Below are 114,062 nucleotides of genomic sequence, written 5' to 3'. Positions count from 1 at the left end.
CGGCGTTCAGGGCCAGCAGCCGACGCTCGACCTTGTACGAGGAGTCCTTCAGCACCGACAACCTGCGCACGTCGGCCTGCTGGCGTTCGGCCTCGGCGGCGAGCTCGGCCAGACCACCGGCTTCCTCGCGGTAGCGCTCGGCATCCTCCCGTAACGCGGAACCCTCATAACCCAAGCGTGCCAAGGCTTCCGCGGCTCGGGTCTCGTCGCGAACCGCGAACTCGAAGGACTGCTGGAGCTTCGCGATCTCACCAAAAGCAGGTACGACGGGAATCGCGCGGCGGGCGGCATCGCGTTCGGCGAACCACGACGCCGAGTCCGCAGCCTCCACGCGAGCAAGCAGCTCGCGGGCCTCACGCACGCGGCGGATCTGGTCGGCCTGCACGCGGGCCTGAGCCAGCAGGGCATCCGCGCCGTCGGCCACGCCCGCCGTCTCCTCCGAAGCAGCGGAAGCCTCGCGAACGGCGAGAGAAAGCCGCTCCAGCACCGATTCCAGCCACCCCGGCTCGAACGACGGCTCCTCACCCGCTGCCTCCGCCACGCGGTGCATCAGCTCGGAGGCGCCCTGGCGCCGTTCCTCCAGCACCCGGCCGGCCACGACCCGCTTGTCGCGAAACCACTTCTCGACGTCCAGGAACCGCTCGGTGCCGAAGAGCTTCTCCAGCAGCACCTCGCGCTCGGCCGTGTCCGACCGCAGGAACCTCGCGAACTCCCCCTGCGGCAGCAGCACGACCTGGAAGAACTGCTCGTAGGACATGCCCAGCAGGTCTTCCACGGCACGGGCCACGTCGTCGATGCGCGTGATGCCCTCGCCGTCCCAGCCCTCCAGCCAGGTCAGCGAGCACTTCGCGGGCTGCGTCGTGAAACCGCCGCCGCGCTTCTTCGGCCGGTCGAACTCCGGCGACCGCACGATCCGGAACCGGCGCGACTGCACGGTGAGCTCGAGCGACACCTCCGTCGGCACCTCGGGATCCGCGTACTCGCAACGCAGCTTCTTCACATCGCCACGAGCACCCGGCACGCGGCCGAACAACGCGAACGCCACCGCGTCCAGCAGCGTCGTCTTGCCGGCGCCGGTGTCGCCGTGCAGCAGGAACAACCCGTCGGCGCCGAGCGTGTCGAAGTCGACGACCTCCGGCCGCGGGTACGGCCCGAAGGCGGTCAGCTCCAGGCGGTGCAGCCTCATTGCTCCTGCTCCCTCGCCACAGCAGCAAAAGCCTCGCGCAGCAACGACATCTCGGCAGAGGTCGGCTCGGATCCGCGGGCGTCGGACACGAAGCAGCACGCTACTTCCTCGTCCGTGCGGCCACGCACCCGTTCCGCGTACGTCATGTTGTGCTGCAGTCCCTGCTCCGGCCGCCACTCCACGTGCACCGCGTGCTCGAACCGGGTCTGCAGCTGCCGCAACGCATCCATCGGCCGCACCTGATCGGTCAGCACCACCGACAGGAAGTGGTCCTCGACCGCGGCGTGCGCCGGATCCTCCAGCACGTCGGCCAGCGTCCCGGTCAACGTCGCGAGCCGGCGCGGCACCGGCAGATCGCGCCGTTCCACCCCGACGAGGCCGCCCGCGTCGAGCTCCACCAGCCACACCGACTTGCGCTGCCGCGCCTCGGAGAACGAGTACGCGAGCGGACTGCCCGAATAGCGCAGGTTCTCCGCCAAGGTCTGCGGACCGTGCAAATGCCCCAGCGCCACGTAGTCGACGCCGGAGAACACCTGCATCGACACGTCCTGCACGCCGCCCACCGCGATGGTGCGCTCGGACTCCGACGGCGCCCCGCCCGTCACGAACGCGTGCGCCAGCACCACCGACCGCGCGGAACGACCGGCCAGGTCAGCGCGAATCCGCCGCATCGCCTCACCGAGCACGGGCGCGTGCCCCTTGTCCGCGACCCCGAGCACGTGCCGCGCAGGTTCCGGCTCCAGGAACGGAATCCCGTACACCGCAACGGGCCCGTGCTCGTCCTCCAGCTCGACCGGCTTGTCCAGCAACGAGATCTGCGTGCGCAGGTGCAGGCCGCCCGCCGCCGCGAACTCGCCGAACACCCCGATCCGGGCCGCCGAGTCGTGGTTGCCCGGCGTGATCACGATTCGCGCCCCGGCCGCGCGGATCCGCATCAGCACCCGCGCGCACAACGACACCGCGTCGGCGGACGGCACCGCGCGGTCGTAGAGATCGCCGGAGATGACCACGACGTCGACCTTCTCGGAAGACACCAGGTCAGCGAGGCCGCTCAGCACCGACTCCTGCTCCACGAGCAGGTCGCGGCCGTGGAAGGTGCGCCCCACGTGCCAGTCGGAGGTGTGCAGGATCCGCATGGCACCAACCGTAGAGACGAGGTCTGACAAATCTCCGGGAGGGTTCCCGGCGTGTCACCCGATCGAGTTCAACATCTCTGGGGGAGCATCATCGGTGCCGTGACCGCAGTGATCATCACCGCCTCGCTCGTCCTGGCGCTCGTCTGTGCCGGGGCGCTGGTGTTCGTCTACCGCCTCTACCAGGACAGCGTCCGCCGCACCGACGAGGCGCTCCACGCCATCGGCACGGAACGCGCGCGCTACGACGCACAGCAACAGGCCCTGCAGCGGTACGAGGTGGCGTTCTCCAGCGTCAGCGGCCGCGGTGAGCTCGGCGAACAGGTGCTCGTCGAAACAGCGCGCGCACTCGGCCTGAGGGAAAACCTCCACTACACGCTCCAGACGGACGTCGCGGGCGGCGGAGCGGTGCGGCCGGACATGGTCCTCAACGTCGGCGGCGGCCGCATGGTCCCGGTCGACTCGAAGATGTCCATGGCGACGTGGGCCGAAGCGGTCGAAACGGACGATCCGCAGGAACGCCAGGACGCGCTGCGGGTGCACGTCCGCAACATCCGCTCCCGCGCCGCCGAACTGGCCGGCAAGGGCTACCAGCGCTGGGCCGACGCGATCTACGGCACGATCATGTTCGTCCCCAACGACGGCGCTGTCGTCGCTGCCCTGGACACCGACCCCGAGCTCCTCAGGTGGCTTCTCGACCGCCGGGTCTTCCTGTGCGGCCCGACCGGGTTCGCCGTGATCGCGTCGTCCGCGATGTTCGCCGTCACCGAACGCGCCCTCGCCGACGACGTCGAGCAGGTCAGGCTGCAGGCAGGCCGCGCGAACCGGGCCGCCGACACGGCGATCGAGGCCGTCAACCTCTCCACCACGCACCTGCAGCGGTTCCTCTCGGCAAGGCGGCGCGAGCTGGACGCGCTGGAGGGTTTCCGGGCGAGCGTGGAACCACTGACCGATGCCTCCGCCACCCCCACACCCCTCCCTCTGGTCCGAAGGGCGGACGAACAGTCCGCGTAAAACGCACGGAGCGTGCCAACAGGTTGCTTCTGGGTGAGAAAGCCGCGGACTGACGAACACCGAATGGCCGAACAGCTACGGTGTGCGGCGTGAGTGAGCTGCGCGACCGTTCGGCTGCCTTCGATGACGACGACGTCGAGGACTACGACGCCGTTCCGTGGAACTACCGGGCCATCTTCGGATCGTTCAAGGGCATCCCGTGGTGGGCTGCGATTTTGGCCGCCCTGGTCCCGGCGTTCATCGGCGCGTTCATCGACATCAACTCCAGCAAGACCGTCGGCTGGACGTTCATCGCCGTCTTCTTCGCGGGCTCCCTGGCCGGGATCCTGCTGGTCCAGCGCCGCAGCCTGTTCGCACCGATGGTGCAGCCGCCGCTCATCCTCGCCGCCACGGTGCCCACGCTCGTGCTGCTCACCGGCGGTGTCGGGACGGGCAAGCCGTCCTCCATGGCGCTCGGCCTGGCCAGACCGCTGATCGACAGCTTCCCGGTCATGGCCGTCACCACCGCCGCCACGGTCGCGCTCGGCATCCTGCGGATCTTCCTGCAGAAGGACCCGAACCGGCCGTCCAAGGACGAGGTCCGCGAGGCCAAGGCCGAGCTCAAGGCCCGCAGCAAGCCCGCGCCCCGCAAGAAGCCCGCCCGCGACGAAGAGGCCGAGGAACGCCCGCGCCGTCCCCGTCCCGAAGGCGCCCCGGCCCGTCGCCCGCGCCCCGAAGGCGCTCCCGCCCGCCGCCCGCGCCCGGAAGGTGCGGCCCGCGGCGAGCGCCCGGCAGGCCAGCGCAAGCCACGTCCGCCCCGCGACGACCGCTAGTGCGTTGTTCGCGGCCACTCCCCGAACCGCGAACAACCACGTCGGAACAACAAGCAGGGAAAACGGCAGCACTCTGCGAGCATGAGCTCGATGCCTAGGGGAGAACGTCCACTGGACGAAGGCGACAGCCCGCTGTTGCGGTTCGCCGGAGATCTGCGCCAACTTCGTGCCGACGCCGGCAGTCCGACGTACCGGGAACTCGCCCAGCGCGCGCACTTCTCGGTCGCCGCGCTGTCCGAGGCCGCCGGTGGACGGAAGCTGCCAAGTCTGGACGTCACGTTGGCGTACGTCCGCGCGTGCGGCGGTGACGAGCACACGTGGGCACAACGCTGGCACGAGGTCGATGAGAGCCTCTTCCAGTCCAGGGTCAGCCCGTCGCCGTACGTGGGCCTGAGTGCGTTCACGAGAGAAGACGCCGACCGCTTCTTCGGCCGCGAGAAGCTCACCAACGCGCTGAAGAACCGCCTGGAGACCCAGCACTTCCTCGCCGTGTTCGGCGCGTCCGGCGAAGGCAAGTCGTCGCTGCTCAAAGCCGGTCTGGCCCAGCACTTCGGCAACCCGATCAGCTGCACGCCCGGCACCGACCCGGACGCGAGCATCGCCGACGCGCTCGCGAAGAACCCCGACCTGCTGATCGTCGACCAGTTCGAAGAGCTCTTCACCCTGTGCGAGGACCCGGTCCAGCGCCAGGCGTTCCTGGAGATGCTGCTCAGCGCCCCGTGCAAGACCGTCATCGCCGTCCGGTCCGACTTCTACCCGCACTGCTCGCAGCACCCCGACCTGACCGAAGCCCTGACCGACGCGCAGGTCCTGATCGGCACGATGACGCCGGACGAGCTGCGCCGCGCGATCACCCAGCCGGCGGCCAAGGTCGGCTGCACGGTCGAAGGCGCCCTGCTGACCACCCTCATCGCCGAGGCGTCCGGCCGCAGCGGCGTCCTCCCGCTGGTCAGCCACGCCCTGCTGGAGACCTGGCACCGCAAGCGCGGCAACATCCTCACCGTCAGCGCCTACCAGGCTGCGGGCGGCATCGACGGCGCACTGGCCCAGAGCGCGGAGGCCGCCTACGCCGAGCTGTCCGAGGACCAGCAACACCTCGCCCGCCAGCTGCTCCTGCGGCTCGCGGCGGACGGCACGAAACGCCCGGTCCCGCGCAGCGAGGTGACCGGCGACGAGGTCCTGGACGCGCTGGCCAACGCCCGGCTGGTCACCGTCGACGAGGACACCGTGGAGGTCACCCACGAGGCGCTGTTCCGGGCCTGGCCACGCCTCGCGACCTGGCTGGACGAGGACCGCGAAGGCCTCAGGACGCACCGCAGGCTCACCGACGCCGCCCGACTCTGGGAGGAGCTCGACCGCGACCCCGGCGCCCTCTACCGGACCGTTCGCCTCACGGAAGCCACCGAGTGGGTCGCACGGACCGAACCCGCCCTCACCAAGGCCGAGGACGCGTTCCTGACCGCGTCGAAGAACCTGTCCCGGCGCCGCATCCGACGTCTGCGCATCGCAGCAGCAGGCCTCATCGCACTCGTGCTCGCGACCACTATCAGCGCCGTCAACGCCACGCAGCAGCGCGCAGAAGTCGAACGGCTCAGCCGACTCACGCAGTCCCAGCAGCTGGCCGCGCTCTCGGCCGCCTTGATGGCGAGCAACCCGGACGAGGCCGCGCGCAAGGCACTGGAGGCCTACCAGGCCGCTCCGACCAGGGAGACGCGCAGCCAGGTCCTCAGCACCGCCTTCAGCCGCCAGCGCGAGACCAGCGCCAGCGGTCACAGCGTGGTGACGGGCAACGGCGTCATCGGCGTGGCGGGCAAGCGCGGTGTCCAGATCTACGACAGCACCACCCTCGCACCTATCGCCGACCTGCCGACGAACGGCACGGCGACCGGCCTGGCCTTCGCAGCGGACGGCCGCATCGCCGTCAGCGAGCCCAACGGACGGGTCACGCTCAGGTCCGGTCCCCGCGGCGAACCCGAAGTGCTGCGGGAGTCCGGTGACCAGACCTCGCTCGTCTTCACCGAGGACGGTCGTGAGCTCGTCGCAGGTGGCCAGATCTGGGACCTGAACACCCGCGAGATCCGCGCGGAACTGCCGATCGGGCCGGTGCCCCGCCGGCTCGACGTCCTCGGCGACACCCTCGCCGTTTACGGCCACGACCTGGTGACGCTCTGGAACCTCAGGACCGCCGAGCAGATCGGCAGTTTCACGATCACCGGACGCATCAGCGAACTCAAGCTGCTGGCAGGCGACACGGCGGTGGTCGGCGACATGGACGGCCAGCTCCAGTTGTGGAGCACGACCACGGGCCGGCAGCTGAAGGACCTGGGCACCATCAGATCTTCGGTCCGTCTCGGCACCAACGCCGACCGCACCGTCCTCGCCGCCTCAGGACTCGGCTACTACGAGATCCGGCTGTGGGACGTGGTGCGCTGGACCTCCCTGCCCTCGCTCCGGATGGATCCCCTCAAGCGGAGCTTGGCGTTCACCCCCGACAGTCGCCTCGTCGTCCTCACCGATACGAGCTTGCGCGTGTGGTCGCGCAGCAGCGTGCCGAAGACCTCTGGTCACGCGGTGCGAGCGCTCGCGGTCGACCGGGACGGGACCACGCTCACGTTCGACGACGGCGGCTTCATCGAGCGCAGAGACGTCGGGATGAACCGCGTCAGCCGGGTCGCCACCGGCGCCGCCAACCCTTTCACCGTCGCTTTCAGCCAGGACTCAAAACTGCTCGCCATCAGCGGAAACGATGGGGCCTCCGTCCGGGACACGGCCTCCGGCCAGGCGATCCGCGACCTGTCCGCGGAAGACAGTGGAACACCAAGAGCGCTGGGGTTCGCCGTCAACGAGGTGGTGACGCTGAGCGGCACGCAGTCGACCGCGGTGTGGAACGTCCGGCCCGAGCTGGCGCCCAACCAGGTCAGGGGCTTCTTCGACGGTGTACCGACCGCAGTGGCGTTCGGCCGCTCCGAGCACGAGGTCGTGACCGGCACCGAGGAGGGCATCGTCGCCGTCCTGGACACCAAGACCTCGGCCACCAAGGGCCTCGGCAAGGTGCACGACGGCGCGGTGCACGCGTTCGCTCTGTCACCGGACAAGCGCGTGCTCGCGACTGGCGGCGAGGACGGGCTCATCACGGTCTGGAACACCTCGACCTGGCAGCGGATCAGTGAGTTCCGCAGCCACACGGGCGGGGTGACGGCCCTGGTGTTCAGCCCCGACTCGGCACGGCTCGCGAGCGGCGGCACGGACAAGAACGTCGTCGTCTGGGATCTCCAAGAGCACAGCATCTGGGCGACCCTCACCGGCCACTCCGACGTCGTCACGCACGTCGCGTGGAGGCCCGACGGCCGTTCGGTGGTGTCCGCCGGGCCAGACGCGTTGCTCGTGTGGCCGCTCGACGTGGAAACCGCCCTGCGAGCACTCAGTTGATCCGTTGTTCGTGATCGTCCCCGCGAACGTCGTACAACGGATCACGGACAACAACCCCCTGACCAGCACGCACTCTGCGAGCATGAGTTCGATGCCTAGAGGGGAACGTCCACTGGACGAGGGCGACAGTCCGCTGCTGCTGTTCGCCGCAGACTTACGACAACTGCGCACCAATGTGGGGAGGCCGAGCTACCGGGAGCTGTCCAGGCGCGCGCACTTTTCAGCGAGCACGCTGTCCGACGCGGCGGGCGGGCGGAAGCTGCCGGGACTCGACGTGACGCTCGCGTACGTCCGTGCGTGCCACGGCGACGAGTCGGCGTGGGAGCGCCGGTGGCACGAACTGGCCGTCGCGATGGCGCAGAGCAAGGCTGCCGACGGTCCGTCGCCGTACGTGGGCCTGAACCCGTTCACGACGGAAGACGCCGACCGGTTCTTCGGCCGCGAGGCGCTGACCCACACGCTGCTCGATCGGCTGGACCGCCAGCGGTTCCTGGCGGTCTTCGGCGCTTCCGGCGAGGGCAAGTCGTCGCTGCTGCGCGCGGGCATCGCGGCGAAGTTCCCGGACGCGGTGATCTGCACGCCCGGCCACGACCCGGACGCGGCGATCGCGGAGGCGCTCGACCGCAACCCCGGTCTGCTGGTCGTCGACCAGTTCGAGGAGCTCTTCACGCTGTGCGAGGACGAGGTGCAGCGAAGCGCGTTCCTGGACGCCCTGCTCTCCGCCGACTGCCGGCGGGTGGTCGCGATCAGGTCGGACTTCTACCCGCACTGCGCCCAGTATCCGAAGCTCGCCGACGCACTCACGGACGCACAGGTGCTCCTCGGCACGATGACCCCTGACGAACTACGCCGCGCCATCACCCAGCCCGCCGCCACTGTGGGCTGCACGGTCGAAACGGCCCTGTTGACCACCCTCGTGGCAGAGGCAGCGGGACGCAGCGGTGTGCTCCCCCTCGTGTCGCACGCGCTGCTCGAAACGTGGCACCGCAGGCGTGGCAACACCCTGACGTTGACCGGCTACCAGGCCGCGGGCGGCATCCAGGGCGCGTTGGCCCAGAGCGCCGAGGCCGCCTTCGCCACCCTCGACGAGGAGCAGCAACGCCTGGCCAAGCAGCTTCTGCTCCGGCTCAGCGCGGACGGCACCAAGCGCCCGATCCCGCGCCAGGACGTCGTCGGGGAGGAAGTGCTCAACGTCCTCGCCGACACCAGGTTGATCACCGTCGACGAGGACACCGTCGAGGTGACGCACGAGGCGCTGTTCCGCGCCTGGCCGCGACTGCGGGCGTGGCTGGACGAGGACCGCGAGGGCCTCCGCACGCACCGCAGACTCACCGACGCCGCCCGCACGTGGCAGGAGCTGGGCAGGGACAACGACTCGCTCTACCGGACGTCCAGGCTCGCGGAGACGACCGAATGGCTCGACCGCGCGCAGCCCGAGCTGACCAGCACCGAACGCGAGTTCATCGGCGCGTCCAGGGCACGGGAACGCCGTCGTTCCCGGCGCGTGCGCTGGATCGCCGCCGGGCTGACGGCTCTGCTGGTGGCCACCACGGCGACGGCGGTCGTGGCCGTGCAGCAACGCCGTGAGGTCGACCGCCTGGGACTCGTGCGGAAGTCGCAGGAGCTCACCGAACTGTCCGAGGCGTTGATCGGCACCGATCCCGAACGAGCCGCGCTGGCGGCTCTGGAGGCCTACCGGACGTACCCGACGGTCGAAGCGCGGGGCAGGGTGCTCAGCGCGGCCGCCGCCGCTTCCCGCGGCGGTGAGATCAGTGTGGAAGGCGCAGGACGCGTGCTGCGGCACAACAATGCCTGGAGCATGGGGCTCGTCGGCAGCGAACTGTGGCTGATGAGCCCCGACGGCCTCGACATCTACGACGCCGCGAGCCTGCGCCACAGCAGGACCGTGCGGCTCACCACCGGGTCGAGCTACGTCTTCAGCTGGAGCCTGACCAAGGACGGCAGGCTGGCCGTGTCCGAGAACAACGGACGGGTCACCGTGCGCGCCAGGCCGGATGCCGAGCCGGTGGAGTTCGCGAAGGCCCCGCAGCCGGTCGGCGTCCGCTTCAGCGAGGACGGCGGCTCCCTGCTCGTCGGCGGCACCGTGTTCGACTCCGCCACCCGCCAGAAGCGGTACGAGCTGCCCGCGCCGATCACCGGTCCGTTCTCGGTCAGGGACGAGCGAACCCTCGCGCTCACCGCCGGTGGATCGGTCGCGGTGTGGGACATGGTCACGCGGCGCCAGATCGGCGGTTTCGCGCTGGGCTCCGGCACCGTCCTCCGGGTGACCCTGCTGCCCGGCAGCAAGCTGGTGGCGATCACCACCGACGAAGGCGTCGTGCAGGTGCGCGACATCGCGACCGGCGCGGTCGTCGCGACACCCCACGGGCATGCCGGTCCGATCACGTCGCTCGGCCTGAGCCCCGACGAGACCGTGCTCCTCTCGGGAGGTCAGGACGGCAAGGTGCACATGTGGGACCTTGCCCGCGGCGCCGAGCTCGCCACGCTCAGAGTCGGTGAGCCCGTGTTCAGCCTGAACTACGCGCCGGACGGTGCACTCGCGATCCTCACCGAACACTCGCTGAGGTTCTGGCCGCCCGCGAGCCTCCCCAAGCCGTCCGGACGAGCGGTGCGGGCGCTCACGGTCGACACCGACGGAACCGTGCTCACGGTGGACGACGCCGGCGTGATCGAACGCCGCGACAGCGACCTGCGCTCGGTCGACCGCAGGGAGACCGGTGTGGCGCAGAACTGGAAGAGCCGCTTCAGCCCGGACCGCAAGCTGCTGGTGACGAGTACGCCGTTCGCGGTGCGCGAGGTGGCGACCGGCCGGGTGGTCACGAACATGGCGACGCTCGGGTTCACCGGGGGCCAGGTGGTGGCGCTGGAGTTCAGCGGCCACTCGGTGCTCGCGATCGGCGGCGAGACACCCGACGGCGTGTGGCCGGTCGCCGAGGGCGCCCAGCCCACGCTGATCGGAGGGATGTCGTGGGGACAGCGCACCTCGGCCGCGTTCGGCCGCTCCGACCACGAGATCGTGCTGGGACGTGACGACGGCGGCGTGAGCGCGCGGAACATCAAGACGTGGGAGGAGAAGGCGCTGCAGAGTCCGCACAGGCGACCGGTGCGGGCGTTGGCCCTCTCCCCCGACCGCACCTTGCTCGCGACCGGCGACGACAGCGGCCTCATCGCGCTCTGGGACACCGCGACGTGGCGCCAGATCGGTGAGCTGCGCGACCACACGCAGGCGGTGACGGCTTTGGAGTTCAGCCCCGACAACTCCCGGCTCGCGAGCGGCGGCCGCGACCGGGAGGTGATCGTGTGGGACATGGGCGCGCGCACCTCGTGGGCGACGCTGCGCGGGCACAGCCAGCCGATCACGCACCTGGCGTGGCGGCCGGACGGCAGCGCTGTGGTGTCCGCGGGTGCGGACGCGATGACCGTCTGGCCGCTCGACGTCGACGAGGCGATGCGGAAGATCGGTTAGCGGACCAGGTCCTTGCGGAGCTCACGCGGCAACGAGAAGGCGATCTTCTCGTTCGCCGTGGTGATCTCCTCGACGTCGCCGTACCCGTGCGACTCGAGGAACTTCAGCAGCTCCATCACCAGGATGTCCGGCACCGACGCGCCCGATGTGACGCCTACGGTCTCGACGCCCTCGAGCCACGCCAGGTCGACCTCCTTGGCGTAGTCGATCAGGTACGAGGCCTTGGCGCCGTGCTGCAGCGCGACCTCGACCAGCCGGACCGAGTTGGAGGAGTTCTTCGAGCCCACGACGAGCACCAGGTCGCACGACGGCGCCATGGTCTTCACCGCGGTCTGGCGGTTCGAGGTGGCGTAGCAGATGTCGTCGGACGGCGGGTCCTGCAGCTCCGGGAAGCGGTCCTTGAGCTGCCGGACCCGCACCATGGTCTCGTCGACCGAGAGCGTGGTCTGGGACAGCCAGATGACCTTGTTCGGGTCGCGGACCTCGACCTTCGCCGCGTCCTCCGCGGTGTCCACGAGCTGCACGTGGTCGGGCGCCTCACCGGCGGTGCCCTCGACCTCCTCGTGGCCCTCGTGGCCGATCAGGAGGATGTCGTAGTCCTCCTTGGCGAAGCGCACGGCTTCCTTGTGCACCTTCGTCACCAACGGGCACGTGGCGTCGATGGTGCGCAACGACCGCTGCGCCGCTTCTTCGTGGACGGCGGGCGACACGCCGTGCGCTGAGAACACCACGAGTGCGCCCTCAGGAACCTCGTCCGTCTCGTTGACGAAGATGGCACCGCGGTCGGACAGGGTCTCCACGACGTACTTGTTGTGGACGATTTCCTTGCGCACGTAGACGGGTGCGCCGTACTGCTCGAGAGCGCGCTCGACCGTCTCCACGGCACGATCAACGCCCGCGCAGTAACCACGCGGCTTCGCCAACAGGACTCGCTTGGGCATGCCACCAGGGTACCCAGGGCGCAGGCCAGTGCATTCGGCGCGCAGTTGCGGCAGGCTTACGGCCATGAAGCCACTGCCACTGGGTGTCCGCGTCGCCGCTGGTCTCGCGGTGACCGCCCTCGAACAGGCGCGCAAGCTGCCGCAGCAGCTCGCCGGACTTCCCCTCACGGTGGTCAGCGAGGCGATGCAGTTGTCCATGCGGGTGCAGCAGCATGTGACCGAACTCGCCATCAAAGGTGACGACGTCCTCTCCGGACTGAGGCCCGCGGAGGAAGAGCCGGAGTGGGCGACGTTCGACGAGGACGAGACGCCGGTCACGACTTCTCAGCTTCCCGCCGACGATCCGTGGGAAGAGGAAGAGCGCGCGATCGCCGAGGTGCCCGAGTTCCTGCCGATGTACGACGAGCTGTCCATCGCCCAGCTGCGCGCCCGGTTGCGCAACCTGAACGCGGAGCAGCTGGAGGAACTGCTGCACTACGAGCAGGCGCACGAGTCACGGCCTGAGTTCGTCGGCATGCTCAACCGCCGGATCGCGACGGTCAAAGCTCAGTCGTGACGGAAGCAAAATCCACGCCGGAGAACCCGTGGCCGGTGCGGACGGTCGCCCGCAAGCTGCTCGACTGGATCAACCGCCTCGGCGACGTCTGGGTCGAGGGCCAGGTCACGCAGCTCAACGCACGCAGCTCCACGGCGTTCCTGACGCTGCGCGACCCGAGCGTCGACATGTCGATGTCGATCACCGCGAACGCCGGGATGATCCGCGAGCTGCAGCTCACCGAGGGCAGCCGCGTCGTCGTGCACGGCAAGATCAGCTTCTACCCGAACCGGGGCACGCTGTCGTTGCGCGCGGACGAGATCCGCGCGGTCGGCATCGGTGAGCTGCTCGCGCGCATCGAGCGGTTGCGCAAGCTGCTGCACGCCGAGGGCCTGTTCGACCCGCGCCGCAAGCGCCGTCCGCCGTTCCTGCCGCAGAAGATCGGCCTCATCACCGGTCGTGCCTCGGCAGCCGAGCGCGACGTGCTGACCAACGCGCGAAACCGTTGGCCCGCAGCGCACTTCCGCGTCATCAACGTCGCCGTGCAGGGCCCGATGGCGGTCACCCAGGTGATGACCGCACTGTCCACTTTGGAACGCGATCCCGAGTGCGACGTGATCATCATCGCCCGCGGCGGCGGCAGCGTGGAGGACCTCCTGCCGTTCTCCGACGAGGCGCTGTGCCGGGCGGTCTCCCAGTGCCGCACGCCGGTGCTGTCCGCGATCGGGCACGAGCCGGACACCCCGCTCCTCGACCACGTCGCGGACCTGCGGTGCTCGACGCCCACCGATGCGGGCAAACGGGTGGTTCCCGATGTCGCCGAAGAGAGTGAACGCGTCCGCCAGATGCGCGACCGCGGCCGGCGTGCGCTGCACGGCTGGGTCGACCGGGAACGCAAACTGCTCGACGCCCTGCGCTCCCGACCAGTACTTTCGGACCCGTACGGTCCACTGGAGCGCCGCGCCGAAGAAGTGAAACGTTTTCGCGACCAAGCCCGTAGGGCCGTCACGCAACGTCTCGATCGGGAAGACGTCCACCTGTCAGGGACGAAAGCCCGCTTGACGACCCTCGGACCAGCCGCCACGCTGGCCCGCGGATACGCCGTTGTGCAACTCGTCACACCCGACGGGCCCGACGGCGTGTTGCGTTCTGTGACGGACGCGCCGAGCGGAACACAGCTGCGGGTACGCGTCGTTGACGGAGCAGTGCGGGCAGTTGTCACCAGCGAGGAAGGGGGAGGTACCGATGATGCGTGATGCCGTGTTCCTGCCCCTGACCATGGAGGCGGCCGGCTCGTGCGGTTCGGGGCTGCGAACGAAGGCGGAGGCGGCGAACAGGGCCGCGGCCGAGTGCTGGACGGAGATGGTGGGCGACTGCGACACCACCAGCCGCCGCACGTTGATCCTCACGTTGCACGATCTGAGCGAGGCCACCGCCGGCACGGTGCAGTACCGGCGTGTTGCGGAGGCCGAGGCGCTCATCGACGAGGCGGTGCGAGAGGGTGACGGCGAGGAGTTCGCGGAGGCGCTGGTCGGGTACGACCTGGCCGTCGCGACCGTGCTTAGCCGCCTGAGGAGCCAGTCAGCGTGAGTTCGGAAACACTCGGTTACGAAGCCGCCCGTGACGAGCTGGTCGAGGTGGTCCGCAAGCTGGAGGCCGGTGGCCTGTCACTGGAGGACTCACTCGCCCTGTGGGAACGCGGTGAGGTGCTCGCCAAGACGTGTGAGCAGCATCTCGCCGGTGCACGCGAGCGAATCGATGCAGCTCTCGCTGTGGTCGAGGAGGACGTTTCCGAGGCGTGATCCCGTGCAAGGATTCAGCTTGCCGATCAAAAAATCCGGCACGCTGAGTAGTCGCATGGAGGCGCGCAATGGTGAACACCCCCGCGGAACGACGTCGCGAAGCCCCCGACCGGAACCTGGCATTGGAGCTCGTGCGCGTCACCGAGGCTGCGGCGATGGCCGCCGGCCGGTGGGTGGGGCGCGGCGACAAGAACGGCGGTGACGGCGCCGCGGTCGATGCGATGCGCAAGCTGATCCACACCGTCTCGATGCGCGGTGTCGTGGTGATCGGCGAGGGCGAGAAGGACGAGGCGCCCATGCTGTTCAACGGCGAGGAGGTCGGCAACGGCGAGGGCCCCGAGTGCGACGTCGCGGTCGACCCGATCGACGGCACCACGCTGATGTCCAAGGGCATGCCGAACGCGCTGGCCGTGCTGGCCGTGGCCGAGCGCGGCGCCATGTTCGACCCGTCCGCGGTGTTCTACATGGAGAAGCTCGCCGTGGGCCCGGAGGCGGCCGACGTCATCGACATCACCGCGCCGATCGCGGAGAACATCCGCCGCGTCGCGAAGGCCAAGCACAGCGACGTCTCCGACGTGAACGTGTGCATCCTGGACCGGCCGCGGCACGAGCAGCTCGTGCACGAGGTGCGCCAGGCCGGTGCGCGCATCCACTTCATCTCCGACGGCGACGTGGCCGGCGCGATCTCCGCCGCACGTCCCACGTCCGGCGTGGACATGCTCGTGGGCATCGGCGGCACGCCGGAGGGCATCATCGCGGCGGCGGCGCTGAAGTGCGTCGGTGGCGCCATCCAGGGCCGGTTGTGGCCCAAGGACGACGAGGAGCGCGAGAAGGCGATCGGTGCGGGCCACGACCTCTCTCGTGTGCTCACCACGAACGACCTCGTGTCGGGCGACAACGTCTTCTTCTGCGCCACGGGTGTGACCGATGGTGACCTTCTGCGCGGTGTGCACTACCGGGCAGGTGGCTGCACGACGCAGTCCATCGTCATGCGATCGAAGTCCGGCACCGTGCGCATGATCGACGGCTTCCACAGCCTGCACAAGCTGCGCGAATACGCCTCCGTCGACTTCGACCTGCCGGGGGACGTGCAGCAGCCGATGCCGTAAGCGCCGCGCTTTCCGTGAACTGTGAACGCAAGGTAACCAGACGAGTGACCCTAGTCACCGCGTGACCTTCGTCCTTAGTTTCCGACCTGACCCCGGCAACCCTGCGCCGGGTTCAGGAAGGAAGCTCAACGATGAGGGCACGTTCGTTGTTCTCCGCAATCGCCGTGGCCGCTGGCGCTCTGCTCGCCTCGGCCGCTGCGGCCACCGCGGCTCCGACCCCCACCGCTGACGGCGACGTCTCGCCGATGATCGTCGGTGGGCGCAACGCGACCCAGGTCTACTCCTGGATGGTGTCTCTGCAGAGCACCTCCGGCAGCCACTTCTGCGGTGGCACGCTGATCAAGGCCAACTGGGTCGTGACGGCGAAGCACTGCGTCCAGGGCCGCACGCCGGCGTCGACCCAGGCGCGGATCGGCACCACGAACCGCACCAGCGGCGGCACGGTGGCCCGCGCGTCGCGGATCATCAACCACCCGTCCGCGGACCTGGCGCTCGTCCAGCTGTCCACCTCGGTCAGCCAGGCTCCCGCCGCCGTGGCGGCCACGTCCGGCCCGGTCGGCACCGCCACCCGGATCATCGGCTGGGGCCAGACCTGCCCGATCCGCGGCGGCTGCGGTGCTCCGATCAACCTGCAGGAGCTCGACACGTCGATCGTGGCGGACAACCGCTGCTCCGGCATCAGCGGCGCATCGGAGATCTGCACCAACAACACCGACGGCAACAAGGGCGCCTGCTACGGCGACTCCGGTGGCCCGCAGGTGAAGTCGGTGTCCGGCCGCTGGCAGCTGATCGGTGCGACCAGCCGCTCCGGCGGCGGCGCGACCTGCGCGACCGCTCCGTCGATCTACGTCGACGTCCCGTTCTACCGCTCGTGGATCAGCCAGTACGCCGGCGCGGTGTGAGGCTCGTAGATCGGTAAACGCATTCCGAGGGTCCGTCTCCCAACTGTTACGGAGGCGGGCCCTCCGCTTTGCAACCTGAGTGATCCTCCCGTCGTCTACTTCGGCAAAGGATGAATCACTGAGGGGGTGCGCGATGCGGATGCTGCTCGCGGCGGTCGCGTTGATGTCTGTGGCGGGGTGTGCTTCGGGGGCCGTGCACGCCGAAACTCCAACAGCACCACCATCTTCGGTGTCTTCACCTGCTCCGCCCTCTGCACCGCCTTCGTCGTCGGAGACGCCTCCCCCGCCGCCGCCTCCGCCGCCCGTCGTGAAGCCGACCCCGTGCGACATCAGCGACGGCGCGTGCATCCAGCTCTCCACAAACCAGTCGTGGGTGCTGCGCGGCGACAAGATCGCCTACGGCCCGGCGCCGATCACGCACGGGCGCAAGGGCTACGAGACGCCGGTGGGCAAGTTCCCGGTGCTGCGCAAGGTGAAGGACGAGTGGAGCCGGCCGTACAACGGCCCCATGCCGTGGTCGACGTACTTCACCGAGAGCGGTATCGCGTTCCACGAGGGTTCACTGACCGAGCCGTCGCACGGTTGCATCCACCTGGACCCCGCGGCCGCCAAGTTCTACTTCCAGAACCTCTCGATTGGCGAGACCGTTCAGGTGGTCGCATGATGATCAACTATGAGACCCCTGGCCTTCGCGGCCCTTCTGCTGCTTAGCTTTGCGGTACCCGCACACGCTTCCGGCTGCACTGTCCACAACGGAGCGTGCGTGTCGAAGAGCGCGAACCGGGCCTGGCTCGTCACCAACGGTGTGACGAGCTACGGCCCGGTTCAGATCAGCCACGGCAAGCCCGGTTTCGGCACCCCGGTCGGCATGTTCTCGGTGCTGCGCAAGGTGAAGAACGACTGGAGCGTCCCGTACAACGGTCCGATGCCCAACGCCGTGTACTTCACCTACGACGGCGTCGCGTTCCACCAGGGCGACCTCAACTCGCAGTCCCACGGCTGCGTGCGCCTGACCTGGGAAGCCTCCCAAGTGTTCTACGACAACCTCTTCGTCGGCGAGCAGGTTCAGGTACTTCCATAATCCGATGATTCAGATCATCTGATAGTGGTTACTCCACCACTGAGGGGTGATGTGAGATGCGAGTACTCATCGCGACGGTGCTCCTGATCCTCGGTTTCGCGGTACCCGCGCAAGCACAGGCGGGTTGCACCGTCTACAACGGAGCGTGCTTGGAGAAGCACTCCAACAAGGCATGGCTGGTGTTCAACGGCAAGACGAGCTACGGCCCGGTGCCGATCAGCCACGGCAAGCCGGGGTACGAGACCCCGGTGGGCACGTTCTCCGTGCTGCGCAAGGTGAAGAACGACTGGAGCGTCCCGTACAACGGTCCGATGCCGAACGCGGTGTACTTCACCACGAGCGGTATCGCGTTCCACCAGGGTGACACCAACGTCCAGTCGCACGGCTGCATCCGACTGCAGCCGGCCGCGTCGCTGGTGTTCTACGACAACCTGGCGATCGGCGAGAAGGTCCAGGTACTGCCTTAACAGTTGGTCTGGATCTTGGCGAACTGCTCGGCGGTGAGGGTCTCGTTTCGATGCCGAACCTTGCCGCCCTGCAGGTCGTCGAGAGTGAACTCCTCGCCTGGTTCCCAGGCGTCGCCGTTGCCCATGTCCCAGTCGAGGATCACGTCGCCGGCGGGAGACCGCCACGGGACTTTCTCCACCGCGCCTTCCGGCAGCTCCCCCACCGTGACCGTGTAGTGCTGCCTCGGCTCTGGGAACTCGATCCGCCAATGGACCGGGTCCTTCTCGTCGAGTACCTGGTCGCCGTTGTCGCTCCGGATCTCCATGTAGGTGAGCATGCGCGACTTGCAGGCGAGGTCGACCATCTGCGGCATCCCGGTGTCGGACAGGCGGACCGCCCGAGTCGACGCCGGAGAACACCCGGCCAGCAGCAGGCATGACGCGAGCACGACGAGCAGTCTCCCCATGCTCGCGGAGCCTGCCACTTCACCTCATCCCGCAGAGCTGGAACGACGGAGGAGTTGCTCGACCGTTGCCTCGATGCCGTCCACCCTCTTCAGCGCGGTCTCGTGGTCGGCCCCGTCGTCCTCCCTGGCGAGCGTGTAGATCACCCCTCCGGCACTCGCGACGTGGTCGGGCACCCACACGATGCCGCGTTCCTCGAGCAAGCCGGCGACGCTGTCGTCGGTGAGCTGGTTGTTGGCCGGGCCCACGATCAGTCTGACGTCGAGGTGCGCAACGGTCTCCGGGCTCAGCACGCCTCCCACGGCCGCCGGGACGAGCACGTCGGCCTTGGTCCGGTACGCCAGGTCCGGAGGCACCCAGCCGAACTCGTCCGTCCGCCTGCTTTCGTCCACATCGGACACGACGACGTCGGCTCTCAGCGACCTGGCGATCAGCTCCCCCACCGAGCCGAACCCGCTGATCACGACCTTCCTGCCGGTCAGGTCGTCCGTCCCGAAGACGTACCGCGAGGCCGCTTTCAGCGCTGCCAGCGCTCCCCGCGCCGTGGGCCCGCTCGATGAGCCCGTGCCGCCGTGCTCCTCCGGCAGGCAGTAGGCGTGCGGGGTGCGCTCCCTGAGCACCAGCATGTCGTCCGGCCCGGTGCCGACGTCCGGCCCCGCGCGGTAGGCGCCGTCGAACTCGTTGACGAGGTCGGCGTGGTCGAGCAGCACCTGCCGCCGCAGTTCCGGGGTGAGCGGGCGGTCGACGACGATCACGCTCTTGGCTCCACCGTGCGGGATTCCCGCCGCCGCGCACTTGAGCGTCATGGCCTTCGACAGTCGCAGCACGTCCGTGACCGCGTCCGTGATCTGCTCGTACGCCTTCATCCGGCACCCGCCGACCGCCGGTCCCGCCGCGGTCGAGTGCAGGGCGACCATCGTGGTCATCCCCGACCTCTTCCCGGTGCGGACGACGAGCTGTTCGTGTTCCCACATCAGCGTTCCTCCCGAACTTCCACCATGTCCCGGCCTCGAAGTTAGGGTGATCGTCAGTGGGATCGGCGCTGCGCCGAACGTTGTTCGGCAGGGAGGTCCGGGGAGCGAGATGGACGAACTTGATTCGGCGATCGTGCGGGAACTGCAGCGCGATGCCCGGCAGTCGAACCGCGACATCGCCCGCAAGGTGGGCGTGGCGCCGTCGACGTGCCTCGAGCGCACCCGCCTGCTGCGCGAACGGGGCGTGATCCGCGGCTACCACGCCGACATCGCACCGTCCGCGCTGAACCGCGGCGTGCAGGCACTGGTGTCGGTGCAGGTCCGCCCGTTGAGCCGGACCGTCATCGACACCTTCAAGAACTCGGTGGCACAACTGCCGGAGGTGCTGTCGGTGTTCGTGATGGCGGGCAGCGACGACTTCGTGATCCACGTGAGCGCGCAGGACAACGAGCACCTGCACGCGTTCCTGGTCGACCGGCTGGCCCCGCGAAAGGAGATCGTGGGCTTCCGGACGTCGATCATCTTCCAGAACATCACGAAGCACGACCCGGCGCCGCTGCCCCGCCCTTAGCCCGCGTTGCTCGAATGCCCGGGGAAGAGGTGCGCGGACGGGTTGAGCGCGACCGCGATGTTGTTGACCGCCGTCGCCGCCTCCCCGAACCCGGTGGCGATGAGCTTGACCTTGCCGGGGTACTGCGCGACGTCACCGGCCGCGTAGACCCGGTCGAGCTTGGTCTTCATCGTGGTGTCGACGACGACCGCGCGGTGGTCGAGCTCCAGCCCCCACGACTCGATCGGCCCGAGGTCGGCCGTGAACCCGAGCGCCGCGACCACGGTCTGCGCGGGCAACGTCTTCACGTCCTCACCCTTGACCTTGACGTCCACTTCGGACAGCGGCTCGCCACGCAGCTCCAGCACCTCGGCATCGGTGATGATCTCGATGCCGAGCTCCCGCACCTGCCGCACAGTCGCGGCGTGCGCGCGGAAGTTCGCCCTGCGGTGCACCAACGTGACACTGGCCGCGATCGGGTGCAGCGCCAGCGCCCAGTCGAACGCCGAGTCGCCACCGCCCACGATCACGACGTGCTGTCCCGCGTGCTCGGCCAGCACGGGCACGAAGTGCACCATGCCGCGCCCCAGCCAGCCGTCACCCGCCGGCAACGGCCGCGGGTTGAACTCGCCCATGCCCGCCGTGATCAGCACCGCGCCGGTCCTGATCGAGCTGCCGTCCGCGAGCCCGACCACCAGACCGTCCTCAGTGGACTCCAACGTGCGGGCCTGACGCCCGAGCAGGTAGGCCGGCTTGTACTGCCCCGCCTGCTCCACCAGCCCGTTGACGAGGTCGCGCCCCCTGATGGCAGGAAAGCCGGCCACGTCGAAAATCATCTTCTCCGGATACATCGCGGTGACCTGGCCGCCCGGTTCGGGCAGCGCGTCGACCAGCGCGACCTTCAGCTCCCGGAAGCCTGCGTAGTACGCGGCGAACAACCCCGTGGGGCCGGCGCCCACGACGAGGAGGTCGACGTCACGCTCCATGAGTGGTGCCCTTCTGCCAGTGGTGGGTGGCAGTGCTGTGATCGACCATAGAGACTCGGAAGCATGTCTGAACAGGAGTACCGCGTCGAGCACGACACGATGGGCGAGGTCCGCGTGCCGGTCGACGCGTTGTGGCGAGCCCAGACCCAACGCGCGGTCGAGAACTTCCCGATTTCGGGTCGAGGTCTGGAACGCGCCCAAATCCGCGCCCTCGGCCTGCTCAAAGCCGCCGCGGCCAGGGCGAACGCCCAGCTCGGCGTCCTTCCTGACGATCTGGCCTCGGCCATCGCCTCCGCCGCCGACGAGGTGGCCGCGGGCGGCTGGGACGCCCATTTCCCGGTCGACGTCTTCCAGACAGGTTCCGGCACGTCGTCGAACATGAACGCCAACGAGGTCATCGCGACCCTGGCCACGCGTTCCTTGGGCCGCGACGTGCACCCGAACGACCACGTCAACGCCTCGCAGTCGTCCAACGACACGTTCCCGACGACCCTGCGCGTGGCCGCCACCGAAGCCGTCGTCACAGACGTGATCCCTGCTCTGGAACACCTGCAGAGCGTCCTCGAAGCGCGTGCTGTGGAGTGGTCTGACCTGGTCAAATCCGGCCGCACGCACCTGATGGACGCCGTGCCGATCACGCTGGGCCAGGAGGCAGGCGCCTGGGCGTCCCAGGTCCGCTACTCGGTGGAACGCCTTTCGTCGTCCGTCCCGCGCCTCGCCGAACTCCCGATCGGCGGCACCGCGGTGGGTTCCGGCCTGAACGCCCCCGACGGCTTCGGCGCCCTGGTGGCCGCCGAACTGGCCACCGCCACCGGCCTGCCCCTGGTCGAAGCCCGCGACCACTTCGAGGCCCAGGCCACCCAGGACGGCGTGGTCGAGATCTCGGGCCAGCTTCGTGCCTGCGCCGTGGCCCTGTTCAAAATCGCCAACGACCTCCGCTGGCTCGGCTCCGGCCCCCGCACGGGCCTGGGCGAACTGGCCCTGCCCGACCTCCAGCCGGGCTCGTCGATCATGCCGGGCAAGGTCAACCCGGTGATCTCGGAAGCCACGATGATGGTCGTGGCCCAGGTGATCGGCAACGACGCCGCAGTGGCGTTCGCCGGCTCCCAGGGCAACTTCCAGCTGAACGTGATGCTCCCGGTGATCGCCCGCAACGTCCTGGAGTCCTCCCGCCTCCTGGCCGCCGTGGCCCGGTTGCTGGCGGACAAGGTCCTCGCCGGCACCGTTCCGGCCGCAGACCAGATGCGCGAGTACGCCGAGTCGTCGCCGTCCATCGTCACGCCGCTGAACCGCTACCTCGGCTACGAGGAGGCGGCGTCGATCGCCAAGCAGTCGCTGAAGGAACGCAAAACCATCCGCGCCGTGGTGCTGGAACGCGGCCACGTCCCGGCAAAACTCACCGAGTCGCAGCTGGACGAGGCGCTGGACGTGCTGAGGATGGCCCGCGGTGGGCGTTGACGTACACGTGTTCCGCAAGGAGTCGCGACACCGCAAGACGGAACTCGGCGTGGTGCCGGACCCTGCGTTCGTGTTCGCCGACCTGCTGGCGCGCGTCGACCACCCGCTCCTGAACCGCATCAACCCGTACGGCTCCCGGGAACTGGGTTCGGTCGACATGTCGGACTTCATCGCGGCGCTGGACGCCGTGGGCGCGGAGGGCCGTCACTTCGACGACCTCCGCGCTCTGGCGGCGGTGTGCGCGGCGGATCGCTCGCTGACGATGGCGTTCGAGGGCGACTGACCGCTCAGGAGTACATGGCGAGCCAGATGGCGATGTAGTGGCAGATCGCCGCCACCACGGTCGCAGCGTGGAAGAACTCGTGGTACCCGAACACCGAGGGCCACGGGTTCGGCCACCGAGTCGCGTAGAAGACCGCGCCAACGGTGTAAAGCGCCCCGCCCACCAACAACAGCACCAACGCCGCGACCCCGGCGTGGTGCAGCAGCTCCGGCAGCACGAAGACGGCCACCCAGCCCAAGGCGATGTAGATCGGCACGCCGAGCCACCGCGGCGCGTGCGGCCACGCCAGCTTCAGCGTGACGCCCAGAATCGCGCCGATCCACACCACGGCCAGCACGACACGCCCGGTTGAAGGATCCATCGCCAGCAGCGCGAACGGGGTGTAGGTGCCGGCGATGAACACGAAGATCATCGAGTGGTCCAGGCGCTTCATCCACGTGCGCACGCGGTCGGACTTCCACGTCACGCGGTGGTAGAGCGCGGACACGCCGAACAGGCCCAGAACTGTTGCCCCGTAGACCGAGGTGGCCAGGGCTGCCAGGCCGGACACTGTGGACGCCGCGAGCGCGATCAGGGTCGCGCCGGTCGCCACTGAGGTCAGGAACGAGTAGAAGTGCAGCCACCCACGGAGGCGCGGCCGCAGTCCGGGCTGTGGAGGAGTGGTCGCGGCAGTCACAGGAACCTAGGTTACGCGACCGTAGGTTACGGACCGCGGATCAGTGATGAAGCTTGCACGGCGTACGCTGTTCGGACGTGGCACTCCGCACCCGTGTGAAAGACGTCGCTATCCACTTCTACGAGTGGATTCTCCGGCGCGAGTTGAGCGGAACACAGGTGCCCAAGCACGTCGGCGTCGTCCTCGACGGCAACCGGCGGTGGGCGCGGGAAGCCGGGTTCACGGACGTCGCGCACGGGCATCGGGCCGGCGCGCGCAAGATCCTCGAGCTGCTCGAGTGGTGCGGTGACGCCAAAGTCGAGGTCGTCACGCTCTGGATGTTGAGCACCGACAACCTGAACCGGCCCACCGAAGAGTTGGCGCCGTTGCTCGACATCATCGCCGACATCACCGACGAGCTGGCCGAGGACGGCAATCCGTGGCGGGTCCGGCACGTCGGCGCGATCGACATGTTGCCCGCGGAGCACGCCGAACGGCTCACGAACGCGGCGAGCAGGACCAAGGACCGCACCGGCATCCAGGTCAACGTCGCGGTGGCGTACGGCGGGCGGCAGGAGATCGCGGACGCCGTGCGGAAGCTCCTGCAGTCGCACGCCGAGCGCGGCGGCACCATCGAGGAGCTGGCCGAGGTGCTGGACGTCGACCACATCGCCGAGCACCTCTACACGTCCGGGCAGCCCGATCCCGACCTGATCATCCGCACGTCCGGTGAGCAGCGGCTCTCCGGGTTCATGCTGTGGCAGTCGGCGCACTCGGAGTTCTGGTTCTGCGAGGCCTACTGGCCCGGCTTCCGGCGCACGGACTTCCTGCGGGCGATGCGCGAGTACGCCAAGCGCCACCGCAGGTACGGAAGCTGAACAGGGGCGCCCACCGCGGAGGTGGGCGCCCCTGTTCGAGCCGGACGACGAGATCAGTCGTCGTGGTGGCCCCAGTCGTCGCCGTCCTCGATGCCGCCGGCCGCGCAGGTCTCGGTGATCGAGGGCGAGTTCACCGGAACCGCCGCGCCGAGCACACCGACGTTGTTGCCGCACACGCCGCCAACGAGGTTGATGTTGTTCGCGTTGCCGACGATCAGCAGCGGCGCGTTCTCCCACTCGTGGCCCTCGACGGCCATCGCCGGGGAACCAACAGCCAGGAACGCGGCGGCCACACCGAAAGCGGCGCCTGCCTTCTTCAGCACGATTTTCTCCTCATGAAGGTTGTGCAAAGCGGAAAAGATCTGGGGGCGCCACGAATGACGCCCCCAGAGGCAGAACTGAAGGGAGATCAGCCCTCGTCGACGATGCCGCCGGCGGCGCAGGTCCCGGTGATCGACGGCGAGTTGATCGGCACGGCGCCGCCCAGGACACCGACGTTGTTGCCGCAGGCACCGATCGTGCCGTTGACGTTGTTGCCGTTCAGCAGAACCAGCAGCGGGCCGTTCTTCCAGTGGTGTCCACCGTGGCCTTCGCCGGCCATGGCGGCCGGGGCGAACGCGAGGGACAGCGCAGCTGCGGCGGCAACCGCGGCACAAGCCTTCTTCACGTCATTCTCCTTCATGTCGGGTTATCCCCGTCATTTCCGGAGTCTTCGGGGATCTCCGGAGGGTGGGGTCTCCGGGCGGAGACGCTATCGGTGAAGATCTCGATTAGCGGCCCGTATGACCCCATTGTGTGACACCAAGATCAACAACATTCCCCGATCAGGTGGCCTTCCATTCACGATTCGGTCGCTAGTAAGTTGCTGTGGTAGAGGCTCTACGCTCTCCGACTCATGGAGGCTGACGAGCTGGTGCGCGGATATCTGGTTCTTGGGCTGCGGCTCGGGCGCCTGGTGTCCGGGTTCGTCGACTCGTTCACCGGCGACCCCGCGCTGAGCCGCGCCGTCGACAACGAGCCGCGGCTCGCCCCCAAGGCGCTGGCGGACCATGCCCGGCAGCTCAACCGGGAACTCACGCACACAGACCTCGCCGACCAGCGCAAACAGTTCCTCCAGGCGCACCTCACCGCGCTGGAGTGCACTGCGCGCAAGCTCGCCGGCGAGCGCATCACGTTCATCGACGAGGTCGAGCAGTACTTCCAGGTCCGCATCCGGCCGGGCGACGAGGACGCGTACGCGCAGGCCCACCGCAACCTCGACGCGCTGCTGCCGGGCGCAGGCTCGCTGCCCGAACGCCTCAACGCCTTCCGCACGGCCGACGAGGTGCCCGCACGCCGGCTCCAGGGCGCCGTGCAGGCCGTTTCCAGCGCTCTGAGGGACCGCGTGCGGGCCAGGTACGCGCTGCCCGAGCAGGAGATCGTCGAGTACCAGATCGTCACGAACAAGCCGTGGAGCGGCTTCAACTACTACCTCGGCGGCTACCGCAGCCGGGTCGCGATCAACGCCGACCTCGGCCACCGCATGTCGAACCTGCCGCACCTGGTCGCGCACGAGTCCTATCCGGGCCACCACACCGAACACTGCCGCAAGGACGCCGGCCTCGTCGCACGCAGGGGCCACGCCGAGCAGTCGATCTTCCTGATCAACACCCCGCAGTGCCTGATGGCCGAGGGCATGGCCGACCTCGGCCTGCACGCCGTCGTCGGACCGGGCTGGGGCGTGTGGACGGAGGAGATCTTCCGCGACCTGGGGTTGCGAATGGACGGCGAACTGTCCGAAAAGGTGGAATCGGCGACATCGGGCCTGCTCACGGTGCGGCAGGACGCCGCTCTGCTGCTACACGATCGGGGTGCGGATCCGGATGACGTGGTTGCGCATCTGCGCAGGTGGCTGCTAGTCCCGGAGCCGCGCGCCCGGCAGATGGTCCGCTTTCTGGCGGACCCGCTGTGGCGCGCGTACACGACCACGTACGTCGAGGGAGTGCGCCTGGTGCGGGCCTGGCTCGACGTCCGCGCGCCCGGCGAGTCGCTCGACTCCCGCTATCTGAGACTTCTCGACGAGCCGCTCGTGCCGAAATCGCTGGAAAACCAGGTTCGGGACGGTCTGTCGTGGCTGGCTCGCAACACCTCGGAAAACAGCATCTGACCAGCCGAAACACGGCTGCGGTCACGTTTCGGGTTGTTTTCCGGCAGATGACAACTCGGGATTCACCTGTGTGGCTTCATGCAGACGGGGTACTTCCGCAGGTAACTTCGAAAGCGGCGGGACGCGACCACTGCGGACCGCGCAGGGAGGTCCTGATCGTGGCTGACAACGTCGCGAGGGGGCCGGCACCCGGCCCTCGTGGTCGACCTGCCTGACGCCGTACCGGCGGAAGGCAAGACGATCAATCAGGGTTGTGCCTGGCCCAGCGAGGAGCGGACGCGGGTGCCGCGTTCGTGAGGGAGTTGCCGTGAACGCACGACGTCCCGCGAGCCGTTCCTCAGGCTCATCGCGCAGTTCCTCCCCCAGGCGCAAGTCCGCCGCCCCAGCCATCACCACATATGTGCTGGACACGTCGGTACTGCTGTCCGATCCTCTCGCCCCCACCCGGTTCGCGGAGCACGAGGTCGTGCTGCCGCTCGTGGTGATCAGCGAGCTGGAGGGCAAGCGCCACCACCCCGAACTGGGCTGGTTCGCGAGGGAAGCACTGCGTCTGCTCGACGACCTGCGCTTGCGGCATGGTCGCCTCGATTCGCCGATCCCCATCGGGGATCTGGGAGGCACCTTGCACGTCGAGCTCAACCACTCCGACCCGGAGGTGTTGCCATCAGGTTTCCGAACGGACTCCAACGACGCCCGGATCCTCGCGTGCTCGCTCAACCTCGCTGCTGAGGGACGCGATGTCACGCTGGTGACCAAAGACATGCCGCTGCGGGTCAAGGCCGGATCGGTCGGACTCAAGGCGGAGGAGTACCGGGCGCACGACGTCACCCTGTCAGGCTGGACGGGAATGTCCGATCTGGACGTTCCACAGTCCCTGGTGGACAGCCTGTTCAAGGAGAACGTCGTCGACCCCACCCAGTACGAGGACCTGGAGCACCTCGCGGAACTGCCCTGCCACACCGGACTGCGGTTGCTGGCGGGCACGTCGAGTGCGCTGGGCCGGGTGACCGCGGACAAGCAGATCAGGCTGGTGCGCGGAGATCGGGAGGCGTTCGGACTGCACGGAAGGTCCGCTGAGCAGCGGATCGCGCTGGACCTGCTGCTCGACGCCGATGTCGGCATCGTCTCGCTGGGCGGACGTGCGGGCACCGGCAAGTCGGCGCTGGCGCTGTGCGCCGGCCTCGAAGCGGTGATGGAACGCAGGCAGCACCGCAAGGTCGTGGTGTTCCGGCCGCTCTACGCGGTCGGTGGCCAGGATCTCGGGTACCTGCCGGGCACCGAGAACGAGAAGATGGGGCCGTGGGCGCAGGCGGTGTTCGACACCCTCGGCGCGCTGGCGAGCCAGGCGGTGCTGGAGGAGGTGCTGGACCGCGGCATGCTCGAGGTCCTGCCACTCACCCACATCCGCGGCCGCTCGCTGCACGACTCCTTCGTGATCGTGGACGAGGCGCAGTCGTTGGAGCGCAACGTCTTGCTGACCGTGCTGTCCAGGCTGGGCAGCAACTCGCGGGTGGTGCTGACGCACGACGTGGCGCAGCGCGACAACCTGCGGGTGGGTCGGCACGACGGCGTGGCAGCGGTGATCGAGAAGCTGAAGGGCCACCCGCTCTTCGCGCACGTCACCCTGACCCGCTCGGAGCGTTCGCCGATCGCGGCTCTCGTCACGGAGATGCTGGAAGAGGACTACGCCTCGTAAGTCCTGAGCAGACGAACGGCCCCGCGCGATCCGTTGCGCGGGGCCGTTTCGCTCAGTCCAAGGCGCGTTTCATGAAGCCGCGCAGGCCGAGTCCGCCGAAGCCCGCGATCGCGACCACGAGCACCAGCAGCACGATCGGCAACGGGATGTGCGGCACGCTCGGCACGAGCGCGGCGCGCATGCCCTCGCTCACGTACGTCAACGGGTTGAGCGCGCAGATCACCTTGAACCACAGCAGATCGTCGCTCAGCGAGCGCCACGGGAACTGCGCGGAACCCGTGAACAGCAACGGCGTCAGGATCACCGCGAACATCACGTTGACCCGGCGCGCGGGCACCGACGTGCCGATGACGAGGCCGACCGCGCCGCCGGCCAGGCAGCCCAGGACGATCACCAGCAACGCGCCGGGAATCCCCGACCACTCCCAGGAAACGTCGAGCATCACGAACCCGACCGGCACCATCAGCACGGCCGCGAAGATCCCGCGGATCGCCCCGAACACGATCTTCTCCACCGCGACCAGCGGGATGGAGATGGGCGCCAGCAACCGGTCCTCGATCTCCCGTGTCCAGGAGAAGTCCAGCACCAGTGGCAACGTCGTGTTCTGCAACGCGCCCAGGAAACCGTTCATGGCGATGATGCCGGGCAACAGCACCTGGGCGAAGTCGCCCTGCACGTACCCGATGTCGCCCAACACCTTCGCGAAGATGAACAGGATGAAGAACGGCTGGATGATCACCTGCGCGAGGAAGCTCGGCAGCTCGCGGCCCGTGACGAAGACGTCGCGCCACAGGATCGCCTGGAACGTCCTGAGTTGGCTCACCGCAGCTCCCTGCCGGTCAGGTGGATGAAGACGTCCTCCAGGCTGGGCTTGCCGATCGCGACGTCGCTGACGACGACGTCGAGGTCTCGCAGCACGTTCAGCACGGCGGGCAGCGTGACCGCGGTGTCGAGATCGGTGTAGACGCGGAACATCGGGCCGACTTCCTCGACCCGCTGCACACCGTCCACTTCGGACAACACCTTGGTGATCTTCGCCGGCTCGTGGCCGTTCGGGCTCACCGTGACGCTGACGGTGTTGCTGCCGGGCAGGCTCCTGGTCAGCTCTTCCGGCGTGTCGAGGGTGAGCAGCTTGCCGTGGTCGACGATGCCGACGCGGTCGCACAGCTTGGTGGCCTCGTCCATGTCGTGCGTGGTCAGTACGACCGTGACGCCTTCCGCGTGCAGTGCGGCGACGCGTTCGTGGACGAAGAGCCTGGCCTGCGGGTCGAGTCCGGTGCTCGGTTCGTCGAGGAACAGCACCTTCGGGCGGTGCATCAGCGCGCGGGCGATCATCAGCCGTTGCGCCTGCCCGCCGGACAACGTGTCGACGAGCGCGTTCTCGTGGTCCTTGAGGCCCATCCGCTCGAGGATGTCCTCGGCGAGCTTCTTGCGTTCCGCCGGACCGATGCCGTGGTAGGCCGCGTGGAACAGCAGGTTCTGCTTCGCGTTGAGCGAGCGGTCGAGGTTGTTGCGCTGCGGCACGACAGCCAGCAGCTGCCGTGCGCGCTTCGAGTCGGCGACCACGTCGACGCCCTCCACGAGCGCCTGCCCCGAGGTGGGGCGAACGCGCGTGGTCAGGACGCCGACCGTGGTCGTCTTGCCGGCGCCGTTCGGGCCGAGCAGTCCGAACACCTCACCGCGGCGGACGGTGAAGCTCAGGCCGTCCACCGCGGGCTTTTGTCCTGTTTTGTAGACTTTGCGGAGATTTCTCACCTCTACCGCTTCGTCCATTTCTCACCATCCCCCTGGCAACGGCCGCCCTTCCGCGAACCCAGCCGCCGACTGGATGCCGAGAACAGCCCTGTCGTGGAACTCCTCCAGCGAGTTCGCACCGGCGTACGTGCAGGCCGAACGGACGCCGGAGGTGATCGCGTCCAGCAGATCCTCCACGCTCGGACGCACCGGGTCCAACCGCATTTTCGAAGTCGAGATGCCTTCTTCGAACAGCCCCTTCTTGGCCCGGTCGAACGCGTTGTCGCTGCGCGTCCGGGCGGTCACGGCCCGCTTCGACGCCATTCCGAAGGATTCCTTGTAGAGGTTTCCGCGTTCGTCGCGCTGCAGGTCACCCGGCGACTCGTAGGTGCCCGCGAACCAGCTGCCGACCATGACGCTGCTCGCGCCCGCGGCAAGCGCCAACGCCACGTCGCGCGGGTGCCGCACGCCGCCATCGGCCCACACGTGCTTGCCGAGCCTGCGCGCCTCTGCCGCGCACTCCGCGACGGCGCTGAACTGCGGCCGGCCGACACCGGTCATCATGCGCGTGGTGCACATCGCGCCCGGTCCGACGCCGACCTTGATGATGTCCGCGCCCGCCTCGACGAGATCCCGCACGCCCTCCGCCGTGACGACGTTGCCCGCCGCGACCGGCACGTTCGGGTTCGCCTCCTTCACGGCCTTGAGCGCGGTGATCATCTTTTCCTGGTGACCGTGCGCCGTGTCGACGACCAGCACGTCCACCCCGGCCTTGATGAGCGCTTCGGCCTTGGCCTTGACGTCACCGTTGACCCCGACCGCCGCGGCGACCCGCAGCTGACCGTCGGCGTCGGTGGCCGGCTTGTAGATCTCCGCCCGAAGCGCCGTCAGCTCGGTCAGCACCCCGCTGAGCCGCTGCTCGTCGTCGATGCCGAGCGCGATCTTGTGCGCGCTGTGGTGGAGCTGGTCGAACACGTCCTGCGGCTTGGTGCCGATGGGCAGCTGCAGGATGTCGGTGTTCAGCACGTCGCCGATGCGCGTGAACCGGTCGACGCCCGTGAGCGCCGCCTCGTCGACAACGCCGATGGGCCGGTTGCCGTCGTCCACGACGATCACCGCGCCGTGCGCCCGCTTGTGCAACAGGTTCCACGCGTCCGCCACCGCGTCGCCCGTGGTGAGCGTCAACGGGGTGTCCCAGACCGGATGCCGCTCCTTGACCCACGCGATGATCTCCGCGACGGCCTCGGTGGGCACGTCCTGCGGGATGACGACGAGCCCGCCGCGCCGCGCGATGGTCTCCGCCATGCGCCGCCCGGCGACCGCCGTCATGTTCGCGACGACGATCGGGATGGTGGCCCCGGTGCCGTCCGAGGTGGACAGATCAACACCGAATCGCGACTCCACGGCGCTGCGGCCGGGAACGAGGAAAACGTCGTCGTAGGTCAGGTCGTAAGAGGGTCGATGCCCTTCGATGAACCGCACGTGCTTCCACGATACCCGCAGTGTGTGGAAGGGCCAGCTCACCAGCGAGTTTCACCACACGAGCGGTGCGCCGGGTGCGCGGACGACCACGCTCGGTCCGGCCTCACGCGGGACTCCACACGTAGCCGGTGGTCGTGGTGACCGGCACGAACCCGAGCCGCTCCAGGATCGGTCGGCTGTGTTTGGTCGCGTCGACCTGGAGGTACTTCACGCCGCGCGCGACGGCGAGCCGGGCGCGGTGCGCGACGAGTGCGCGGTAGATGCCCTTGCCGCGCCACTCGGCGAGCGTGCCGCCACCCCAGAGCCCGGCGAACTCCGTGCCCGGCACGATCTCGATCCGCGAGGACGACACGACCTGTCCGTCCGCCTCCGCGATCACCGCGACGACGTTCGGGTCGTCCTTCTTCTCCAGCAGGCGCGTGATCAGCCAGTCGTGCACCCGGCCGAACACCTCGGTCGCCGTGGCGGCGAGTCGATGCACGTCTGCCTCGTCGGTGACCTCCCGCAGGACTATCCCGTCGAGCTCGACCGGCGCCGTCATCTCCTCGGCGAGCCCGATGAGCACGGTCTCCCTGCCGTCCGACTCGAACCCGGCTGCGAGCAGCCGGTCCGGCAGGTCTGCGGGTGTGTCGTGGCCCCAGGTCTTCCACTCGACGGACTGGCCGCGCGCGGCGAAGAAGTCGCGCTGCCGGGCGATGAGCTCGTCCAGTTCGGCGCCGGTGATGCCCAGGTCGGGCGGTCCCCCGACGAACCCGCTCCGGCTGGGCCAGCTCACTCGGAACACGGGGCCGTCGCGGTCGACGGTGGCGCCGGGGTCGAGGACCGTCCACTCAGCGGTGCGGGCCTGTTCGTCGAACGCGCGGAGGAGCGCGGCAGCATCTGTCATTGACGTGACGTTATTGGCGCGGGTCGGTGCGCTGCACGCGAATTTCAGTCCTGGCGCGGTCACGGCGATGCGGGGCGGTCACAGCGGCGTGGCCACGACAGTCCGGCGCGGCCATTTCTCGGACAGCACGCGCTTCAGCACGGGATGCTCGGTGCCGGTGATGGTTGGCAGGAACTGCCCCGGCTGCCCGGCGAACGTCACCTCGGCGCCGTAGACCTCCGGCCACGGCTCGACCGCGTTGAGCAGCACGCCCCGGCACGTCTGCCCGGTCCAGCCATCAGGGTCCAGCTGCGACGCGACCTTGCTCAGGTCGCCCGAGTCGATGACAACCCAGACCTCGAACGGGACCGTGTCGCCGGTGTCCAAACCGATCGGCAGGATCACCCGGAGCGTGACGCCGAAGTCCTGTCCCGCGATGACCCGTCCGTCGTGCCAGGTCTTGGTCGGGTAGTGGTCCGGCAGGCGGGTGAAGTCATCCGCTTGGGGATAGACCCGACTGAGATTCTCGTTGTCCCCCATGCCACCACGCCAACGGTGTCAGGGCTCGGGATTCGGTTGTGCGGCGGGCAGAAGCGCCCTCACCTCCTCGATCGTCGTGGCTTCTGACGGGTCCTTGTCCGGGCGGTAGCGCACGACGCGGGCGAACCGCAGTGCGACGCCGCCGGGGTAGCGCGGCGAGACCTGCACGCCGTCCAGCTCGATCTCGATCACCAGCTCGGGGCGGACCATGACCACCCAGTCGTTCTGCTCGGTCGCGATCTCCTGCAGGGCCTTGGTCTGCCAGGTGAGCAGCTCGTCGGTGAGGCCCTTGAAGGTCTTGCCGACCATCACCGGCGGGCCACCGTCCGGGTCGCGGGCGCCCAGGTGCAGGTTCGACAGCCAGCCGCGGCGGCGGCCGCTGCCCCATTCGACGCCGAGCACCACCAGGTCGAGCGTGTGGACGGGCTTCACCTTCTGCCAGGCACGGCCTCGCCTGCCCGCCGCGTAGGGCGAGGCCAGGGACTTCGCCATGACGCCTTCGTGGCCCGCTGACAGCGCGGCCGTGATCACTGCGGCCGCCTCGTCCGGCGACGGGTCCAGCACGCCTGGGATGACGTGCTCGCCCGCCGCCTGACGCAGGGCCGCCAGGCGGTCGCGCAACGGTTCGTCGAGCAGGTCCTTGCCGTCGAGGTGCAGGCAGTCGAAGAAGTACGGGTGCAGGAGCAGCTCGCGCTCGTCCTGCGCGCCGAACCGGCTCATCGTCTCCTGGAACGGGCGGGGTCTCCCCTCGTCGGTCAACGCCAGCGTCTCGCCGTCGAGCACCACCGACGTGCACGGCAGGCCGCGCACGAGCTCGACCAGCTCGGGCACGGTCTTGGTGATCTCGCGCAACGTGCGGGTGTAGACGTGGACCTCGTCGCCGGAGCGGTGCACCTGGATGCGCGCGCCGTCGAGCTTGTGCTCCACCACGCAGCTGCCGAGCTCGGACAGCGCCTCGTCGAGCGACTCCGCCGGGGATGCCAGCATGGGTCGCAGCGGGCGGCCGACCTCGAGCCGGAACGCCTCCAGCGCCGCCGCGCCGCCAGCCAGCGCGGCCACCGCCGTCTCCGGTAATCGGCCGGACAGCATGAACGCGCGGCGCACCGTCTCGCCCGGCACGTCCGCCGCCGAGGCGATCGCGTCGAGCATCACGCCTTCCAGCGCGCCCTGCCGCAGTTCGCCGGTGAGCAGGCGGCGCAGGAAGTCCTGCTCGGCGGCGGTGGCACGGCCGAACAGCGCCGTCAGCAGGTCGACCCGGCGCTGCGCGGAGCCCTTGCCGGACGTCGCGGCCACCTCGCCCAGCACAGCGTCGACCTCAGAAACCGTGAGCTCGGCCTGAGCGGCAGCAGGCACGGACAGGTCGATGACCGTCCGCCAGCCGGCCCCGATGCGACCCTGCCGCGGCGTGCCTATGAGGAACGACACCACCGCGACCACGACGTCCGCAGACGCCGCGCGCAGCAACGCCGACAGCGCCTTGACCTTGGCCAAGCGCGACCGGGTCGCCGCCACGGCGGCAGACGTGTCGACTACTTCGGAGAGGAGCACGGATCCATGGTGCACCCGAGCACTGACAATTTCTGGAGTCGCGGACTAGGCTGACATCGTCAACCGTTCTACCTGGGGGTTTACCGCACCATGCGTGCTTTCAAGATCGCCGTTGCCGCCCTGTTCGTCGCCGCCGCGCTCGCCCCCGGCATCAGCGCCGACCGCGAGCACATCCTGGGCGCCGAGACCCAGCGCGAACACGTCCTGAGCGCCGACGTCGAGACCATGCGCGAGCACATCCTCTAGGCGACCGCCGCGATCTCCCTGACCGCCTCCCGCAGGCGGTCAGGCGTCAAAGCCGCGTACCCCAGCACCAACCCCGGCCACGTCGGCGTGCGCGTGTACTGCGCCAACGCCCACACGTGCACCCCCCGCTCCTCGAGCCTGCTCTTCAGCGCGAGGTCGTCCGTGCCGTCCGGCATGCGCAACACGACGTGCAACCCGGCCGCCACGCCAATGGGCTGCCACGCAGGCAGGTGCTCCGCCACGGCCTCCAACAACGCGTCACGCCGCTTCCGGTAGAGCGTGCGCGTACGCCGCAGATGCCGGTCATAGCCGCCCGTCCGCAACATGTGCGCGAACGCGGCCTGAGGGATCGTCGCGGTGCCCATGTCGTTGTACTTCTTGCGGTTCACGATGCCCTCGCGCAACCGCTCCGGCACCACCAGCCACCCGAGCCGCAACGCCGGCGCGAGCACCTTGCTGGTCGTCCCCTGGTACACCACGTGCTCGGGCGCCAACGCCTGCAACGCCCCGAGCGCGGGCCGGTCGTACCGGTGCTCGGCGTCGTAGTCGTCCTCGATGATCAACCCGTCCCGCTCGCGCGCCCACTCCACGAGCGCCCGTCGCCGTTCCGGATGCAGCACCACACCGAGCGGAAACTGGTGCGCCGCAGTGACCAGCACCGCCTGACAGTCCGTTTTGGACAGAAGATCGACCCGGATCCCCTTGTCGTCCACCGGAATCGGCACGGTGTTGAGCCCGTGGGACCGCAGCATGTCCTCGCCGCCGAAGTGACTGGGTTCCTCGATCGCGATGCTGCCGGTCAGCAACCGCGCGGTGAGCTGCAACCCGTCCGCCGCGCCGTTGGTGATCACCGCGTCCCGCGCGACCACCGCCCGCACCCGCGCCAGATAGTCGACGATCTCCTTGCGCAGCCCCACAAATCCGGCCGGATCCGGGTACGCGAGATCATCGTCGGGCAGTTCCGCGAGCGCCGCCCGATGCGCTGCAACCCATTCAGCGCGCGGAAACGCGCCCAACGCCGGCAACCCCGGCCGCAGGTTGAACCGCCACCGCGCGGGCGGTTCCGGCACACCGCACACCCCGGCGGGACCGAGGCTCGCCACCGTCGTCCCCGACCCGCGCCGCGAGGTGAGATACCCCTCCGCCAGGAGCTGCGTGTACGCCGACGTGACCGTCCCGCGCGCCACCCCGAGCTGCGTCGCCAGGTCGCGGCTCGACGGCAACCTCGTTCCCGGTGTGAGCCGCCCGTCCCGGATCGCCCGGCGCAGCTCCACCTCCACACCACGCCGCCGCTGGTGCCCCGGCAACAGCAGCTCGCGAAAAGTGGTCCAGTTCGTGGTCATCAAAGTGGAGCTTAAACCTGGACCAGTTCAGCGCAAAGCTCTGAGCCATGAAACTCGGGGTGGCCGCGGGAGCGACAGCGGCAACGATCGTCGGCGCGTCCGTACCCATCACCGGCATGCTCGAGGGCTACCCGGTCCTGACCGGCCAGGCCATGCGCTACCTGCTGGGCGCCGCAGTGCTCCTGCTGGTCGCGCGCCGCCTGCCCATGCCGTCGTGGCGCGACATCCCGCCGCTGCTGGGCGTGGTCGCCTCGGGAATGCTCGGCTTCAACGCCGTCCTGCTCGCCGCCCAGCAGTACGCCGAACCAGGCTTCGTGGCCGCGGTGATGGGTGGCGCCCCGATCGCGTTGGCCCTGTTGTCACGCCAACGAACCACCGCTGCCATTGTCGGCGCGATGGTGGTGGCAGCGGGCATCGTGCTGTTGTCCGGCGGCGGCACTTGGCACGGCCCTGGTCTCGCGCTCGCGTTGCTGACGATGGTCGGCGAGGTCTGCTTCACGCTGTTCGCCGTCGGGGTCGTCAAGCGCTTGGGCGTACTCGGCGTAGCGACCTGGACGTGCCTGCTCGCGGCGGCGATCGGGGCGGTCGTGGGCACGTTCGTGGGCGGCTGGCAGGTGCCGGACACCCGGCAGACGTTCGCGCTCGTGCTGCTCGCGGTGGTGGTGACGGCGCTGGCGTTCGGGCTCTGGTACTTCGCCGTGAACCGGTTGGGCCCTGACCGCGCTGGGGTGCTCATCGGGCTGATGCCGGTGTCCGGGCTTGTGACGTCCGTGTTGTTGGGGGCTCAGCACTTCACGCTGGTGTCGGCCGTCGGCGCAGTCACGGTCGCACTCGGGTGCGTCATCGGGCTCCGCAAACGCCCAGAGCCGCACGCCGACAGCCCGTCGGACGCGCGGCTCCAGGAAACTGCCGTCGCTACGTGAGATCCGGCCCCTGCGACCGAAGATCGTCCACCTTCGACATCGCATCGCGCAGCTCACCGAGCCACGAGTCCGCGTGCTCACCGACGAGACGCACGGCCCACGCCAGCGCGTCCGCACGAGAGCGAGCCACACCCGCGGCCACCAGCGTGTCGAGCACCTGGCGTTCCGGCTGACGCAGCCGCGTCATCACCGGCACGGCCAGGTGCGTGAAGAGCTCGCGCGTGCCGCCCTGCACCGCGCCCCAGGCCACCTTGCGGCCGTAGCGGTGCTCGGCCTGGCGCGCGATCTCGATGCGCTCGGACCGCGTGTCCTCACGCCACCGGGAGATGCGGCCCGACTCGGCCGCGGCGCGCGACGCGTCGTCGAACTCGCCTTCGAGGTCCGGCAGCGTGCCGATGACGGTGATCTCCTCGCGGTCGACGATCACCTCGGGTGCACCGACGAACCACCCGTCGGGCAGCCGGCCCGCGAACCACGCCGCCGCGTCGTCGGCCGACGGCAGGTCAGCCTGTTGCCAGCCGCCTCGTCCTCGCCATCCACGTCCCATCTCAACCACACCCCTGATTACATGATTACGTCATTACTGACGTTACGCCTGCAATCAGCTAGCGAGTGTTCGCCGTCAGCGAAGTGACCAGGGCATCTGCGGAAACAACGGGGCGGTCGCACACGTAACCGCGGCACACGTAGGCGGCCGGAGCCTCGTCGACCAACGGGCGGTCCTCCAGCAACGGAGCCCCGCCCGGTTCACCGGCCAGCACGACGCCACCGCCGGGCACGTGCGCGACCGCCGCCGCCCACAACGACGCACGACGCGGGTCGTCGACGCCGACGATGGCCACCTGCACCGGACCAGCCACCAACGCCTCGGCCACGGTCAGCCAGTGGCCGGCGAACCGCGGGGCACGCGCAGCCAGCAGCCCAGCGCGCGTCACAGCCTCCGCAGCAGCGGTCGCATAGCGCGACGACCGGTCGACACCGGCCAGCAGCGACGCCGTCAGCAGTGCCGAGGCCAGCGAAGACGCACCCGAAGGCGACGCGTTGTCGGTCGAGTCGGCAGGGCGGCGAACCAAGGACTCCGCGTCGTCGGCGGTGTCGTAGTAGGCGCCAGGCGACGAAGGCACAGCGAAACGAGAGAGGGCGGTGTCCAACAGGCCGCACGCGAGGTCAAGCCACCGGATCGAGCCCGTGACCTGGTGCAACGCCAGCAGCCCGTCGGCGAAGCAGCCGTAGTCCTCCAGCACACCGAACGACGGCCCCGCAACGCCATCACGCGAGGTCCGCAGCAGCCGCCCCTCGACCAGGTGCACCGAGGCCAGCAACGACGCCGCCTCCGAAGCCGCCACGATCCACGACGGCTCGCCGAAGAACGCGCCCGCCTCGGCCAGCGCCGCGATCGCCATGCCGTTCCACGCGGCGATCACCTTGTCGTCCCGGCCGGGCTGCTTGCGAGCAGCACGCACAGCCAGCAGCGCAGCCCGCACGTCCTCCCCCGGCTCCGACACGAACCGCAAGGTCGACTTGCCGTCCTCGAAGTTCGGCTCCTCAGTCACCCCGAAGGCCGCGGCCGCGGCACCCAGTTCCTCGAACGACCACACGTAAGTCAGGCCTTCGACGCCCTCGGTGTCAGCGTCCAGCGAAGCCGCGAAACCACCCTCGGCGGTCCGCAGGTCCCGCAGCAGGAACGAAGCCGTGTCCCGCGCAACCCGCGTGTAGCGCTCAGTTTCGGTCACGCGCGCCAGGTGCGTGTAGAAGCGAAGCAGCAAAGCGTTGTCGTACAACATCTTCTCGAAGTGCGGCACGGTCCACGACGCGTCGACGCTGTAGCGCGCGAACCCGCCGCCGAGCTGGTCGTACATGCCGCCGTTGGCCATCGCGTCGGCCGTCGAGGTCGCCATCGAGATGGCCTCGACCGAGCCGGTGCGTTCGTAGTGGCGCAGCAGGAACTCGACCACCATCGACGGCGGGAACTTCGGTGCGCCACCGAATCCGCCGTTGCGCCGGTCGAACTCGCCGAGCAGCGACACGACCGCGCCCGCCAGCGCGTCCGCGTCCACAGCGGACGGAGGCAACGGCGCGGTGTGCCGGGAAATCTCTTCCACCACAGCGGAAGCCGACTCCAGGATCTCGCCGGGCCGGGCCTTCCACGTCGCGGAGACAGCCTCGATGAGTTGCGTGAAGGACGGCATGCCAGGCCGCGGTGACGGCGGGTAGTAGGTGCCGGCGTGGAACGGCCGCGCGTCCGGCGTGAGGAACACCGTCATCGGCCACCCGCCTTGGCCGGTCATGGCCTGCGTGACCTCCATGTACACGGCGTCGACGTCCGGACGTTCCTCGCGATCCACCTTCACCGACACGAAGTGCTCGTTCAGGTAAGCCGCAACCGTTTCGTCCTCGAACGACTCGTGCGCCATCACGTGGCACCAGTGGCAGGCCGCGTAGCCGACGGACAGCAGCACCGGGACGTTCCGCCGGCGCGCCTCCTCGAACGCCTCCTCGCACCACGGCCACCAGTCGACCGGGTTCTGAGCGTGCTGCAGCAGGTACGGGCTGGTCGCGTCAGCGAGCCGGTTCGTCATGGAATCCACACTAAATCAGCAGCGCAGCGGCCGACTCTCGATCAGACTCGACCTCGTGCTGCTCACCTTGACCACCACCCACCAGCCGGCGACCGACCTCGGTCACCTGCTGCACAAACACCCGGACCGGGCCCAGTCCTTCTCGACGAGCTCGGGCACCGCGCACGTCTTCTACCCGAAGGCGACGAACGAGGAGTGCACGGTCGCCCTCCTGCTGGAGGTCGACCCCGTCGCGCTGGTGCGAGGTCCCGGCAGCACGCTCACCCAATACGTCAACGACCGTCCGTACGCGGCCGGGTCGTTGCTCACGGTCGCGCTCGGCAGCGTGTTCCGCACCGCGATGAACGGCCGCAGCGAGAGCTACCCCGAGCTCGCCAGGACGCCGATTCCGCTGGTCATCCGCATTCCTGCGCTGCCGCACAAACTCGCGGACCGGCTGTTCACGCCGCTCGGCTGGACCGTGGAGATCACCGAACACGGCGACTCCCGCTACGGCGACGTCACGCTCACCGGCACCGTCAAGCTCAGCGACGCGTTGAAGCACCTCTACGTGCTGCTGCCCGTGCTCGACGGCGGCAAGCACTACTGGGTCGCCGCCGACGAGGTCGACAAGCTGCTCAAGGCCGGCGACGGCTGGCTGGCCGCGCACCCGGACAAGGAGCTGATCACCACCAGGTACCTGGCCCGCAAGCGACCGCTGGTGCTGTCCGCGCTGGAACGCCTCGCCGAGGTCGACGAGGTCGAGCCGGAGGAGCTGGACAACGCGCTGGTCGAACCGAAGATCTCCCTTGCCGCACAGCGCAAGGAGGCCGTGATCAAGGCCTTGAAGGGCGCGCGGGCCAAGCGCGTGCTCGACCTCGGCTGCGGCGGTGGCGCGTTGCTCCGCGAGCTCGTCAAGGAGCCGGAGTTCACCGAGCTCCACGGCGTCGACGTGTCCGCGAAGGCGTTGCAGGAGGCCGCGCGCAAGCTGCGCCTCGACCGCATGCCGGACCGGGTGCGCGAGCGGATCACGTTGCGGCAGTCGGCTTTGACGTACTCGGACACCGAGCTCGCCGGCTACGACGCGGCGGTGCTGATGGAGGTCGTCGAACACGTCGACCCGTCGCGCCTGCCCGCGTTGGAGCACTCGGTGTTCGTGGTGGCACGACCGGCTTCGGTTCTGGTCACGACGCCGAACGTCGAGTACAACCCGCTCTTCGAGACGTTGCCGGAAGGGCAGATGCGCCACTCCGACCACCGTTTCGAATGGACTCGCGCGGAGTTCGCGGCGTGGGCGGACGGCGTCGCGGCACGACGTGGCTACCGCGTGCACTACGTGGGAATCGGGCCGGAAGATCCCGAACGCGGTGCGCCGACGCAGATGGCAGTGTTCAGCTTGGGGGAAGACGACTGATGGAACTGAAGATCCCTGACCTGTGTCTGGTGGTGCTGATCGGCGCCTCCGGTTCCGGAAAGTCCACGTTCGCGCGCAAGCACTTCCTCCCCACGCAGGTGCTGTCCAGCGACTACTTCCGCGGGCTCGTGGCCGACGACGAGAACGACCAGTCGGCGTCCGGCGCCGCGTTCGACGTGCTGCACTACGTCGCGGCCAAGCGACTGGAGGCCGGTCGTGTCACGGTGATCGACGCGACCAACGTGCAGGCGCCCGACCGCGCCAAGCTGATCGAGGTCGCGAAGAAGGCGAACGTGCTGCCGGTCGCGATCGTGCTGGACACGCCGACCGACGTGTGCCTGCGGCGCAATGCAACACGCCCGGACCGCGACTTCGGCGCGCACGTCGTGAAGCGGCACCGGGCCGCGTTGCAGCGGTCGTTGAAGTTCCTCGGCAAGGAGGGGTTCAAGCGCGTCCACGTGCTGCGCTCCGAGTCCGATGTGGACAACGCCACGATCGTCTACGAGAGGCTGCTCAACGACCTGCGGCACGAGACCGGCCCGTTCGACGTGATCGGTGACGTGCACGGCTGTCGTGCCGAGTTGGAGGAGCTGCTGGTCGAGCTCGGGTACGCGCTGGTTCGTGATGCTGAAGGCCGTGCAGTTGACGCTCGGCCGCCTGCCGGCCGCAAGGCTGTGTTCGTCGGCGATCTGGTGGACCGCGGACCGGACACGCCGGGTGTGCTGCGACTGGTGATGGGCATGATCGACGCCGGGCACGCGTTCAGCGTCTGCGGAAACCACGAGCAGAAGCTGGTGCGGGCGTTGCGCGGCCGCAACGTCCAGGTGAAGCACGGCCTCGCCGAGTCGCTGGCCCAGCTCGCCGCGGAGGATCAGGACTTCCGGCGCAAGGCCGAGAAGTTCTGCGACGGCCTGGTGGCGCACTACGTGCTGGACGGCGGCAACCTCGTGGTCGCGCACGCCGGTCTGCCGGAGCGCTACCACGGCCGGGCTTCCGCGCGGGTGCGCAGCTTCGCGCTGTACGGAGACACGACCGGCGAAACCGACGAGTACGGGCTGCCGGTCCGCTACCCGTGGGCGACCGAGTACCGCGGCACCGCGATGGTGTTGTACGGCCACACTCCGACCCCCGAGGCGGAGTGGATCAACAACACCATGTGCCTCGACACGGGCGTCGTGTTCGGCGGGAAGCTGACCGCGCTGCGCTACCCGGAGCGCGAAGTCGTTTCCGTCAAGGCGCACCAGGTCTGGTACGAGCCGGTGCGGCCGCTGGTCGCGCCGGTCGCCGAACGCGAGCCGGACGTGCTGGCGCTGACCGATGTCACGGGCCTGCGCCGGATCGAGACGTCGCTGATCGGTGCGGTGACGATCCGTCCGGAGCAGTCGGCTTCGGCGTTGGAGGTGATGAGCCGGTTCGCGATCGACCCGCACGACCTGTTGTACCTGCCGCCGACGATGGCGCCATGTGCGACTTCTGCGCGGGACGACGTCTTGGAGCACCCGGAGGAGGCGTTCGCGGAGTACGCGGCAGCTGGTGTCTCGCAGGTGATCTGCGAGGAGAAGCACATGGGGTCCCGTGCGGTGTTGTTGGTGCGCAAGGAAGGTGGCGCGATCTACACGCGCACCGGCCGGGCGTTCTTCGACGGCGCGCTGGGTGACGAGCTGCTGGACCGCGTGCGGGACAGCGCGAAGCCGTTGTTCGACGAGTTCTCGACGGACTGGTTGCTGGTCGACGCCGAGCTGATGCCGTGGAACGCCAAGGCTTCCGGGCTGATCCGCGAGCAGTACGCGGCGGTCGGGGCGGCGGCCGGTGGCGTGCTGCCGGTGGCGGTCGAGGCGCTGGAAACGGCTGCCGCACGTGGTGTGGACGTCTCGGAACTGTTGGCGCGCACAGCACAGCGGGCTTCGAACGCAACGGCTTACCGGGCGGCCTACGAACGTTACTGCTGGCCCACCGAAGGGCTGGAGGGTGTGCGGATCGCGCCGTTTCAGCTGCTGGCGGCCGAGGGGCAGACGTTCCACGACCGTTCACACCTGTGGCACCTGGAGACGCTGAGCCGGTTGACTGGTCCGTTGTTCCAGCAGACCCGGCACCTCGTGGTCGACACCGCGGATCCCGCGGCCGGCGTGAAGTGGTGGGAGGAGCTGACCGCGGACGGCGGCGAGGGCATGGTCGTGAAGCCGCTCGCGAACCTGGCCGGCCGGGTCCAGCCGGGTGTGAAGGTGCGCGGGCGAGAGTACCTGCGGATCATCTACGGCCCGGACTACACGGCGCCGGAGAACCTGACGCGGCTGCGCAAGCGCGGTCTTGGCCGCAAGCGCGGACTTGCCCTGCGCGAGTACGCCCTGGGCATCGAGGCTCTCGAACGCGTCGCGCGCGGCGAGCCGTTGTGGCGCGTGCACGAATGCGTTTTCGGTGTGCTCGCCTTGGAATCGGAACCGGTGGACCCGCGACTGTGATCCTGGAAGCTGTGATCGGTTCGCACGCCTACGGGCTGGCGACTGCCTCGTCCGATGTGGACAGACGCGGCGTGTTCGTCGCGCCCACGGAAGCGTTCTGGCTGTTCGAAAAGCCCCCGACCTCGGTCGAGGGCCCGTCGCCGGAACAGCTGAGCTGGGAGGTCGAGCACTTCTGCCGGTTGGCGCTGAAGTCGAACCCGACGGTGCTCGAGACGCTGGTGAGTCCGCTGGTCGAGGTCATCACGCCGATGGGAGAGGAACTGCGGGAGCTGCTGCCCGCGTTCCTCTCCCGGTACGCGGTGCGGGCGTTCACGCGCGCGACGGAGATGCAGCTGTCGCGCGCGGGCCGCAACCTCAAGCCGAAGCAGCTCATGCACGTCGTGCGGCTGCGGCAGGTGGGCCTGAACCTGCTGCGGACCGGCCGGTACGAGATCACCGCGGACCGTTCGCTGCTCGCGATCCGCGACGGCTCGATGCCTTGGGACGACGCGGTCGCGTGGGCCCACCGGCTCGGTGACGAGCTCGCTGCTGCCGACGGACCGCTGCCGGAGGATCCCGATCGGGCCCGCGTCGAGGACTGGCTGGTTTCGGTGCGCAGGAGGTCGTTGTGAGTTACGAGGTTCCCGACCTGACCGCGGTCGTCGCCGAGCAGTCGCACGACCTGCTCTTCGCGACCGTGTCCGGCGCGCACCTGTACGGGTTCCCGTCCCGCGACTCGGACGTGGACCTGCGCGGCGTGCACGTCCTGCCGCTGAACGAGGTCGTCGGCTTGAAGCACGGGCCGGAGACCAAGGAGCGGATGTGGGTGCGGGACGGCGTCGAGATCGACCTCGTCACGCACGACGTGGAGAAGTTCTGCCGACTCCTCACCCGCCCGAACGGCTACGTGCTGGAGCAACTGCTCTCGCCGCTCGTCGTGCACTCCGGCCCTGGCCACCGGAAGCTGACCGACCTCGCCGCGGGATGCCTGACCTCGCGGCACGGGCACCACTACCGCGGGTTCGCCGTGACGCAGTGGCGCCTGTTCGAGCGGACCGGCGAGATCAAGCCGCTGCTCTACACGTTCCGCGCGCTGCTGACCGGCGTGCACCTGCTGCGCACCGGCGAAGTGATCGCGCACCTGCCGACGCTGCTGGAGAAGCTCGACGGCCCGGACTACCTGCCCGCGCTGATCGAGGCCAAGATCCTCGGCGAGCACCGGGCGCTGGCGGGCGTGCCGGAGCGGCCAGCTCCCGAACGGCTGGAGGCCGACCTCGCGCACTGGCAGGCAGAGCTGCAGATCGCGCGGGAGAGCAGCGAACTGCCGGAGCACCCGCCGGCATTCGAGGCGGTGCACGAGTTCGTGGTCGAGACGCGGCTGAGCTAGTCCTTCTTCTCCGACGGCTCCGCGGGCTTCTCGGCCGGGGCGTCCGCGGCAGGGGCCTGCTCGTCGAACGACGCGGGCACGCGCTTGAGGTGCTTGTTCATCGACTTGACGAGGAAGAACACCGCGATGAAGAAGACGATCAGCAGGACGAGGCCGACCGGGGAGGACTTGCCGAAGTCCTCGCCCTGGCCGCCCTTGTCGTTCTCGTTCGTGTTCGACGGCTGCACGGCGACGATGGCCACCGTGCTGCTGAGGTCGAAGTCCTGCGCAAGCTGGGGAATCACCCCTAGACCTTAACTCCGGCGAACAGGTCGTTCTCCGGCAGCGTCGAGTCGACGACGGAGCGCACGAGCTCGTACTCCTCGGTCGGCCAGACCTCGCGCTGCAGCTCCTGCGGGATGGCGAACCAGCGGCTGGTCGGGTCGATCTGGGTGGCGTGCGCCTTCAGGGCCTCGTCGCGGACCTCGAAGTAGTCCGCGCACTCGACCTGCGTGGTCACGCGGTCCATCACGTCGGGGCGGTTGGCGTCCCAGTTCGCGAGCCACTCGGTGTAGGGCGACTCGAGACCGCGGGCCTCCATGGCCTCGTGGAACGCCAGCAGCTTCGCGCGCGAGAAGCCGTGCGAGTAGTAGACCTTCTGGACTTCCCACGCCGAGCCCAGCGACGGGTCGAACGCGGGATCCGCGGCGGCGTCCAGCGCGGCCATCGAGATCTCGTGCGTGCGGATGTGGTCCGGGTGCGGGTAACCGCCGTTCTCGTCGTAGGTCACTACGACGTGCGGGCGGAAGTCACGGATGGCCTCCACCAGGGACGGCACCGACTCCTCCAGCGGCACCAGGGCGAAGCAGCCCTCCGGCAGCGGCGGCTTCGGATCGCCCTCTGGCAGGCCGGAGTCCTTGAAGCCCAGCCAGCGGTGCTGGATGCCGAGGATCTTGGCCGCGCGGGCCATCTCCTCGCGGCGGATCTCGATGATGTTCTCGAGGACGTCCGGCCTGTCCATCGCCGGATTCAACACACTGCCCGCGCCACCGTCCGTACAGGTCACGACCATCACGTCGTGCCCTTCGGCGATGTAGCGGGCCATCGTGGCCGCGCCCTTGCTCGACTCGTCGTCGGGATGTGCGTGCACTGCCATTAGGCGCAGCTTGTCGGCCATGACCCCCGTGGTCCTCCTGTGTGAACGGTCCTGCGACACTCAACAACTGAACGTCGGCTGTCATTGTTCCCCAGCGAGTCAGGAGGGCGCGGGAAAGTGTCGCAACGCGCGCTCCCCGAGGGGCGGTACGGCAACAGCACGCGAAAGCCGCTGAACAAATGGGCTCGGTGGGGGTTACTCGCTGTAGCCGTGGCGGTAGGTGCCGTCGTCGCCTTCGTCGGTTACCGAAATCTCGGCACAAAGCCGATCGAGGCGAAGCAGACCGCGTTCACGATCCTCGGCGACGACAGTGTGAAGGTCAGTTTCGAGGTTTCCCGAGATCAACCGGACCAGCCGGCCGTCTGCATCATTCGGGCCCGATCCAAGGACGGGGACGAAGCAGGTAGACGCGAAGTTCTGGTACCGCCAGGGAATTCCGTCGTCGTCGAGACAACAGTTCTCCGCACCTCGAAGCCGCCGGTCACCGGCGAGGTGTTCGGGTGCTCTTACCAGGTTCCCCCCTACTTGTCCACGAGCTAGCGGCCAAGCGGGTGATCTGCGGTTTAAACGGCGAGATGGGGAACAAATCGCCGTCGCTGAACGTTGTCTACGTGTTACTCTTGACGCTCAAGCACGGCCCCGGCGCGGGCCGTGTTTTTCCGTTCCGGGCCCACGGCCCGGGAACTATCTGGTGCACACACGTGCGCCGGAGCAAGACGAGGAGTTGGTGACCGTGAGCGACACCCAGGTGACCTGGCTGACCCAGGAGGCCTACGACCGGCTCAAGGCTGAGCTGGACGAACTTATCGCGTACCGCCCGGTCATGGCTGCCGAGATCAACGCCCGCCGCGAGGAGGGCGACCTGCGCGAGAACGGCGGCTACCACGCGGCTCGCGAGGAGCAGGGCAAGCAGGAGGCGCGCATCCGCCAGCTGCACGAGCTGCTCCAGGCCGCGAAGGTCGGCGAGGCCCCCACCACCAAGGGTGTCGCAGCGCCGGGCACGGTGCTCACGATCCGCTACGAAGGCGACGACGAGACCGAGACCTTCCTGCTCGCGACCCGCGAAGAGGGCGCGCACGGCGAGATGGAGGTCTACTCCCCGTCTTCGCCGCTCGGCAAGGCTCTGAACGGCGCCAAGGACGGCGAGACCGTCGAGTACGAGCTGCCCAACGGCAAGCTCCAGAAGGTCACGCTGATCACGGCGTTGCCTTACGCGGGATAGTCCCGAAAACGTACGAAGGGGCGGTCACCCACGAGGTGGCCGCCCCTTCACGCGTTCCAGCAACGGCCGCACGCGTGGAGGCACCGGTGTCGACAAAGCGATGGAGGTCGACAAACGCCTCACGTGTGGCACGTCCACGACGTGGTCGACCACGCGCTGCAGGTCCGCGTTCGACCGAGCGACCATTCGCACGAAGAGGTCGCCCTGGCCGGTCGTCGCGTGCACCTCGCAGACCTCGGGGATCGCGGCCAGCCCCTCGCACACCTCGGCACGCCGGCCCTGCGCGATCTCCACCACCGCGAACGCCGTCAGCCCGTAGCCCATCGCGCCCAGATCCAGCGCGGGCGGGAACCCGGTGAGCACGCCGCGCTCGACCAATCGGTCAAGCCGGGCCTGCACCGTTCCCCGCGCGACGCCCAGTCGGCGGGAGCATTCGAGAACGCCGAGGCGCGGCTCGTCCGTCAAGAGCAACAGCAGCCTTGCGTCCAGTTCGTCCACGGGCTGGTCAGAGTGCTCACTCTGCTGATCCGAAGGCATAGATCACTGTACAAGATGCACAGCAAAATCGCTGACTGTTGCTCACCCTGTTAGATGGAATCATGCTGTGAGGCATGACGCAGCAGCTTGACGACGTGAGCTACGACCAGCTCCGGCAGCTCGTGGGGTTGGTCGACTACGACGCGACCAAGGACCCCTTCCCCGTGCGCGCCATGGACGCCGTGGTGTTCGTCGCGGGCAACGCCACGCAGACCGCGTGGCTGTACCAGGTGGCGTTCGGCATGGAGCTCGTGGCCTACGCGGGCCCCGAGACCGGCCAACGCTCCCACAAGTCGTTCGTGCTGAAGTCGGGCTCGGCCCGCTTCGTGATCCACGGCGGCGTCACGCCCGGCTCCGAGCTCCTCGACCACCACCGCCGCCACGGCGACGGCGTGATCGACCTGGCGCTGGAGGTCGGCGACGTCGACCAGTGCATCAAGCACGCGCGTGAGCAGGGCGCCACCGTGCTGGAGGAGCCGCACGACGTCTCCGACGAGCACGGCACCGTCCGTCTCGCGGCCATCGCGACCTACGGCGAGACCCGCCACACGCTGGTGGACCGCTCCAAGTACACCGGCCCCTACCTGCCCGGTTACGTCGCGCGGACGTCCACGGTCAAGCGGCCGGAGGGTGCGCCGAAGCGCCTCTTCCAGGCCGTCGACCACTGCGTCGGCAACGTCGAGCTCGGCAAGATGGACTACTGGGTCGAGTGGTACAACCGCGTCATGGGCTTCGTGAACATGGCGGAGTTCATCGGCGACGACATCGCCACCGACTACTCGGCGCTGATGTCCAAGGTCGTCTCCAACGGCAACCACCGGGTCAAGTTCCCGCTGAACGAGCCGGCCATCGCGAAGAAGAAGTCGCAGATCGACGAGTACCTCGAGTTCTACGAGGGCGCCGGCGTGCAGCACATCGCGCTGGCGACCAACGACATCATCCGCACGGTCACCGCCATGCGCGACGCCGGTGTCGAGTTCCTCGAGACGCCCGACTCCTACTACGACGACCCGGAGCTGCGTGCGCGGATCGGCGAGGTCCGAGTGCCGATCGAGACCCTCAAGGAGCACCGCATCCTGGTCGACCGCGACGAGGACGGCTACCTGCTGCAGATCTTCACCAAGCCCATCGGCGACCGCCCGACGGTGTTCTACGAGCTGATCGAGCGGCACGGTTCGCTGGGCTTCGGCAAGGGCAACTTCAAGGCCCTTTTCGAGGCGATCGAGCGCGAGCAGGAGCGACGCGGCAACCTCTGATGGCGTTCCCCCGGTAAGGTGCTTTACGGGGGATACACATCGTGGGGAGGTGGCATGGCACTCGCACGACGCGTGGCCGCGGTGATTCCGCTGGTCGGAGCCGTGACCACGGCTGCGGCTCTGACCGGAGCGGCGTTCCTGACCGTGGCGCACGCCGGGTGTGACGAAGCCGGCCGCTTCGTCCGAACGGGCGAGTCGATCGAGTTCGTCGGCGGCTGCGTCAACGGCGCTGACCTACCAGCGGCGCCGGCGGCCGAGACCGAGAACGTGGACAGGTTCGGCGGCTCCAAGAAACCGTGAGACGCAGAAAGGCCCCCTCTCAGCCGGAGGGGGCCTTTCGCGTTGCCGAAGAACTCAGCCCAGGGCTTCGAGGAGGTCGGCCACCAGGTCGTCGCCGGACTCGATGCCCACGGAGACGCGGACCAGGTCCGCGGGGACCTCCAGCATCGAACCCGCCGTGGAGGCGTGGGTCATCTTGCCGGGGTGCTCGATCAACGACTCGACGCCGCCCAACGACTCCGCGAGCGTGAACAGCTTGGTGCGCGCGCACACGTCCAGAGCGGCCTGCTCGCCGCCGTCGACGAGGAACGACACCATGCCGCCGAACCGGCGCATCTGCTTGGCCGCCACCTCGTGGTTCGGGTGCGACTCCAGGCCGGGGTAGAACACCTTGCGCACCTTCGGGTGCCGCACCAGGGCCTCGGCGATCAGCTCGGCGTTGTCCGAGTGCTTCTCCATGCGCAGCTCGAGGGTCTTGAGGCCGCGCAACGTCAGGTAGGCGTCGAACGGGCCGGGGACCGCGCCCGCGCCGTTCTGCAGGAAGCCGAACGCCGCGTCGATCTCCTCGTCCGAGGTGATGAGCGCGCCGCCCACGACGTCGGAGTGGCCGCCGATGTACTTGGTGGTCGAGTGCAGCACCACGTCGGCGCCGAGCTCCAGCGGGGTCTGCAGGGCCGGCGAGGCGAAGGTGTTGTCCACCACGAACTTGGCGCCCGCGGCGTGCGCCACCTCGGCGATGGCGGCGACGTCGCCGATGTTCAGCAGCGGGTTGGTCGGCGTCTCGATCCACACGAGCTTCGTCGCCGGGGTGATCGCCGCGCGGATGGCGTCGACGTCGGTGACGGGCGCCGGCGAGTGGGTCACGCCCCACTGCGAGAAGACCTTGTCGATCAGCCGGAACGTGCCGCCGTACGCGTCGTTCGGGATGACGATGTGGTCGCCGGGCTTGAGGAACGTGCGCAGCGCCGCGTCGGTCGCACCCATGCCGGACGAGAACGCGCGGCCGTAGCGGCCCCGTTCCAGCGACGCGAGGGCGGTCTCCAGCGCGCGGCGGGTCGGGTTGCCGGTCCGCGAGTACTCGAAGCCCTCACGCAGACCGCCCACGCCGTCCTGGGCGTAGGTCGACGTCGCGTAGATGGGCACGTTCACCGCGCCCGTGGTCGGGTCCGGGTCCTGACCGGCGTGGATCGCCCTGGTCGCGAAGCCGTAGGGAGTGCTCATCACCCAAGCGTACGCACCCATCTGGCGGTCGACGGCAGTAGTCCGAACAGTGAACCCAGCAGTGCGAACAGCAGCGAGAACCACACGATGTCCTGCACGTGCAGCAGCGCGAACCACAGCGGCGGGATCACCGCGCCGAACGGGTAGTCCTGCGCGATCGCCAGCCCGACGACGGCCACGACCACGACGGCACCGACCGGGATGAGGAACCTCGCGAAGCCCACTCGCAGGCACAGCAGCAGGCCGCCGATGAGCAGCAGCACCGACGCGAGCAGCTGCAACACCAGCAGGATCATCGGGGTGACCGCCTCGATCAGGAAGCCGAACGTCCCGCCGATCTTGACCAACGCCCAGATCGTGCCGCTGACGAGCACCAGGCCACCCAGCGCCGCTGAGAGACCGCCGAGCACGCCCGTCGCGCCGCTCGGACGCGCCGGACCGGGACCACCTGGCCCCTGATACGGGCCAGCCCCCGGCCACTGGGGAGTGACCGGGGGCTGGTACGGCTGCTGGGGATTCACCAGCCCTGCTGCTGCCCGTAACCCTGCTGCGGCGGCTGGCCGTAGCCACCCGGCTGCTGCTGCGGGTAACCGCCGGTGCCCGGCTGCTGCGGGTAGCCACCGGTACCGGGCTGCTGCGGGTAACCACCACCGCCGTAGGGCGAAGCGGTCTCCGGGGCGTTGATCACGATGGACTTCATGATCTTGTCGGCCCAGGTCTGCTTCTTCGGCTCCCACAGCGGGGCGAAGAAGCCCGCGTAGCACGGCAGGGCGTCGACGACGTGGCACAGCTGGCGCACGAACGTCGTACCGCCACCGAGCGGCTGCATGGTCTCCTCGGAGACCAGCTTGATCTTCGCGACCTTCTTGCCGATCGACTGGCCGGTCTGACCCTGCTTGATCACCGTGTTCCAGATGATGAAGCCGAGGTTCGCGAGCCACACCACGCCACCGAGGGCGAGCAGGCCGGGAGCGTCAGAACCGACCGCGATGCCGACGATGATGTAGTACAGGATCGTCGCCACGACCGACGGCGCCGCGATGTCGATCAGGTAGCCGACGAAGCGCGAGCCCCACTCGGCATAACCGGTCGGAGGCGGCGGCGCCATGCCGTAGCCGGCGGGCGCGCCGTAGCCGGGCTGGCCGTAGGGCTGCTGCGGCTGGCCGTACGGGTTCGACTGCGGAGCACCGTACGGCTGCTGCGGCTGACCGTAGGCCGGCTGCTGCGGCTGGCCGTACGGGTTCGACTGCGGTGCACCGTACGGCTGCTGCTGCGGGGCGCCGTAGGCCGGCGGCTGCTGGCCGTACGCGGGCGGCTGCTGAGCGGGGAACCCGCCGGAGCCGGGTCCCTGCGCCGGGAAGCCACCCGAACCGGGCACTGCCGGCGGCACCTGCCCGGGGCTGACGACCTGGGTGGCGTCCGCGTTCTGCTGCGGTGCTGCGGGAACCTGACCAGGCGAGACGACCTGCGTCGCGTCCGGGTTCGGGTTCGCCGCGGACGGCGCACCACCTCCCGGGACGATCTGCGTGGCGTCCGCGTTGGGCTCCTGCTGCGGCTGACCGCCGAACTGGTTTCCTGGCGGCTGCGGAGCGTTCATCCGGTTTCCAACCCCCTTGGCTGGTCCGTGTGCGAGTAAGACTGACTTGATCTGGGGCGTCACGCTATCGGACGCACCGGCTCCTACGCTCAGCGACCAGCCAAGAACCCCAGAATGTCCTGTCGAGTTACGACTCCGGCAGGCTTGCCGTCTTCCAGGACGAGGGCCGCGTCCGCGTGCGAGAGCGCGTTCATCGCGATGCCGACGGGCTCACCCGCGCCGAGCGTGGGCAGCGGCGGCGACATGTGCTTGTCGAGTCGGTCGGAGAGCTGGGCCTTGCCGGTGAACAGGGCGTCGAGCAGGTCGCGCTCGTTCACCGCACCCGCGACCTCGGCGGCCATGACGGGCGGTTCGGCGTTGACGACCGGCATCTGCGAGACCCCGAACTCGCGCAGGATCGCGACCGCGTCACCGACGGTCTCGTTCGGGTGCGCGTGCACCAGGTCGGGCAGCATGCCGCCCTTGCGGCGCAGCACGTCGCCGACGGTCGCGCCGGTCGAGTCCGGCGGGAGGAAGCCGTACGAGGCCATCCAGCGGTCGTTGAAGACCTTGGAGAGGTAGCCGCGGCCGCCGTCGGGCAGGAGCACGACCACGACGGCGTCCTCCGGCAGGTCCTTCGCGATGCGCAACGCAGCGGCGGCCGCCATGCCGCAGGAGCCGCCGACCAGCAGGCCCTCCTCGCGGGCGAGGCGGCGGGTGATGTCGAACGAGTCCGCGTCCGAGATCTCGACGATCTGGTCGGCGATGGTCTTGTCGTAGGCCTCCGGCCAGAAGTCCTCACCGACGCCCTCGACGAGGTACGGCCGGCCGGTGCCGCCGGAATAGACGGAGCCCTCCGGGTCCGCGCCGATGACCTGCACGGCGCCGTCCGAGATCTCCTTGAGGTAGCGCCCGGTGCCGGAGATCGTGCCGCCGGTGCCGACGCCCGCGACGAAGTGCGTGATCCTGCCCTCGGTCTGGCGCCAGATCTCAGGGCCGGTCTGGTGGTAGTGGCTCGCCGGGTTCTCCGGGTTCGAGTACTGGTCCGGCTTCCACGCGCCGGGGATCTCGCGGACCAGCCGGTCGGAGACGTTGTAGTAGGAGTCCGGGTGCTCCGGCGCGACGGCGGTCGGGCACACCACGACCTCGGCGCCGTAGGCCTTCAGGACGTTGCGCTTGTCCTCGCTGACCTTGTCCGGGCAGACGAACACGCACTTGTAGCCCTTGCGCTGGGCGACCAGCGCGAGGCCGACGCCGGTGTTGCCCGAGGTGGGCTCCACGATCGTGCCGCCGGGCCGCAGCTCACCGGACTTCTCGGCCGCCTCGACCATGCGCAGCGCGATGCGGTCCTTCACGCTCCCGCCGGGGTTCAGGTACTCGACCTTGGCCAGCACCGTGGCCTTGATGCCCGAGGTCAGGGAGTTGAGCTTGACCAGTGGCGTGTTGCCCACCAGGTCGACGACGTGCTCGACGTACTCCACCGGTATCTACTCCCCACTCCCACTCTCCGAGATAGCAAAACGAAGCCTAGCTCTAGTCGCTGCGGAGGTTAATTCGAACGGCGGTACCGACGATTCCACTGGAAAGGGGGTGTTGCGGATGATCGGGCTGAGGACGCTGCGAGCGGTGGCGATGACCGCCGCGACGCTCGGCGGGCTCTCGGGGGCGCTGGTCGGGTTGCTGAACGAGCAGGGCAGACGGGCTCGGGTGGCCATCGGCGTGCTGGAGCATCTCTGGCCCGCACCGGACGGCGTGTATCGGGACGACGGCAGGGACCCGCTGCGGCTGGCCGTGCTCGGCGACTCGATGGCGGTGGGCGTCGGTGTGACGCATCCCTCGCAGATGCCGGGCGTGCTGCTGGCCCAGGCGCTGGCCGAGGAGGCGGACCGGCCGGTGCGGCTCTCGACGTACGCCATCAGCGGTTCGACGACGCGGGACCTGGTGCCGCAGGTCGACGCGGCCGTCCGGGACGCACCCCAGGTGGCGCTGATCATCATCGGCGCGAACGACGTGACGTCGCGGATGGGCGTGCGCGAGTCCGCGTTGCTGCTCGGTGAGCAGGTCAGGAAACTGCGCGCCGTTGGTTGCGGTGTCGTCGTCGGAACCTGTCCTGACCTCGGGACCGTCCGGCCGATCCCGCAGCCGTTGCGGGCGGTCGGGCACCACTACAGCCTGCGGCTCGCGGCGGCGCAGACCGCCGAGGTGCGGCGGGTCGGCGGTGTGCCGGTGTCGTTGGCGAACCTGCTGGCGCCCGAGTTCATGGCGCGGCACATCGACATGTTCAGCTCCGACCGCTTTCATCCCAGCGCGGTCGGCTACGAGGCCGCGGCCGGCGTGCTGCTGGCGCCGTTGTGCGAGGTCGCGGGCCTGTGGCCGGGGTGGGCCGCGGCTGCTTTGCCGGTGCGCTCGGCGGCGGCTCTGGCCGTGCAGCCGTCACGACTGCCCGGATGGCTGCAAAGACGGCACGCCTGAGTTCCGGAATTCTCGTCACGTGCGCTGGCCGGGGTGAGCAAGCGTTAACTAGGCTCGACGAAGACCTTGACTCTCAACGAGGAGTTTCGTGATGCCTGAGGCCGTGATCGTCTCCGCTGCCCGCTCCCCCATCGGCCGCGCGGGCAAGGGCTCGCTGAAGGACGTGCGGCCGGACGACCTCGCCGCCCAGATGATCAAGGCGGCGCTGGACAAGGTGCCGCAGCTCGACCCCGCGCAGATCGACGACCTGATGCTCGGCTGCGGCCTGCCCGGCGGCGAGCAGGGCTTCAACATGGCGCGCGTCGTCGCCGTGCTGCTCGGCCACGACTCGCTGCCCGGCACGACCGTCACGCGGTACTGCGCTTCCTCGCTGCAGACCACGCGGATGGCCCTGCACGCCATCAAGGCGGGCGAGGGTGACGTGTTCATCTCTGCCGGCGTCGAGACCGTGTCCCGGTTCGCCAAGGGCAGCTCAGACTCGTGGCCGGACACGCACAACCCGATCTTCGCCGATGCCGAGGCCCGCACGGTTTCCGTTGCTGCTTCGGGTGCCTCTACGTGGGACGACCCGCGCGTTTCCGGTGCCGTGCCGGACATCTACATCCCGATGGGGCAGACCGCCGAGAACCTGGCGCTGCTGAAGGGCATCTCGCGCCAGGAGATGGACGAGTTCGGCGTCCGGTCGCAGAACCTGGCCGAGAAGGCGATCGCGGACGGCTTCTGGGCGCGCGAGATCACCCCGGTGACGCTGCCCGACGGCTCGGTGGTCTCCGCGGACGACGGCCCGCGCGCCGGCGTGACCTACGAGGCTGTTTCTTCGCTGAAGCCGGTCTTCCGCCCGGACGGCCGGATCAACGCCGGCAACTGCTGCCCGCTGAACGACGGCGCCGCGGCCCTGGTGATCATGTCCGACACGAAGGCGCGCGAGCTCGGCATCACGCCGCTCGCCCGGATCGTGTCCACCGGCGTCTCGGGCCTGTCGCCGGAGATCATGGGCCTCGGCCCGGTCGAGGCCTCGAAGCGCGCGTTGGCCCTGGCCGGTCTTTCCGTGTCGGACATCGACCTCGTGGAGATCAACGAGGCGTTCGCCGCGCAGGTGATTCCGTCGTACCAGGACCTCGGAATCGACTTGGACCGGCTGAACGTGAATGGCGGTGCAATTGCCGTCGGCCACCCGTTCGGCATGACGGGCGCGCGGATCACCACGACGTTGATCAATTCCCTGCAGTTCCACGACAAGCAGTTCGGTCTCGAGACCATGTGCGTCGGTGGCGGTCAGGGCATGGCGATGGTCCTCGAGCGCCTCAGCTGACGTGGGGTTTCCCACAGTCCCCCCTTCAAGATCTGCAAATTGACGCTTGCAAGTAGCTCCGCTTCACCCGAACGGAGCTACTTGCCTGCCGCCTTTCTGCCGATGAGATGAATCGTCGCGCAGTTGCGTCATCAGGCGAGGGGGAGTCCGTCCCTACCGATGAGCAAGGAGGGTCGGACATGCCGTACGTGTGGTGGCAAAGCGAATACGACCTGCAATGTCATGCTTTCTCGCTCGACCAGGCCGATGGCGGCTCGCGGAGCTTTTACGAGGCCGTCTGCGAGCACTCGGTGCCCGATGAGCGGGTGTCGCGAGCCCAGGTGGGCGCTCTCTGCACGACCTGCCTGATCAAGGTGGGCACCGAGATGCCGGACGTGCGCTGGCGGGTCTAGACCCGGCGCATTCCGATCACGTCCGGTGCGGTCTCCGCGAACCCGTGGCGCGCGTAGAGACGACGGCCGGGCGGATCGGCGAGCAGGTTGACGTTGGCGTTCGGGGCGACCGCGTCGATCTCTCGCAGCAACGCGGCCATGATGGCGTCGCCGATGCCTTTGCGCTGGTGCTGCGGCAACACAGCCATGTCGATGATGTGGAAGTACCAGCCGCCGTCACTGATCACGCGGCCCATGCCGACGGTTTCGCCTGATTCCACGTGGATGACATGTGCACTGGCCCAGCCGCCGTTGATGCCGTTCTCGGCTTCTTCCCTGCTTCGTTCACTCAGGCCCGATTCCTTGCGCAGGCGCAGGAAGTCGTCGACGGTGGGCGGCTTCATCTCCAAGCGGTATGCGTGATCCACAGTTCCCACCCTACAAACGCCGGAGGGGCGCCCCGCCGCAGCGGAACGCCCCTCCGAACAACCCTGGACGTCAGTCCGAGTTGAAGTACGACAGCAGGCGCAGGATCTCGGTGTACAGCCACACCAGGGTGACCGTGAGACCGAACGCGATCTGCCACGCGAACTTGGCCGGCACACCGGCCCGGATCGCCTGGTCCGCGGCGTCGAAGTCGATCAGGAAGCTGAACGCCGCGAGGCCGATGCAGACGAGGCTGAAGATGATCGCGAGCGTGCCACCGCTGCGGAGGCCGAGGCCACCGTCGGTGAAGAAGCTCATGATCAGGTTGAACAGCATCAGGACGGCGACGCCGATGATCGCGCCGGTGATCCACTTGGTGAACTTCGGCGTGACGCGGATCGCGCCGGTCTTGTAGACCACGAGCATGCCGGCGAAGACGCCGATCGTGCCGATGATGGCCTGGCCGATCACCACGACGCCCTGGCCGGGGTTGCCGGTCCACTTGTCGATCATCGCGCCGATGATCCCGCTGAACGCGCCGAGGAAGATGCCTTCGACGGCCGCGTAGGCGATGACGAGGGGCGGGCTCGGGTTGCGCTTGAACGTGATGATCAGCGCGAGCACGAGACCGATGATCGCGGCCGGGAACAGCAGTACCCAGGCCTTCATCAGGTAGGTGACGACCGCGGTCGCGGCGACCACGGCCAGCGTGATGCCGGTCTTGGTGACGACGTCGTCGATCGTCATGGGCCGCTCGCTGGTCAGCGGCGGCGGAGCCTGCTGGTAGCCGGCCTGTTCAGGCTGGCCGAAACCTGCGTAGCCTCCGTACCCGCCGCCCGTCGGCAGGTTACGAAAAGCCGGGTTGCTGCTGGAGCGCACCTGGTCCTCCTGGGGCGTTGCTTTACGCCGTCACGGGTACAACGAGCATGCTGGATGCTGGGTTCCCCGTCGGTAAAGGCGACTTTACCCCCGACGACGATCACACGTGCGCTAATACTGCGCTAACTCCAGAGCGTAGTGAAGTGACGGCGTGTCGCGGCGTGTCACCCACAAAGTGCGTAAGCCCTGTCACATCTCGATCACGTTCACACCCAGAGTGACGACACACTTCCCCCCTGTGGCGGCTTGTCCCCGGTGTGGGGTACCGCCAGGCTCGCACGCGGAATTACCACAGGTCAGAGGGGACCAAGATCCAAAATGGGCTGGAAACGTCTTGCCGCCGTGGCGGTGGTCTCGGGGCTCGCGCTCCTGACCGCTCCCGCGACGGCGACCGCGGTCGGCGTCAAGGGCATAGGTCACAACGCGTCAGAGCGCCAGCCCCGCGCCGTTCCGGGCAGCGAGTGGCACGGGTCGTACATCTACCAGGGGAAGCACGTGTGGTGCGTGCAGTACGCACTGCCCGCGCCGGACAGCAACACCCCCTACAAGCCAGGTGATCTGCTGCGGACGAAGGCGGGCAAGGAGCTCCCGACCGACATCGCGGCGAACATCTCCTACCTCCTGCTGCGCTACTCCACGACCACCTCTCCGGACGAGGCCGCCGCGCTCGCGCACCTGCTGCACACGTGGACGTCCCCGGTCGACGGCCCGGTGCGCCTCGACACGGACGACCAGAAGCTCCTCGCCTATGACTCCGGCTTCTACGCCACCCGGCTGGGCCCGGCCGTCATGGCCGCCGTCGATCGCCTGAAGGCCGACGCCGAGGCCAACCGCGGCCCGTGGGCGCTCAGCACCAGCGCGCCGAAGGAACCGCTGATCATCGGCACCGAGTCCACCTGGACCGTGTCCCTGCTCAAGCAGAACAAAAAGGGCGTGCCGAACGCCGCCATCGACTTCACGCTCAACGACGCCACGCTCGTCGACGGCAGCGTCGGCGGCAAGGTCAAGACGGACGCCGACGGCAACCCGGTCTCGATCAAGGTCGTCCCGACCGGCCCGAAGCCGTCGATCACGGTGTCCGCGGACTCCCCCGCGGACAGGCCGGTCGTGCACGTGCCGGACCTCACGGACAACATGCAGCGCATGGTCACGACGGGCGGCGAGAAGAAGCTGAACGCGAACGCCAGTGCCCCTGCCAAGACCGCACCCGGCGCCGTGAAGATCACGAAGATCGACTCGGAGACCAAGAAGGCCATCGCCGGTGTCGCCCTCAAAGTGACCGCCAAGGACCAGCAGTCCCCCGCGAAGAAGCAGGACGACTCCGACCTGGTCGGCACCGACGGCAAACCGATCGTGCTGCAGACCGGACCGGACGGCACGGTCGAGGTGCCCGACCTGCGCACCCCGCAGGAGATCTGCCTCGTCGAGGTCGCTGCTCCCAAGGGATACGAGGAGTTCTTCGACCCGAAGGCGCCGCCCGCGGCGTGCGGCACGGTCGCCGCTGGGCAGACGCTCGCGCTCGAACTGGTCAACAAGCCGAACAAGCCGGTGGTGCCGAGCACGATCCCGGCCGGCGCGGACGGCAAGACACCCGTGGCGACCGCCTCGTTCGACACGCAGCTGCGTCCCGGTCTGATGTTCGCGGCGGGTGGCCTGGTGCTGCTCGGCGTCGCGCTGGCAGGCTTCCTGGTGTGGCGCAGGCAGTGAGTCCCAAGGCGTTTCTGACCGGCGTGCTGGTGGCGGGCATCGCCGCCACCAGCGTGCTGGTCACGACGTCCGAAACCGAAGTGGTCAACGGACACGCGATCGCGGACGAGATTCCCGTGGTCGGTGCGGGTCCGGTCGCGGACAGCCTCAGCACCGGCCGCGGCGCCGACCTCACCGGGCTGGTCGGCGGGGCGAACACGGCCAACGCCAAGCCCGCGGAACCGACCGCGCAACAACCGGCTCCGCCGAAGACCGGTCCCGGCTCCGTCCGGCTGCCTTCCGGTGGCACGGCCACGCTGGTCCGCCGCGAGGTCAAGGACGGCGTGCTGCCGGTCCCCGACGGCATCGGCGAGGCCACCTGGTGGGGTACCGAGCTCGCCGGCTCCGAAGGCGCGACGGTGCTGGCCGGGCATGTCGACTGGAAGGGCGCCAAGGGCCCCTTCGCCGAGCTGTGGCAGGCGCAGAACGGCCGCGAGGTCGTGGTCGCCGACAGCGCGGGCAAGCAGTTCAAGTTCCGCATCAAGCAGATCGAGACCGTCCGCAAGGAAGAACTTCCGGCCCGCGCGGTCGAGTTCTTCGGCCCCCGCGGCCCGCACCGGCTGGTGCTGGTCACCTGCGGCGGCACCTGGATCGGCGGCCAACAGGGTTACGAGGCGAACCGGGTCGTGATCGCCGAACCCGTTCAGTAACCAATCAGTTCCTCCGCGCAACCCCTTCGGGTGACTAACCGTCTCCTTTAGTGTGAAACGGTGGGGATGGTTGACCACGGGTCTGGCACTTGTGCTGGCCCTCGTGCTGGTGATGACGCTCGGTCCGCAGCAGAAGGACCAGGAGAACCAGGCGGACTCCGGACCCTTGCCGATGGCACCGCGACTGGCGGCGCCCAAGGACGCGGGGCCGACGCCGACCGTGCCCGCTCCCACGCCGGAGCAACTGCAGAAGCAGCCGTGGATGCACAAGCTCGCGCCGGGTGAGAAGCCACCGCAGTTCGTGCTGTTCTCCTTCGACGGCGCGGTCTCCAAGCAGCACTGGGACAGGGTCCTGCCGCTGGCGAAGCAGAAGAACGCGCACGTCACGGGTCTGCTGTCCGGCGTGTACATGCTGGCCGACCAGGACAACAAGCAGTACCAGCCGCCCGCCGGGCTCAAGCGCGGCCTCTCCGACATCTCGTTCGGCGGCTCGAAGCAGGACATCGCCGCCCGCATCGGGTACCTCAACCAGGTGATCGACGACGGTCACGAGATCGGCACGCACTACAACGGCCACTTCTGCTCCGCCGGCTCCCAGCCGTCGGTCGACAAGTGGGACACCAAAGCGTGGACCGACGAGCTCGCCCAATTCGAGCAGATCGTGGACAAGGCGCGCGCCGCCGGGTTCAAGCTGCCCGAGGACGCAGTCCGAGGTGGACGGACGCCGTGCCTGGAAGGCAACTGGGACCAGGCCTTCCCGGCGATGGCCGCGAACGGCCTGGTCTACGACACCAGCAAGGTGGCGCTCGGCGTGCAGTGGCCGTCCGTCCAAAACGGACTGTACGAGTTCCCGATGCCCGAGGTCCGGGTGCCCGCACTGGGCCGGCAGGTCGTCATGATGGACTACAACCTCTGGTACGCGCTCAACGGCGCCAAGGAGCAACCGGAGCGCGCGGCCGAGTTCACCCAAATCATCTTCGACACCTACAAGTCGGTGCACCAGGCCGCGCTGAACGGCAACCGCGCGCCGCTCGTCATCGGCAACCACTTCAACGAGTGGAACGGTTCGGCGTTCTCGAACGCGATGGAGCAGTTCCTCGGTTACGTGTGCGACAAGCCGGAGACGGTGTGCGCCACCTACACCGAGGTCATCCAGTGGATGCAGCTGCAGGACCCGGCCGTGCTGGACCAGTTCCGCAAGCTGCCTCCCGCCCGCAACTAGCGGAACCGCGCGAAGCGGTCGCGCAGGACTCCGGGCTCGCCCAGGCGGACGACCGTTTTCAACACGAAGATCGGCACCGTGGCGTGACCATCCGGATCGGGCTGGCTGACGAAGGGGTTGTTGTCCCACACGCTGCCGGTTTCGGAGTAGGGGCGCTCGTCGTAGTAGTACTTCCAGCGCGCGCCGCGGTGACGGACGGCCACCTCACCGAGATACCAGACAGCGCCTTCCACGAACTCCTCCGACTCCAGCCCGAGCGTCTGAACCAGCTTCTCCAGGGCGTCCAGGGATTCCGGGGTGAAGTCCCACGGCCCGGGGTGGTCGACCGTCCACTGTGGAAACGCCTCGGCACGGGCGGCCAGCCAGGACACGAGCCACGGGTGCTGAGGATGGTCGGAGTCGTCGATCGGGTCGATCGCCGGCGTGTGTTCCTTCGTCGGTGACCACTCGGGGTTGCGCGCCTTGAAGTCCGCAACCGTCCGCGTGATCTCCTCGTGCGCCGCAACCGCACGGGTGACCCGGTCCAGCACTGCCAATGGCGGCAGCTCCAGCGCCGGGTCGAAGTGGACGAGCGGGCCGCCGTCAGTCATCTCCCAGTGGCCGCCGCCCACCCGCATCAGCGCCTCGCCGAGATAGCCCGCGACGGCGAGGGCAAGGCGCGGTTGCTCGGCGACCATCCCCTCCAGCCGGGCGAGCGTGTCCGGGGTGAAGTCGAGCGGAACTCCCAGTGCGACGAGCCTCGGCTGCATCTCCTCGCGCCACGCGCTGGTCATCAGGTCATCCCTCGTCTTGAGCAGCAACGGGTTGGGCCGTCCGGCGGATCTTGCGGATATCCACCTGCGGCCACTTTACGGGCTGTGCCAGGGTGCCTGGGTCGACGTTATGGGGGAAACATGACTCGCACCAAGGCCCTGCTGGCGGCCGCCTTACTGGCTCTGCTCGCAAGCGCGACGCCACTCGCACCCGCGCAGGCCCAGTCGGCGAAGAAGTGCGCCGACATGTTCAGCATCACGAAGCCGGTGCCCGCGAAGAACCAGCTGCCGGGCTTCGGGAACGGGATCGCGCCGCCGAGCAAGGGCGGGCGCTACAACTACGAGAACCCCGGTGAGAACGCTCGGGGACTCAAGCTGCCGGACGACCCCGCGGAACTCGCGGACTACGGCGCGGACACCACCGGCAGGACGCCCGGCACGAAGGAACACGTGTACGCGGCGTGGAACCGTTACGTCGCGCGCAAGGCCAAGGAGCTCGCCGACTGGAACGCCAACCCGGTCGGGAAGAAGCCCAGTGACCAGCTCGCCTACGGGCGCTGGCTCAACAGCTACATCCCCAACATGGGCAACGACTTCAAGGGCACGAGCTTCGAGAAGTTCATCACCGAGGAGATCGGGCTCGGCGGGGACGACTGGATCTGCCAGGACGCGATCCGGGACTCGCAGGGCAGGCCGGTGGCCGGTCGCTTCTACGACGCGATCAACCACCGGGACCGGATCATCTACGAGTTCAAGGCCGGCAAGGCGATCGACCCGGTGCAGCTGGCCAAGGACGCGGACTTCGCGAAGAGGCACGGCTACCGCATCCAGTACGTCTTCGGTCAGCAGCCGAGCAAGAAGACGATCGAGGCGATCAAGGCCGCCGGACTCGAGGAGCCGCACGTCCGCAAGGCCAAGGGAGTCGGGACCATCCCGGTCAAGCCTGCCCCCGGCCCGTCGACGAAGCTGTTGAACCCCAACCCGAACGTGCCGGCCAAGGGCGCCGCGAACGACATGTTCGACCGCGCCGGGCGCAACGCGGCCGAGGCGAGGTCGGTGCAGGACGCGGACGACGACTTCCAGCGCAGGTCGGGCCGGCCGGACGCCAAGGTCGACGGGGCGCCGCGCAGGCCGGGCGGCATCGACTTCTCGACGATGGAGCTGCGCTACCTCTCGGAGTCCCCCGACGGCGTGCAGTACGCCTTCGAGGCCGACGACAACCTCGACGAGGAGGAGAACCCGTCGTTCGGCGGGCTCGACACGGCACAGTTGACGTCCGACGCGCTGTTCACCTGGCTCGCGCTGCCGGTGCAGTCGTTCTGGGTCAACCTGAACCCGGACCAGCCGGACAAGATCGTCGACGCGCAGCTGGCCAAGACCGACGCCGGACGCGTGCTGCTGCAGGCGGACCTGCGGATGAAGCGCACGATGGCCAAGATCATGGTGCCGGACAACCCGGTCGGCAACCGGTTCTGGGACGCGTTGCAGCACGACAACGGCGCACCCTGCTGGATCAGCCACCGCGTGTGGGCCGAGGCCGCGCCGGCGTCCGTGCGCGAGAACGGCGGTGAGCTCTACATCCTCGACGCGCCGCTGAAGGTCCAGGCGGAGCCGCTGGAGGTCAACACTCCGTCCGGGCCGCCGTGCAAGCAGCCGAAGGCCATGCAGGAGCACAACTTCAACCTGATCAAGACGATCGTCATCCCCGAGGTGGAGAAGGCGGTGAACGCCGCGCCGGAGTACCAGGACCTGCGCAGCGTCTACCACAGCCGGGTCGCCGCGGAGTGGATCAGGCAGCGCAACGACGTCAAGCCGGGCGCCTACGCGTCGATCATCGGCAGCAACAACGTCGACCAGTGGCCGGCGCGCACGCCGTGGAACCCGAACGACGTCTTCAAGGAGTACCTGCAGTCCTACAAGGAAGGCGACTTCCGGTTCCAGCGGCAGTACGAACAGGACGGTCAGCTGCTGACGTTCGAGTTCTTCACCGGCGGCGTCATCCTCGACAAGGCGCCGAAGACGCCGATGCCGGAAGCTCAGTTCACCCAGCAGTTCCCGACGTTGCCCGACACCGTGGTCGACTCGCGCGACGAAGCGATCACCTACGAGGACACCGACGTCAGCTGGCTCGGCGGTGACAACAACGAGGTGAAGCAGCAGCCGAACCCGCCCCAGGCACCGCAGGGGCCGAAGCCGCCGCTCGCCGTCACCGGCGCCACGCCACTCGGGCTGCTCGCCCTCGGTGTGCTGCTGGTGGTCACCGGCACCGCGCTGGTGACGTGGAAGCGTCGCCGGGCGTGAACCCGAACCGATGCCGTGACCGCCGAAGTCCGGCGGTCACGGCACATCAGCTCAGCCGTCGGTGGAGATGATTCGGTCGTCGGTGGCGCTGGGCTGGCCGTTGGCGTCCTGGTTGGACGTTCCCAGCCAGAGGGTGCCGTCTGGTGCGGGGGCTACTGCGCGCACCCGGCCGTAGCCGGTGAACACGGCCTGCGGGGTGCCGAGCGAGGTACCGTTCACCGGGATCTTCCACACGCGCCGGCCGGTGACCGCGCCGACGTACAACGCGTTCTTGTAGAAGCCGATGCCGGTGGGACCGGCCTGGCTGGTGGACCACGTCTTGACGGGGTTGGTCATGCCCGCGGTGTTGCAGTTGCCCTCACAGGTGGGCCAGCCGTAGTTCTTGCCGGCCTCGATCCGGTTGATCTCGTCGGTCTGGTTGTTGCCGAACTCGGTGGCGTACGCGGTGTTGCCGACCCACGTGATGCCCTGGACGTTGCGGTGGCCGATCGAGTAGACGACGCTGCCGGCGCGAGGGTTGCCGGCAGCCGGCCTGCCTGCGGTGTCGAAGCGAAGAACCTTGCCGCCCAACGAGTTCCAGTTCTGGGCCGTGCTGGTGTTCTGACCGTCGCCGGTGGTCGCCCACAGGTTGCCGTCCGGGCCGAACTCGAGGCCGCCGCCGTTGTGGTAGCGGTTCTTGGGAATCCCGGTCACGATCGGCTGCGGCGTACCGCCCAGCGCGAGCTTGGCGATCCGGTTGTCGCTCGCCGTCGAGTAGTAGATGAAGACCGAGTTGTCGGTCGCGAAGGTCTTCGACACGGCGAGGCCGAGGAGTCCGCCTTCACCGCCGGTCGTCTGCGCCTGCTCCACCGTGTCCAGCTCGGTCACGGTCGTGCCCTTGATCTTCTTGATCTTGCGGGTGTCCCGCTCGGTGAAGATGCCGCTGCCGTCCGGCAGGAACTCGATGTCCCACGGGATGTCCAGCTTGGTGGCGAGCGTTCGCTCCGCCAGCACCGACGGGTCGTCCTGCGCCGAGGCAGGTATCACGCAGATGGATGCGGTCAGGGCAGTGCAGGCTGCCGCGACCGCGATGTGCCGAGCACGCATGTGCTCTCCTTCAGGTCCGCTCGTTGATTGTCTGCGGCGGCGTTGCAGGGCGTATCTACCCAATCACACGGTGAATTAACCCACAACGGTGATCGGATGTCTGGGACGCTCCTCGCCTCCGAGCGGGTGAGGCGAGGAGCGTTTCTCAACTACCTGGGGTAGCCGAGTTCAGCGGCTCAGTTGCCGTCGGCGATGTGGATGCCGCCGGGCGTGATCACCCAGAGTGAGCCGTCGGGACCCGCGACCTCGTCACGCGTGCGGCCGAGGTTGGTGTAGATCTTGCCGCCGGCACCGCTGGTGTTGATCTTGTAGGTGCCGCCCTTGAGCGAGGCCATGTAGAGCATGCCCTTGTAGGTGGTGATCCCGGACGGAGTGGCCTGCGAGGTCGGCCACTGCTTGACCGGGTTGGTCATGCCGGCGGTGCCGCAGGAACCCTCGCAGGTCGGCCAGCCGTAGTTCTTGCCGGCGTCGATCTTGTTGAGCTCGTCGACCTTGCTGGCGCCGATGTCGGAGATGTAGAGCTGGCTGCCGACCCAGGTCAGGCCCTGCACGTTGCGGTGGCCGTAGGAGTAGACGAGCGAGTTGAACGGGTTGCCCGGCGCGGCCTTGCCGTCCTTGGTCATGCGCAGGACCTTGCCACCGAGGGAGTTCTTGTTCTGCGCGTTGTTCCCGTTCTGGCCGTCACCGGTACCGGCGTAGAGGAAGCCGTCGGGACCGAACTTGATGCGGCCGCCGTGGTGGAAGTTCGACCCGCGCGGGATGCCGGTGACGATCGGCTTCGGTGCGCCGCCACCGATCTGCCACGTCGCGATCCGGTTGTCGCTGCCGGTCGTGTAGTAGAGGTAGAGCGTCTTGTCCGCGGCGTACGTCGGCGACACCGCGATGCCGAGCAGACCTGCTTCTTTCGTCACCGAGACGCCGGGGATGTCACCGACTTTGGTGACTTTGCCGTCCTTGGTGATGGTGGAGACCGTCTTGGCGTCCTTCTGCGTGAAGATGCCGGTGCCGTCCGGCAGGAAGTCGATGCTCCAGGCCTGCTTGAGGCCGGTCGCGATCGTTTTTACAGCCATCGTGCCGACTTCGTCCGGTGTCGCTGCAGACGCAAGCGGACTGCTCGAAAGACCTACCGCAAGCGCGAGGACGCCGACGTACGCACTTCGACGAGCACCCATTGTGCTGACCCCTCCAACTTTCGCGTCGTGCGGCGACGGCGAGCCCGCGTCTCAAGATGCGGGCTGGGGGCCTCCAGATACAACCACGGTGTGTAGTCGAGGGCGCATCCGCCAATCGGGTCACCCCTCCGATGACTTTAGGTAACTTTATGTACGGTCTAGACCTTGGCACCCTGGACGACATACCGTGTGGTTCGCCGCCGCGCCCCACGGAAGTGCCGCGCGCCCACTGGGGCTCGCAGGCCGTCGACCCGAGGAGTTGCGCCATGAACGTTGTCGTCACCGCTACCGAGCAGAAGCTTCCCGAGGTCAAGCGCGAGTGGGTCAAGCCCGACTTCCGCGACTTCGAGACGCCGATGGAGGTCACCGCCTACGCAGCTCGCAGCTGACGCTGGGCTTTCGCCGGGGTTCCCGTTCTCGTCCGGGAGCCCCGGCCCGCCTCGCCGCGCGTCCCTGAAGTCCGAGGAGTTCCGCCAATGACTGCCGTACCCGCCGAGGAGTTCGTCGCAGAGCTCCGCGCACTCGCCCCCCGGTACTGGGACAGCCACCCGTTCCACCTGCGCATGCACGCCGGCCAGCTGAGCAAGCACGAGCTGCAGGCGTGGGCCGCGAACCGCTGGTACTACCAGCGCTGCATCGCGCAGAAGGACGCCGCGATCCTCTCCAACTGCCCGTTGCCGGAAATCCGCCGCCAGTGGCGTGAGCGGATCATCTGGCACGACGGCACGCAGCCAGGAGAGGGCGGCGCCGAGAACTGGATCCGCCTCGCGGAAGCCGTCGGGCTGACGCGGGAGGAGGTGCTCGACGAACGCCACGTGCTGCCCGGCACAAGATTCGCCGTCGACGCCTACGTGAACTTCGCGCGCACCCAGCCGTGGGTCATCGGGATCGCGTCCGGTCTGACCGAGATGTTCTCGGGTGCGTTGATGCGCAGACGTTTGGCGGCGTTGCGGGAGCAGTACCCGTGGATCGCCGAGGAGGGCTTCGCCTACTTCACCAACCGCATCCAGGCGGTCGCCGGTGAGGGACGGGCCACTTTGGACATTGTCGTCGAACATTCGCACACCCGTGAGCAGCAGCTCGCGGCGGTGGCCGCGCTGTCGTTCAAGTGCGACGTCCTGCGGGCCGTGCTGGACGCCGTCGACTACTACTCGGGCAAGGGCAAGCCGTGACTTCTGTCGTCGCACTCGACGCCGTGCCGCGCATCCGCCGCGGCGTGAAGTGCACCTACGACCAGATCCGCGAGGCGCACGTCGTGTTGTTCCCAGAAGGTGTGCTGGTGTTGAACGAGACCGCTGCTTCTGTGGTGTCGCTGTGCGACGGAGTTCGGTCGGTCGGCGACATCGCGTTGTCGTTGGGCGACGTCTACGCGGGTGTGCAGCCGGAGGACATCGCCGAGCTGGTCGCGCGCCTGGTCGAACGAAGGGTGGTGGACGTCGATGGCTGAGGCTCCCTTCGGTCTGCTGGCCGAGCTGACGCACCGGTGCCCGTTGCAGTGCGGCTACTGCTCGAATCCCGTCGAGCTGGTGCGTCGTAACGCCGAGTTGGACACCGAGTCGTGGCGCCGGGTCTTCGACCAGGCGCGGTCGTTGGGTGCGTTGCAGATCCACCTGTCGGGCGGCGAACCGTTGCTGCGACCGGACCTGCCGGACCTGGTGACGCACGCGAACAGCCTCGGCTGCTACGTCAACCTGGTCACGTCGGGAGTGGGCCTGTCCAGGGACCGGTTGCGGGAACTGGCTGCGCGCGGGGTCGATCACGTGCAGCTTTCCCTGCAGGACGCGACTCGTGCGGGCAACGACCGGATCGCGGGCATCAAGGCGTTCGACCGGAAGGTGGACGCGGCGGCTTACATTCGTGACGAAGGCCTGCCACTGACCGTGAACACGGTGCTGCACCGGCAGAACCTCGACAACATCGCGGGGATCATCGCGATGGCCGAGGAGATGGGCGCCGAACGGCTGGAGCTCGCCAACACCCAGTACTACGGCTGGGCGCTGCGCAACCGGGCCGTGCTGCTGCCCACCCGCGAGCAGCTGGCTCATGCCGATCCGATCGTCGCTGCCGCTCAGGAGCGGTTGCGCGGGCGGATGGAGATCGTCTACGTCATCGCCGACTACCACGAGGCTCACCCGAAGCCGTGCATGTACGGGTGGGGCGCGCGGCAGCTGACCGTGGCACCGAACGGCGACGTGCTCCCCTGCCCGGCCGCCACGGTGATCTCGTCGCTGCAGATCGAGAACGTGCGGGACTCGTCGTTGCACGACATCTGGCACAACTCGCCGTCCTTCAACGCCTTCCGCGGCTTCGAGTGGATGAAGGACCCGTGCCGGTCGTGCCCGCGCAAGGAGATCGACTTCGGCGGGTGCCGGTGCCAGGCGTTCCAGCTGACCGGTGACGCTGCTGCAACCGACCCGGTTTGCTCCCTGTCGCCCGAGCGGTCCACTGTGGACCTGATCCTGCAGACGGAGATGACGCCTGATGTCGTTCCTGCGATGGCCATGAGGAAGATGACTTGAAAGCGGTTCTGCTCGGCACCACGGCCGGTGGCGGCTTCCCGCAGTGGAACTGCGCGTGCGCTTTGTGCGTGCGCGCTCGTTCCGGTTCGCTGCCGGCACGTTCCCAGGACTGCCTGGCGATCAGCGGCAACGGCACGGACTGGTGGCTGGTCAACGCGTCTCCGGACGTCCGCACCCAGATCGCTTCCTGTGCTCTTCTGAACCCCGGTCCCGGGCCGCGCGAGACCCCGTTGCGCGGTGCCCTGTTCACCGACGCCGAGCTGGACCACACGCTGGGGCTGCTGACGTTGCGCGGCGGGACCGGGCTGACGGTGTGGGCGCCGGGAGCAGTGCTGCACGCGTTGCGGGACCAGTTCGACCTGCGCACCGTGATCGACGGCTATGCACCGCTGGCGTGGCGCGAAGTCTCGGAGTCGTTCGACCTCGGTGGGCTGCAGGTGACCGCGATCCCGATCAGCGGCAAGCGGCCGAAGTACGCGCGTTCGTCCACTGTGGATGGCCCCTGGGTGGTCGCATATCGTTTTCAGGACCCTGTTTCGGGCGGTGTGCTGGTATATGCGCCTTGCCTGGCGTCGTGGCCGGAGGGATTCGACGACGTGGTGGCCGAGGCCGACTGCCTGCTGCTCGACGGCACCTTCTACGCGGCGTCGGAGATGGGGTCGGCGACCGGCAGCTCGTCCGGCCAGGCCGCGATGGGGCACCTGCCGATCACGTCGAGCCTGCCGGAACTGCGCCGGTTTCCAGCCGTGCGGCGGATCTACACGCACCTCAACAACACCAACGCGGTGCTCGACCCGGAGTCGCCCGAGGCCGCGAAGCTGCGGGAGGCCGGCGTCGAGGTGCCGCTGGACGGAACCGTCATCGAGCTCTGATCAACTACCCTTTCGAGTACGTTTCTCACTCGTTCGTGTTTATTGTTCTGCCGCAATTATCGCATTGAGTTGTTGATATCCCTCTAATGGGGAACGTCCTCTCGGCTCCGTATTCTTCGGAGCCTTGACGAGGAGGTTCTGCCGTGTCCGGATACCTTGAGCTCGTTGTCTCCACCACGCTCTACGGCCTGGGCATCGTCGCCCAGACCGTGGCCGCGCAACGAGCGGACCGCAGGCCGGGAACCGGACTGGGGCTGCTGGCTCGACTGGCGAAGGACCGCCTTTACCTGCTCGGTTTCGCGGGCCAGGTGGGTGGTTTCGGGTTCGCTTTTCTCGCCCGCGCCGAGCTGCCGCTCTACCTGGTGCAGGCGGGTTCTTCGTGCGCCGTCGGACTCGCGACCGCGTTCGGGCTGCTGGTGCTGAACTGGCGCGTGCGGCCGTTGGAGATCGCGGTGCTGGTGATGATGGCGACGGGGCTCATCCTGCTGGTCACCGCGTCCGAGTCCTCGGTGGCGAAGGACATCCCGACGGTGCCGGGGTTGATCTTCCTGGGGCTGCCGCTGCCCGTGATCGTGTTCTGCTCGCGCGCGGCGCAGGGCACGAACACCGTGGTCACCTCGGTGCTCGCCGGAGTGGCGTTCGCGGTGGTGGCGATCATCGGCCGGTCGGTCGCGGACGAGTCGTTGTTCGGCATGCTGCTGAACCCGTTGACGTGGCTGATGGTCGTGGCGGCGCTGGTCGGGCAGTCCTGCCTCGCGGTGTCGTTGCAGCGCGGCACGGCCACGTCGTCGGTGGCGGCGATGGACGCGATCACCGTGGTGCTCACCTCCGTGATCGGCATCGGGATGCTGGGCGACCGCATCACGCCGGGCTGGGAGTGGGCCGTCGGGTTCGGGATGACGCTCGTCGTGGCCGGCGTGCTGGCACTGGGCTTTCCGCACCACAGCAAGGCCGAGGTGGCCACGTGAGGACCGCGAGCGTCTCGCTGGACCTGGACAACCTGTGGGCGTATCTGAAGACCCACGGCGACCCGGACTGGGAGCGCAGACCGAGCTTCCTGGCCACGGCCGTGCCTCGGCTGCTGGACGTCTTCGGTGAACATCGGCTCACCACCACGGTTTTCGTCGTCGGGGCGGACGCCGAACGGGACGACGGAGCGCAGGCCGTGCGCGACATCGTGGCGGCCGGGCACGAGGTGGCGAACCACTCGTGGGGGCACGAGCCCTGGCTGCACCGGTACTCCCAGCCCGAACTGGAGGCCGAGCTCGTCCGGGCCGAGGACGCTCTGGTTGCTGCCGGCGCGCCTCGTCCGGTGGGGTTCCGCGGTCCTGGGTACAGCGTCACCCCTGACCTGCTGGAGATCCTCGCCGCGCGCGGCTACCGGTACGACGCGAGCACGTTGCCCACCTGGATCGGTCCGCTGGCTCGGGCGTACCACAACCGGACTGCGCCTGACGGTGCTGCCGAGGACCTGTTCGGCGGCTTCGGCAAGGTGTTCGCGCCGAACACCCCGTTCCGCTGGCACGGCACCGGTCTGGTCGAGCTGCCGGTGACCACCATGCCGTTGCTGCGCGTCCCGATCCACGGCGCGTACCTGTTGCAGCTGCACCAGATCTCGCCGCGGCTGGCGCGCTCGTACTTCCGCGCCGCGCTCCGGTTGTGCCTGCTGACCGGCACCGCGCCGTCATTGCTGCTGCACCCGACCGACGTGCTGAGCGGTGCCGAGGCGCCGGGGATGGAGTTCTTCCCCGGCATGGCGGTGCCGGGCGCGGAGAAGGTCGCGCTGCTCGCCTGGGTGTTGTCGTTGCTGCGGCGGCATTTCGACGTCGTCGGCACCGGTGCGCACGTCGACCGGCTGTCGGAGCTGCTCCGGGAACGCCGGACGGAGCTGTGCGGATGAGGTTGCTGCTGCGGGTGCTCGCGTGCGCGACGGTCCTGCTGGCTCCGTTGGAGGGCTATCTGCAGGAAGTGCACCCGCACCTCGCCAAGGCGGCGCCGGGGCTGCTGATCGTGTCGTGGCTCGTGCAACGCGTGCGGGAACGGCGTTGGCCCGCACCACATCCGCTGCACGCACTGCTGGCCGTCTTCGCCGTGGTGCTGCTGGTGTCGTCGGCCGTGCATGCGGGTGACCCGTTCACGCTGGACTACACGCAGCGGTTCCTACCGTTCCTGCTGATCACCGCCGTGCTGGTCGACGTGGTGGCGCGGGAGGTGCCGGTGCGGGACGTGCTGGCGGCGGCGGTCGGCGGCGCGGTGCTCGCGGCGGTCGGTGCGTTGTACAGCCTGGTCTTCGAGGGTGCGCCGCGCGCGACCGGTCCGTTGGAGGACCCGAACGACCTCGCTTTCTTCCTCGTGGCGGCGCTGCCGTTGCTGATCGCCCTGCCTGGCAGGAAATACCTGCTGCCGGTCGGTGCGGTGCTCGTCGCTGGTGCGGCGGCGACGTTCTCGCGCGGTGGCGGTCTCGCGCTGGCTGCTGCTGCTTTGTGGCTCGTGGCGCGGCGCGGGGTGGGGATGCGCGCGGTGGCCGTGATGGTGAGCGGGATCGCGGTCATCGGGCTGGGCGCCGTGGTGTTCGCGGGTCCGGTGCTGGAGCGGGCGCTCGCGGAGAAGACGTACATCGCCGCGACCAATGTGGACACTCGTGAACTGCGCTGGCAGGCCGCCGCCCGCATGCTGGCGGACAACCCCGTGCTCGGCGTCGGCCCCGGCGGGTTCCGCAGCTCCTATCCGGCGGCGTCGCGCAACGCCGAGATCGACGAGCAGTCGCCGGTGGCGCACAACATCTACCTGGAGATCGGCGCGGAGTTGGGCCTGCCGGGGCTCGCCTGTTTCCTCGGGGCGATCGCGATGGCGTTCGTGGCAACGGAACGCGTGCTGCGGGTCAGCTGGAACCTGCGCCCGATGCTCGCGGTCCAGGCTTCGCTGATCGCCGCACTGGTCGCATCGACCTTCCTGTCCGAGCAGTACTACCTGCCGATCTGGTCGCTGGTCGCGGTGGCGATCGCGGCCGACGTGCGCCGTGAGGAGAGTGAGCGCGATGCGTGTCTTGCACGTCATCAGTGAGATGGGCGCCGGAGGAGCCGAGGCCGTCGTCGCGGGCATGGTGCGGGCCGGCGGTTCGTTCGGCTGGGAGTCGGGCGTCGCGAGCGGCGGCGGACACCGGGCCGAGGCGTTGCGAGCACAGGGCTTCTCGACGTTCGACGTGCCGGTGCCGCGGCGCCGGGCTCTTGGTGTGCTGCGGGCTGTTTCCGCTGTGCGTTCGGCGGCCCGTGCGTTCGCGCCGGATGTCGTGGTGGCGCACAACGTGTCCGCGAGCCTCGTGTCCCGGCTTGCCGCCCGCGGGGTGCCGGTCGTGACCGTGTTCCACGGCGTGGCTGCGGCGGACCTGGGTGGTGCCGCGCGGATTCTGCGGTGGTCGTCGCGTGCGGTGGTGGCGGTCTCCGAGGCGAGCGCATCCCGGTTGCGCGGCCTGCCCGTCGAGGTGATCCCGAACGCGGTGTTCGCAGAGCCTCCGCGCGTGCCTCGAGCAGCGGTCCGCGGTGTGCTCGGCATCGGCGCCGACGTACCGGTGGCGCTTTGCCCGGCCCGCCTGGAACCGCAGAAGCGGCACGACGTGCTGCTCGAAGCGTGGGGCCTGGTCGCGGGCGCGGTGTTGCTGCTGGCCGGCGACGGCAGCCTCCGCGCGGACCTGGAACACCGTGCTGAGGAGCTCGGCGTGGCGGACCGGGTGCGCTTCCTCGGCACCCGATGTGACGTCCCCGATCTGCTGGAAGCCTGCGACGTCACCGTGCTGACGAGCGACTGGGAGGGCATGCCGATCGCGGTCCTGGAGTCGCTCGCCGCCGGCCGCCCGGTCGTCGCGTCCGATGTGGACGGTGTGCGCGAAGCGTTGTCCGGTGGCGGCGGCGTGCTCGTCCCCCGCCGTTCCCCTGCCGCGACCGCGGCCGCGCTGGCGTCGTTCCTGTTCGACGCACGGGCGTGTGCTGCGGCCGGCGAGGCTGGCCGTGCCTCCGTCGAGCGCGACCACGACCCGCACACGTTCATGAAGTCCTACGACGAACTGCTCCGAACCATTGTGGGAGAACAACGGTGAACAAGCGCACGCTGCTGGAAGCGACGGCGGTGGCGTTGATCGTCGCGGTGCTCGTGCTGGCGGTGACGTCACTGCGCGGCGAGCAGTACGAGAGCCGGGTCGCCCTGCTCGCCGTACCCGCGACCCAGACCGACTCGGCTGCCCAGTACGGCGAGGTCGCCTCTCTGGCGATGCCCGCGATCGTCCAGCTGGTGCACAGCCCGACCGTGCTGGAGGCCGCCGCCCGCGCGGCTTCCGTCGCCCCGCGCGATCTCGTCGTCGGTGTGGAACTGGTGCCGGCGTCGGGTCTCGCCCGCCTCTCGGTGCGCGCGGGTTCGGCCTCGCAGGCGTCCGCTGCGGTGATGGCGCTTGCCAAGTCCGTGGCCGAGGCGAACTTCCTCGCGCCCGCCGGCCGGTTGCGGGTGCTCGACGAACGCCCGGACACCACACGGGTGGCGCCGGACTGGAAGCTCGCGGTGGGCCTGGCGTTGGCGGCGGCGTTGGCAGCAGGTATCGCGACGGCTGCCTTTCGAACACTGCGTCGGCCTCGCACGGGCGAGGCTGCTGTGCGGGCCGCTGTTTCCGCGGCCGGGGTGCGGCATCCGGTGGCGCTGGTGCGCGAGGACGACCCCGGCATGCTCGACCGGCTGACCGCGCTGTGCGTGGCGGCGGCGCGGCCGGTGCGGGTGATTCCGGCGGATCACGGGCTGACCGCGCAGGCGGAGTCGCTGGCGGCTGCCTTGCCGGACAAGGCGGACGAGCCTGCCGAGGGCACGGCGGTGATCGCGGTGGCGGACGGGGAGAGCGAGCCGGGCGATCTGGCTGCGGCGCTCGCGGTGTTGCCGGCTTCTTCGGTGTTGGTGGCGGTGGTGCTGACGTGATCGCCGTGCCGCACACCGAGCCCGAAGACGAGGACTTCGAGGACATCGCTGCAGTCCCGCCCACGCTCTTCGTGGGACCGGTCACGGACGAGAGCCGCGCCCACACGCTGGCGGTTCCGCCTTCCCTGGTGGCGGAGGTGCTCGCGTGATCACCACAACGAAGTCCCACACCCGCACCCTCATCACCGTCGCCATCGCTGCCATCGGTGCACTGAGCGCGGCCCGGGCCCTGCGTCCGTCCTGGGAAGCCCCCACCCCGACCGAGGCCAACCTGGCCGAGGAACGCCTCCAGGACTTCCGCGACGCCACGTACTTCCCCATCCGCGAGTTCCTGGCGGGCGGCAACCCGTACGACCCGGCGGCGATGTTCGAGCACTGGCCGGTGCGCCAGAACTTCAACCTCTACCAGCCGTACCACCTCGTGCTGCACCTGCCGTTCGCGCTGCCCGACTACCGGATCGGCGCGATCGCGTTCACCCTGGCGTCCCTCGTCCTCCTGGCGGTTCTCGGACTGCTGGCGGCCCGGCAGGCGAAGCTCCCGCTCGTGCTCGGCACCGTGGCGATCGCGGCGCTGCTGGTCACGAGCCAGGTGGGCAAGGCGCAGCTGTACGTGGGGCAGGTCAACCCGTTGATCGCGGTCGGCGCGGCGGCGGCGTTGCTGGGGTCCAGTCATCCGCGGGTGGCTGCGCTCGGGCTGGCGGTGGCGTGGCTGAAGCCGCAGTTCGGGCTGCCGCTGGCGGTGTTGCTGTTCGCTCGCGGGTCGCGGCGCGTCTCGCTCGGCGGCACGGCCATCGCGGCGCTCGCGAGTTTGCCCGTGGTGGGGCTGCTGGTTTACCGGAGCGGTGGCGTCGGGGCGTTCCTCGACGTGATCGATGCGAACCTCGCGCACGCCAGCCAGACGACGTACGGCGCGGTCGATTCCTTTACGTCACAACGGGTGGACCTCCCGGCGGTGTTCTTCCGCGTGACGGGCTGGTTGCCACCGGCGGCCGAGCTGATAGCGCTCGTCGGGGTGCTCGCAGCCACCGCGCTCCTCGCGCGGAAGCTCGACCGGGGTGACGAGGACAGCCGTTCGGTGGCGGATCTGCTCACGGGTGCCGGCGCGGTCGTGGCGCTGGTGCACCAGCCCGGTGACGTGTTGATCGCCGTGCCGGCCATGGCGGCGGTTGCGGTGGTGTGCTGGCGGCGCAGGAAAGAGCAGGACTGGCGGATCACCGGGCTCGCGGTCGCAGCGCTCGCGGTTCCGTTCGTGCACCTGTACTTCGTCAACAGCGCGGTCGTCGGGTTGTTCGGCAGCCGGGTCGACGTCACGGTGGACGGGGTGGCGATCGTCGCGGCCTGGGCGCTGCTGGTCGTCGTCGCGGCCAGGAAACGCGCGTGACGAGCCAGGTCGGCACGCGGGCGGTCCGGGGATCGTTGTGGCTCTTCGCCGTCAACGTGGTCAGCAAGGGCTGCCAGGTCGCGGTCACGCTGGTGCTCGCGGCGCTGCTCACCGAGGACGGGCTCGGCGCGGTGACGCTCGTGGTGGCACTGGTCAACATCGGCCAGGTCGTGCAGTCCGCCGGCGTCTACGACGTGATCAGCCGGACGAACCGCGATCCGCACCAACTCGCCGGCACCGTGCTGACGTTGAGCATCGGCGTCAGCACCGCACTGGCCGCACTTCTCCTGCTCACCGCGGAGCCGCTTGCCACCTTCGGCGCGCCGCCCGACCTCATCCGGATCGCGGCGCTCAGCCTGCCGTTCACCGCGATCGGCGGCGTGCAGATGGCGATGATGCACCGCGATCTGGACTTCAAGAAGCGCATGCTGCCGGACGCGGGCGGGATGATCCTGGGTTCGGCGGCCACGATCGCCCTGGCAGCACTCGGGCACGGCCCACTGGCGATGGCGGTCGGACTGCTGTGCACGGCCGTCGCTCAGCCGGTGCTGGCAGTGGTCGCGGGCGCCCGAGTACGTCCACGCTGGGACTGCAACGCCGCGAACGAAGCCCTGCGGTGGACGGCCGTCGTCGGGCCCGGCGCCGTCGTCGCCACCCTGCTGGTCAACGCCGACTACCTCGCGATCGGGCACGTGCTCGGGCCGTCCGCGGTCGGCGTCTACTCGCTCGCGTTCCGGATCGCCTGGATGCCGTACATCCTCGTGGCCGTCGTGCTGGGCGGCGTGATGTTCCCGGTCTGCGCCGAGCTGGTCCGAAGTGGACGGACGGTCGACGGCGCCGTGCTGCGGTTCACCAAGGCCACACTGATGATCACCGGCGGTCTGTACGTCGTCACCGGGCTACTCGCGGACCAGGTGGTGCTCTTCGGCGACCGCTGGGCGCCCGCGGCACCCGTGCTGGTCGCGTTGTGCGCCTACGGATTCGCGCTCGGTCTGCTGCACACGTGGTACCAGGTCGTCCGGGCGGCCGGCCACGCGCGCTGGTACCTGGCACTCGAGGTGACACACCTCGTCACGTTGCTGGGTGCGCTGGCCCTGACCACGCCGCACGGAGTACTGGCCGTTGCGGTCGCGCAAGCCGTCATCGTCTGGCTGCTCGTGCCGGTGACGTGGTGGGTGCTGGTGCGGCACGGACTCGCGTTCCCGCCGCGCGAACTGGCCCGCACGATCGCCGGGTTGCTCGCGGCCGCAACCGCCTGTCTCGTCATCGCCCGAATCCTGCCGACCACCAAGGGAATCGCCGGCGCACTGCTCGCGGGCCTGGTGCTGCTCGGCGTGTACGCGGCCGTGGCGCTGCCGCTCAACCGCGAAGCCGTCCGAGAACTGCGAGGAAACCTGTGAAGGTCGTGCACGTGACGCAACCGGTTGAGGCGGGCGTCGCCAAGGTGGTGCTGGATCTCGTGCTGGCTCAGCAAGCCGCCGGCTGGGACGTGCACGTGATCTGCCCGCCAGACGGCTGGCTGCCCGATCAGCTGCACACGATCCCGTGGCGTGCGAGCCGCTCGCCAGGTCCGTCAACACTGCTTGAAACGCTGCGGCTGAACCGATTGCTGCGCGAGATCCGTCCCGACGTCGTGCACCTGCACAGCTCGAAGGCCGGGCTGACCGGCAGGCTGGCCATCAGGGGCCGGACACCGACGATCTTCCAGCCGCACCTGTGGTCGTTCCGGCTCTCGGACAGCCTGCTGCGACGGGCCTGCACGCGTTGGGAAGCCTTCGCCTCCAGGTGGACGCACCAGCTGGTGTGCGTGAGCGACGACGAGCTCGCGTCCGGCCGCGAAGCAGGAGTGACCGCGCCGGCCGAGGTCGTGTGCAACGGCGTCGACACCACGCAACTACAGCCTTCAGACCGCGCAGAAGCCCGGCAACGGTTGGGCCTGGGCGACCGGCCGACCGCGGTGTGCATCGGCAGGCTGGCACCGCAGAAGGGCCAGGACCTGCTGCTCGCCGCGTGGCCCGCCGTGCTGGCCGAGCTACCGGACGCACAGCTCGTGCTGGTCGGTGACGGTCCGATGAGGACGGTCTGGCAGCAGGGCCAGGAATCCGTGCGGTGGTGGGGCCACAGCGACGACGTCGAGTCCTTCTACGCGGCGGCGGATGTCGTGGTGGTGCCGTCACGGGCCGAGGGCATGGCCCTGGTGCCGCTGGAAGCGATGGCGTGCGGGCGTTCCGTTGTCGCGTTCGACGTCGACGGCGTGCGGCAGAGCCTCGGACCGGCAGGGGCCGTCGTCCCACGAGAAGACGTCCTCACACTCGGACGGGAGCTCGCGGCACGTCTCGCGTACCCATCGCTCGCGGACGGCGAGGGCCGCACCGGACGACGGCGCGCCGAGACGTTGTTCGACCGCGCCCGCATGACCGACCAAATCATCACGCTCGTCGAAAAGCTAGAAGGAGAAGCATGATGAGGGTCGCGTTCCTGCTGACCCAGGACCGGGGTGGCCCGGTCGACGTCACGATCCGCCTCGCCGCCGCACTGCAGGCAACGGGCGAGGCCGAGGTCAAGGTGTTCGGCCCGGTGCCGGCCCGCGACGCACACCTGGTCGAGCACGAGGAGATCTCCGTGCCGCGCAAGGGAGATCTGCGGGCGAGCCGTCAGGCCCGCGCGGCAATCAGAGCATGGCGGCCGGACGTCGTGCACGCCCAGGACCGCCGCAGCGGACTCGTGTGCGCCGGACTGGGCGACATCCCGGTCGTGCACACCTATCACGGCGTGCCGGACGACGTGAGCGAACCGTGGTTCCGCAACGCCCCGCGAGTGCAACGACCGTCGACGTACACGATGGCGGTGCTGGCCGCGGACGCCCTTGTCGCACGCCGCGTCGATCGCACAGTGGTCCCGTCGCCCGCCATGGGCAGGTTCCTCCGCGACCGGCTGCGCGTGCCACGCATCGCGCACATCGACAACTGCGTCCCGATCGGCGAGGCCGAGCCGCCCACGACCCCTGTGCGCCGACTGCTGTTCGTCGGCCTCCTGGTGGAACGCAAGGGCTTGCCCACCCTGCTCGAAGCGCTGCCCGGTGTCCTGCCGCCGGACGCGACGCTCACCGTGGCGGGTGACGGCCCGCTGCGCGCCAGGTGCGAGCAGCTCGCGGAAGGCCTGCCCGTCGAGTTCCTCGGCTTCCGCGCGGACGTGCCGGAGCTGTTGCGCAAGCACGATGCGCTGATCCTGCCGTCCACAATGGAACAGCAACCGCTCGTGGTCGCCGAGGCGATGGCCGCCGGGAAGCCCGTGGTGGCAACGGACACCGGCGGCGTCGCGGACATGCTCGACGTGCCGGGGGCCGCGCTTCGCCTGGCGGCTCCGGGTGACGCGACCTCGCTCGCCAAGCAGCTGCGCGCGCTCTTCGCCGACCCGGATCCGGCCAGGACGGGTCGGCTGCTGGCCGCGCGGGCACGCGAACGCTTCAGCCCCGAAGTGTGCGCCCAGCGGCACCTGGAGCTGTATCGCGAGCTCAGCTGACCGGTGTCTCCGCAGGCTTCGGCGGCACCGGCGGCGTCGTGGTCGTCGGCACCGTCGGCGGCTTCACCGGCGACGTAGTGGGCCCGACCTTCGGCTTGACCAGCACCTTGGCATCCGCACCGGGCAACTCGAACGGAGCCGACACCGCCACCCCGTTGATGTCCACAAGGCCACCCGGCGGCGTCACCTGAGCCGGCTTGCTCGTCGGGTTCACCACCACCCAGCCGCTGCTGAACTGCCGGGTCCACAACCCGTTCGGCAGCCGGTTCGCCGTCTCCACCGCCTCCCCCAGCCCGGCCTCCTGGTACTGCGACCACGCAGGGTTCCGGTAGTCCGGCGTCGCACCGTTCCAGCAGGTGTACGGACCGGCGAGCAGCGCAGCCGTGGCATAGCCGACGCGTTCCTCGCGCGGGCTGCGGGTGTGGGTGACCAGCAGCAGCCACGACTCGCCGAGTGCGGCCTGGGCGCGCAGTTCCTTCCACTCGTTGCCGCGGAACGTGAGCAGCTCGCCGTTGCCGCCGTCGTCGCGCAGCCCGAAGTTCTCCTCCATCGCCCCGTCGTACCGGGAGTGCGCGGTCCACCGGCCGGGCCGCAGGTGCGACTCGGACACGTTGGGGATCAGCATCTTCCCGGCTTTCTGCAGCTCGTCGCCCGCGATGCCGAGGAACGAGTCGAAGCCGTCGCGCAGCAGCCGGTCGGTGGCCTCCACGTCGGCGGTGCCCTTGAGCACCGCCGGCGAGTAGAACCGCAACGAGCTGAAGTCGTTGTCCGCCAGCACTCCGTCCCAGCCCTCGCGGACGACCTCCTCGACGACCGCGGTCGTCCACGCGCGCTGGTAGGCCTCGGTCCACACCGTCATCTGCCAGTGCTTCTCGTAGCCCGCCCACTCGATCCGCTGGTCCGCGGTGTCGACGGCGAACCACTCCGGGTGGGCCTTCTCCGTCGCGACGTACCCGAGCCCGGTCGGCAGGTACTTCGCGTCGACGCCACCGTCGACCGTTCCCGGGTAGTTGCGGGTGCTGGAGAAGTCCTTGTACACCAGCACTTTCACCTTGGGGTTCAGCTGGCGCAAACGTCGCAGCGCCGCCGTCTCCCACGAGTTGAGCACCACCAGGTTGTAGTGCGCCGCCGCGAACTTGAGCTGCAACGAGGTCGGCCGCGCCCCGATGCCGTACCACCACGCGCACGGCGCGAGCGGCTTCGGCTGCGGACCCGTGACCACCGACGGTTCCGGCGGGGCGAGGCTGTCCTGCGCCGCCTTCTCGTCGACCGGCAGGAACGTGCACGCGGTCGTGGTGAAGACCAGCAGCGCCACCAGCGCCCGGCCCGTCAGCGATTCCTTCGGCAACACAGCTCACCCACTGTCAACAGCACGATTTTGACGTCCAGCCACAGCGACCAATTCGCGATGTAGTAGTTGTCGTACCGAGATCTGTCCACGATCGAGGTGTCACCTCTCAATCCGTGGACCTGGGCGAGCCCGGTCAATCCGGTGGGGACCCGATGGCGGGCCCAGTATAGTTCGTGGATCGCGGAGAACTGGCGAACGAAGCCCGGCCTTTCCGGCCGCGGCCCGACAATGCACATGTCGCCGCGCAGAATGTTCCAGAGCTGCGGCAGCTCGTCGAGCGACGTCCTGCGCAGGAACCCGCCGAGCTTCCCGACGCGCGAGTCGCCTGCCACCGACCACCGGACGTCCGAGTCGTCCACGCCGGTCTGCCGGACGCTGCGCAGCTTGTAGATCACGAACTTCTGGTCGTCCATGCCGACGCGGACCTGCTTGAAGATGATCGGCCGGCCGCTCTCGAGCAGCACCGCCAACGCGCAGATCGCGATGACCGGCGACAACAGGATCAACGCGATCAGCGCGAGGGCCCGCTCGACCAGGCGCTTGATCCACCAGGTCGGCCTGGCCGTCGGCGCCGTGCTCAGTCGCAGCAACGGGTAGCTGCGCAGCCGTTCGACGTCCGGCCCGTCCTGGTGGAGCTCGAACATGCGCGGCACCACGAGCGTCGAACAGCCGAGCCGGTGCGCGGTGACGGCCGCGTCGACCAGCGGTGAGTCGACGGCGTGCGAGAACGCGATGACCACCGTGCCGACGCCGAGCCGGTCGATGGCCGTGGCCAGGTCGTCGTGCAGCAGCGGCGCCGGCAGTTTCCGGTCGGCCTGCGGTTCCGCGTCGATGAACCCGACCGGGCGCAGGCCGTACTCGGGGTGGCGCAGCATGACCTCGGCGAGGTCCGTGCCGACCTGACCGGCGCCGATCACGATGGTCCGGTCGCAGCGGTCGAACCTCCGCCGGCACCACCGGCCGAACGCGAAGACCGCCGCTCTGGCCGGTTCGCTCACCGCCACGAACGCGAACAGACCAGCCTTGAGCTGCAGCAACACCTCCGGCGGCCAACCGACAGCCAGCAACAGGACGCTCACCGCGGCGAACGCGATCGCCGTCGTGGCGAGCGAGCGCGGCAGGTCCTGCAACCACGACAGCATCAGTCGCCGGCGGTAGATCCGGCCCGACGCCCGCACGCCCAGTAGTGCGCACGCGAGCACGACCGCCCACGGCGCCGCCACCTCCGCGTTGCTCGTCATCACGAGCAACGCGAAAAAGTCCACCAGAACGAGGAGCACCGCCACTCCGTTGACCCGGCCGAGCAGACCGCGTGGCCGCGCGTCGTCACGGACGGGTGCCATCGGGGCGGTCAACTCGCCGGCGAACCACTCTTCCAGGGGAAGACCCACGCTCGACTCCGCCTCAGCGCTTTGTCTCATTCGAGATCACCCGATCGAGATCATCTGGCAGGAAAATGTCCCGAGAATGACGGCGCCGAGCCCCGTCGTCACCCGTTCGAGGAACACTTATACCCCTTTCGAATTACATCCGGAATCAGTCCAGCCCTCCGCTCCCCGCCGCCGAGCGAAAAGTCAGCCAGGGGTCGCCCGCAATTTACGGCCAGGCGTGCGAATAATTCTCGCCGCCGCTCTGAGACCCGATGAAATGGGGGTTCGAATGACAGTCGACGGACGCGAGGTCCGCACCTCGCCGACGGCCGGTCCGAGACCCGCGACAGCCGTCGCGACGCCGGTCCGCGGACGCGCGCACGTCGTGCTGCCCGCGTACAACGAAGCCGCGGGACTGCCGTCGCTGTTGCGCCGGATCGCCGAGGTCGCGCACACCGAGCAGGTCACGGCCTGGGTCGTCGACGACGGTTCGTCCGACGGCACCGCCGAGGTGGCCACCGATGTGGCCGGGCTCGACGTCCGGCTGGTGCGCCACCCGGTGAACCTCGGCCTCGGCCAGGCCGTCCAAACCGGACTGAAGGCCGCGCTGAGCGACGCCGCCGAGGACGACTTCGTCGTGGTGATGGACGCCGACGACACGCACGACCCCGCGCTGATCACCAAGCTGGGCAACGAGATCGTCGCCGGTTCGGACGTGGTGATCTGCTCGCGGTTCGTCGCCGGCGGTGACGACAAGACCGCTCCGCTGTTCCGCCGGATGCTGTCGCGCGGTGCCGCCGTGCTGTTCCGCCGCGTGCTCGGGCTGGTCGACGTGCACGACTTCACCAGCGGCTTCCGCGCGTACCGGGTCAGCCTGCTCACCCGCGCCAGCACGCACTGGGGCGAACGGCTCGTCGAGGAACGCGGTTTCGCCTGCATGGTCGAGCTGCTCCTGAAGCTGCGGCACTGCCACCCGGTGATCACCGAGGTGCCGCTGGAGCTGCGCTACGACCGCAAACAGGGTCCGAGCAAGCTCAAGCTGCGCCGCACGGTCGTGCAGTACGTCCGGCTGCTGATGCGCGACCGGCTCACCCCGGCCCCGTACCGGGAGCTGTGATGCGAACAGTGGTGATCGGCGGCGGCATCTGCGGGCTCGCCGTCGCCCACCGGCTCGCGCGGGCCGGCACCGAGGTCACGCTGCTGGAGGCCTCGGATCAGCTCGGCGGCCTCGGCACGTTCTTCCCGTGGCGCGACCGGTGGATCGAGCGCTTCTACCACTGCGTCATGCCGACCGACGAGAACCTGTTGCCGCTGCTGGACGAGCTCGGGCTGGGCGCCTCAGTTCACTGGGAGCGCACCAGCATGGGCATGATCGTCGAGGGGCGGCACTACCCGTTCAACTCGGCCCTGGACCTGTTGCGGTTCACCGCATTGGGTGTCGTCGACCGGGTCCGGTTCGGGGCCGTGTCGGTGCTGCTGCGTCGGTTGGGCAAGGGCAAGGACCTCGACAACCTGCGCACCGAGGACTGGTTGCGCGGCCTGTACGGCGACCGGGTGTGGCGCGACCTCTTCGCCCCGCTGTTCGGCTCGAAGTTCGGTGCGGCGTTCGGTGACGTGCCCGCGCTGTACCTGTGGCAGCGACTGGGGCGCGAACGGAACGTGGCGGTGCGCGGCTATCCCAGCGGCGGCTACAAGACGATCATCGACGCGCTGAGGGCCTCGATCGAGTCGCACGGCGGGGTGGTGCGGACGTCCGCTCCGGTCCGCGTGCTGCACCGGGACCACGTCGAGCTCGACGGCGGCGAGGTGATCGAGGCCGACCGGATCGTGTCCACGCTGCCGCTGCCGGCGTTGCGACAGGTGGCCGCCGACGATCTGGCACCGCTGCTGCCGCAGGTGAACCTGCGGTACCAGGGCGTCGTGAACGCGTTGTTCGTGCTGCGGCAGCCGTTGTCGGGGCACTACTGGACGCCGGTGCTGCGTTCGGGCACCGAGTTCGACGGCGTGGTCGAGATGTCCCCGCTGACCGGACCGGTCGACGGACGGCACCTCGCGTACGTGATGCGCTACACCGACCGCGACTCCGCGCTGTTCACCGAGGACACGGGCGCCATCGCGGCCAGGTGGACCGAGCAGCTGCGGTCACTGCACCCCGGCGCGGACGTCGAGGAGGTGCACGTCTTCCGCGCGCCGTTCGTGGAACCGGTGTACCCGGTGGGTTATCTCGCCCAGCAGCCGGCGGTCGAGGTGGCGGGCACGCCGTTGCTGCTCGCCACCACCGCCCACGTCTACCCCTCGGTGACGAGCTGGAACTCGAGCGTGGGACTGGCCAACCGGGTGTCGTCGAGCATCTTGCGGACGGCGGCCTCGATGAGCCCGGACGGCGAACCTGTGCCGTAGGGCGACGGAATGCCCGCCAGCCGGGCGCGGTGCCCGCTCACGTCGTCGAGCCACCTGAGCACCTCGGTCCGGACTCGGGGGCCCGGCGGCACGAGCGTGCCGAACGTGCCCTCGATCTCGGGCCGTTCGGTGCTGCGGCGGACCACGACGACCGGCCGCTTGAGCACGCTGACCTCCTCCTGCACGCCGCCGGAGTCGGACACGAGCACGGCGGCGTGCCGGGCCAGCGAGAGGAAGTCCTTGTAGGACTGGGGTTCGATCACCCGCAGCCGGCTGAGCAGGTGGTCGAGCCCGAAGGCGGCGACCTGCTTCGCGGTACGCGGGTGCAGCGGCAGCACGACGGGCAGCGGGAGCCGCGCGAGGTCTTTGAAGATCGTCTCCAGGTTCTCCCGGCAGTCGACGTTCTCCGGCCGGTGGATCGTGGCGAGCACGTAGGAGTCGGTCACGAGGTTCTGCGCGGTGATCAGCTTCTGCGACTCGTCGTGGCTCGGCAGCGCTTCCTCCAGCGCCTCCACCACGGTGTTGCCGGTGACCGTGATCCGGTCCGCCGCAACGCCTTCCGCGATCAGGTTGGTGAAGTTGAGTGACGTCGGCGCGCAGCAGAGGTCGGCGAGGTGGTCGATGGCGACCCGGTTGTGCTCCTCCGGCATGGCGCGGTCGTAGCTGCGCAGACCGGCCTCGACGTGCACCAGCGGCACGTCGTTCGCGTTGGCGGCCAACGCACCCGCGAGCGCGGACGTGGTGTCGCCCTGCACGATCACCACATCGGGTGGTTCTGCGGCGAAGTGCGCGTCCAGGGCCGCGACGGCGTTGCCCAACTGGGTTCCTCGCCGCCCACCGCCCAGCCCGAGCTCGACGAAGCTGCCCGGTTCCGCGATGTCCTGGCGGATGCGCGAGTACATCGACCGGTCGTAGTGCTGTCCTGTGTAGACGACGGATGCTTCTTCACCGAACCGGCGGATGAGCGGGGCGAGCTTGATCAGTTCGGGCCGCGTACCGCACACCATGGTGATGGCGCCTCTTTTCACCGGCCGCACCCTAGTTCTCGACCTACCGCTTTCCTTGGCGTGTCAGTCGATCGGGTGAGGCACTGGTGTCGGTGGCAACGGAAACCATTACCGCGCAACTAATGTGTGACGGTGCTCAAGAGACCCATCGCGGTGGTCATCGCGGCGATCACCGCTTCCGCACTCACCGCGTCGTCCAACGCCGCCGCGCCGATGTTGCCGGACCTCAGACAGGCTCCCGTCGGTTGTCCCGGCGGATACGACGGCGACGCCGGCAAGTGCGAGGCCTGGGACGTCTGCATGGTGACCGATCCCGCCGCGCCCGGCGGCCCCTGCGTGGAAGAGGGCGACATCAAGGCCGTGCGCCTCAGGTTCACCACATCGGTGGACAACATCGGCGACGGCCCGTTCCTGGTGCACGCCCACCGCGACAGCGTCCACCAGCCCCGCATGTCGGTCCGCCAGGCGATCCAGTCCGAAGTGGACGGACCGGTCCCGATGACCTACGCCGCCGCGCAACACCGCACCTCGTCCTGGGCGTACTACGAGCCGGCCGCCGCCCACCAGCACTGGCACCTGATGGGCTTCGAGTACTTCCAGCTGCGCACCCCGGCCGGCGAGACCGTGGTGACCGACCGCAAGAACGGCTTCTGCCTCGGCGACCGCTACACCAACATCGACGCCGACTCGCTGGCCCACCGCCCCGGCAACCGCGACACCGCCACCGGCGAGCTGGCGCACAAGCTCGACGGCCACAAGTGCGAGCACCACAACCCGGAGGCACTCGACGTGTTCTTCGGGATCTCCGTCGGCAAAGGCGACGACTACAAGTACCGCGTCGAGTTCCAGTGGCTCGACCTGACCCGCGTGGCCTCCGGGGTCTACGACGTCGTCACGGTCGCCAACCCGGACCGCGCCCTGGTGGAGAAGAACTACGACAACAACGCGGCGTCGATGGCCATCTCGGTGCAGTGGCCGGACGGCGCCTCCCACGCTCCGGCGCAGATCACCAAGCCGCCGCGGGTGAAGCTGCTGCGCGGCTGCCCCGGCAAGATCCGCTGCGCGAACGAACCCCGGCGCTGACCGTGACGGCCAGGCCCGGACCTGGACCGCGCCCGACCCACCCACAGGCTGGGCGTGGGCCCGTCCTCGGAGTCTGACGGTCGAACAGATCAGTCGGATCGGACGGTGTCGACCGGCTCGGACGGTGTCGACCGGCTCGGCCACGAGCGAGCTGCCCCGCCCCCCGCGCGCTTCCTCTTGGCGCAACGATTGAAAACCCGTCTGGGTTCCGCAGGCAAGTTCCCACCTGTGGACAACTCGCGATCTTGCCGCCTGACCCGCACCGATGCATCGTCAGGTCAGCTCATCGCGGTGGCTCTGGTCACTGCCGCGGGTGGGACGCTGCCCAGAGTCATCCGGTCGTGTTTGTGGCCAATCACAATGGACGCCGTGACTCCTGGGGAACTCCTCGCGTTGGCCGCGCAGTCGTGTGTGGACGCCGCCAAGCTGCTGCACGAGGTTCGCGTCGACGTTTCTGTGAAGGGCACTTTCGACCAGGTGAGCACGGCTGATCTGGAGGTAGAGGCGTTCCTGCGACGCGCACTGGCCGTTCCGGGCTCGGCGGTCGTCGGCGAGGAGCTCGGTTCCGCTTCGGCGCCGATCACCTGGTACGTCGACCCGATCGACGGCACGCGGAACTTCGTGCGCGGCATCCCGCTCTCGTGCATCTCGGTCGCAGCAGCCGTGGACGGCACGCTGGTCGCGGGCTGCGTGCTCGACCCGTTCCGCGACGAGCTCTTCACGGCGGCCGTCGACGTGCCCTTCTCGGTCCGCTCCACGGGTCTGGTCATTCCGCCGGGGGCAAGCCCGCGGCCGCTCGTGCTGACCGACATCCCGTTGCCCGGCAGCCCGTACTCCGGCGAAATGGAGCTGCTGAACTCGTTGCTCGGTGTCGCGGACGTGCGGCGGGTGTACGTGACCGCGCTGTCGCTCGCCTGGGTCGCGGCGGGCAGGGCGGACGCAGCGGCGAACCTCGGCATCCACCCGTGGGACGTGGCGGCGGGCTCGGTGCTCGTCCGCGCGGCAGGCGGGGAGTTCCACCACGTCGGCTCCGATGGCTTCGTGGCCGGCCGGGGTGAGATCGTCGGCTGGCTTCGTGAGCGACTGGAGGACATCGTCTCGTGATCGATCTCAGCGGCAAGGTCGTGCTGGTCACCGGAGCCGGCGGTGGTGTGGGCGCGGGCATCGCTTCCCGCTTCGAGGCCGCCGGCGCGCTGGTCGTCCGCCACCGCGGCCTGACTGACGGCGACCTGCGCACCTCAGCCCAACGCGTGGTCTCCAAGGCTTTTGCTGAGCACGGTCGCCTGGACGCGGTCGTCAACAACGCCGGCGTGCAGCCCGTGGAACCGTTGCCGGACATGACGGTCGAGCAATGGCAGTCCGTTGTGGACACGAACCTGACTGGCCCGTTCGCCGTAACCCAGGCCGCAGCTCAGTTCTCGGTCAGCTCGATCACGCACATCGCGTCGGTCGAGGGCTCGCATCCTGCTGTCGGCCACGCCCACTACGCCGCCTCAAAGGCCGCGCTGATCATGCACGCGCGGGCGGCGGCGCTGGAGTACGGACCGCGCGGCATCCGCGTCAACACGGTCTCGCCCGGCCTGATCGCGCGGCCCGGCATCGAGGAGCAGTGGCCGGAAGGCGTTGCCAGATGGGAGAAAGCGGCTCCGTTGACCCGCCTCGGCACGCCTGAGGACATCGGCAACGCGTGCGTGTTCCTGGCGTCGGACCTGGCGTCCTGGATCACCGGTCACGACCTCGTGGTCGACGGCGGAGTGACGGCCCGCCCGACCTGGTGACTACTCCCCCACCAGATACCGATAGGTCACCGGCGTGAGGTTGGGCAGCTGGACCTGCCACGGGTGAATCGCGCGCAGCTCGCCACCCGATGCCGACGGCGGCGTGACAGCGCGATCAAGCACGATCTGGCTGACGATCACCAGCATGTTGTTCGGGTACTCGAGCCGGTGCAGATCGATCTCGTTCTTCGTCACGATGATCTCGGAACTGCCCCCATCCCACACCGTCGTGGTGCCCTTGACCTCGACGTACAACCGTTCCCTGCCACGTCGGGCATCGAGGTCGTAGGACTCGGTGGCTCCGACGTCGACAACCTCGTAGCCCTGCTCCTCGAGGTAGCTCGTCGCCACGGCAACAGCGCGCCGTTCGATCGCGAGACGGTCCGCGGCAGTGAGGCGAAGTCCTTGTCCGCGCCGCGCCCGACCCGCCGATTGGTTGGCGAGAACCACTGCGTCCGCGACCTCGGGCGCCACGTCGTCAGGCAGCTCGATCTCGTACAGGTGACTCAAGACGGACATGAGGAAGCTCAGGTCGTCGAAGAGCACCTCGTCAGCAGGCAGGTCGTCCCGCGAGTACGCGAACGCGACAACGGTCCCCGCCTCGTACGCCGGCCCGAGATCCGACTTGCTCGCCTTGAGCTCGATCTGGTCGACCAGGTCGGCACGTGCGAGCAACCGAGGCGCCAACGCCTCCCGCATCAACTTCGAACTCTCGCGAAGCCCCGACCGAGGTCGAGCCTGGAACTCGCCGTTCACCCAGGTGCTGGCGCCCTGCATCAACGACAGGTAGACGCGGTCGCCCCGAGCGTCGAAGAGGTAGACGACGTACCAGCCCTCAGTCGCAGAGCGCGAGCGACTGGCGGAGTGCACCCGAACCCACGGGATCTCGTTCTTGTTCCCCGTGCCGTCGCTCGGCTGCACCTTCCAGTCGGCCGGCTCGATCGGCACGTTCGCCTTGAGCGCAGGCAACTGGTCGCGCAGCCAGCCGGCCACGTCATGCCGGACCAACCGGCCTCGCTCCTGCATGGCCGGCGTGTTCTTCGAGCTCCACTGGGGCTGAAGCAACAGGACGTCACGCAGAAACGCACGCATGGGGAACGGGCCACCACCCTCACGACGGCTCAGCAGCCGACCGTTGCCGACGATCAGTCACCAGATGATCGCCCATAACCCGTCCCGGTGTTACCCAAACGAGTGACACCACGGCCTGGGGCGTGCATCGGCCGATGGTCCGTTGAGACGAGCGACACACGTCCGACGCTCGGCACCGCTTCGGCACCAGGACGGGGCGCAGCCCGGGACACACCCGGTATCACGCGGAGTTACAAGATCATCATGCGACAGCGCTTGCGCTGGTCAGCACCATCGCCAGTGGGTGAAGCGCGTGGTGCCCCCGACGGGATTCGAACCCGTACTGTGATCCTTTTAAGGGACCTGCCTCTACCGATTGGGCTACGGGGGCGACGGGGAGCCTAGGCCTTGATCGTCGGCTTGTGTGAGCGGATGGTCGTTTCTCGCCCGCACGGCCCAGCGAATTGGACTAGAGCGAGCATCCTGGTAAGCGTCGAACGGACCCGAACATCAGCGTGCCCTCCCCGCTCCGAGCAGCTCCTTGAAGCGGAGCGCCACCCAGTCGTGGACGGCTGCGGAGACCGAGTTGTCGCCTGCTCGGTGTTCGAACCAGCGCCAGTCGCAGTTGACGTTGATCTCCAGGAACACGTGGTCGGAACCCGTCACGAGCAGGTCGAACGCCGCCACCTGTACGCGCCAGTGGCGAGCCAACGCCAGCAAGCGGTCCGACAAAGAAGTAGGCACCGAAGTTGGCGTCACGCGCACGGCGTCGGGGTCCACCCAGAGTTGGGCCGGGTCGAGTTTGTCGACCTGATAGGCCAGACACCGCTCCCCCACCACGAACACGCGCAGCTCCGTGTCGGACGGCACGTACTCCTGGACGATCACCGGCGCGGGCTCGGGCGCGTCCGAGGCGCGTGAAGTCTCGAGAGGGCGCGGGAACAGACCGTGCTGCACGCCGGGGCGTGGCTCCAGCAAATGCCGCCCTGCCGTCTTGACGATGCAGCGGCCGCCGCCGGGGCGTGTACGGCCCGGACGTGTCGTCACGGCCGTGCGTGGCACACGCAGGCCGAAAGAAGAGGCGTCGGAAAGCTGCGTCAAACGGTCCAGATGGGTTGAAAAGCGTGATGGGTTCACATGTGCCCAGTCGGAGCGGGAAGACAGCCAGTTGGCCACTGAGGCCCACTGGTCGACCGCGTAGGCGCCGGCCAGGGTGCCTGGCTCGACGGGCACCGCGGAGAGCTCGAAGTGGCGGCGCCACACCAGCAGCGGGCGCAGCAGCCAGCGGTCGAGCTCGATCAACGGCTGGTCGGTGTAGACGGAGAGAGGCAGGTCGACGCAGCGGTCGGCGTCGATGCGGGCCATGCGGATGCCGCGCTCGGCCAATGCGATGGAGAGCTCGTTCATCTCCATGTCGGCGGCGCGCGCCAGTACGAGCACACAGGGTTGTGGGTTGCCGTCGCCCTCGTCGACCATGCCGAGGCGGTGCACCTGTTCCTGGAAGTCCAGGCATTTGGGCGGCGAGCGGAAGAGGTAGTCCTGACCCTGGAGCAGCAGAGGTCTGGCAGCCTCGGACGGGGCACCTGGCACCCGCCCGTCAGCTGACCTGCTCAATCGTCCTTCTTGCTGCGGAAACTCTGCCCCGCCTGCGCGTACTCTGCGGCGTACTGCGCCAACGCGGGGTCCTCGATCTCGCCACGGCGAAGCTGTGCGGCCAGCTCCTCGAGAGACATCGCGGATCACCTCTCTCCCCACACAGGCGAATCACGCATTCAGGTGATGCACCAGCCGTAGTCTCTGGTTCACGTAACGCAATGTCAAGGCAGCCCCCAGAGCTTTACTCCGATTGGGCGCTCAAGTTCCGCCTCTGGACCAACGAGATGCCCCGAACGTGATAACGCTCGGGGCATCTCGCCACTCACAGAGAGTAAGGACAACCCATTCAGCTCTGGACGGCCCTGTCGAAGTCCGACTTGGGGTCGTTGATCTGGCCGAGCGCCACGATCTCGCGACCGTAGAACAGCGCCTGCGTCCAGTCCATCAGCACGCGGAGCTTGCGGTTGACGGTCGGCATGAACGCCACGTGGTAGCTGCGGTGCATGAACCACGCGGGCAGGCCCTTGAAGCGCAGGCCGAACACGTCCGCCACGCCCTTGTAGAGGCCGAGGCCCGCGACCGAGCCGAGGTACTTGTGGAAGTAGTCCTTCGGCTTCTGGCCGCGCATCGACGCGACGATGTTCTTCGCGAGCAGCTTCGACTGACGGATGGCGTGCTGCGCGTTGGGCACGCACGTCGCCGTCGGGTCCTCCTCGGTGCGCGAGAGGTCCGGCACCGCGGAGCAGTCACCGGCGGCCCACACGCCGTCGAGGCCCTGGACCTGCATGGCGGCGGTGCACCGGACGCGGCCGCGCTCGTCGAGCGGGAGGTCCGTGTTGCGCAGCACCGGGTTCGCCTTCATGCCGGCGGTCCAGATGATCGTGTCGGAGTCGAACTCGGTGCCGTCGTCCAGGACGACGTGGCCGCCCTCCAACGACTTCACGCGGGTGTCGAGATAGATCTTGATGCCGCGCTTCTCCAGCGCCTCGACGGTCCACGCGCCGAGCTTCGCGGACACCTCGGGCATGATCCGGCCCGCTGCCTCGACGAGCACCCAGTTCATCTCTTCGGGCTTGACGCCCTCGTAGTAACGAAGCGCATACCGCGTCATGTCCTCGAGCTCGGCGAGCGTCTCGATGCCCGCGAAGCCGCCACCGATCACGACGAAGCTGAGCAGCTTCTTGCGCAGGTCCGCGTTGTTCGTGCTCGCGGCCTGGTCGAGGCGCGACAGCACGTGGTTGCGGACGTAGATCGCCTCGCCGATCGTCTTCATGCCGATGCCGACCTCGGCCAGGCCGGGGATCGGAAGCGTGCGGGAGATCGCACCCAGCGCGGAGACGAGCACGTCGTACTCGATCTCCTCGACGTGGCCGTCCGACAGCTCGGCGGTCACGATCTTGCGCGCGTGCTCGATCTTGGTGACGCGGCCCGTGACGACGTGGCAGCGCTTGAGCACCTTGCGCAAAGGAGCGACGACGTGGCGCGGCTCGATGGAGCCGGCCGCCGCCTCTGGCAGGAAGGGCTGGTAGGTCATGTGCGGCTGCGGGTCGATGACGGTGACCGAGGCCTCACCGGATCGCAGCTTCTTCTGCAATCCGAGAGCCGTGTACATCCCGACGTACCCACCGCCGACAATGACGATTCGCGTGGGTTGCGACTTCACAGCAGCCATACACATATGGTCGCACCAGGAGCCCCTTTTTCGCGCGTCCGGAGGGGCTGTTGTGACTACCGTCGCCGGGTGATGCCGGACACCATCGCGACTGACCTGCGCCTTGAGCGAGATTTGAGGAGTTCTCGCTGAGAGGAGCGATTCAGATCCTCAGCGCCACGACCGCGATCACGACCGTCAGAGAGCCTAGTCCGAGCAGCTCGACGAGTCCGAAGTCAGGCCCTGATGGGATGAACGTGGCGAACGTCGCGACAAGGAAAGAGATCGCCTGGACAATGGCGAACCGGCGTGCTGGTGCTTTCAGCGCAGCGAGCTCGATTTTCGTTTTCACCGGAACGACCGCCGCGAGTGCGGACGTCACGTGAATCAGGTGCAGCGCCGGGATCATGAGCCACACGCCCAGCCGCAACGGGTGCCCCTCGCCGAACGCCATCGCGAGCGCCGCGTAGCCGATGAGCAACGCCGGACCCGCGCTGCCCGGCATCAGCACGGAGATGATCGTCAGCACCGCCACGATGATCAGCGGTGCGATCGTGTCGGACTCCAGGTGCAGGATCAGCGCCACGGGCACCGCCGCGAGCAGGATCGCCAGTCGCATCAGCATTGCCGTGTCACCGCCACCCCGTGCTGCGCCATGCGCGCCAGCCGCAGCCGGTGCTCCGCCGCGATCAGTTCGGCGGCGACCTCGCCCCACAGCGTCTCCTGGTCGGGTTTCAGCGGCAACGGCAGCGTGTTGATCGCCAGTACGACGTGACCGTGTTTGCGCGTCTGCACGGCCAGCTCGGCGATCTCGTCGTCGAGGAACGGCGACAGCAGCACGACCACGCTTCCGTGCGGCAGCTTGCGCAACGCCACGCGCGACGCCCACCCGGCGGCCTGCACGCACACGACGAGCTGCGTGCGGATCCGCATCAGGTGCCGTCGCCCGACGCCGGACCGGACGTTGAGCTGCGGCCGGCTCAGGTCCATCAACGCCACCCGGTCGCCCTGCCGCAGGTATCCCGCCGCCATCGACGCCGCCCGGCGCACCGCACGGTCCAGGCTGCCGTCCGGACGCGCCGTGGCCCCGTAATGAGGAGACGACCACGCGGCAACGTCCGCACCGACGTCCGTCCGGGTGTCGAGCGCCAGCACGATCTCCGCGTCGGCCTCGGCGTGCCGTTCGCGGACGTGCACCGTGCCGGTCCTGGTCGTCACCCGCCAGTCGATGCGCTTGAGCCGGTCACCGGGCTGGAACGCCCTGATGTCGCGCAGTTCGGTCGAGTCGCCGGCACGCGGCGAGCGGTGGATGCCCACCAGGCCGGCCGGACGCGGCGGCAGCGGCCCGGACGGGTGGTGCTCGACCGGCGGCAGGATCGTGCGCACGTGCTCAACGCCGACGATCGGGCCGTAGACGTGCATGCCGTCCGGTCCGGCAAACAAATGATCAAGGCGAAGATCCACGCCAGGACCCCACGCGTCGCGCCGGATCTCCACCGGCAGGTCGGGCGAGTGCGCGGGGACCGCTTTGACGCCACCCGGCAGCTTGATCACCGCGATCTCCGCGTCGGCGCCGTCGACCTGCGCGACCGTGTGCACGACACCCGCGCCCGCTCCTCGCGGCACCGGCCGGACGCTGACCGTCGGCTTGCCGTGCGGCTTGTGCGTCAAAAGCACCGAAAGGACCAGCGGCACGCCGAACAGCACCATCTCGACCTGGTGCAGGAACATCCCGGCGACGACGAGCCCGACACCCAGCCAGACGGCGCGCGAGTACGCGTCCGTGGCGTGCCAGTGCGCGCCGTGCGACTGGGCGAACGCCTCCCTGATCTTGTCCGCTCTGCTCATGAGCTGGGCGGGCCGGGAACCTTGCCGAGCAGGTCGGTGACCACCTGCACCCCGCTCACGCCGGACGTCCACGTCTCCGGCTTCAGCACGAGCCGGTGCGAGAGCACGGCGACCGCACACTCCTTGACGTCCTCAGGCGTCACGTAATCACGTCCGTCCAAAGTGGCCAAGGCGCGAGCGACGAGCACGAGAGCCTGCGCACCTCGCGGCGACGCACCGACCTCCACCGACGGGTGCTGCCGCGTCGCAACGGCCAGATCGACGCAGTACCGCAGTAGATCATCGTCCACTGTGGTCTGTTCGAGCTCCTGCTGCAGCTCGGCGAGACGGCCGGCGGCCAGCACCGGCGATACCTCGGTCTCCTCCTGCTGCCGCGCGATCCGGCGGCGCAGCACCTCGACCTCTTCCTCCGCTGGCGGATAACCGATGTCGAGCCGCACCAGGAACCGGTCGAGCTGCGCCTCCGGCAACGGGTAGGTGCCCTCGTACTCGACCGGGTTCGAGGTCGCCAGCACGTGGAACGGCCTCGGCAACGGGAAGGTGCGCCCCTCGACCGTGACCTGCCGCTCCTGCATGGCTTCCAGCAGCGCGGACTGCGTCTTGGGCGGCGTCCGGTTGATCTCGTCGGCCAGCAGCAGCCCGGTGAACACGGGTCCCTGGTGGAAGTCGAACTCGCGGCTGCCGGGGTCGTAGAGGAACGATCCGGTGACGTCCGCCGGCAACAGGTCCGGTGTGCACTGCAGGCGGCGGAAGTCGAGGCTGAGCGCCTGCGCGAGCGACCGCGCGATCAGCGTCTTGCCCAGCCCCGGCACGTCCTCCAGCAGCACGTGCCCGCCCGCGAGCACGGCCGCCAAAGCGAGCCGCACGGTCCGCGTGCGCCCCACGACGACCTTGCCGATCTCGTCGAGAACGGCCTTGGCCTCCCGAGACACGAAATCTGGGCGAATGCTCACTCAACCCTCCTGAGCCGTTCGGCGAGTTCTTCCGGGGCGGGCAGTTCGGATGCGTCGATCCCCAGTCGTTGCAGCCGGGCGCGGAACCGTTCCTGGTAGCGCCGCGGGTTCTCCGCCGCCTCCGCCAGCCGGGACGCGAGCGTGCTGGCGTGCGCGGTGCTGATCGAGCCGGGCGCCGGCGGGTCGGCACTCCACACGATGTCCGTCGCGCGCGGCAGCCTCGTGATCAGCACACCGAACGCGGTCGGTGGCACGGCCAGCGCCGTCGCCCAGAACGGATCGGCGCCCAGCAGCCAGATGGCGACCCCGATGATCACCCCGACGCCCAGTGCCAGTGCGGTTCTCATGCGAGCTCCCGGACGATGCGGCTCAGTTCCCGTTGCGCCTGTTGAGCTTGCTCGGCCGTCACTTCCTCGTGCCCGAACCGCGCGCGTTGGTAGAGGTTCTTGAGCACGGTGGCGTCCACGCCGAGCTTCTCGGTGAACTCGGTGGGCGTCTGGTGCGGCTTGCGGGGCTCGGCCTCCTCCAGCGCGAGCCAGGCCGCGATCACGGCGTCGCGCGGCGGCCGGTGCGGGTGGGCGGTGAACTCCTGCAACGCCTTCTCCACTCGCCGGATCGCCGGCACGGACGCGTCGACGTCGAACTCCTCGATCTCCACGCCGCGCACGCCACGACGACGGCGCCAGCGCGGCACTTCGAGGGCGAGGATGATGCCGACCAGTCCGAAGAGGACCAGACCGACCAGGATCAGCAGGAAGAACGTGAACGGCACGGCCACGACGTGCGGCAGCTCCTGCGGGAGCGGTACGTCCAGCGACGGTTCGCGGTTCTGCGGCGGCGGGCGGTCGTTCAGCCGGTTGACGAGCGTGACCGGCGACGAACCGCTGGCCGCGACGACGACGATCAGCAGCGCCGCCACCGCAACCCCGGCCCGCCACCACTTCATGTGAGCCAGCCTGACACGGAACGCCACCGTTGGGATGATCCTTTGGCTAACTTACGAGTGTGGCGGCCGACGTCTTCATCAACTACCGCGGTGCGGACTCCAACTACGCCGCCCGGCTGCTGTACGACAGGCTGCAGCCGCTGTTCGGGCAGCAGGTGTTCTTCGACGAGAAGAGCATCCAGCCCGGTGATGACTACGTGCTCGAACTGCTCCGCAATGTGCGCGAGTCGAAGGTGCTGCTCGCGGTGATCGGCCCGAACTGGCTGGCCAGGGACTCGGACGGGATGCGTCGGATCGACGACGAGAGGGACTGGATCCGGCGCGAGCTCGCCACCGCCTACGAGTGCGGGGTGCGGGTGATCCCGGTGTTCACCGAGGGGGCAAACCCGGAGGACCTCGTCGACCTGCCGCGGGACATCTCGAGGCTGCGCACCGCCCAGGGCCTGCGGCTGCCGCTTCATCATGCCGACGACGACCTCGCCAAGATCTGCTCCACGGTCGCCAAGCACGTCTCGGCTCGGCGCCGGAGGCGCGTCGCGCTCGCGCTGGTGCTGGCGGCGTTGCTGCTGATCGGCTTGGGTGTCGGGCTGTCGTTCTGGTTCCGCGGTGACGGTCAGCAGCCCACTTCCTCAGGCTCGACGACATCCGGCCCCACTACGTCCCGTACGACTTCAGCGGAGACCACGACCACGACCACGTCTTCGTCCTCACCTCCCGACGAACCCCAGGTCTGGTGGGAGGGCAACCTGACGCTGGACGGCGAGGCGTTCCAGCTGGCCTACACGCTGGACACGTCCCCGCCCACCCGGCAGCCGGCGGGCGACATCGGCCTGGTGTGCCAGCTCAGCTGCGCCGCCAACGAGATCGCCGGCACCGAGTTCGTCGAGTGGTCCAAGCCGGGGCTGCCGGACCGTCAGCAGTGCGTGGACCTGCTGAACCGCAACCCCGGCCAGCGGTCCCTGAGCGTGAAGCAGGGCACCAAGGGGTGCTTCGGCACCGCAGAGCACCGGGTCGGGCGCCTGGAGGTCGACAAGATCAGCGGGCCGGGGAAGATGACGATCGGCGTCAGGGTGTGGAAATAGCCCGCCTGAGCACGTCCTGGAGCATCTCCTGGGTGAGCTTGCCGGTGTAGGTGTTGTGCGGCGACACGTGGTAGCACCCGAACACCCGCAGCCCGCCGATCTCCACCTCCACCCCGTGCCCGAACTTCGGCCGCTCCGGCCCCAGCAACGGCAGGAACGCCTTCCAGCCGAACCCGCCGAGGACCACCACCGACCGCAGGTTCTTCAGCAGCCCGAGCTCCTCGCGCAGGAACGGCGAGCACCGGTCCCGTTCCTCTGGCGTCGGCTTGTTCTCCGGTGGCGCGCACCGCACGGGCGATGCCATCCGCACGCCGCGGAGCTCCATGCCGTCGTCCCGCGCCCAGGCGTGCGGCTGGGAGGCGAGCCCCACCTCGTACAGCGCCCGGTAGAGGAAGTCCCCGGACGGATCGCCGGTGAACATCCGTCCGGTCCGGTTCCCGCCGTGTGCGGCCGGGGCGAGGCCCACGATCAGCAGCGAAGCGTCCATGGGGCCGAAGCCCGGTACCGGTTTGCCCCAGTAGTCCCAGTCCTGGAAGGCGGCACGTTTCACGGACGCCACGGACTCGCGCCACGCGACGAGGCGCGGGCACGCTCGGCAGGCCGTAATTCGATCGTCGAGTTCCGTAGTGTTGCTCCCATGTCCGAGGAGAAGACCGCAGAGAAGCCCGAGCCTCCTGCTGATGACCTGGTCACCACCCAGCACAGCATCACCGTCAAGGGCCGCGAGCTGAACTACACCGCCACCGCCGGGCGTGTCGTGCTCAAAGAAGAAGTGCTCAAGGACGGCGTGTTCGAGGGCCACAAGCCCAAGGCCGAGGTGTTCATCACGACCTACACGCTCGACGGCGCCGACCCGTTGAAGAGGCCGGTGACGTTCGCGTTCAACGGCGGGCCCGGCTCCGCGAGCCTCTGGCTGCACATGGGCGTCCTCGGACCGCGCCGCGTGCTGAGCGGCGACGTCGGCAACCTGACCGCGCCGCCGTACGGGCTCGCGGACAACGAGGAGTCGCTGCTCTCCGAGAGCGACCTCGTGTTCATCGACCCGGTGTCGACCGGGTTCTCGCGGGCCGCGCAGGGCGAGAAGCCCGCCAGCTACCACGGCTACCAGCCCGACATCGACTCCATCGCCGAGATCATCCGGCTGTGGACGTCGCGCAACGGCCGGTGGATGTCGCCGAAGTTCATCTGCGGCGAGTCGTACGGCACCCTGCGCGCCGCCGGTCTGGCCGAGCACCTGCAGAAGAAGCACGGCATGTACGTCAACGGGCTCATGCTGATCTCCTCGGTGCTGGACTTCGCCACGTTGGAGTTCAACGAGGGCCACGACCTCGGCTACACGCTCTTCCTGCCCACGTACGCGGCCATCGCGCACTACCACGGCCTGCACGGCGACCGGCCGCTCAAGGAGGTGCTCGCGGAGGCCGAGGAGTTCGCCTCGCGCGACTACCCCTACGCGCTGGCCCGCGGCAACCGGCTCTCGGACGTCGAGCGGGCCGCGACGATCGAGAAGATCGCACGGCTGACCGGTCTGTCCGAGGAGTACGTCGACGCGGTCGACCTGCGCATCGAGCACATCCGATTCTTCACCGAGCTGCTGCGTCGCGACCGCAAGACCGTGGGCCGCCTCGACGGCCGCTTCACCGGGTGGGACAAGGACTACGGGCGCGAGGAGATCTCCGCCGACCCGTCCATCGACGCGATCCTCGGCCCGTACTCGGCGGCGATCAACCACTACCTGCACGCCGAGCTCGGCTACTCCAACGACCTGCCGTACGAGACCCTCGCCTGGTCGGCCATCGAGAAGTGGTCGTACAAGGAGTTCGAGGGCCGCCACGTCACCACGGCCGGCAAGCTCTCGGCGGCGATGCGCGCGAACCCGCACCTGAAGGTCCACGTCGCGTTCGGCTGGTACGACGGCGCCACGCCGTACTTCGCGGCCGAGCACCTGATCGCGCACCTGCAGATCCCGAAGGAGCTCACCGCGAACATCGAGTCGGCCTACTACCCGGCGGGCCACATGATGTACGTGCACGAGCCCTCGCGCCTGCAGCAGTCCGAGGACCTGGCGGCGTTCGTGCGGAACTCGTCCAACACGTGATCCTGGACCTGTCCGACGACACCGTCCTGCACGAGCTGTGGACGGTGCAGCGGCTGGCTTATGCCGTCGAGGCCGAGATCATCGGCTTCGACGGCATTCCGCCGCTGCACGAGTCGCCTGCGGAACTCCGGGCGTGCGGCGAGACGTTCCTCGGGCTGTACGACCCCGAGGGACTCGTCGGCGCGGTGTCGTACCAGCTCGACGGGTCCACTGTGGACATCTGCCGGTTGGTCGTGCATCCGCGGGCGCATCGCCGTGGCATCGCGACGAAGCTGCTCGACGCGCTGCCGGACGGTCCGCAGACCGTCAGCACCGGCGCGAAGAACGAGCCGGCGTTGCGGCTGTACCGCAAGCGCGGGTTCGTGGAGGTCGGCGAGCGCGAGGTGGCGCCCGGCGTGTCACTCACGGACCTCGCCAAGCAGTGATCGTTCTCGACGGCTCCGGCAGGTCGAGCATCGCCGTCCGCGCGAGTGCGCGCTGGCGATCAAGGAGTTTCTGGGGCGGGCACCTGCGCGACGGGCGTTCGACCTGCTGCGTCTGCGGAGACCTCACGAGGTGGGCGCCGAGCCGAGTCGACCCGTTCGCCCGACTCGGCGTCGAGGTACTGCACGCGCAGAAACCTGATGCGCGAGCCGGGGATGACCACCCGTTCCCAGTCCTGCCCGATGACCGTGACCTTCTTCTCGTCGCCACCGGACACCGGCTCGCCGACGTAGGTCATCTTGACGCCTTCCAGCACGATCTCGCGGGTGTCCGGGTCGCCGGCCGCGTCGTAGGAGCGCAGGAAGCCGAAGAACGAGTTGCCGTCCTCCAGCATCACGTGCACCCAGCACGACGTGTTCGGTGGACGGTCCTCCCGGAACACCCTGACCCACGCCGACTGCTTGCCCAGCGAGCGCGGCTGGCGTCGCCTGCGGGCCAGCACGGTGTCGAACGCCACCGCCAGCGCACACGCCAGCACCAGCTCCGCGACCGCGCTGTACGCGACCAGCGCCACGTTCTGCTTCACGTAGTCGGGCTTGGCGACCAGCGCCGTCAGGTCGACGAACAGCCGCCAGCCGAACCATTTCGCGGCGGCGGCGTGCACGCCGAGCAGGATCGCGGTCGACGCCACGGTGAAGGCGAGGCTGCTGAGCGCGACGCGCGACGCCTCGCGGAAGACCGTCTCCTTGGGGCCCGCTCGCCGCTGTTCCCTCAGGAGCTCGAAGACGATGCCGGGCGCGACCAGGGCGAGGAACGAGGCCAGTGCCCCGATCGTCTGCGGCACCACTAGTCGATGCTGCCGGACACGGGAGGCGGCTGCAGACGCTCCGAGTCGTGGAACGAGGGCGGGTGGCCGAACTGCTGCCCTGGAACCAGACGGGGGTCCACGTCCTGCTCGTCGTAGTCGTGCTCCCACGGAGTTTCGGGCGGGAAGTTCGGAGGAGGTGGAGGGATGACACCGTCATCAGGCTCGGACATGCCTGCTCCCCGGATAGATCGTCAACGCCGGAACCAAGCTAGCACCGACGCGCTCACCCGCGTTCGAGAACGGTAGAGGGGCCGCGCCCGCAGGCACGACCCCTCTACCGGGTGAAACTCAGACGACCGCGCGCTCCTCGGCGAAGTGGCACGCCGCGGGGTGGCCCCCGTTGCGCGGCACCAGCTCCGGCACCTCGGTCGCGCAGATGTCCTGCGCCTTCCAGCACCGCGTGCGGAACCGGCAGCCCGACGGCGGGTCGATCGGCGACGGCACGTCACCCGTCAGGCGGATGACGTCACGCCGGCCGCGCTGGGTCGGGTCCGGCACCGGCACCGCGGACAGCAGGGCCTGCGTGTACGGGTGCATCGGGCGCTCGTAGATGTCGTCCTCGGTGCCGATCTCCACGATCTTGCCGAGGTACATCACCGCGACGCGGTCGGACAGGTGGCGCACCACCGACAGGTCGTGCGCGATGAACACGTACGACAGACCCATTTCGCTCTGCAGGTCGCCCAGCAGGTTCATCACCTGCGCCTGGATCGACACGTCCAGCGCGGACACCGGCTCGTCGCACACGATCACCTTGGGCTTCAACGCGAGCGCGCGGGCGATGCCGATGCGCTGGCGCTGGCCGCCGGAGAACTGGTGCGGGTACCGGTTGATGTGCTCCGGGTTCAGGCCGACGATCTCCAGGAGCTCCTGGACCTTGCGCCGCCGGTCGCCCTTCGGCGCCACCTCGGTGTGGATCTCGTACGGCTCGCCGACGATGTCGCCGACCGTCATGCGCGGGTTCAGCGACGTGTACGGGTCCTGCAGCACGATCTGGATGTCGCGGCGCAGCTTGCGCAGCTCCGCGCCCTTCATCGCGAACATGTCGCGGCCCTCGAAGCGCGCCATGCCCGACGTCGGCGGTTCCAGGCGCATCAGCACCTGGGCCAACGTGGACTTGCCGCAGCCCGACTCGCCCACGACGCCGAGGGTTTCGCCCTTCTGCAGCGAGAAGGAGACGCCGTCGACGGCCTTGACGTGGCCCACGGTGCGCTTGAACAGCACGCCGACGCGGACCGGGAAGTGCTTGACGAGGTTCTCGACCTCGAGGATTGGCTCAGCCACGAGCGACAACCTCCTCCGCGATGTGGCACCGGCTGGTGCGGCCCATGCCGAGGTTGTGCACTGCGGGCACCTCGGAGACGCACCGGTCGAACGCGCGCGGGCAGCGCGGGTTGAACGGGCAGCCGGGCGGGATGTTGGTGAGCGACGGCGGCAGGCCCTTGATCGTCTTGAGCTCCTGGCCCTTCTGGTCCAGGCGCGGCAACGACTCGAGCAGCGACTCGGTGTACGGGTGGCCCGGCGCGCGGAACAGCTCGTACACGTCGGCGTGCTCGACGATGCGGCCCGCGTACATGACCGAGATCCGGTCCGCGACGTCGGCGACCACGCCGAGGTCGTGGGTGATCAGGATCATGCCCATGTCGCGTTCCTTCTGGATCTCCGCCAGCAGGTCCATGATCTGGGCCTGCACGGTGACGTCCAGCGCGGTCGTGGGCTCGTCCGCGATAAGCAGCTCCGGGTCGAGCGCCAGCGACATCGCGATCATCGCGCGCTGCCGCATACCGCCGGAGAACTGGTGCGGGTAGTCCGAGATGCGGCCCTTCGCGTTCGGGATCTTGACCTGGTCGAGGAGCTCGACCGCGCGCTTGCGAGCGTCCGCTTTGGACATCCCGCGGCGGACCTTCAGCTGCTCCTCGATCTGGAACCCGACCGTGAACACGGGGTTCAGCGCGGACAGCGCGTCCTGGAAGATCATGGCGATACCCTCGCCACGAACCTCACGCCGATCGTCCGCCGACTTGGTCAGCAGGTCCTCACCACGGAACTTGATCGTGCCCTTGGTGATGAACGCGGGCGGCATGTCCAGGATGCCCATGATCGTCTGCGCGGTCACGGACTTGCCGGAGCCGGATTCACCCAGCACCGCAAGGGTTTCACCCGCCGAGACTTGGTACGAAACGCCGTTGAGCACCTTCGCGACACCGTCACGGGTGCGGAATTCCACGTGGAGATCCTCGACCTCCAGCAATGGCTGAGTCACGAGATCTCCCTATCGGGACTTGGGGTCGAGTGCGTCGCGCACGGCGTCGCCGAGCATGACGAAGGCCAGCACGGTGATCGTGACGAAGCCTGCGGGGAACAGCAGCATGTGCGGTGCCGACTGGAAGTAGTCGCGGGACTCCGAGATCATCACGCCCCACGACACGACCGGCGGACGCAGGCCGATGCCGAGGAACGCCAGCGTCGCCTCTGCACCGATGAAGGCACCCAGGGCGATCGTCGCGTACACCATCACCGGCGCGACCGTGTTGGGCAGCAGGTGCCGGAACACGATCCGCAGCGGCGAGGCACCCAGGCCACGCGCTGCCTTGACGTAGTCCTGCTGCTTCGCCACCAGCGTCGCGGAACGCATGATGCGCATCGCGACCGGCCACGACAGCACCGCGATCGAGAGCACCACCTGCGTGACGATCCGGACGACGCCGGGGTTCTCCGAAGGCGCGTTCAGCGTCGTCAGGATGACGATCGCGCCGAGCACGAACGGAATGCCGGCGAAGATGTCGGCGAACCGGGACAACAGGCTGTCGAGCCACGTCTTCGCGTAGCCGGCGACAATGCCGACGAACGAGCCGATCAGCACGGTCAGCAGCGTGGCGAAGATGCCCACCAGCAACGACGCGCGGGCGCCGTGCATCGCGCGGGCGTAGACGTCGTAGCCCTGCAGGTCGTACCCGAACCACGCGTCGCCGGACGGCGACTGGAGCGACTTGTCGAGGTCGGCGTGGCGCGGGTCGACCGACGTGAACAGCGTCGGCCAGATCGCCATCAGCACGATGACCGCGATGATCACCAGCGACACGATGAACGTAGGCTTGCGGCGCAGCTCGCCCCACGCGTCACTCCACAGGGAGCGCGGCCTGCGCTGCTTCTGCGACGAGTCGTCGACGTGGCTGAGCTGGTCGACACCGGCCGCCGCGGACGCCTCGAGTCCGGTGCCGCCGGACACGGATCCTGGGTCACTCATAGCGAATCCTCGGGTCGAGAACGGCGTACAGGAGGTCGACGAGCAGGCTCGCCAGCAGGTAGACCAGCACCAGCAGGGTCACGATGCCCGTGACCATGACGCCTTCCTTCTCCTGGATGCCGCGGAAGATCAGGCCACCGATGCCGTTGATGTTGAAGACGCCCTCGGTGACGATCGCGCCACCCATGAGGCTACCGAGGTCGGTGCCGAGGAACGTGATCACCGGGATCAGCGAGTTGCGCAGCAGGTGGATGCCGACGACGCGGGTCTGCGGCTGGCCCTTGGCGATGGCCGTGCGCACGTAGTCGGCGCGCCGGTTCTCGACGATGCTCGTACGGGTCAGCCTGGCCACGTACGCCATCGAAAGGCTGCCGAGCACGAAGCCGGGCAGGATCAGCTCACCGATCGTCGGATCGGAGCTGACCGAGGTGTCCATGATGTCGAAGCCCTGCGGGCCGAGGTAGAGGCGCAGGACGAAACCGGTGACGAACACCGGCAGCGAGATCAGGAACAGGGTCGAGACCAGGACCAGGTTGTCCAGGAAGCCCTGCTTGCGCAGACCGGTGAGGATGCCGGCGGTGATGCCGATGATGGCCTCGATGATCAACGCGATGATGCCCATCTTGAGCGTGATCGGCCACGAGGTGGCGATCTGCTCACCGACGGACACGCCGTTGAAGGTGGTGCCGAAGTCCCCGACGAGCAGGTTGCCGAGGTACTTGAAGTACTGGATCAGCAACGGGTCGTTGAGGTTGAGCTTCTGGCTCATCTCGGCGATGTAGGCCGGGTCACACGGCCGCTGACCGCACTTGCCCGCGAAGGGGTCCTGCGGAATCGCCCAGACCAGGGCGTAGATCAGAAAAGTGGTCCCGAGGAAGACCGGTATCAGCTGCAGCAGACGGCGCAGCACATAGCGACCCATTAGGTCGGCTCCTTGCGTGGTGGGGGCGCCCCTGAGCCTGGACACCGCTCCGGCCCCACGCCCGTGATCGCTCGACGGACGCAGGGCCGGACGGGTCAGTCAGTACTCAGGTGTTCGGCAATCAGGCCTTGACGCGGAACGACTCGAGCACACCCTGGCGCTTGAACGACATCTTGGCGGCGGTCAGGTTCTTCGAACGACCACCGATGCCCTTCTCGTTCCAGGTCGGCATGGACGGCATGTCCTTGGCGATGAGGTCCTCGGCCTGCTGGTAGAGCTTGATCGCCTCGTCCTCGTTGGCCGTCTCGTCGGCCTTCTTCAGCAGCGCGTCGACCGCGGGGTTCGAGTAGTTCGAGTCGTTGGACGAACCACCCGTGCGGTACAGCGGGTTGAGGAAGTTCTCGATCGACGGGTAGTCGGCCGACCAGTCCGAACGGCTCATGCCGGTCAGCTGCTTGCCGTCGACGATCTGGCGGAACGCACCGAAGTTGGTGGCACCGACGAACTCGCACTCAACACCCAGCGTCTGCTTGATGCTGTTGCACGCGGCCTCGAGCGGCTCCTTGCGGCCACCGTCCTGGTTGGACTGGATGGTCAGCTTGCCGGTGAAACCCGACTCCTGGAACAGCTGCTTGGCCTTCTCCGGGTTGAACTTGCAGTACTCACCGCAGGTGTCCGGACGGTAGCCCTTGATGCCGGGCGAGACGTAGCTGGTGGACGGCACGTACGAGCCGGCCAGCACGGTCTTGGTGATCTGCTCCCGGTTGATGGCCATCGAGACGGCCTGGCGCAGCTTCAGGTTCTTGAACGCCGGGATGTACTGCGGGAACGCGATCGCGCTCTGACCCAGCAGGTTCGCGTTCACGACCTGCTCGCCCAGGTCGGCCTTGTACTTCTCGCCGACCTTGGCCGACGGGGGCAGGGCCTCCATGAAGTCCAGCTTGCCCGCGACCAGGTCCTGGTACGCGGTCTCCTGGGAGGAGTAGATCTTGTAGTCCAAGGTCTTGAAGTGGACCTTGTCCTCGCCCTTGTAGTCGTCGAAGCGCTCCATCTTGATCAGCGCGTTCGGCGTGCGGGAGACGAACTTGAGCGGGCCGTTGCCGATCGGCTTGGCCTCGGCGGCCTTCGGGTCCGCGAAGAACGAGTCGGCCATCGGCGCGAACGGCGTGTAGCCGATCATCGCGGTGAAGACCGAGGTCGGACCGTTCAGGGTGACCTTGAACTCGTAGTCGCCCACGAGCTCGAGGCCGGACATCTTGTCCTTGGCCGGCTTGGCGTTCTCGTCGGCCGGGTGGACGTCCTCGAAGCCCGCGATCGGGGCGAAGAACGACGCAGCCTGCTGGCCGTTCGGCGCGTACGCGGCGTAGTTCCAGGCGTCGACGAAGTTCTTCGCCTTGACCTCGGTGCCGTCGTGGAACTTCCAGCCCTGCTTGATCTTGATGTTGTAGACCTTGGCGTCACTCGAGGTGATCGACTCGGCCATCAAGTTGTAGGGCGCGCCGTCTTCCGGCTTGTAGCCGACCAGACGCGAGAACAGCGAGTCGGTGACCTTGCCACCGCCGGCCTCGGTCGTGTTGGCCGGGAACAGGGTGCTCTTGGGCTCGGTGCCGTAGATGGACACCGTGCCGTCCGGGTTCTCCTTGCCCGCGGAGGTGTTCGAACCGCCACCGCCGCCGCATGCGCTGAGCGTCATGGCCAGCGCGGCTGGCAATGCCACCCACGCAACCAGTGATCGCGACATCAGTCTCTCCCGCCTTTCCCCGGCGTCGCCGCAGTTATTGCGTGCGCACGCCTCCCCGGGAGGTCTCGTCCACCTCCCAAAACGTGAGAGGACGTTAACCGGGGTGTCCAGGAGTACGCGCACTGAAAGCGGTCACAAACTCGTCACGATCACCTCAAGTCGACCTTAATTCGGCGCTAGACCAGCGAAAACGCGATGCCGTCGAGGATGTCGTGCTCGCTGCACACGAGCGTGCGAATACCCGCGCGATTCGAGAGCTCCTCGGCAATCGCACGCAGAACCAGCGCTCCACCGCAGATCACGTCCACTCGACCGGGGTGCATGGGCCCGAGCGAGGCACGCTCATCATGCGTCATGGAGAGGATACGGTCGGTGATTTCTCGAACATTGTCAAGTGTGATTCGGCTGAGGTGAATAACGTCGCTGTTGTACACCTCCAGCCCTTGGACCAGGGCTGACAACGTCGTAACGGTGCCGGCGACACCAATCCACGTCCGCGCCTTCTCCACGGGGACGATCTCGAACGCCGCCCTGATCTGCTCGCGCGCAAACGCTTCCGCTTGTTCGATTTCGGTCTTCTTCGGCGGATCCGAGTGGATGAACCGTTCCGTCAACCGGACGCATCCGATGTCCATCGACCTCGCGGCCTCGACCTCCGTGCCGCTGCCGAGGACGAACTCGGTGCTGCCACCACCCAGATCGGTGACGAGGAAGGGTCCCTCGTCCGGGTCAAGATCGGCCACCGCGCCGAGGTAGCTCAGCCTCGCCTCCTCGTCCCCGGTGATCACCTCCGCGGGCGCGCCGAGGATCTCCTCGGTCATGCCGAAGAACTCGTCCCGGTTGCTCGCGTCGCGCGTGGCGCTCGTGGCGACCATGCGTCCGGCTTCGACGCCCTTGCGCTGCATCGTGCGCGCGTAGTCTTCGAGCGCTTCCTTGGTGCGCTGGATCGCGTCGGGGTGCAGCCGCCCGGTCGCGTCCACCCCCTGCCCGAGCCGGACGATCTTCATCTCCCGGTGCACGTCGCGCAGCCACGCGGTGCCGTCGTCGCGCTTCGTGACGTCGGCCACGAGCAGCCGGATCGAGTTGGTCCCGCAGTCGATCGCCGCAACGCGCGACATGATCACCCCTACTTCGTCGCCTGATACTCCTCGGCAAGCATCGCGTAGACGAAAACGTCCCTCCACTCGCCCTTGAAGATCTCGCAGCTCCTGAAGTGCGCCTCCCTGCGCATGCCCAGGCGTTCCATCAACCGCCACGACGGCTCGTTGCGCGAATCACAGGTCGCCTTGATCCGGCGCAGACCCAGTTCCCCGAAGCCGAGCCCGAGCACCTGCGCGGCGGCGTCGTGCGCGTAACCCTTGCCGTGGAAGTCCGGGTGGAAGAGATAACCGATCTCCCCCTGGCGGTCCGTCTCGCTGTGCCAGGTGAGCCCGACCTCGCCGATCACCCGGTCCACGTCCGCCAGCACGACCGCGAGCACCAGCTCCTGCCCCTCCGCGGTGAGCTGGTCCTGGTCGACCTGCCTGGCCAGCCGCTCAGCGGCGTCGGCCCGGTCGGACGGCTCGGCGTAGAGGTAGCGGCAGACCTCGGGGAGCGAGCGGTAGGCGTGCAGGTCGTCGAGGTCGCCGGGTTCGAACGGCCTGAGCACCAGCCGGTCGGTCTTGAGCTCAGGCCTGAACACGCCGGTACTCCTCGTCAAGCATCGCGTAGACGAAGAGGTCGCCCCACTCGCCCTTGAAGATCTCGTTGTGGCGGAAGTGCGCCTCCCTGCGCATGCCCAGGCGCTCCATCAGCCGCCACGACGGCTCGTTGCGCGGATCGCACTGCGCGATGATCCGGTGCAGTTGGAGTTGTTCGAAACCGATCTTCAGCATCGCCTCGGCCGCTTCCCTCGCCAGGCCCTTGCCCTGGAACTCCGGGTTGAAGACGTACCCGAGCTCGCCCTGCCGGTCCTTCTCGCTGACCCACTTCAGGACGACGTCGCCGATGACCCTGCCCTGCTCGGGAAAGTGGACCGCCAGGACCAGCCACTGGCCTTCCTCGGTCAGCTCGCTCATGGTGAGGCTCTTCTCGAGGCGCTGCTCGGAGTCCTCGAGGCTGGCCGCTTCGCCGTAGAGGTAGCGGTAGACCTCCTGGTCGGAGCGGTAGGCGTGGAGGTCGTCGAGGTCGTGCTCGGTGAAGGGGCGGAGGACGAGGCGGTCTGTGGTCACCGGGTAGTCAGGGCGCACACCCACCACCTTGCCAACGACAGCCGCCCCGCGCCGCGCGATTCGTTGGAGCACCGGAAGGCGGCAACCCGATTTACGACAGGAGGGGACGACTCGGGGGGTCGTCGCCCTCTCTTGGTCCTGCGGCGTTCAGCTGATCTGGACGCTGCCGATCGAAGTACCCGGCGCCAGATCCTTGGTCTGAGCCCACAGTTGTCCGTGGATCGACCAATAAACGTCCTGATCTATGACATCAAGGTTGTCCACCGTCCACGATGTCGTTCCACCCGGAGATGTCCTTCAAGAACTCCCAAGCGACCTCCTTGATCACATCATGCTTCGTCTTGTGAGCGTTCCTCTGCGAACATGGGCCATTTCGGCGACTGTACGAGAGACCGCCATACGGGCAGCGAGCAGCCCCGCCAGCGACCTTGACGGAGGCTGTCACGCCTTACAATTTACTAATCATCGTCATTGCGCCGAGCGGCTCCACCGGATTCCAACTGCCGCTTATCTCTCGAACGGAAACACGAAACAACATACGACAAGTCCGGACTTAGCCACACGAAGTATGTATTACTCCGCGCACTCGCCAAGACGAGAATCAAGCGATCCCCGTCGAACTCCGACAACTCGCGAACAACCTTCGCCAGAGCGTCAGCCAATCCAGTGCCGAGCGCGAAGGAGTCTTCCTGTCGACGGCGATAAAGATCAACCCAGTGCATCTTTTCCGCCAGATTGCCGGAGAAGTCCTCCAGCCATTCAGTATCGAACAGCTCCGCCCATTCGCTGGTCACTGATGGCATGCTGGTCGCCAAGAAGTCATGAACGCGACTTACCAGAACATCGACAGGCACCTTGACTCGCGTATTCACTGTACTCGCTCCGCACCGCGAACCGGTCCATAGATCAGGACTTCCGCTTCATTGAAGTAATCCGGGGACTCAACAGTTTGGTAATCCGCCCGCGACACTCGTAGGACCACGCCTCCTCGGGCTCTGCGAACCGCCAACTCCGGACTAGTGGTCCAGGACGTGTAGTCGCTCAGTCCCATCATGCCCGCGTTGTGCTCGTCTGGTGTCAGTTTTGTACCCTCCTTGCCCCAGCCAGTGGGTACCGCGTCTCCCTTCAGGGCATCCTCATAGTTCGGGTGTTCAGGCCATACGCCACGGAACAGGTCGTCCGATCCTTCACCGCAGTTGTGCACCAGGATCGACTTGTCGGCCACCACAACGTGGTAGGTGTGAACCTCGTCGATGGTCAGGTCATAGACCGGCTGCACCTGGGCGTAGTGGTCAACCGCAGTTACAACGACCAACGAGCCATCGGCCGACCTCAGGTGCTCACCCGGCTTGATCGTGCCGATCTTGGCGAAGTCACCACGTTCCTCGACCCACACCGGGTGCCAGGATGTGGCGTCGATGGTCCCACCGGCCACCGACACGCGGGTCATGTCGCCCTCGTCGGTGTGCACGATCGTGCCGACAACCCTGCGGTCCGAGGTCTCGCCAGTCTTCGGATCGGTCGCCTTGACCTGATCCTCTACCTGTATCTGCTCGATCGGCTTCGAAGACCCATCAGCCATCAACACCAGCGTGCCGGCCACGAAGCTGTGCAACACGCACGAGCCACCATCGGCCTTGCCACCCACCTTGCGGATCGCTTCAACCGCGATCGCCTGAGCCGCCGCGGTGATCTTCTCGACCCGCCGCAACAACGCCTGAGCCTTCGAGATCACCTTCGCCATCGAGGTAACGGCCTTGACCGCCTTGTAGCCAGCCTCCAGAACCTTGCCGATCTTGCCCACCGGCACCAGGTTCATCACCAGCCCACCACAGGCCCAGATATCACCCTTGGTGAAACAATCCACGATGTCGTTCCACCCGGAGATGTCCTTCAACAACTCCCAAGCGACTTCCTTGATCACATCCCACTTCGTCTTGTGGGCGTTCTTCAAGGCCTCCTCGTACTCGACCTGACTGATACCGGCCTCACGAAGACCCTGCTCCGTCGCCTGACGCTTCGCGTTGTACGCACCATGAGCAACACTGCGCTTCTTCGCCGCCCCCGGGTACGCGGCCGCATAGGTTTGGTCGCCGGCATGGTCGTTTCCGACGATGATGCTGCGTCCCTTGTCGATCCCATAGCTGTGACCGTCAGATCCGACACCGCCCTCCAGATACAAGCCGGAAGGATCACTGAACGTCACCGGACTGTTGTTGCTGTACGCATAACCGTTCAACTGCTGCGGATCATTGTTGTCGATAATCGGATCAGCAGAAAGGAACCGCCCAGCAGAAGAGTCATACAAACGCGCACCCACACGCGTCAGACCCGACTCCTCCCGCGTACCACCAACAAACCCACGCGAACTCCACGAAGCAGCACTACCACGCGACTCACCGAACGGAGTCTGACGACGAGAAGCCACCGCCAGATTCCCCGCCGACACCGCAGCGATCTCCGTGCCCTGATGATCCGAAACCAACCACTTCAAACCCGAAATCGAGTTCCGCTGCGCAACAACATGCCCGTTGTGGCTGTAATAACGAGTCCACGACGGCGTCGAAGAACCCGACTCCAGACGAATCTCCTGACCGAACACGTACAACGTCGAAGCCGACGGCTCACGAGCGATCAGCCTGCCGCCATCCGCGTCGTAGAGGTACGTCGACTCCTTCCCGTCAGCGTTCTTCACCTTCGACACACGACCCTCGACGTCGTACTCCAACGTCTGCGTGTCGCCGGAGATCTTGCGCGACGTCGTGTTACCTGCAGCGTCGTAGGTGAAAGTGTCCTGCGACGTACCGTTCGGCCCGGTCGTGTCGACCCTCGACACCGTGTGCGGCTGCGCAGCACCCGCAGCCGGATAGGTGAACGAGTTCACCGTGTCACCGGCTGAGGCGTGCGAGGTCTGCGTCAGACGGTTACCCGTCTTGTCGAACGTCCACGACATCCAATACGGCGCTGCACCACCCAAAGCCGACGTTGACTTGGCCGCCGCGCAGTCACCGGAACCAGGCGTCCACGCCGAAGTCATCCGACGCAGGTAGTCGTAGGCGAAACACTGGATGTCCGACGGGCCGCCCTCGGGCGCGTCGGCGATGCGGTTGATGTTGCCGGCCGCGTCGTAGCTGTAGTTGCGGTCGGCGATCCGGTACGCCGTCTGCGTTTCACGATCCGCGATCGTGCGCTGCAGCCTGCGGGTCCCCTCCTCGTAGAAGTTCGTCACCCACAGGTTGTTCGGACTGTCCTCACGGTCGTAGGTCTCCTGCAACACCTCGCCCAGGGCGGAGTAGTTGGTGCTGGAGACATACGGGTCACGGCCCCGCGTCGCCCGAGGCAACCCGAAGTCGTTGTAAAGGGTGCCCACGTTCTCACCCGGCACGATGATCTTGCCGTTGGAAACCGCGTCCGTGTAGGAGATGTAATCCAGCTTGCCTGTGTAGGTGTAGCCACTGGTCATCTCGTACGTCATGCCGAGCGCGCCCTCGGCCGCCGCCGGAATGATGACCTTCTCGCCGGTCGAGCGGCCCGCCTCGTCGTAGCCCTTGATCACGCGCGTGTACGCCTGACCGTTGACCCACCTACGGGAGTACGACAACAGGCCACGGCCGTTGAGCGCACCGGTGGCGTCCTTCGACAGGTCGTAGTTCCACTCCGCGAGCTTGGTGCCCGAGGTCGACCCGTCGAAAGACGCGGTCTTGCGGCTCAATGCGTCGTAGGTGTACGCGACAGTGCGGCCACGGCTGTCCGTGGCCGAGAGCACTCGGCCCGCGTTGTCGTACGCGGTCGTGCTGTGCCCGGTGTCGGGGTCGTCCGCGGCGATCTTGCGCCCGCGCAGGTCGTAGCTGTAGCGCCAGGCGTTGCCGACGGGATCGGTCACCGACGCCAGCTGGCCGGCCGGGGTGTAGGTGTACTTCGTCGCATCGAACGCGCTGCCCAGACCGGCTGTGTACTGACGCTTCTCGATGGTGCGGCCCTGCGCGTCACTGATGACCGTCGTCGCCGCCGAACCTTGCGGCGGCGTCGTGTGCACGCGGTCACCGCCGTAGGCCGTGGTAGTGCGCCACTGCTCCACCGCCTGCTTGCGGTAGATCGACGCCGTCGGCCGCTCCATCCCGTCGTACTCGGTGATGGTCTGGTTCGGCACCGCGTTGTCGAACACACCAGCCAACACACCCGACGGCGCCTGGTCGTTCCAGTAGGCGCCGTTGGTCTTGTACGGCAGGCCGCGCGAGTCGTAGAACGTGTCCGAGATCTGCCGGCCTCCGGCAGGCGACGGCGACTGCGTCTGCCGCTCCCGGAACAGGCCGTCGTACAACGTGTACGACGTCAGGTAGGTCCCGTTGTCCTGCTGTCTCTTCGCCGCCACCACACTCGGTGCGGTGGTGTTGTAGGTGTAGACGAACTCCGCGTCCGGCTTGGCGGTCGCCTTCGGGTGGCCGGGCGTCCACGCCCTGATCAACCTGCCGAGCGCGTCGTACTCGAGGTCCGCACGTCGGCCGTTCGGGTCGACCGATGCAGTGGAGGCACCCCATGCCGGGTCGAAGTATCCGGTGGAGACGTGACCGAGCGCGTTAGTGCTGGTGACCTGCGTCAACGGGCCGCCGGACGGTGAGTACGCCGTGGTCGTCTTCTGGTTGGTCGCGTCGACGACCTCCAGCGGACGGCCGTAGTCGTCGAACGTCGAGGTTGAAGCGGTGACCCACTTCTGGCCACTGCCATCCCACTTGTCCAGCACTTCGGCCTTGGTGATGTCACCCTTCGTCGGCGCGTCACCCCAAGGCTTGCCGTCGAAGTACGACTTCGCGACAGACAGCACGGAAGTAGCGGACGTCTGTACGTCGCACAGGCCCTTGACGGTCTCCACCTGCGAGGCGTAACTCAGCATCCACGCCGCCTCATTGCGGGCGAACGTGGTCCGGCTGCACGACTCGTCGCCGGTGACGCCAAGATCGCCGTGATCCTCGGCCTTCGTCACGATGCCGACAGAGTCGTACGTCTTGACGACCTTGGTACGGCGCCACTGGCCGCTCTCCAACAACGTGCGGCCGCGCACGGCCTCGACGTTGCTGAGCTTGGCCTCCTTGCCATCGGCGCCGGTGACGG

General features: G+C 68.4%; 113 protein-coding genes, 1 tRNA gene and 1 pseudogene (2 of these 115 running past the window's edge). 59 read left to right on the top strand and 56 right to left on the bottom strand.

The window, feature by feature from the left end; translation table 11 throughout:
• On the bottom strand, positions 1-1,186 hold the beginning of the coding sequence (locus DI276_RS33485) for an AAA family ATPase (RefSeq protein WP_112270828.1). It extends 1,691 nt beyond the left edge of the window; the window shows 1,186 of its 2,877 coding nt (coding positions 1-1,186); its start codon is at positions 1,184-1,186; its stop codon lies beyond the left edge, outside the window.
• Complete coding sequence (locus DI276_RS33480) at positions 1,183-2,322, bottom strand: exonuclease SbcCD subunit D (protein ID WP_112270826.1); 1,140 nt, start codon at positions 2,320-2,322, stop codon at positions 1,183-1,185. Before DI276_RS33480 ends, DI276_RS33485 begins: the two co-directional genes overlap by 4 nt.
• Positions 2,323-2,421: 99 nt before the next feature.
• Between DI276_RS33480 and DI276_RS33475 the strand changes: the two genes are divergently transcribed.
• From DI276_RS33475 to DI276_RS33460, 4 genes are all read left to right on the top strand, one after another.
• On the top strand, positions 2,422-3,333 hold the full coding sequence (locus DI276_RS33475; protein ID WP_112270824.1) for a DNA recombination protein RmuC: 912 nt from the start codon (positions 2,422-2,424) through the stop codon (positions 3,331-3,333).
• 89 nt (positions 3,334-3,422) lie between these two features.
• Positions 3,423-4,145: a DUF6542 domain-containing protein gene (locus tag DI276_RS33470; RefSeq protein ID WP_112270812.1), complete on the top strand. Its 723-nt coding sequence runs from the start codon at positions 3,423-3,425 to the stop codon at positions 4,143-4,145.
• Between the two features lie 81 nt (positions 4,146-4,226).
• Positions 4,227-7,574, top strand: a complete 3,348-nt coding sequence (locus DI276_RS33465; RefSeq protein WP_112270810.1) for an nSTAND1 domain-containing NTPase — start codon at positions 4,227-4,229, stop codon at positions 7,572-7,574.
• A 91-nt stretch (positions 7,575-7,665) separates the two neighbouring features.
• Entirely contained in the window at positions 7,666-11,061 is a 3,396-nt protein-coding gene (locus DI276_RS33460; RefSeq protein ID WP_198681062.1) for an nSTAND1 domain-containing NTPase, read from the top strand.
• Here DI276_RS33460 and DI276_RS33455 read toward each other — a convergent pair.
• Positions 11,058-12,002 (bottom strand): 4-hydroxy-3-methylbut-2-enyl diphosphate reductase, encoded by a 945-nt coding sequence (locus DI276_RS33455; RefSeq protein ID WP_112270806.1) that lies wholly within the window; start codon positions 12,000-12,002, stop codon positions 11,058-11,060. The two genes, DI276_RS33460 and DI276_RS33455, sit on opposite strands and share 4 nt — an antisense overlap.
• A 64-nt stretch (positions 12,003-12,066) precedes the next feature.
• Between DI276_RS33455 and DI276_RS33450 the strand changes: the two genes are divergently transcribed.
• The 9 genes from DI276_RS33450 (at position 12,067) to DI276_RS33410 (ending at position 17,898) form a co-directional block, all read left to right on the top strand.
• A complete protein-coding gene (locus tag DI276_RS33450) occupies positions 12,067-12,558 on the top strand; it encodes a lipid droplet-associated protein (protein WP_112270804.1) in 492 nt (163 codons plus the stop codon).
• A complete protein-coding gene (xseA, locus tag DI276_RS33445; protein WP_112270802.1) occupies positions 12,555-13,793 on the top strand; it encodes an exodeoxyribonuclease VII large subunit in 1,239 nt (412 codons plus the stop codon). Before DI276_RS33450 ends, xseA begins: the two co-directional genes overlap by 4 nt.
• The gene (locus DI276_RS33440) at positions 13,783-14,127 is read left to right on the top strand and encodes a sugar ABC transporter substrate-binding protein (protein ID WP_232837089.1); all 345 of its coding nucleotides are present in this window, start codon (positions 13,783-13,785) and stop codon (positions 14,125-14,127) included. Before xseA ends, DI276_RS33440 begins: the two co-directional genes overlap by 11 nt.
• Positions 14,124-14,339, top strand: coding sequence for an exodeoxyribonuclease VII small subunit (locus tag DI276_RS33435; RefSeq protein ID WP_045309943.1), 216 nt, complete (start codon positions 14,124-14,126; stop codon positions 14,337-14,339). The genes DI276_RS33440 and DI276_RS33435 overlap by 4 nt, the downstream gene beginning before the upstream one ends.
• A gap of 68 nt (positions 14,340-14,407) precedes the next feature.
• A complete protein-coding gene (glpX, locus tag DI276_RS33430; protein WP_112270800.1) occupies positions 14,408-15,448 on the top strand; it encodes a class II fructose-bisphosphatase in 1,041 nt (346 codons plus the stop codon).
• Between the two features lie 131 nt (positions 15,449-15,579).
• Entirely contained in the window at positions 15,580-16,350 is a 771-nt protein-coding gene (locus DI276_RS33425; protein ID WP_112270798.1) for a S1 family peptidase, read from the top strand.
• Positions 16,351-16,657: 307 nt separating this feature from the next.
• Positions 16,658-17,014 carry a L,D-transpeptidase gene (locus DI276_RS33420; protein ID WP_232837088.1) on the top strand — a complete coding sequence of 119 codons (357 nt, stop codon included), beginning with the start codon at positions 16,658-16,660 and terminating at the stop codon, positions 17,012-17,014.
• Positions 17,015-17,113: 99 nt separating this feature from the next.
• Complete coding sequence (locus DI276_RS33415; protein ID WP_232837087.1) at positions 17,114-17,431, top strand: L,D-transpeptidase; 318 nt, start codon at positions 17,114-17,116, stop codon at positions 17,429-17,431.
• A 56-nt stretch (positions 17,432-17,487) separates the two neighbouring features.
• The gene (locus DI276_RS33410) at positions 17,488-17,898 is read left to right on the top strand and encodes a L,D-transpeptidase (protein WP_112270794.1); all 411 of its coding nucleotides are present in this window, start codon (positions 17,488-17,490) and stop codon (positions 17,896-17,898) included.
• Here the strand turns inward: DI276_RS33410 and DI276_RS33405 are convergent.
• Entirely contained in the window at positions 17,895-18,344 is a 450-nt protein-coding gene (locus DI276_RS33405; protein ID WP_112270792.1) for a hypothetical protein, read from the bottom strand. The two genes, DI276_RS33410 and DI276_RS33405, sit on opposite strands and share 4 nt — an antisense overlap.
• A gap of 24 nt (positions 18,345-18,368) precedes the next feature.
• The gene (locus DI276_RS33400; protein ID WP_112270790.1) at positions 18,369-19,316 is read right to left on the bottom strand and encodes a Glu/Leu/Phe/Val dehydrogenase dimerization domain-containing protein; all 948 of its coding nucleotides are present in this window, start codon (positions 19,314-19,316) and stop codon (positions 18,369-18,371) included.
• 109 nt (positions 19,317-19,425) lie between these two features.
• Here DI276_RS33400 and DI276_RS33395 point away from each other — a divergent pair, with 109 nt between their 5' ends.
• Positions 19,426-19,887 carry an Lrp/AsnC family transcriptional regulator gene (locus DI276_RS33395; protein WP_112270788.1) on the top strand — a complete coding sequence of 154 codons (462 nt, stop codon included), beginning with the start codon at positions 19,426-19,428 and terminating at the stop codon, positions 19,885-19,887.
• Here the strand turns inward: DI276_RS33395 and DI276_RS33390 are convergent.
• Entirely contained in the window at positions 19,884-20,852 is a 969-nt protein-coding gene (locus DI276_RS33390) for an NAD(P)/FAD-dependent oxidoreductase (protein WP_112270786.1), read from the bottom strand. The genes DI276_RS33395 and DI276_RS33390 overlap by 4 nt on opposite strands.
• Before the next feature lie 63 nt (positions 20,853-20,915).
• Here DI276_RS33390 and DI276_RS33385 point away from each other — a divergent pair, with 63 nt between their 5' ends.
• Together DI276_RS33385 and DI276_RS33380 are read left to right on the top strand one after the other, a co-directional pair.
• Positions 20,916-22,310, top strand: a complete 1,395-nt coding sequence (locus DI276_RS33385; protein WP_112270784.1) for a class II fumarate hydratase — start codon at positions 20,916-20,918, stop codon at positions 22,308-22,310.
• A complete protein-coding gene (locus DI276_RS33380; protein WP_112270782.1) occupies positions 22,300-22,593 on the top strand; it encodes a hypothetical protein in 294 nt (97 codons plus the stop codon). The genes DI276_RS33385 and DI276_RS33380 overlap by 11 nt, the downstream gene beginning before the upstream one ends.
• A gap of 4 nt (positions 22,594-22,597) precedes the next feature.
• Here the strand turns inward: DI276_RS33380 and trhA are convergent, their stop codons facing one another.
• Positions 22,598-23,269, bottom strand: a complete 672-nt coding sequence (gene trhA / locus DI276_RS33375) for a PAQR family membrane homeostasis protein TrhA (RefSeq protein WP_112270780.1) — start codon at positions 23,267-23,269, stop codon at positions 22,598-22,600.
• A gap of 77 nt (positions 23,270-23,346) precedes the next feature.
• Here trhA and DI276_RS33370 point away from each other — a divergent pair, with 77 nt between their 5' ends.
• A complete protein-coding gene (locus DI276_RS33370) occupies positions 23,347-24,126 on the top strand; it encodes an isoprenyl transferase (RefSeq protein ID WP_112270779.1) in 780 nt (259 codons plus the stop codon).
• A gap of 53 nt (positions 24,127-24,179) precedes the next feature.
• Here DI276_RS33370 and DI276_RS33365 read toward each other — a convergent pair whose 3' ends face one another.
• Both DI276_RS33365 and DI276_RS33360 read right to left on the bottom strand, forming a co-directional pair.
• Positions 24,180-24,449, bottom strand: a complete 270-nt coding sequence (locus tag DI276_RS33365) for a hypothetical protein (RefSeq protein ID WP_198681061.1) — start codon at positions 24,447-24,449, stop codon at positions 24,180-24,182.
• Between the two features lie 86 nt (positions 24,450-24,535).
• Positions 24,536-24,808, bottom strand: coding sequence for a hypothetical protein (locus DI276_RS33360; RefSeq protein WP_112270778.1), 273 nt, complete (start codon positions 24,806-24,808; stop codon positions 24,536-24,538).
• 213 nt (positions 24,809-25,021) lie between these two features.
• Here DI276_RS33360 and DI276_RS33355 point away from each other — a divergent pair, with 213 nt between their 5' ends.
• Both DI276_RS33355 and DI276_RS33350 read left to right on the top strand, forming a co-directional pair.
• Positions 25,022-26,272, top strand: a complete 1,251-nt coding sequence (locus tag DI276_RS33355; protein ID WP_112270777.1) for a DUF885 domain-containing protein — start codon at positions 25,022-25,024, stop codon at positions 26,270-26,272.
• Positions 26,273-26,672: 400 nt separating this feature from the next.
• Positions 26,673-27,968: a PhoH family protein gene (locus DI276_RS33350; protein ID WP_408610606.1), complete on the top strand. Its 1,296-nt coding sequence runs from the start codon at positions 26,673-26,675 to the stop codon at positions 27,966-27,968.
• A 52-nt stretch (positions 27,969-28,020) separates the two neighbouring features.
• Here DI276_RS33350 and DI276_RS33345 read toward each other — a convergent pair whose 3' ends face one another.
• The 6 genes from DI276_RS33345 to DI276_RS33320 form a co-directional block, all read right to left on the bottom strand.
• The gene (locus tag DI276_RS33345; protein WP_112270775.1) at positions 28,021-28,791 is read right to left on the bottom strand and encodes an ABC transporter permease; all 771 of its coding nucleotides are present in this window, start codon (positions 28,789-28,791) and stop codon (positions 28,021-28,023) included.
• Complete coding sequence (locus DI276_RS33340; RefSeq protein WP_112270774.1) at positions 28,788-29,741, bottom strand: ABC transporter ATP-binding protein; 954 nt, start codon at positions 29,739-29,741, stop codon at positions 28,788-28,790. The genes DI276_RS33345 and DI276_RS33340 overlap by 4 nt, the downstream gene beginning before the upstream one ends.
• A gap of 3 nt (positions 29,742-29,744) precedes the next feature.
• Positions 29,745-31,184 carry a GuaB1 family IMP dehydrogenase-related protein gene (locus DI276_RS33335; protein ID WP_112270773.1) on the bottom strand — a complete coding sequence of 480 codons (1,440 nt, stop codon included), beginning with the start codon at positions 31,182-31,184 and terminating at the stop codon, positions 29,745-29,747.
• A 103-nt stretch (positions 31,185-31,287) separates the two neighbouring features.
• The gene (locus DI276_RS33330) at positions 31,288-32,070 is read right to left on the bottom strand and encodes a GNAT family N-acetyltransferase (RefSeq protein ID WP_112270772.1); all 783 of its coding nucleotides are present in this window, start codon (positions 32,068-32,070) and stop codon (positions 31,288-31,290) included.
• A gap of 78 nt (positions 32,071-32,148) precedes the next feature.
• Positions 32,149-32,589 (bottom strand): hypothetical protein, encoded by a 441-nt coding sequence (locus tag DI276_RS33325; RefSeq protein ID WP_112270770.1) that lies wholly within the window; start codon positions 32,587-32,589, stop codon positions 32,149-32,151.
• Between the two features lie 18 nt (positions 32,590-32,607).
• On the bottom strand, positions 32,608-34,137 hold the full coding sequence (locus DI276_RS33320) for an ATP-dependent DNA ligase (RefSeq protein ID WP_112270768.1): 1,530 nt from the start codon (positions 34,135-34,137) through the stop codon (positions 32,608-32,610).
• Between the two features lie 90 nt (positions 34,138-34,227).
• On the opposite strand from DI276_RS33320, the gene DI276_RS50345 reads away from it, so the two are divergent.
• On the top strand, positions 34,228-34,383 hold the full coding sequence (locus tag DI276_RS50345) for a hypothetical protein (RefSeq protein ID WP_157985091.1): 156 nt from the start codon (positions 34,228-34,230) through the stop codon (positions 34,381-34,383).
• Here the strand turns inward: DI276_RS50345 and pdxR are convergent.
• Complete coding sequence (gene pdxR, locus DI276_RS33315; protein ID WP_112270766.1) at positions 34,380-35,726, bottom strand: MocR-like pyridoxine biosynthesis transcription factor PdxR; 1,347 nt, start codon at positions 35,724-35,726, stop codon at positions 34,380-34,382. The genes DI276_RS50345 and pdxR overlap by 4 nt on opposite strands.
• A gap of 47 nt (positions 35,727-35,773) precedes the next feature.
• On the opposite strand from pdxR, the gene DI276_RS33310 reads away from it, so the two are divergent.
• Entirely contained in the window at positions 35,774-36,649 is an 876-nt protein-coding gene (locus DI276_RS33310; RefSeq protein ID WP_112270764.1) for a DMT family transporter, read from the top strand.
• Here DI276_RS33310 and DI276_RS33305 read toward each other — a convergent pair.
• Both DI276_RS33305 and DI276_RS33300 read right to left on the bottom strand, forming a co-directional pair.
• On the bottom strand, positions 36,642-37,196 hold the full coding sequence (locus tag DI276_RS33305) for a hypothetical protein (RefSeq protein WP_112270762.1): 555 nt from the start codon (positions 37,194-37,196) through the stop codon (positions 36,642-36,644). The two genes, DI276_RS33310 and DI276_RS33305, sit on opposite strands and share 8 nt — an antisense overlap.
• 58 nt (positions 37,197-37,254) lie before the next feature.
• Positions 37,255-39,228 (bottom strand): thioredoxin domain-containing protein, encoded by a 1,974-nt coding sequence (locus DI276_RS33300; RefSeq protein WP_112270760.1) that lies wholly within the window; start codon positions 39,226-39,228, stop codon positions 37,255-37,257.
• Between the two features lie 55 nt (positions 39,229-39,283).
• Between DI276_RS33300 and DI276_RS33295 the strand changes: the two genes are divergently transcribed.
• The 4 genes from DI276_RS33295 to DI276_RS33280 are packed head-to-tail and all read left to right on the top strand — an operon-like array spanning position 39,284 to position 44,446.
• Positions 39,284-40,621: a 3' terminal RNA ribose 2'-O-methyltransferase Hen1 gene (locus DI276_RS33295; RefSeq protein ID WP_112270758.1), complete on the top strand. Its 1,338-nt coding sequence runs from the start codon at positions 39,284-39,286 to the stop codon at positions 40,619-40,621.
• Positions 40,621-43,080: a polynucleotide kinase-phosphatase gene (locus DI276_RS33290; protein WP_112270756.1), complete on the top strand. Its 2,460-nt coding sequence runs from the start codon at positions 40,621-40,623 to the stop codon at positions 43,078-43,080. The genes DI276_RS33295 and DI276_RS33290 overlap by 1 nt, the downstream gene beginning before the upstream one ends.
• Positions 43,077-43,691 carry a nucleotidyltransferase domain-containing protein gene (locus DI276_RS33285; RefSeq protein ID WP_198681060.1) on the top strand — a complete coding sequence of 205 codons (615 nt, stop codon included), beginning with the start codon at positions 43,077-43,079 and terminating at the stop codon, positions 43,689-43,691. The genes DI276_RS33290 and DI276_RS33285 overlap by 4 nt, the downstream gene beginning before the upstream one ends.
• Complete coding sequence (locus DI276_RS33280) at positions 43,688-44,446, top strand: nucleotidyltransferase domain-containing protein (RefSeq protein ID WP_198681059.1); 759 nt, start codon at positions 43,688-43,690, stop codon at positions 44,444-44,446. Before DI276_RS33285 ends, DI276_RS33280 begins: the two co-directional genes overlap by 4 nt.
• Here the strand turns inward: DI276_RS33280 and DI276_RS33275 are convergent.
• Both DI276_RS33275 and mca read right to left on the bottom strand, forming a co-directional pair.
• Entirely contained in the window at positions 44,443-44,730 is a 288-nt protein-coding gene (locus tag DI276_RS33275) for a hypothetical protein (RefSeq protein WP_408610600.1), read from the bottom strand. The two genes, DI276_RS33280 and DI276_RS33275, sit on opposite strands and share 4 nt — an antisense overlap.
• Positions 44,731-44,732: 2 nt before the next feature.
• A complete protein-coding gene (gene mca, locus DI276_RS33270) occupies positions 44,733-45,602 on the bottom strand; it encodes a mycothiol conjugate amidase Mca (RefSeq protein ID WP_112270749.1) in 870 nt (289 codons plus the stop codon).
• A gap of 96 nt (positions 45,603-45,698) precedes the next feature.
• Between mca and DI276_RS33265 the strand changes: the two genes are divergently transcribed.
• Together DI276_RS33265 and greA are read left to right on the top strand one after the other, a co-directional pair.
• Positions 45,699-46,121, top strand: coding sequence for a DUF4307 domain-containing protein (locus DI276_RS33265; RefSeq protein WP_112270747.1), 423 nt, complete (start codon positions 45,699-45,701; stop codon positions 46,119-46,121).
• Between the two features lie 184 nt (positions 46,122-46,305).
• A complete protein-coding gene (gene greA, locus DI276_RS33260; RefSeq protein WP_109632231.1) occupies positions 46,306-46,803 on the top strand; it encodes a transcription elongation factor GreA in 498 nt (165 codons plus the stop codon).
• Positions 46,804-46,827: 24 nt separating this feature from the next.
• On the opposite strand, the gene DI276_RS33255 is transcribed toward greA, so the two are convergent.
• On the bottom strand, positions 46,828-47,340 hold the full coding sequence (locus tag DI276_RS33255; RefSeq protein WP_112270744.1) for an Lrp/AsnC family transcriptional regulator: 513 nt from the start codon (positions 47,338-47,340) through the stop codon (positions 46,828-46,830).
• Positions 47,341-47,414: 74 nt separating this feature from the next.
• Between DI276_RS33255 and hppD the strand changes: the two genes are divergently transcribed.
• Positions 47,415-48,596, top strand: a complete 1,182-nt coding sequence (gene hppD / locus DI276_RS33250) for a 4-hydroxyphenylpyruvate dioxygenase (protein ID WP_112270742.1) — start codon at positions 47,415-47,417, stop codon at positions 48,594-48,596.
• Positions 48,597-48,650: 54 nt separating this feature from the next.
• Positions 48,651-48,896, top strand: coding sequence for a hypothetical protein (locus DI276_RS33245; protein ID WP_112270740.1), 246 nt, complete (start codon positions 48,651-48,653; stop codon positions 48,894-48,896).
• 54 nt (positions 48,897-48,950) lie between these two features.
• Here DI276_RS33245 and DI276_RS33240 read toward each other — a convergent pair whose 3' ends face one another.
• The 4 genes from DI276_RS33240 to DI276_RS33225 all read right to left on the bottom strand — a co-directional run bounded on the left by DI276_RS33240 (position 48,951) and on the right by DI276_RS33225 (position 53,153).
• On the bottom strand, positions 48,951-50,096 hold the full coding sequence (locus tag DI276_RS33240; RefSeq protein WP_198681058.1) for a cystathionine gamma-synthase: 1,146 nt from the start codon (positions 50,094-50,096) through the stop codon (positions 48,951-48,953).
• A complete protein-coding gene (locus DI276_RS33235) occupies positions 50,096-50,617 on the bottom strand; it encodes a hypothetical protein (protein WP_157985090.1) in 522 nt (173 codons plus the stop codon). The genes DI276_RS33240 and DI276_RS33235 overlap by 1 nt, the downstream gene beginning before the upstream one ends.
• Entirely contained in the window at positions 50,614-51,693 is a 1,080-nt protein-coding gene (locus DI276_RS33230) for an RDD family protein (RefSeq protein WP_198681057.1), read from the bottom strand. Before DI276_RS33230 ends, DI276_RS33235 begins: the two co-directional genes overlap by 4 nt.
• A gap of 89 nt (positions 51,694-51,782) precedes the next feature.
• The gene (locus tag DI276_RS33225; protein WP_112270734.1) at positions 51,783-53,153 is read right to left on the bottom strand and encodes a cystathionine beta-synthase; all 1,371 of its coding nucleotides are present in this window, start codon (positions 53,151-53,153) and stop codon (positions 51,783-51,785) included.
• Positions 53,154-53,271: 118 nt separating this feature from the next.
• On the opposite strand from DI276_RS33225, the gene DI276_RS33220 reads away from it, so the two are divergent.
• The 3 genes from DI276_RS33220 (at position 53,272) to DI276_RS33210 (ending at position 55,848) form a co-directional block, all read left to right on the top strand.
• Positions 53,272-54,144, top strand: a complete 873-nt coding sequence (locus tag DI276_RS33220) for an SGNH/GDSL hydrolase family protein (protein WP_112271448.1) — start codon at positions 53,272-53,274, stop codon at positions 54,142-54,144.
• 91 nt (positions 54,145-54,235) lie between these two features.
• A complete protein-coding gene (locus tag DI276_RS33215; protein WP_112270731.1) occupies positions 54,236-55,456 on the top strand; it encodes an acetyl-CoA C-acetyltransferase in 1,221 nt (406 codons plus the stop codon).
• A gap of 179 nt (positions 55,457-55,635) precedes the next feature.
• Entirely contained in the window at positions 55,636-55,848 is a 213-nt protein-coding gene (locus DI276_RS33210) for a hypothetical protein (protein WP_112270729.1), read from the top strand.
• Here DI276_RS33210 and DI276_RS33205 read toward each other — a convergent pair.
• Both DI276_RS33205 and DI276_RS33200 read right to left on the bottom strand, forming a co-directional pair.
• Positions 55,845-56,255 carry a GNAT family N-acetyltransferase gene (locus tag DI276_RS33205; RefSeq protein ID WP_198681056.1) on the bottom strand — a complete coding sequence of 137 codons (411 nt, stop codon included), beginning with the start codon at positions 56,253-56,255 and terminating at the stop codon, positions 55,845-55,847. The two genes, DI276_RS33210 and DI276_RS33205, sit on opposite strands and share 4 nt — an antisense overlap.
• Before the next feature lie 70 nt (positions 56,256-56,325).
• Positions 56,326-57,132, bottom strand: coding sequence for a Bax inhibitor-1/YccA family protein (locus DI276_RS33200; RefSeq protein ID WP_112270725.1), 807 nt, complete (start codon positions 57,130-57,132; stop codon positions 56,326-56,328).
• A 318-nt stretch (positions 57,133-57,450) separates the two neighbouring features.
• Here DI276_RS33200 and DI276_RS33195 point away from each other — a divergent pair, with 318 nt between their 5' ends.
• The 3 genes from DI276_RS33195 to DI276_RS33185 all read left to right on the top strand — a co-directional run bounded on the left by DI276_RS33195 (position 57,451) and on the right by DI276_RS33185 (position 60,750).
• Positions 57,451-58,839 carry an MSCRAMM family protein gene (locus tag DI276_RS33195; RefSeq protein ID WP_112270723.1) on the top strand — a complete coding sequence of 463 codons (1,389 nt, stop codon included), beginning with the start codon at positions 57,451-57,453 and terminating at the stop codon, positions 58,837-58,839.
• Positions 58,824-59,528 (top strand): class F sortase, encoded by a 705-nt coding sequence (locus DI276_RS33190; protein WP_112270721.1) that lies wholly within the window; start codon positions 58,824-58,826, stop codon positions 59,526-59,528. The genes DI276_RS33195 and DI276_RS33190 overlap by 16 nt, the downstream gene beginning before the upstream one ends.
• Positions 59,529-59,598: 70 nt before the next feature.
• The gene (locus DI276_RS33185; protein ID WP_232837085.1) at positions 59,599-60,750 is read left to right on the top strand and encodes a polysaccharide deacetylase family protein; all 1,152 of its coding nucleotides are present in this window, start codon (positions 59,599-59,601) and stop codon (positions 60,748-60,750) included.
• Here DI276_RS33185 and DI276_RS33180 read toward each other — a convergent pair.
• A complete protein-coding gene (locus DI276_RS33180; RefSeq protein ID WP_157985089.1) occupies positions 60,747-61,523 on the bottom strand; it encodes a hypothetical protein in 777 nt (258 codons plus the stop codon). The two genes, DI276_RS33185 and DI276_RS33180, sit on opposite strands and share 4 nt — an antisense overlap.
• 120 nt (positions 61,524-61,643) lie before the next feature.
• Between DI276_RS33180 and DI276_RS33175 the strand changes: the two genes are divergently transcribed.
• Positions 61,644-63,803: a hypothetical protein gene (locus tag DI276_RS33175; protein WP_112270716.1), complete on the top strand. Its 2,160-nt coding sequence runs from the start codon at positions 61,644-61,646 to the stop codon at positions 63,801-63,803.
• A 51-nt stretch (positions 63,804-63,854) separates the two neighbouring features.
• Here DI276_RS33175 and DI276_RS33170 read toward each other — a convergent pair whose 3' ends face one another.
• Positions 63,855-64,889: a PQQ-dependent sugar dehydrogenase gene (locus DI276_RS33170; protein ID WP_112270715.1), complete on the bottom strand. Its 1,035-nt coding sequence runs from the start codon at positions 64,887-64,889 to the stop codon at positions 63,855-63,857.
• 176 nt (positions 64,890-65,065) lie between these two features.
• The gene (locus DI276_RS33165) at positions 65,066-65,959 is read right to left on the bottom strand and encodes a PQQ-dependent sugar dehydrogenase (protein ID WP_112270713.1); all 894 of its coding nucleotides are present in this window, start codon (positions 65,957-65,959) and stop codon (positions 65,066-65,068) included.
• 368 nt (positions 65,960-66,327) lie between these two features.
• Here DI276_RS33165 and pqqA point away from each other — a divergent pair, with 368 nt between their 5' ends.
• The 15 genes from pqqA to DI276_RS33095 all read left to right on the top strand — a co-directional run bounded on the left by pqqA (position 66,328) and on the right by DI276_RS33095 (position 79,308).
• Positions 66,328-66,450, top strand: a complete 123-nt coding sequence (pqqA, locus tag DI276_RS33160; RefSeq protein ID WP_112270711.1) for a pyrroloquinoline quinone precursor peptide PqqA — start codon at positions 66,328-66,330, stop codon at positions 66,448-66,450.
• An 87-nt stretch (positions 66,451-66,537) separates the two neighbouring features.
• Positions 66,538-67,233 carry a pyrroloquinoline-quinone synthase PqqC gene (pqqC, locus tag DI276_RS33155; RefSeq protein ID WP_112270709.1) on the top strand — a complete coding sequence of 232 codons (696 nt, stop codon included), beginning with the start codon at positions 66,538-66,540 and terminating at the stop codon, positions 67,231-67,233.
• Positions 67,230-67,508 (top strand): pyrroloquinoline quinone biosynthesis peptide chaperone PqqD, encoded by a 279-nt coding sequence (gene pqqD, locus DI276_RS33150; RefSeq protein WP_112270707.1) that lies wholly within the window; start codon positions 67,230-67,232, stop codon positions 67,506-67,508. Before pqqC ends, pqqD begins: the two co-directional genes overlap by 4 nt.
• Positions 67,501-68,580, top strand: coding sequence for a pyrroloquinoline quinone biosynthesis protein PqqE (pqqE, locus tag DI276_RS33145; RefSeq protein ID WP_112270705.1), 1,080 nt, complete (start codon positions 67,501-67,503; stop codon positions 68,578-68,580). The genes pqqD and pqqE overlap by 8 nt, the downstream gene beginning before the upstream one ends.
• Entirely contained in the window at positions 68,577-69,452 is an 876-nt protein-coding gene (pqqB, locus tag DI276_RS33140) for a pyrroloquinoline quinone biosynthesis protein PqqB (protein ID WP_112270703.1), read from the top strand. Before pqqE ends, pqqB begins: the two co-directional genes overlap by 4 nt.
• 143 nt (positions 69,453-69,595) lie before the next feature.
• The gene (locus DI276_RS33135) at positions 69,596-70,420 is read left to right on the top strand and encodes a hypothetical protein (RefSeq protein WP_112270701.1); all 825 of its coding nucleotides are present in this window, start codon (positions 69,596-69,598) and stop codon (positions 70,418-70,420) included.
• Positions 70,417-71,352: a polysaccharide deacetylase family protein gene (locus DI276_RS33130; RefSeq protein ID WP_112270700.1), complete on the top strand. Its 936-nt coding sequence runs from the start codon at positions 70,417-70,419 to the stop codon at positions 71,350-71,352. Before DI276_RS33135 ends, DI276_RS33130 begins: the two co-directional genes overlap by 4 nt.
• Positions 71,349-72,515: an O-antigen ligase family protein gene (locus DI276_RS33125; protein WP_112270697.1), complete on the top strand. Its 1,167-nt coding sequence runs from the start codon at positions 71,349-71,351 to the stop codon at positions 72,513-72,515. The genes DI276_RS33130 and DI276_RS33125 overlap by 4 nt, the downstream gene beginning before the upstream one ends.
• Complete coding sequence (locus DI276_RS33120; RefSeq protein WP_112271446.1) at positions 72,490-73,545, top strand: glycosyltransferase; 1,056 nt, start codon at positions 72,490-72,492, stop codon at positions 73,543-73,545. Before DI276_RS33125 ends, DI276_RS33120 begins: the two co-directional genes overlap by 26 nt.
• Entirely contained in the window at positions 73,542-74,405 is an 864-nt protein-coding gene (locus DI276_RS33115; RefSeq protein ID WP_112270695.1) for a hypothetical protein, read from the top strand. The genes DI276_RS33120 and DI276_RS33115 overlap by 4 nt, the downstream gene beginning before the upstream one ends.
• Positions 74,402-74,554 (top strand): hypothetical protein, encoded by a 153-nt coding sequence (locus tag DI276_RS50340; protein ID WP_157985088.1) that lies wholly within the window; start codon positions 74,402-74,404, stop codon positions 74,552-74,554. The genes DI276_RS33115 and DI276_RS50340 overlap by 4 nt, the downstream gene beginning before the upstream one ends.
• Positions 74,551-75,786 (top strand): glycosyltransferase family 87 protein, encoded by a 1,236-nt coding sequence (locus DI276_RS33110; protein ID WP_198681054.1) that lies wholly within the window; start codon positions 74,551-74,553, stop codon positions 75,784-75,786. Before DI276_RS50340 ends, DI276_RS33110 begins: the two co-directional genes overlap by 4 nt.
• Positions 75,783-77,186: an oligosaccharide flippase family protein gene (locus DI276_RS33105; protein WP_232837084.1), complete on the top strand. Its 1,404-nt coding sequence runs from the start codon at positions 75,783-75,785 to the stop codon at positions 77,184-77,186. Before DI276_RS33110 ends, DI276_RS33105 begins: the two co-directional genes overlap by 4 nt.
• An 11-nt stretch (positions 77,187-77,197) precedes the next feature.
• Positions 77,198-78,250, top strand: a complete 1,053-nt coding sequence (locus DI276_RS33100) for a glycosyltransferase (protein ID WP_232837083.1) — start codon at positions 77,198-77,200, stop codon at positions 78,248-78,250.
• Positions 78,247-79,308: a glycosyltransferase family 4 protein gene (locus DI276_RS33095; RefSeq protein ID WP_112270691.1), complete on the top strand. Its 1,062-nt coding sequence runs from the start codon at positions 78,247-78,249 to the stop codon at positions 79,306-79,308. The genes DI276_RS33100 and DI276_RS33095 overlap by 4 nt, the downstream gene beginning before the upstream one ends.
• Here the strand turns inward: DI276_RS33095 and DI276_RS33090 are convergent.
• Complete coding sequence (locus DI276_RS33090; RefSeq protein ID WP_232837082.1) at positions 79,301-80,656, bottom strand: putative glycoside hydrolase family 15 protein; 1,356 nt, start codon at positions 80,654-80,656, stop codon at positions 79,301-79,303. The genes DI276_RS33095 and DI276_RS33090 overlap by 8 nt on opposite strands.
• Positions 80,638-82,050, bottom strand: a complete 1,413-nt coding sequence (locus DI276_RS33085) for an exopolysaccharide biosynthesis polyprenyl glycosylphosphotransferase (protein WP_232837081.1) — start codon at positions 82,048-82,050, stop codon at positions 80,638-80,640. The genes DI276_RS33090 and DI276_RS33085 overlap by 19 nt, the downstream gene beginning before the upstream one ends.
• A gap of 268 nt (positions 82,051-82,318) precedes the next feature.
• On the opposite strand from DI276_RS33085, the gene DI276_RS33080 reads away from it, so the two are divergent.
• Both DI276_RS33080 and DI276_RS33075 read left to right on the top strand, forming a co-directional pair.
• The gene (locus DI276_RS33080; protein ID WP_112270687.1) at positions 82,319-83,146 is read left to right on the top strand and encodes a glycosyltransferase; all 828 of its coding nucleotides are present in this window, start codon (positions 82,319-82,321) and stop codon (positions 83,144-83,146) included.
• Positions 83,131-84,429: pseudogene (locus tag DI276_RS33075) on the top strand (FAD-dependent oxidoreductase); the annotation flags it as partial. The gene DI276_RS33080 and the pseudogene DI276_RS33075, both read left to right, overlap by 16 nt.
• Here the strand turns inward: DI276_RS33075 and wecB are convergent.
• Positions 84,318-85,457 (bottom strand): non-hydrolyzing UDP-N-acetylglucosamine 2-epimerase, encoded by a 1,140-nt coding sequence (wecB, locus tag DI276_RS33070; RefSeq protein ID WP_232837080.1) that lies wholly within the window; start codon positions 85,455-85,457, stop codon positions 84,318-84,320. The pseudogene DI276_RS33075 and the gene wecB overlap by 112 nt on opposite strands.
• A gap of 111 nt (positions 85,458-85,568) precedes the next feature.
• On the opposite strand from wecB, the gene DI276_RS33065 reads away from it, so the two are divergent.
• The 3 genes from DI276_RS33065 to DI276_RS33055 all read left to right on the top strand — a co-directional run bounded on the left by DI276_RS33065 (position 85,569) and on the right by DI276_RS33055 (position 88,297).
• Positions 85,569-86,519, top strand: a complete 951-nt coding sequence (locus tag DI276_RS33065) for a lysyl oxidase family protein (protein ID WP_112271436.1) — start codon at positions 85,569-85,571, stop codon at positions 86,517-86,519.
• A gap of 369 nt (positions 86,520-86,888) precedes the next feature.
• Positions 86,889-87,623, top strand: coding sequence for an inositol monophosphatase family protein (locus DI276_RS33060; RefSeq protein ID WP_157985087.1), 735 nt, complete (start codon positions 86,889-86,891; stop codon positions 87,621-87,623).
• Positions 87,620-88,297, top strand: a complete 678-nt coding sequence (locus DI276_RS33055) for an SDR family NAD(P)-dependent oxidoreductase (RefSeq protein ID WP_112270683.1) — start codon at positions 87,620-87,622, stop codon at positions 88,295-88,297. Before DI276_RS33060 ends, DI276_RS33055 begins: the two co-directional genes overlap by 4 nt.
• Here DI276_RS33055 and DI276_RS33050 read toward each other — a convergent pair whose 3' ends face one another.
• From DI276_RS33050 to DI276_RS33010, 10 genes are all read right to left on the bottom strand, one after another.
• Positions 88,298-89,389 (bottom strand): MrcB family domain-containing protein, encoded by a 1,092-nt coding sequence (locus DI276_RS33050; protein WP_112270681.1) that lies wholly within the window; start codon positions 89,387-89,389, stop codon positions 88,298-88,300.
• 293 nt (positions 89,390-89,682) lie between these two features.
• Positions 89,683-89,759 (bottom strand) — tRNA-Leu (locus DI276_RS33045).
• A 119-nt stretch (positions 89,760-89,878) separates the two neighbouring features.
• Entirely contained in the window at positions 89,879-90,844 is a 966-nt protein-coding gene (locus tag DI276_RS33040; RefSeq protein ID WP_232837079.1) for an ATP-grasp domain-containing protein, read from the bottom strand.
• A 134-nt stretch (positions 90,845-90,978) separates the two neighbouring features.
• On the bottom strand, positions 90,979-91,101 hold the full coding sequence (locus DI276_RS53130) for a hypothetical protein (RefSeq protein WP_269083663.1): 123 nt from the start codon (positions 91,099-91,101) through the stop codon (positions 90,979-90,981).
• A 209-nt stretch (positions 91,102-91,310) separates the two neighbouring features.
• Complete coding sequence (locus DI276_RS33035) at positions 91,311-92,636, bottom strand: NAD(P)/FAD-dependent oxidoreductase (protein WP_112270679.1); 1,326 nt, start codon at positions 92,634-92,636, stop codon at positions 91,311-91,313.
• Between the two features lie 142 nt (positions 92,637-92,778).
• The gene (locus DI276_RS33030; RefSeq protein ID WP_112270677.1) at positions 92,779-93,240 is read right to left on the bottom strand and encodes a hypothetical protein; all 462 of its coding nucleotides are present in this window, start codon (positions 93,238-93,240) and stop codon (positions 92,779-92,781) included.
• Positions 93,234-94,463 (bottom strand): DUF58 domain-containing protein, encoded by a 1,230-nt coding sequence (locus DI276_RS33025; protein ID WP_112270675.1) that lies wholly within the window; start codon positions 94,461-94,463, stop codon positions 93,234-93,236. The genes DI276_RS33030 and DI276_RS33025 overlap by 7 nt, the downstream gene beginning before the upstream one ends.
• Entirely contained in the window at positions 94,460-95,416 is a 957-nt protein-coding gene (locus DI276_RS33020) for an AAA family ATPase (protein WP_232837078.1), read from the bottom strand. Before DI276_RS33020 ends, DI276_RS33025 begins: the two co-directional genes overlap by 4 nt.
• The gene (locus DI276_RS33015; RefSeq protein WP_112270673.1) at positions 95,413-95,763 is read right to left on the bottom strand and encodes a hypothetical protein; all 351 of its coding nucleotides are present in this window, start codon (positions 95,761-95,763) and stop codon (positions 95,413-95,415) included. The genes DI276_RS33020 and DI276_RS33015 overlap by 4 nt, the downstream gene beginning before the upstream one ends.
• Entirely contained in the window at positions 95,760-96,362 is a 603-nt protein-coding gene (locus tag DI276_RS33010; protein WP_157985086.1) for a DUF4129 domain-containing protein, read from the bottom strand. Before DI276_RS33010 ends, DI276_RS33015 begins: the two co-directional genes overlap by 4 nt.
• Before the next feature lie 59 nt (positions 96,363-96,421).
• On the opposite strand from DI276_RS33010, the gene DI276_RS33005 reads away from it, so the two are divergent.
• A complete protein-coding gene (locus DI276_RS33005) occupies positions 96,422-97,444 on the top strand; it encodes a toll/interleukin-1 receptor domain-containing protein (RefSeq protein WP_112270669.1) in 1,023 nt (340 codons plus the stop codon).
• Here DI276_RS33005 and DI276_RS33000 read toward each other — a convergent pair.
• Positions 97,428-98,051: a uracil-DNA glycosylase gene (locus DI276_RS33000; RefSeq protein WP_232837122.1), complete on the bottom strand. Its 624-nt coding sequence runs from the start codon at positions 98,049-98,051 to the stop codon at positions 97,428-97,430. The genes DI276_RS33005 and DI276_RS33000 overlap by 17 nt on opposite strands.
• Positions 98,052-98,081: 30 nt before the next feature.
• Between DI276_RS33000 and DI276_RS32995 the strand changes: the two genes are divergently transcribed.
• Positions 98,082-99,542, top strand: a complete 1,461-nt coding sequence (locus tag DI276_RS32995) for a S10 family peptidase (protein WP_112270667.1) — start codon at positions 98,082-98,084, stop codon at positions 99,540-99,542.
• Entirely contained in the window at positions 99,539-99,967 is a 429-nt protein-coding gene (locus tag DI276_RS32990; RefSeq protein WP_112270665.1) for a GNAT family N-acetyltransferase, read from the top strand. Before DI276_RS32995 ends, DI276_RS32990 begins: the two co-directional genes overlap by 4 nt.
• A gap of 59 nt (positions 99,968-100,026) precedes the next feature.
• Here the strand turns inward: DI276_RS32990 and DI276_RS32985 are convergent, their stop codons facing one another.
• The 12 genes from DI276_RS32985 to DI276_RS32935 all read right to left on the bottom strand — a co-directional run.
• Entirely contained in the window at positions 100,027-100,812 is a 786-nt protein-coding gene (locus DI276_RS32985; protein ID WP_112270663.1) for a DUF6338 family protein, read from the bottom strand.
• On the bottom strand, positions 100,812-101,003 hold the full coding sequence (locus tag DI276_RS32980) for a hypothetical protein (RefSeq protein ID WP_112270661.1): 192 nt from the start codon (positions 101,001-101,003) through the stop codon (positions 100,812-100,814). Before DI276_RS32980 ends, DI276_RS32985 begins: the two co-directional genes overlap by 1 nt.
• 118 nt (positions 101,004-101,121) lie before the next feature.
• Positions 101,122-102,117 (bottom strand): ABC transporter ATP-binding protein, encoded by a 996-nt coding sequence (locus tag DI276_RS32975; protein WP_112270659.1) that lies wholly within the window; start codon positions 102,115-102,117, stop codon positions 101,122-101,124.
• Complete coding sequence (locus DI276_RS32970; RefSeq protein WP_112270657.1) at positions 102,110-103,096, bottom strand: ABC transporter ATP-binding protein; 987 nt, start codon at positions 103,094-103,096, stop codon at positions 102,110-102,112. Before DI276_RS32970 ends, DI276_RS32975 begins: the two co-directional genes overlap by 8 nt.
• A gap of 9 nt (positions 103,097-103,105) precedes the next feature.
• A complete protein-coding gene (locus DI276_RS32965) occupies positions 103,106-104,080 on the bottom strand; it encodes an ABC transporter permease (RefSeq protein ID WP_112270655.1) in 975 nt (324 codons plus the stop codon).
• A complete protein-coding gene (locus DI276_RS32960) occupies positions 104,073-105,002 on the bottom strand; it encodes an ABC transporter permease (protein WP_112270653.1) in 930 nt (309 codons plus the stop codon). Before DI276_RS32960 ends, DI276_RS32965 begins: the two co-directional genes overlap by 8 nt.
• Before the next feature lie 121 nt (positions 105,003-105,123).
• Positions 105,124-106,743, bottom strand: coding sequence for a peptide ABC transporter substrate-binding protein (locus DI276_RS32955; RefSeq protein ID WP_112270651.1), 1,620 nt, complete (start codon positions 106,741-106,743; stop codon positions 105,124-105,126).
• A 176-nt stretch (positions 106,744-106,919) separates the two neighbouring features.
• Entirely contained in the window at positions 106,920-107,861 is a 942-nt protein-coding gene (locus tag DI276_RS32950; RefSeq protein ID WP_112271427.1) for a Ppx/GppA phosphatase family protein, read from the bottom strand.
• An 8-nt stretch (positions 107,862-107,869) separates the two neighbouring features.
• Positions 107,870-108,424 carry a GNAT family N-acetyltransferase gene (locus tag DI276_RS32945; RefSeq protein ID WP_112270649.1) on the bottom strand — a complete coding sequence of 185 codons (555 nt, stop codon included), beginning with the start codon at positions 108,422-108,424 and terminating at the stop codon, positions 107,870-107,872.
• The gene (locus DI276_RS32940) at positions 108,411-108,971 is read right to left on the bottom strand and encodes a GNAT family N-acetyltransferase (protein WP_112271425.1); all 561 of its coding nucleotides are present in this window, start codon (positions 108,969-108,971) and stop codon (positions 108,411-108,413) included. Before DI276_RS32940 ends, DI276_RS32945 begins: the two co-directional genes overlap by 14 nt.
• A gap of 440 nt (positions 108,972-109,411) precedes the next feature.
• Positions 109,412-109,747 (bottom strand): hypothetical protein, encoded by a 336-nt coding sequence (locus DI276_RS50335; RefSeq protein ID WP_157985085.1) that lies wholly within the window; start codon positions 109,745-109,747, stop codon positions 109,412-109,414.
• Between the two features lie 74 nt (positions 109,748-109,821).
• A protein-coding gene (locus tag DI276_RS32935; protein ID WP_112270647.1) for an RHS repeat-associated core domain-containing protein crosses the window boundary here: on the bottom strand, positions 109,822-114,062 show its 3' portion. Its footprint extends 2,521 nt past the window's final position; 4,241 of the gene's 6,762 nt are visible here — the last part of the coding sequence; its start codon lies beyond the right edge, outside the window — the gene reads right to left on this strand; the stop codon is at positions 109,822-109,824.

It is taken from the genome of Lentzea terrae (assembly GCF_003265345.1).
Classification (GTDB): Bacteria; Actinomycetota; Actinomycetes; order Mycobacteriales; family Pseudonocardiaceae; genus Lentzea; species Lentzea terrae.
This window is presented reverse-complemented; position numbering and strand designations above follow the sequence as displayed.

What these genes read in the sequence shown, in the direction of transcription:
- glpX (WP_112270800.1), top strand. Translation starts at nt 14,408, where the DNA reads ATGGTGAACACCCCCGCGGAACGACGTCGCGAAGCCCCCGACCGGAAC.
- DI276_RS33385 (WP_112270784.1), top strand. Translation starts at nt 20,916, where the DNA reads ATGTCTGAACAGGAGTACCGCGTCGAGCACGACACGATGGGCGAGGTC.
- DI276_RS53130 (WP_269083663.1), bottom strand. Translation starts at nt 91,101, where the DNA reads ATGTCTCTCGAGGAGCTGGCCGCACAGCTTCGCCGTGGCGAGATCGAG.
- DI276_RS33290 (WP_112270756.1), top strand. Translation starts at nt 40,621, where the DNA reads ATGGAACTGAAGATCCCTGACCTGTGTCTGGTGGTGCTGATCGGCGCC.
- mca (WP_112270749.1), bottom strand. Translation starts at nt 45,602, where the DNA reads ATGGCCGACAAGCTGCGCCTAATGGCAGTGCACGCACATCCCGACGAC.
- DI276_RS33355 (WP_112270777.1), top strand. Translation starts at nt 25,022, where the DNA reads ATGGAGGCTGACGAGCTGGTGCGCGGATATCTGGTTCTTGGGCTGCGG.
- DI276_RS33170 (WP_112270715.1), bottom strand. Translation starts at nt 64,889, where the DNA reads ATGCGTGCTCGGCACATCGCGGTCGCGGCAGCCTGCACTGCCCTGACC.
- DI276_RS33240 (WP_198681058.1), bottom strand. Translation starts at nt 50,096, where the DNA reads ATGAGCACTCCCTACGGCTTCGCGACCAGGGCGATCCACGCCGGTCAG.
- DI276_RS33310 (WP_112270764.1), top strand. Translation starts at nt 35,774, where the DNA reads ATGAAACTCGGGGTGGCCGCGGGAGCGACAGCGGCAACGATCGTCGGC.
- DI276_RS33210 (WP_112270729.1), top strand. Translation starts at nt 55,636, where the DNA reads ATGCCGTACGTGTGGTGGCAAAGCGAATACGACCTGCAATGTCATGCT.
- DI276_RS33395 (WP_112270788.1), top strand. Translation starts at nt 19,426, where the DNA reads ATGGACGAACTTGATTCGGCGATCGTGCGGGAACTGCAGCGCGATGCC.
- DI276_RS33195 (WP_112270723.1), top strand. Translation starts at nt 57,451, where the DNA reads ATGGGCTGGAAACGTCTTGCCGCCGTGGCGGTGGTCTCGGGGCTCGCG.
- DI276_RS33255 (WP_112270744.1), bottom strand. Translation starts at nt 47,340, where the DNA reads ATGCCTTCGGATCAGCAGAGTGAGCACTCTGACCAGCCCGTGGACGAA.
- DI276_RS33125 (WP_112270697.1), top strand. Translation starts at nt 71,349, where the DNA reads ATGAGGTTGCTGCTGCGGGTGCTCGCGTGCGCGACGGTCCTGCTGGCT.
- DI276_RS33040 (WP_232837079.1), bottom strand. Translation starts at nt 90,844, where the DNA reads ATGGTCGACGAGGGCGACGGCAACCCACAACCCTGTGTGCTCGTACTG.
- DI276_RS32960 (WP_112270653.1), bottom strand. Translation starts at nt 105,002, where the DNA reads ATGGGTCGCTATGTGCTGCGCCGTCTGCTGCAGCTGATACCGGTCTTC.
- DI276_RS33325 (WP_112270770.1), bottom strand. Translation starts at nt 32,589, where the DNA reads ATGGGGGACAACGAGAATCTCAGTCGGGTCTATCCCCAAGCGGATGAC.
- DI276_RS33340 (WP_112270774.1), bottom strand. Translation starts at nt 29,741, where the DNA reads ATGGACGAAGCGGTAGAGGTGAGAAATCTCCGCAAAGTCTACAAAACA.
- DI276_RS33165 (WP_112270713.1), bottom strand. Translation starts at nt 65,959, where the DNA reads ATGGCTGTAAAAACGATCGCGACCGGCCTCAAGCAGGCCTGGAGCATC.
- DI276_RS33010 (WP_157985086.1), bottom strand. Translation starts at nt 96,362, where the DNA reads ATGAAGTGGTGGCGGGCCGGGGTTGCGGTGGCGGCGCTGCTGATCGTC.
- pqqA (WP_112270711.1), top strand. Translation starts at nt 66,328, where the DNA reads ATGAACGTTGTCGTCACCGCTACCGAGCAGAAGCTTCCCGAGGTCAAG.
- DI276_RS33080 (WP_112270687.1), top strand. Translation starts at nt 82,319, where the DNA reads ATGACAGTCGACGGACGCGAGGTCCGCACCTCGCCGACGGCCGGTCCG.
- DI276_RS33400 (WP_112270790.1), bottom strand. Translation starts at nt 19,316, where the DNA reads ATGTGGGAACACGAACAGCTCGTCGTCCGCACCGGGAAGAGGTCGGGG.
- DI276_RS33220 (WP_112271448.1), top strand. Translation starts at nt 53,272, where the DNA reads ATGATCGGGCTGAGGACGCTGCGAGCGGTGGCGATGACCGCCGCGACG.
- DI276_RS33450 (WP_112270804.1), top strand. Translation starts at nt 12,067, where the DNA reads ATGAAGCCACTGCCACTGGGTGTCCGCGTCGCCGCTGGTCTCGCGGTG.
- DI276_RS33405 (WP_112270792.1), bottom strand. Translation starts at nt 18,344, where the DNA reads ATGGGGAGACTGCTCGTCGTGCTCGCGTCATGCCTGCTGCTGGCCGGG.
- DI276_RS33410 (WP_112270794.1), top strand. Translation starts at nt 17,488, where the DNA reads ATGCGAGTACTCATCGCGACGGTGCTCCTGATCCTCGGTTTCGCGGTA.
- DI276_RS33300 (WP_112270760.1), bottom strand. Translation starts at nt 39,228, where the DNA reads ATGACGAACCGGCTCGCTGACGCGACCAGCCCGTACCTGCTGCAGCAC.
- DI276_RS33035 (WP_112270679.1), bottom strand. Translation starts at nt 92,636, where the DNA reads ATGGCTGCTGTGAAGTCGCAACCCACGCGAATCGTCATTGTCGGCGGT.
- DI276_RS33230 (WP_198681057.1), bottom strand. Translation starts at nt 51,693, where the DNA reads ATGAACGCTCCGCAGCCGCCAGGAAACCAGTTCGGCGGTCAGCCGCAG.
- DI276_RS33390 (WP_112270786.1), bottom strand. Translation starts at nt 20,852, where the DNA reads ATGGAGCGTGACGTCGACCTCCTCGTCGTGGGCGCCGGCCCCACGGGG.
- hppD (WP_112270742.1), top strand. Translation starts at nt 47,415, where the DNA reads ATGACGCAGCAGCTTGACGACGTGAGCTACGACCAGCTCCGGCAGCTC.
- DI276_RS33440 (WP_232837089.1), top strand. Translation starts at nt 13,783, where the DNA reads ATGATGCGTGATGCCGTGTTCCTGCCCCTGACCATGGAGGCGGCCGGC.
- DI276_RS33120 (WP_112271446.1), top strand. Translation starts at nt 72,490, where the DNA reads ATGCGTGTCTTGCACGTCATCAGTGAGATGGGCGCCGGAGGAGCCGAG.
- DI276_RS32980 (WP_112270661.1), bottom strand. Translation starts at nt 101,003, where the DNA reads ATGTCCGAGCCTGATGACGGTGTCATCCCTCCACCTCCTCCGAACTTC.
- DI276_RS33015 (WP_112270673.1), bottom strand. Translation starts at nt 95,763, where the DNA reads ATGAGAACCGCACTGGCACTGGGCGTCGGGGTGATCATCGGGGTCGCC.
- DI276_RS33360 (WP_112270778.1), bottom strand. Translation starts at nt 24,808, where the DNA reads ATGAAGGAGAATGACGTGAAGAAGGCTTGTGCCGCGGTTGCCGCCGCA.
- DI276_RS33095 (WP_112270691.1), top strand. Translation starts at nt 78,247, where the DNA reads ATGATGAGGGTCGCGTTCCTGCTGACCCAGGACCGGGGTGGCCCGGTC.
- DI276_RS32965 (WP_112270655.1), bottom strand. Translation starts at nt 104,080, where the DNA reads ATGAGTGACCCAGGATCCGTGTCCGGCGGCACCGGACTCGAGGCGTCC.
- DI276_RS33425 (WP_112270798.1), top strand. Translation starts at nt 15,580, where the DNA reads ATGAGGGCACGTTCGTTGTTCTCCGCAATCGCCGTGGCCGCTGGCGCT.
- DI276_RS33305 (WP_112270762.1), bottom strand. Translation starts at nt 37,196, where the DNA reads ATGGGACGTGGATGGCGAGGACGAGGCGGCTGGCAACAGGCTGACCTG.
- pqqC (WP_112270709.1), top strand. Translation starts at nt 66,538, where the DNA reads ATGACTGCCGTACCCGCCGAGGAGTTCGTCGCAGAGCTCCGCGCACTC.
- pqqE (WP_112270705.1), top strand. Translation starts at nt 67,501, where the DNA reads ATGGCTGAGGCTCCCTTCGGTCTGCTGGCCGAGCTGACGCACCGGTGC.
- DI276_RS33460 (WP_198681062.1), top strand. Translation starts at nt 7,666, where the DNA reads ATGCCTAGAGGGGAACGTCCACTGGACGAGGGCGACAGTCCGCTGCTG.
- DI276_RS33175 (WP_112270716.1), top strand. Translation starts at nt 61,644, where the DNA reads ATGACTCGCACCAAGGCCCTGCTGGCGGCCGCCTTACTGGCTCTGCTC.
- DI276_RS33245 (WP_112270740.1), top strand. Translation starts at nt 48,651, where the DNA reads ATGGCACTCGCACGACGCGTGGCCGCGGTGATTCCGCTGGTCGGAGCC.
- DI276_RS33480 (WP_112270826.1), bottom strand. Translation starts at nt 2,322, where the DNA reads ATGCGGATCCTGCACACCTCCGACTGGCACGTGGGGCGCACCTTCCAC.
- DI276_RS33025 (WP_112270675.1), bottom strand. Translation starts at nt 94,463, where the DNA reads ATGAGCAGAGCGGACAAGATCAGGGAGGCGTTCGCCCAGTCGCACGGC.
- DI276_RS33215 (WP_112270731.1), top strand. Translation starts at nt 54,236, where the DNA reads ATGCCTGAGGCCGTGATCGTCTCCGCTGCCCGCTCCCCCATCGGCCGC.
- DI276_RS33050 (WP_112270681.1), bottom strand. Translation starts at nt 89,389, where the DNA reads ATGCGTGCGTTTCTGCGTGACGTCCTGTTGCTTCAGCCCCAGTGGAGC.
- DI276_RS33330 (WP_112270772.1), bottom strand. Translation starts at nt 32,070, where the DNA reads ATGACAGATGCTGCCGCGCTCCTCCGCGCGTTCGACGAACAGGCCCGC.
- DI276_RS33030 (WP_112270677.1), bottom strand. Translation starts at nt 93,240, where the DNA reads ATGCTGATGCGACTGGCGATCCTGCTCGCGGCGGTGCCCGTGGCGCTG.
- DI276_RS33455 (WP_112270806.1), bottom strand. Translation starts at nt 12,002, where the DNA reads ATGCCCAAGCGAGTCCTGTTGGCGAAGCCGCGTGGTTACTGCGCGGGC.
- DI276_RS50345 (WP_157985091.1), top strand. Translation starts at nt 34,228, where the DNA reads ATGCGTGCTTTCAAGATCGCCGTTGCCGCCCTGTTCGTCGCCGCCGCG.
- DI276_RS32995 (WP_112270667.1), top strand. Translation starts at nt 98,082, where the DNA reads ATGTCCGAGGAGAAGACCGCAGAGAAGCCCGAGCCTCCTGCTGATGAC.
- DI276_RS33180 (WP_157985089.1), bottom strand. Translation starts at nt 61,523, where the DNA reads ATGACCAGCGCGTGGCGCGAGGAGATGCAGCCGAGGCTCGTCGCACTG.
- DI276_RS32950 (WP_112271427.1), bottom strand. Translation starts at nt 107,861, where the DNA reads ATGTCGCGCGTTGCGGCGATCGACTGCGGGACCAACTCGATCCGGCTG.
- DI276_RS32955 (WP_112270651.1), bottom strand. Translation starts at nt 106,743, where the DNA reads ATGTCGCGATCACTGGTTGCGTGGGTGGCATTGCCAGCCGCGCTGGCC.
- DI276_RS33465 (WP_112270810.1), top strand. Translation starts at nt 4,227, where the DNA reads ATGAGCTCGATGCCTAGGGGAGAACGTCCACTGGACGAAGGCGACAGC.
- pdxR (WP_112270766.1), bottom strand. Translation starts at nt 35,726, where the DNA reads ATGACCACGAACTGGACCACTTTTCGCGAGCTGCTGTTGCCGGGGCAC.